At 60.3% G+C, this 115,286-nt stretch carries 94 protein-coding genes and 9 pseudogenes (1 of these 103 only partly in view); 51 read left to right on the top strand and 52 right to left on the bottom strand.

What is annotated here, in order from left to right:
- Positions 1 to 510 precede the first annotated feature (510 nt).
- From NKH52_RS16480 to NKH52_RS16460, 5 genes and pseudogenes are all read right to left on the bottom strand, one after another.
- Positions 511 to 2,394, bottom strand: coding sequence for a competence protein CoiA family protein (locus NKH52_RS16480; RefSeq protein WP_352736343.1), 1,884 nt, complete (start codon positions 2,392 to 2,394; stop codon positions 511 to 513).
- Between the two features lie 170 nt (positions 2,395 to 2,564).
- Complete coding sequence (locus NKH52_RS16475) at positions 2,565 to 3,032, bottom strand: hypothetical protein (RefSeq protein WP_352736342.1); 468 nt, start codon at positions 3,030 to 3,032, stop codon at positions 2,565 to 2,567.
- Positions 3,033 to 3,037: 5 nt separating this feature from the next.
- Positions 3,038 to 6,244, bottom strand: coding sequence for an SIR2 family protein (locus NKH52_RS16470; protein ID WP_352736341.1), 3,207 nt, complete (start codon positions 6,242 to 6,244; stop codon positions 3,038 to 3,040).
- Positions 6,245 to 6,777: 533 nt separating this feature from the next.
- Positions 6,778 to 11,661, bottom strand: coding sequence for an NACHT domain-containing protein (locus NKH52_RS16465; protein ID WP_352736340.1), 4,884 nt, complete (start codon positions 11,659 to 11,661; stop codon positions 6,778 to 6,780).
- A 628-nt stretch (positions 11,662 to 12,289) separates the two neighbouring features.
- Positions 12,290 to 12,627 (bottom strand): annotated as a pseudogene (locus NKH52_RS16460) (P-type conjugative transfer ATPase TrbB); the annotation flags it as partial.
- 390 nt (positions 12,628 to 13,017) lie between these two features.
- On the opposite strand from NKH52_RS16460, the gene NKH52_RS16455 reads away from it, so the two are divergent.
- From NKH52_RS16455 to NKH52_RS16445, 3 genes are read left to right on the top strand one after another with little or no spacing between them, the layout of a single operon-like run.
- Positions 13,018 to 13,671, top strand: coding sequence for an amino acid ABC transporter permease (locus NKH52_RS16455; RefSeq protein ID WP_502908040.1), 654 nt, complete (start codon positions 13,018 to 13,020; stop codon positions 13,669 to 13,671).
- Positions 13,661 to 14,320 (top strand): amino acid ABC transporter permease, encoded by a 660-nt coding sequence (locus tag NKH52_RS16450; protein ID WP_352736338.1) that lies wholly within the window; start codon positions 13,661 to 13,663, stop codon positions 14,318 to 14,320. The genes NKH52_RS16455 and NKH52_RS16450 overlap by 11 nt, the downstream gene beginning before the upstream one ends.
- Complete coding sequence (locus NKH52_RS16445) at positions 14,320 to 15,096, top strand: amino acid ABC transporter ATP-binding protein (RefSeq protein ID WP_352736337.1); 777 nt, start codon at positions 14,320 to 14,322, stop codon at positions 15,094 to 15,096. The genes NKH52_RS16450 and NKH52_RS16445 overlap by 1 nt, the downstream gene beginning before the upstream one ends.
- A 74-nt stretch (positions 15,097 to 15,170) precedes the next feature.
- Here the strand turns inward: NKH52_RS16445 and NKH52_RS16440 are convergent, their stop codons facing one another.
- The 4 genes from NKH52_RS16440 to NKH52_RS16425 form a co-directional block, all read right to left on the bottom strand.
- Entirely contained in the window at positions 15,171 to 15,869 is a 699-nt protein-coding gene (locus NKH52_RS16440) for a winged helix-turn-helix transcriptional regulator (protein ID WP_352736336.1), read from the bottom strand.
- A 118-nt stretch (positions 15,870 to 15,987) separates the two neighbouring features.
- Entirely contained in the window at positions 15,988 to 16,602 is a 615-nt protein-coding gene (locus NKH52_RS16435) for an acyl-homoserine-lactone synthase (protein ID WP_352736335.1), read from the bottom strand.
- A 66-nt stretch (positions 16,603 to 16,668) separates the two neighbouring features.
- On the bottom strand, positions 16,669 to 17,397 hold the full coding sequence (locus tag NKH52_RS16430; RefSeq protein ID WP_352736334.1) for a LuxR family transcriptional regulator: 729 nt from the start codon (positions 17,395 to 17,397) through the stop codon (positions 16,669 to 16,671).
- Between the two features lie 168 nt (positions 17,398 to 17,565).
- Positions 17,566 to 17,832, bottom strand: coding sequence for a helix-turn-helix domain-containing protein (locus NKH52_RS16425; RefSeq protein WP_352736333.1), 267 nt, complete (start codon positions 17,830 to 17,832; stop codon positions 17,566 to 17,568).
- Positions 17,833 to 18,033: 201 nt separating this feature from the next.
- Between NKH52_RS16425 and NKH52_RS16420 the strand changes: the two genes are divergently transcribed.
- Complete coding sequence (locus NKH52_RS16420) at positions 18,034 to 19,296, top strand: threonine synthase (protein WP_352736345.1); 1,263 nt, start codon at positions 18,034 to 18,036, stop codon at positions 19,294 to 19,296.
- Here the strand turns inward: NKH52_RS16420 and NKH52_RS16415 are convergent.
- The 3 genes from NKH52_RS16415 to NKH52_RS16405 form a co-directional block, all read right to left on the bottom strand.
- On the bottom strand, positions 19,291 to 20,364 hold the full coding sequence (locus tag NKH52_RS16415) for a PLP-dependent cysteine synthase family protein (protein WP_352736332.1): 1,074 nt from the start codon (positions 20,362 to 20,364) through the stop codon (positions 19,291 to 19,293). The two genes, NKH52_RS16420 and NKH52_RS16415, sit on opposite strands and share 6 nt — an antisense overlap.
- A complete protein-coding gene (locus NKH52_RS16410; RefSeq protein ID WP_352736331.1) occupies positions 20,358 to 21,296 on the bottom strand; it encodes a GHMP family kinase ATP-binding protein in 939 nt (312 codons plus the stop codon). The genes NKH52_RS16415 and NKH52_RS16410 overlap by 7 nt, the downstream gene beginning before the upstream one ends.
- A gap of 130 nt (positions 21,297 to 21,426) precedes the next feature.
- On the bottom strand, positions 21,427 to 23,835 hold the full coding sequence (locus NKH52_RS16405) for a thiamine pyrophosphate-binding protein (protein ID WP_352736330.1): 2,409 nt from the start codon (positions 23,833 to 23,835) through the stop codon (positions 21,427 to 21,429).
- Between the two features lie 98 nt (positions 23,836 to 23,933).
- On the opposite strand from NKH52_RS16405, the gene NKH52_RS16400 reads away from it, so the two are divergent.
- Together NKH52_RS16400 and ehuB are read left to right on the top strand one after the other, a co-directional pair.
- On the top strand, positions 23,934 to 24,401 hold the full coding sequence (locus NKH52_RS16400; protein WP_352736329.1) for an Lrp/AsnC family transcriptional regulator: 468 nt from the start codon (positions 23,934 to 23,936) through the stop codon (positions 24,399 to 24,401).
- Positions 24,402 to 24,649: 248 nt separating this feature from the next.
- On the top strand, positions 24,650 to 25,522 hold the full coding sequence (gene ehuB / locus NKH52_RS16395) for an ectoine/hydroxyectoine ABC transporter substrate-binding protein EhuB (RefSeq protein WP_352736328.1): 873 nt from the start codon (positions 24,650 to 24,652) through the stop codon (positions 25,520 to 25,522).
- A gap of 94 nt (positions 25,523 to 25,616) precedes the next feature.
- Here ehuB and NKH52_RS16390 read toward each other — a convergent pair.
- A pseudogene (locus NKH52_RS16390) lies at positions 25,617 to 25,997 on the bottom strand (CopG family transcriptional regulator).
- 53 nt (positions 25,998 to 26,050) lie between these two features.
- On the bottom strand, positions 26,051 to 26,374 hold the full coding sequence (locus NKH52_RS16385) for a hypothetical protein (protein WP_352736327.1): 324 nt from the start codon (positions 26,372 to 26,374) through the stop codon (positions 26,051 to 26,053).
- Positions 26,375 to 26,651: 277 nt separating this feature from the next.
- Between NKH52_RS16385 and NKH52_RS16380 the strand changes: the two genes are divergently transcribed.
- Positions 26,652 to 26,801 (top strand): hypothetical protein, encoded by a 150-nt coding sequence (locus tag NKH52_RS16380; protein ID WP_352736326.1) that lies wholly within the window; start codon positions 26,652 to 26,654, stop codon positions 26,799 to 26,801.
- A 143-nt stretch (positions 26,802 to 26,944) separates the two neighbouring features.
- Here the strand turns inward: NKH52_RS16380 and NKH52_RS16375 are convergent, their stop codons facing one another.
- Entirely contained in the window at positions 26,945 to 27,247 is a 303-nt protein-coding gene (locus NKH52_RS16375; RefSeq protein WP_352736325.1) for a transcriptional regulator domain-containing protein, read from the bottom strand.
- 19 nt (positions 27,248 to 27,266) lie between these two features.
- A complete protein-coding gene (locus tag NKH52_RS16370) occupies positions 27,267 to 27,950 on the bottom strand; it encodes a Y4oE-related protein (protein WP_352736324.1) in 684 nt (227 codons plus the stop codon).
- A 95-nt stretch (positions 27,951 to 28,045) separates the two neighbouring features.
- Between NKH52_RS16370 and NKH52_RS16365 the strand changes: the two genes are divergently transcribed.
- Positions 28,046 to 28,306, top strand: coding sequence for a helix-turn-helix transcriptional regulator (locus tag NKH52_RS16365; RefSeq protein WP_352736323.1), 261 nt, complete (start codon positions 28,046 to 28,048; stop codon positions 28,304 to 28,306).
- Between the two features lie 75 nt (positions 28,307 to 28,381).
- Here the strand turns inward: NKH52_RS16365 and NKH52_RS16360 are convergent, their stop codons facing one another.
- Positions 28,382 to 28,645 carry a DUF736 domain-containing protein gene (locus tag NKH52_RS16360; protein WP_352736322.1) on the bottom strand — a complete coding sequence of 88 codons (264 nt, stop codon included), beginning with the start codon at positions 28,643 to 28,645 and terminating at the stop codon, positions 28,382 to 28,384.
- A 32-nt stretch (positions 28,646 to 28,677) separates the two neighbouring features.
- On the opposite strand from NKH52_RS16360, the pseudogene NKH52_RS16355 reads away from it, so the two are divergent.
- A pseudogene (locus tag NKH52_RS16355) lies at positions 28,678 to 29,151 on the top strand (integrase core domain-containing protein); the annotation flags it as partial.
- A gap of 30 nt (positions 29,152 to 29,181) precedes the next feature.
- Positions 29,182 to 30,192: a hypothetical protein gene (locus NKH52_RS16350; RefSeq protein WP_352736321.1), complete on the top strand. Its 1,011-nt coding sequence runs from the start codon at positions 29,182 to 29,184 to the stop codon at positions 30,190 to 30,192.
- An 88-nt stretch (positions 30,193 to 30,280) separates the two neighbouring features.
- Here NKH52_RS16350 and NKH52_RS16345 read toward each other — a convergent pair whose 3' ends face one another.
- From NKH52_RS16345 to NKH52_RS16330, 4 genes are all read right to left on the bottom strand, one after another.
- The gene (locus NKH52_RS16345) at positions 30,281 to 30,712 is read right to left on the bottom strand and encodes a tyrosine-type recombinase/integrase (RefSeq protein ID WP_352736344.1); all 432 of its coding nucleotides are present in this window, start codon (positions 30,710 to 30,712) and stop codon (positions 30,281 to 30,283) included.
- A 5-nt stretch (positions 30,713 to 30,717) separates the two neighbouring features.
- The gene (locus NKH52_RS16340; protein WP_352967367.1) at positions 30,718 to 31,023 is read right to left on the bottom strand and encodes an IS630 transposase-related protein; all 306 of its coding nucleotides are present in this window, start codon (positions 31,021 to 31,023) and stop codon (positions 30,718 to 30,720) included.
- Between the two features lie 66 nt (positions 31,024 to 31,089).
- Positions 31,090 to 31,302 (bottom strand): hypothetical protein, encoded by a 213-nt coding sequence (locus tag NKH52_RS16335; RefSeq protein WP_502908039.1) that lies wholly within the window; start codon positions 31,300 to 31,302, stop codon positions 31,090 to 31,092.
- Between the two features lie 121 nt (positions 31,303 to 31,423).
- Complete coding sequence (locus NKH52_RS16330) at positions 31,424 to 31,738, bottom strand: hypothetical protein (RefSeq protein ID WP_352731880.1); 315 nt, start codon at positions 31,736 to 31,738, stop codon at positions 31,424 to 31,426.
- A gap of 154 nt (positions 31,739 to 31,892) precedes the next feature.
- Between NKH52_RS16330 and NKH52_RS16325 the strand changes: the two genes are divergently transcribed.
- Positions 31,893 to 32,369, top strand: coding sequence for a DUF982 domain-containing protein (locus NKH52_RS16325; RefSeq protein ID WP_352731882.1), 477 nt, complete (start codon positions 31,893 to 31,895; stop codon positions 32,367 to 32,369).
- Positions 32,370 to 33,364: 995 nt separating this feature from the next.
- The gene (locus tag NKH52_RS16320) at positions 33,365 to 35,110 is read left to right on the top strand and encodes an adenylate/guanylate cyclase domain-containing protein (RefSeq protein WP_352731884.1); all 1,746 of its coding nucleotides are present in this window, start codon (positions 33,365 to 33,367) and stop codon (positions 35,108 to 35,110) included.
- A 426-nt stretch (positions 35,111 to 35,536) separates the two neighbouring features.
- On the opposite strand, the gene NKH52_RS16315 is transcribed toward NKH52_RS16320, so the two are convergent.
- The 5 genes from NKH52_RS16315 to NKH52_RS16295 form a co-directional block, all read right to left on the bottom strand.
- Positions 35,537 to 36,697, bottom strand: coding sequence for a sugar ABC transporter substrate-binding protein (locus NKH52_RS16315; protein WP_352731887.1), 1,161 nt, complete (start codon positions 36,695 to 36,697; stop codon positions 35,537 to 35,539).
- Between the two features lie 99 nt (positions 36,698 to 36,796).
- A complete protein-coding gene (locus NKH52_RS16310; protein ID WP_352731889.1) occupies positions 36,797 to 38,152 on the bottom strand; it encodes a sensor histidine kinase in 1,356 nt (451 codons plus the stop codon).
- A gap of 484 nt (positions 38,153 to 38,636) precedes the next feature.
- Positions 38,637 to 39,002 carry a hypothetical protein gene (locus NKH52_RS16305; protein ID WP_352731892.1) on the bottom strand — a complete coding sequence of 122 codons (366 nt, stop codon included), beginning with the start codon at positions 39,000 to 39,002 and terminating at the stop codon, positions 38,637 to 38,639.
- A gap of 519 nt (positions 39,003 to 39,521) precedes the next feature.
- Positions 39,522 to 41,597, bottom strand: a complete 2,076-nt coding sequence (locus NKH52_RS16300) for a PAS domain-containing hybrid sensor histidine kinase/response regulator (protein WP_352731894.1) — start codon at positions 41,595 to 41,597, stop codon at positions 39,522 to 39,524.
- A 9-nt stretch (positions 41,598 to 41,606) separates the two neighbouring features.
- Positions 41,607 to 47,318: a HAMP domain-containing protein gene (locus NKH52_RS16295; RefSeq protein WP_352732131.1), complete on the bottom strand. Its 5,712-nt coding sequence runs from the start codon at positions 47,316 to 47,318 to the stop codon at positions 41,607 to 41,609.
- 178 nt (positions 47,319 to 47,496) lie between these two features.
- Between NKH52_RS16295 and NKH52_RS35505 the strand changes: the two are divergent.
- The 4 genes and pseudogenes from NKH52_RS35505 to NKH52_RS16275 form a co-directional block, all read left to right on the top strand.
- A pseudogene (locus NKH52_RS35505) lies at positions 47,497 to 47,827 on the top strand (hypothetical protein); the annotation flags it as partial.
- Between the two features lie 16 nt (positions 47,828 to 47,843).
- The gene (locus NKH52_RS16285) at positions 47,844 to 48,158 is read left to right on the top strand and encodes a hypothetical protein (RefSeq protein ID WP_352731899.1); all 315 of its coding nucleotides are present in this window, start codon (positions 47,844 to 47,846) and stop codon (positions 48,156 to 48,158) included.
- Positions 48,159 to 48,195: 37 nt separating this feature from the next.
- On the top strand, positions 48,196 to 48,450 hold the full coding sequence (locus NKH52_RS16280) for a helix-turn-helix domain-containing protein (protein WP_352731901.1): 255 nt from the start codon (positions 48,196 to 48,198) through the stop codon (positions 48,448 to 48,450).
- Complete coding sequence (locus NKH52_RS16275; RefSeq protein ID WP_352731903.1) at positions 48,450 to 49,775, top strand: type II toxin-antitoxin system HipA family toxin; 1,326 nt, start codon at positions 48,450 to 48,452, stop codon at positions 49,773 to 49,775. The genes NKH52_RS16280 and NKH52_RS16275 overlap by 1 nt, the downstream gene beginning before the upstream one ends.
- 1,090 nt (positions 49,776 to 50,865) lie before the next feature.
- Here the strand turns inward: NKH52_RS16275 and NKH52_RS16270 are convergent.
- Together NKH52_RS16270 and NKH52_RS16265 are read right to left on the bottom strand one after the other, a co-directional pair.
- On the bottom strand, positions 50,866 to 53,508 hold the full coding sequence (locus NKH52_RS16270) for a putative bifunctional diguanylate cyclase/phosphodiesterase (protein WP_352731905.1): 2,643 nt from the start codon (positions 53,506 to 53,508) through the stop codon (positions 50,866 to 50,868).
- A 103-nt stretch (positions 53,509 to 53,611) separates the two neighbouring features.
- Positions 53,612 to 54,430, bottom strand: coding sequence for an SDR family NAD(P)-dependent oxidoreductase (locus NKH52_RS16265; protein ID WP_352731907.1), 819 nt, complete (start codon positions 54,428 to 54,430; stop codon positions 53,612 to 53,614).
- A 200-nt stretch (positions 54,431 to 54,630) separates the two neighbouring features.
- On the opposite strand from NKH52_RS16265, the gene NKH52_RS16260 reads away from it, so the two are divergent.
- Positions 54,631 to 55,056, top strand: coding sequence for a hypothetical protein (locus NKH52_RS16260; protein ID WP_352731909.1), 426 nt, complete (start codon positions 54,631 to 54,633; stop codon positions 55,054 to 55,056).
- A 77-nt stretch (positions 55,057 to 55,133) separates the two neighbouring features.
- Here NKH52_RS16260 and NKH52_RS16255 read toward each other — a convergent pair whose 3' ends face one another.
- Complete coding sequence (locus NKH52_RS16255) at positions 55,134 to 56,027, bottom strand: sensor domain-containing diguanylate cyclase (RefSeq protein ID WP_352731911.1); 894 nt, start codon at positions 56,025 to 56,027, stop codon at positions 55,134 to 55,136.
- A 178-nt stretch (positions 56,028 to 56,205) separates the two neighbouring features.
- Between NKH52_RS16255 and NKH52_RS16250 the strand changes: the two genes are divergently transcribed.
- Both NKH52_RS16250 and NKH52_RS16245 read left to right on the top strand, forming a co-directional pair.
- A complete protein-coding gene (locus NKH52_RS16250) occupies positions 56,206 to 56,505 on the top strand; it encodes a hypothetical protein (RefSeq protein WP_352731913.1) in 300 nt (99 codons plus the stop codon).
- A 312-nt stretch (positions 56,506 to 56,817) separates the two neighbouring features.
- Positions 56,818 to 56,970, top strand: coding sequence for a hypothetical protein (locus NKH52_RS16245; RefSeq protein WP_352731915.1), 153 nt, complete (start codon positions 56,818 to 56,820; stop codon positions 56,968 to 56,970).
- An 829-nt stretch (positions 56,971 to 57,799) separates the two neighbouring features.
- On the opposite strand, the gene NKH52_RS16240 is transcribed toward NKH52_RS16245, so the two are convergent.
- On the bottom strand, positions 57,800 to 57,988 hold the full coding sequence (locus NKH52_RS16240) for a DUF3606 domain-containing protein (protein WP_352731918.1): 189 nt from the start codon (positions 57,986 to 57,988) through the stop codon (positions 57,800 to 57,802).
- A 109-nt stretch (positions 57,989 to 58,097) separates the two neighbouring features.
- Here NKH52_RS16240 and NKH52_RS16235 point away from each other — a divergent pair, with 109 nt between their 5' ends.
- Both NKH52_RS16235 and NKH52_RS16230 read left to right on the top strand, forming a co-directional pair.
- Positions 58,098 to 58,847: an ATP-dependent DNA ligase gene (locus NKH52_RS16235; protein ID WP_352731920.1), complete on the top strand. Its 750-nt coding sequence runs from the start codon at positions 58,098 to 58,100 to the stop codon at positions 58,845 to 58,847.
- A gap of 111 nt (positions 58,848 to 58,958) precedes the next feature.
- Positions 58,959 to 59,129 carry a hypothetical protein gene (locus NKH52_RS16230; RefSeq protein WP_352731923.1) on the top strand — a complete coding sequence of 57 codons (171 nt, stop codon included), beginning with the start codon at positions 58,959 to 58,961 and terminating at the stop codon, positions 59,127 to 59,129.
- Between the two features lie 53 nt (positions 59,130 to 59,182).
- Here the strand turns inward: NKH52_RS16230 and NKH52_RS16225 are convergent, their stop codons facing one another.
- Positions 59,183 to 59,428, bottom strand: coding sequence for a hypothetical protein (locus tag NKH52_RS16225; protein WP_352731925.1), 246 nt, complete (start codon positions 59,426 to 59,428; stop codon positions 59,183 to 59,185).
- Between the two features lie 11 nt (positions 59,429 to 59,439).
- Entirely contained in the window at positions 59,440 to 59,700 is a 261-nt protein-coding gene (locus NKH52_RS16220; protein WP_352731928.1) for a hypothetical protein, read from the bottom strand.
- 52 nt (positions 59,701 to 59,752) lie between these two features.
- Here NKH52_RS16220 and NKH52_RS16215 point away from each other — a divergent pair, with 52 nt between their 5' ends.
- Positions 59,753 to 60,472, top strand: a complete 720-nt coding sequence (locus tag NKH52_RS16215) for an SOS response-associated peptidase (protein ID WP_352731930.1) — start codon at positions 59,753 to 59,755, stop codon at positions 60,470 to 60,472.
- On the opposite strand, the gene NKH52_RS16210 is transcribed toward NKH52_RS16215, so the two are convergent.
- Positions 60,469 to 60,657: a hypothetical protein gene (locus tag NKH52_RS16210; protein WP_352731931.1), complete on the bottom strand. Its 189-nt coding sequence runs from the start codon at positions 60,655 to 60,657 to the stop codon at positions 60,469 to 60,471. The two genes, NKH52_RS16215 and NKH52_RS16210, sit on opposite strands and share 4 nt — an antisense overlap.
- 362 nt (positions 60,658 to 61,019) lie before the next feature.
- Here NKH52_RS16210 and NKH52_RS35500 point away from each other — a divergent pair.
- Positions 61,020 to 61,330, top strand: a pseudogene (locus NKH52_RS35500) (transposase); the annotation flags it as partial.
- Between the two features lie 320 nt (positions 61,331 to 61,650).
- On the opposite strand, the gene NKH52_RS16200 reads toward NKH52_RS35500, so the two are convergent.
- The 4 genes from NKH52_RS16200 to NKH52_RS16185 are packed head-to-tail and all read right to left on the bottom strand — an operon-like array spanning position 61,651 to position 65,882.
- On the bottom strand, positions 61,651 to 63,918 hold the full coding sequence (locus NKH52_RS16200; RefSeq protein ID WP_352731933.1) for a molybdopterin cofactor-binding domain-containing protein: 2,268 nt from the start codon (positions 63,916 to 63,918) through the stop codon (positions 61,651 to 61,653).
- Complete coding sequence (locus tag NKH52_RS16195; RefSeq protein ID WP_352731935.1) at positions 63,911 to 64,864, bottom strand: FAD binding domain-containing protein; 954 nt, start codon at positions 64,862 to 64,864, stop codon at positions 63,911 to 63,913. Before NKH52_RS16195 ends, NKH52_RS16200 begins: the two co-directional genes overlap by 8 nt.
- Complete coding sequence (locus NKH52_RS16190) at positions 64,861 to 65,532, bottom strand: 2Fe-2S iron-sulfur cluster-binding protein (protein ID WP_352731938.1); 672 nt, start codon at positions 65,530 to 65,532, stop codon at positions 64,861 to 64,863. Before NKH52_RS16190 ends, NKH52_RS16195 begins: the two co-directional genes overlap by 4 nt.
- Positions 65,533 to 65,579: 47 nt before the next feature.
- Positions 65,580 to 65,882: a hypothetical protein gene (locus NKH52_RS16185; protein WP_352731941.1), complete on the bottom strand. Its 303-nt coding sequence runs from the start codon at positions 65,880 to 65,882 to the stop codon at positions 65,580 to 65,582.
- A 639-nt stretch (positions 65,883 to 66,521) separates the two neighbouring features.
- Here NKH52_RS16185 and NKH52_RS16180 point away from each other — a divergent pair.
- Together NKH52_RS16180 and NKH52_RS16175 are read left to right on the top strand one after the other, a co-directional pair.
- A pseudogene (locus tag NKH52_RS16180) lies at positions 66,522 to 66,762 on the top strand (recombinase family protein); the annotation flags it as partial.
- A gap of 267 nt (positions 66,763 to 67,029) precedes the next feature.
- Positions 67,030 to 67,332, top strand: a complete 303-nt coding sequence (locus NKH52_RS16175; protein WP_352731943.1) for a hypothetical protein — start codon at positions 67,030 to 67,032, stop codon at positions 67,330 to 67,332.
- A 26-nt stretch (positions 67,333 to 67,358) separates the two neighbouring features.
- Here NKH52_RS16175 and tnpC read toward each other — a convergent pair.
- The 3 genes and pseudogenes from tnpC to NKH52_RS16160 all read right to left on the bottom strand — a co-directional run.
- Positions 67,359 to 68,332: pseudogene (tnpC, locus tag NKH52_RS16170) on the bottom strand (IS66 family transposase).
- 69 nt (positions 68,333 to 68,401) lie between these two features.
- On the bottom strand, positions 68,402 to 68,758 hold the full coding sequence (tnpB, locus tag NKH52_RS16165; RefSeq protein WP_352732134.1) for an IS66 family insertion sequence element accessory protein TnpB: 357 nt from the start codon (positions 68,756 to 68,758) through the stop codon (positions 68,402 to 68,404).
- Positions 68,759 to 69,010: 252 nt separating this feature from the next.
- A pseudogene (locus NKH52_RS16160) lies at positions 69,011 to 69,193 on the bottom strand (transposase); the annotation flags it as partial.
- A gap of 290 nt (positions 69,194 to 69,483) precedes the next feature.
- Here NKH52_RS16160 and NKH52_RS16155 point away from each other — a divergent pair.
- From NKH52_RS16155 to NKH52_RS16135, 5 genes are all read left to right on the top strand, one after another.
- Positions 69,484 to 70,449, top strand: coding sequence for a LysR family transcriptional regulator (locus tag NKH52_RS16155; protein ID WP_502908037.1), 966 nt, complete (start codon positions 69,484 to 69,486; stop codon positions 70,447 to 70,449).
- A gap of 173 nt (positions 70,450 to 70,622) precedes the next feature.
- On the top strand, positions 70,623 to 71,648 hold the full coding sequence (gene mgrA, locus NKH52_RS16150; RefSeq protein WP_352731945.1) for an L-glyceraldehyde 3-phosphate reductase: 1,026 nt from the start codon (positions 70,623 to 70,625) through the stop codon (positions 71,646 to 71,648).
- Positions 71,649 to 71,710: 62 nt separating this feature from the next.
- Positions 71,711 to 72,742 (top strand): aldo/keto reductase, encoded by a 1,032-nt coding sequence (locus NKH52_RS16145; protein WP_352731948.1) that lies wholly within the window; start codon positions 71,711 to 71,713, stop codon positions 72,740 to 72,742.
- 48 nt (positions 72,743 to 72,790) lie between these two features.
- The gene (locus NKH52_RS16140; RefSeq protein ID WP_352731950.1) at positions 72,791 to 73,696 is read left to right on the top strand and encodes an NAD-dependent epimerase/dehydratase family protein; all 906 of its coding nucleotides are present in this window, start codon (positions 72,791 to 72,793) and stop codon (positions 73,694 to 73,696) included.
- A 919-nt stretch (positions 73,697 to 74,615) separates the two neighbouring features.
- Positions 74,616 to 75,047, top strand: a complete 432-nt coding sequence (locus tag NKH52_RS16135) for a hypothetical protein (RefSeq protein ID WP_352731953.1) — start codon at positions 74,616 to 74,618, stop codon at positions 75,045 to 75,047.
- A gap of 472 nt (positions 75,048 to 75,519) precedes the next feature.
- Here NKH52_RS16135 and NKH52_RS16130 read toward each other — a convergent pair whose 3' ends face one another.
- Positions 75,520 to 75,810, bottom strand: a complete 291-nt coding sequence (locus tag NKH52_RS16130; protein WP_352731956.1) for a hypothetical protein — start codon at positions 75,808 to 75,810, stop codon at positions 75,520 to 75,522.
- Between the two features lie 434 nt (positions 75,811 to 76,244).
- On the opposite strand from NKH52_RS16130, the gene NKH52_RS16125 reads away from it, so the two are divergent.
- Positions 76,245 to 77,831 carry a glucoamylase family protein gene (locus NKH52_RS16125; RefSeq protein WP_352731958.1) on the top strand — a complete coding sequence of 529 codons (1,587 nt, stop codon included), beginning with the start codon at positions 76,245 to 76,247 and terminating at the stop codon, positions 77,829 to 77,831.
- Positions 77,832 to 77,952: 121 nt separating this feature from the next.
- Here the strand turns inward: NKH52_RS16125 and cyoD are convergent, their stop codons facing one another.
- From cyoD to NKH52_RS16095, 6 genes are all read right to left on the bottom strand, one after another.
- Positions 77,953 to 78,354 carry a cytochrome o ubiquinol oxidase subunit IV gene (gene cyoD, locus NKH52_RS16120; protein ID WP_352731961.1) on the bottom strand — a complete coding sequence of 134 codons (402 nt, stop codon included), beginning with the start codon at positions 78,352 to 78,354 and terminating at the stop codon, positions 77,953 to 77,955.
- Positions 78,351 to 79,022, bottom strand: coding sequence for a cytochrome (ubi)quinol oxidase subunit III (locus NKH52_RS16115; protein WP_352731963.1), 672 nt, complete (start codon positions 79,020 to 79,022; stop codon positions 78,351 to 78,353). Before NKH52_RS16115 ends, cyoD begins: the two co-directional genes overlap by 4 nt.
- The gene (gene cyoB / locus NKH52_RS16110) at positions 79,019 to 81,022 is read right to left on the bottom strand and encodes a cytochrome o ubiquinol oxidase subunit I (RefSeq protein WP_352731965.1); all 2,004 of its coding nucleotides are present in this window, start codon (positions 81,020 to 81,022) and stop codon (positions 79,019 to 79,021) included. The genes NKH52_RS16115 and cyoB overlap by 4 nt, the downstream gene beginning before the upstream one ends.
- Before the next feature lies 1 nt (position 81,023).
- Positions 81,024 to 81,968: a ubiquinol oxidase subunit II gene (cyoA, locus tag NKH52_RS16105; protein WP_352731967.1), complete on the bottom strand. Its 945-nt coding sequence runs from the start codon at positions 81,966 to 81,968 to the stop codon at positions 81,024 to 81,026.
- Between the two features lie 341 nt (positions 81,969 to 82,309).
- Positions 82,310 to 83,224 carry a hypothetical protein gene (locus NKH52_RS16100; RefSeq protein WP_352731969.1) on the bottom strand — a complete coding sequence of 305 codons (915 nt, stop codon included), beginning with the start codon at positions 83,222 to 83,224 and terminating at the stop codon, positions 82,310 to 82,312.
- Positions 83,225 to 83,310: 86 nt separating this feature from the next.
- Positions 83,311 to 84,537: a cupin domain-containing protein gene (locus tag NKH52_RS16095; RefSeq protein WP_352731971.1), complete on the bottom strand. Its 1,227-nt coding sequence runs from the start codon at positions 84,535 to 84,537 to the stop codon at positions 83,311 to 83,313.
- 536 nt (positions 84,538 to 85,073) lie between these two features.
- Between NKH52_RS16095 and tetH the strand changes: the two genes are divergently transcribed.
- From tetH to NKH52_RS16060, 7 genes are all read left to right on the top strand, one after another.
- Entirely contained in the window at positions 85,074 to 85,874 is an 801-nt protein-coding gene (gene tetH / locus NKH52_RS16090) for a thiosulfate dehydrogenase (RefSeq protein WP_352731973.1), read from the top strand.
- A 97-nt stretch (positions 85,875 to 85,971) separates the two neighbouring features.
- Entirely contained in the window at positions 85,972 to 87,840 is a 1,869-nt protein-coding gene (locus NKH52_RS16085; RefSeq protein ID WP_352731975.1) for a potassium transporter Kup, read from the top strand.
- Between the two features lie 313 nt (positions 87,841 to 88,153).
- Positions 88,154 to 89,557, top strand: coding sequence for an ABC transporter substrate-binding protein (locus tag NKH52_RS16080; protein ID WP_352731978.1), 1,404 nt, complete (start codon positions 88,154 to 88,156; stop codon positions 89,555 to 89,557).
- A 15-nt stretch (positions 89,558 to 89,572) separates the two neighbouring features.
- Positions 89,573 to 90,682, top strand: coding sequence for an ABC transporter ATP-binding protein (locus NKH52_RS16075; protein ID WP_352731979.1), 1,110 nt, complete (start codon positions 89,573 to 89,575; stop codon positions 90,680 to 90,682).
- Between the two features lie 92 nt (positions 90,683 to 90,774).
- Entirely contained in the window at positions 90,775 to 91,644 is an 870-nt protein-coding gene (locus NKH52_RS16070; protein ID WP_352731982.1) for a carbohydrate ABC transporter permease, read from the top strand.
- A complete protein-coding gene (locus NKH52_RS16065) occupies positions 91,641 to 92,528 on the top strand; it encodes a carbohydrate ABC transporter permease (protein ID WP_352731984.1) in 888 nt (295 codons plus the stop codon). The genes NKH52_RS16070 and NKH52_RS16065 overlap by 4 nt, the downstream gene beginning before the upstream one ends.
- A 2-nt stretch (positions 92,529 to 92,530) precedes the next feature.
- Positions 92,531 to 93,475 (top strand): DUF6963 family protein, encoded by a 945-nt coding sequence (locus NKH52_RS16060; protein WP_352731987.1) that lies wholly within the window; start codon positions 92,531 to 92,533, stop codon positions 93,473 to 93,475.
- Positions 93,476 to 93,737: 262 nt separating this feature from the next.
- Here NKH52_RS16060 and NKH52_RS16055 read toward each other — a convergent pair whose 3' ends face one another.
- Entirely contained in the window at positions 93,738 to 99,314 is a 5,577-nt protein-coding gene (locus NKH52_RS16055) for a trifunctional serine/threonine-protein kinase/ATP-binding protein/sensor histidine kinase (RefSeq protein ID WP_502908034.1), read from the bottom strand.
- Between the two features lie 506 nt (positions 99,315 to 99,820).
- Here NKH52_RS16055 and NKH52_RS16050 point away from each other — a divergent pair.
- The 5 genes from NKH52_RS16050 (at position 99,821) to NKH52_RS16030 (ending at position 102,947) form a co-directional block, all read left to right on the top strand.
- The gene (locus NKH52_RS16050) at positions 99,821 to 100,249 is read left to right on the top strand and encodes a YidH family protein (RefSeq protein ID WP_352731992.1); all 429 of its coding nucleotides are present in this window, start codon (positions 99,821 to 99,823) and stop codon (positions 100,247 to 100,249) included.
- Positions 100,250 to 100,254: 5 nt separating this feature from the next.
- On the top strand, positions 100,255 to 100,920 hold the full coding sequence (locus NKH52_RS16045; RefSeq protein WP_352731994.1) for a molybdopterin-dependent oxidoreductase: 666 nt from the start codon (positions 100,255 to 100,257) through the stop codon (positions 100,918 to 100,920).
- An 87-nt stretch (positions 100,921 to 101,007) separates the two neighbouring features.
- Positions 101,008 to 101,376, top strand: coding sequence for a molybdopterin-binding protein (locus NKH52_RS16040; protein WP_352731996.1), 369 nt, complete (start codon positions 101,008 to 101,010; stop codon positions 101,374 to 101,376).
- Positions 101,363 to 102,790 carry a mercuric reductase gene (locus tag NKH52_RS16035; RefSeq protein ID WP_352731999.1) on the top strand — a complete coding sequence of 476 codons (1,428 nt, stop codon included), beginning with the start codon at positions 101,363 to 101,365 and terminating at the stop codon, positions 102,788 to 102,790. The genes NKH52_RS16040 and NKH52_RS16035 overlap by 14 nt, the downstream gene beginning before the upstream one ends.
- Positions 102,774 to 102,947: a hypothetical protein gene (locus tag NKH52_RS16030; RefSeq protein WP_352732001.1), complete on the top strand. Its 174-nt coding sequence runs from the start codon at positions 102,774 to 102,776 to the stop codon at positions 102,945 to 102,947. The genes NKH52_RS16035 and NKH52_RS16030 overlap by 17 nt, the downstream gene beginning before the upstream one ends.
- 156 nt (positions 102,948 to 103,103) lie before the next feature.
- On the opposite strand, the gene hemA is transcribed toward NKH52_RS16030, so the two are convergent.
- The 3 genes from hemA to NKH52_RS16015 form a co-directional block, all read right to left on the bottom strand.
- Complete coding sequence (gene hemA, locus NKH52_RS16025; protein ID WP_352732140.1) at positions 103,104 to 104,315, bottom strand: 5-aminolevulinate synthase; 1,212 nt, start codon at positions 104,313 to 104,315, stop codon at positions 103,104 to 103,106.
- A gap of 352 nt (positions 104,316 to 104,667) precedes the next feature.
- Positions 104,668 to 105,405: an MIP/aquaporin family protein gene (locus NKH52_RS16020; protein ID WP_352732004.1), complete on the bottom strand. Its 738-nt coding sequence runs from the start codon at positions 105,403 to 105,405 to the stop codon at positions 104,668 to 104,670.
- A 117-nt stretch (positions 105,406 to 105,522) separates the two neighbouring features.
- Entirely contained in the window at positions 105,523 to 106,995 is a 1,473-nt protein-coding gene (locus NKH52_RS16015; RefSeq protein ID WP_352732006.1) for a catalase, read from the bottom strand.
- A 363-nt stretch (positions 106,996 to 107,358) separates the two neighbouring features.
- Here NKH52_RS16015 and NKH52_RS16010 point away from each other — a divergent pair.
- From NKH52_RS16010 to NKH52_RS15975, 8 genes and pseudogenes are all read left to right on the top strand, one after another.
- A pseudogene (locus tag NKH52_RS16010) lies at positions 107,359 to 107,609 on the top strand (HD domain-containing protein); the annotation flags it as partial.
- Positions 107,610 to 107,909: 300 nt separating this feature from the next.
- Positions 107,910 to 109,307 (top strand): sensor histidine kinase, encoded by a 1,398-nt coding sequence (locus NKH52_RS16005; RefSeq protein ID WP_352732009.1) that lies wholly within the window; start codon positions 107,910 to 107,912, stop codon positions 109,305 to 109,307.
- Positions 109,304 to 109,972, top strand: coding sequence for a response regulator transcription factor (locus tag NKH52_RS16000; protein WP_352732011.1), 669 nt, complete (start codon positions 109,304 to 109,306; stop codon positions 109,970 to 109,972). The genes NKH52_RS16005 and NKH52_RS16000 overlap by 4 nt, the downstream gene beginning before the upstream one ends.
- Before the next feature lie 117 nt (positions 109,973 to 110,089).
- Positions 110,090 to 110,458 carry a response regulator transcription factor gene (locus NKH52_RS15995; RefSeq protein WP_352732013.1) on the top strand — a complete coding sequence of 123 codons (369 nt, stop codon included), beginning with the start codon at positions 110,090 to 110,092 and terminating at the stop codon, positions 110,456 to 110,458.
- Positions 110,459 to 110,662: 204 nt separating this feature from the next.
- Complete coding sequence (gene rpoH / locus NKH52_RS15990; RefSeq protein ID WP_352732014.1) at positions 110,663 to 111,553, top strand: RNA polymerase sigma factor RpoH; 891 nt, start codon at positions 110,663 to 110,665, stop codon at positions 111,551 to 111,553.
- A gap of 250 nt (positions 111,554 to 111,803) precedes the next feature.
- On the top strand, positions 111,804 to 113,006 hold the full coding sequence (gene fdhA, locus NKH52_RS15985; protein WP_352732016.1) for a formaldehyde dehydrogenase, glutathione-independent: 1,203 nt from the start codon (positions 111,804 to 111,806) through the stop codon (positions 113,004 to 113,006).
- A gap of 829 nt (positions 113,007 to 113,835) precedes the next feature.
- Entirely contained in the window at positions 113,836 to 114,252 is a 417-nt protein-coding gene (locus NKH52_RS15980) for a hypothetical protein (protein ID WP_352732018.1), read from the top strand.
- Between the two features lie 107 nt (positions 114,253 to 114,359).
- Positions 114,360 to 114,656 carry a hypothetical protein gene (locus NKH52_RS15975; RefSeq protein ID WP_352732020.1) on the top strand — a complete coding sequence of 99 codons (297 nt, stop codon included), beginning with the start codon at positions 114,360 to 114,362 and terminating at the stop codon, positions 114,654 to 114,656.
- 237 nt (positions 114,657 to 114,893) lie between these two features.
- Here the strand turns inward: NKH52_RS15975 and NKH52_RS15970 are convergent, their stop codons facing one another.
- Positions 114,894 to 115,286 carry the end of an ATP-binding protein gene (locus NKH52_RS15970; RefSeq protein ID WP_352732022.1) on the bottom strand. It continues 747 nt past the right edge of the window, so the window shows 393 of its 1,140 coding nt (coding positions 748-1,140); its start codon lies off the right edge, out of view — the gene reads right to left on this strand; the stop codon is at positions 114,894 to 114,896.

Raw genomic sequence — 115,286 nt, 5'->3', positions numbered from 1 at the left:
GCCTCGTCGGCCACTTCTACATCCACAATGCCGACGATTCAGGCTTCGTCTGCGAACGCGGCTGACTTCTTCAACAGCCTGCTAGGGCTCTAAACGATTTGGATTCCGCGTGCGCCTCATCCTCGATAAATCGGCGGTTCGACAGGCGCGCGAGCGACGCCTAGGTGATCTTACTATGAGTGAGCTGGCTTGGTGTCAGCCTCGACGAGCGCCGTGACCCTCGATCGCGATTCCCTGTACACGATAACAAAACAGCTCCTGCTCAATAGTGGGTCTTGCGATGTAGCGCTCTCCTGCTGCCACGAGACTCTGCACTGAAATCAATGCGGCGTGCCTTAGAAACGGCCTGAGATAGGTCACGCCGCTGACGCTGATTTACGAGGCTTTACGGCAGTCTACGCGGACGGACGGCTCAATCCTAACGCAGGTCACTGGCCCCAGGTGAAATGAGCGCAGAAAAGTGACCGAGACTCCTCCCAGCCATGATTTTTTACGGTGGTGATCCTATGATCAAAACGGTCCGCCGAACCCCCTCTGCCATTCAGCTAGCTTCCCGAGCGCCTTCCGGTAGGTGGCGTCATCTCGGACGTACAAGAGTGGCGTTGTCCGCTCTAAGTCGTCATCCCGGCCGTTAAGGAAAGCATCGACATGCTTCGCTGACAAAGTCTGCTTGGTATCGGCAGTGATTTTCTCCTGATATCGCTTGCGCTTGACATCGGCGGAGAGCGCGCCTCGAGCCTTGGTCAATCCCGACTCGCTATCCTCCGCCGCTTCCAACGGCGACATGCCGCTCAGATCGTCGCGTTTCGCGTTCAGAAAGGCCCCAAGATTGGGGCCGCTCAGTTCCGTTTCAGCGTCAACGCATAGCCGGTCCCGACGCGATTGCCTAAGTCGGTTGGCTTCCTGAATCTGTTTCTGCCGTAGCCCTTCGGCCTGCTTTGATCTCTGAGCCTTGCAGCGCTCGATTGCGCCTCGAATAGGCAAACCCAACGCAGCATGTGGGATCGCGCCGCTCTTTCCGAACATCGCGACAACGGCGTCTATTTCGGCGGCGATCTTCGGCGCTTCGACATCAGACTCGATCGCGGCCCGATATGTCATGTTCGTCTCTCTGTGGATAGAATTCAGCCACGACTCGCCGGTCATGTCCCCTCGCTCTTCGGCCGGAAGCTCGGCTAAGATCCAATCGACTGCTTGCACTGCGGCATGCACCACAGCGGTTCTCTGTGTCTCTGCCAGCGTGCGCGCGGTCCACTTGTCCGCAAGGGACCTCTCCAGCGTCACTCCGTAGCCTTGCTGAACCAGAACGCCCTTTCCGAGCAGGTTTTGCAAATAGTTGTCGATCGCCTTCCAAGCGGGCGCGAAGCGAGGTTCGGCGACAGCGACACCGTACGCTACTTCGGTAGTAACACGCTGAAATTGCGGGCGTATCAGCGCGCTCTTTTCCAAATGCTTGGCGATCGGCACTGCCTTGGTAGCTGCGCTACCAAGGCAGTGGTCGTGAAAGACTTCCGCTAAGATTGTCGCCTGCCATACCGCAGGCGGGACAGTGAAACACGCATAGCCGGCGACCTCGATACCAACATGTTCGGCGAGTCCGATTGCTTTGAGTTCTGCATCACGCGGAACAGCAATCTTCTTTCCGGCCAGTTGTTTCAGCCCATCGACATAGGCGCGCGCCAATTCATTTGCCCGCTTCTCATGCCTGGCCTGATAGTCGGCGAACCGCTTTTCCTGTGCAGCCTGCCATGTCTCTTCGTCGGCGCGGGTCTTCGCCAACGCTTTGTCGATATCGGGATGATAGAGCCAACACCGTGGCGCGGATCGAAGCACCGCATCCGCGATCTGTTCACGTGTCGAGTCTCGGGGCAACTTTGACAGGTCGATCTCGACAGCCATGACGCCGTGTTCCCGAAGGCGGTGAATCTTTGTTTCGTCGCTCGCATGGGTGACCGCGACTTCAACAAAGAGGTCATACCCTAGCGCCCGAACATAGAGGTCCGGGATAACCGTCTTCGGGTCAGTGAACTCGATTCGAAGGAATTGCGTCGTGACCTGCTGACCCGGCTTCGTCACGACGCTGCCCTTATTGAGCCCAAGGCGTTTCGGCAGGAGTAGCGACGGGTCTGCTCGAAACACCTCCTTGGCAAGGAGATGTAGAACGGTTTCAGGACCGCCCCCGCACGCGTCGCCACCGTCGTGCCCGAAGTGCGGCACGTTCTCATCACCCTTGCGAGCCACCAACCGACCGCCGCAGGCAGGGCAATTGCATCCGCAAGCAATGCCGCGCTGAACCTCGCTGATATGCGCCAACGTGCGGTCCGGCCTCAGCCCATAGACAAGCTGTGCACGATCGGTGCCGAAAGATATTCTCGCATTTTCGTGGTCGTCCACCTCGCCTCCGGTTTGCTCCGTTGAAGAGCCGGGATGCTCGGCAATGCCGCCTGACGAACACCGAGCCTATTCCTGTTCTCGGTTCGCCTCCAAAAGGAATTCTGTCGCCACAGCGGCAATTTTGCTAGCGGCCTGCCATGCGTTGAAATGTTCGCTGTGTAGAACTTGCTTCAGTCAGCTCGCCGCATCTGCCGCAGGCGCCAAAATGCAGGCTCCGATGCAATGTCGGGATCGGCTGCGAGCAACCGTTCGATGACCTCGTCGATATCGCGAGGCGGCGGCGCAGAACGATCAAGAATGGAACTGATCAGCAGCAGTGAGGCGCGCGGCTGCTGCGTCAGGAGATCCTCCTCATCCTCAAGCCCAAACCCATAGCGCAAGTCGTATCGCTGGATCGGGCAGACCAGATCAAGAATTGTGGGAACCGCGCGTTCGAAGGCCTCACCGGCCAGCGCGGGCAGGTGCGCAAGGTTTTCCGACACCTCGGATGTCCGGGCTGATACGTCGTTCGGCCAATAATCGCGCAAGAAGGGCACAATGGACGCGTCCCAAAAGGCCGCTTTCGCATCCGCGTCTTTCTTGTCGCGGAGCAGTGAGCCAAGCTCCCACGCTATGCGAGAGAGCACGTTATTGGGCATGCGGGTCAGCGTCTGCCGGCCTCCAACCCGGTCAAATTGAAGCCGCCTTGTCCTTCGATGATCGCGAAGGCAGCGCCGATCAACGCGCCAGAGAGATGCTCTTGGATCGCTTCGTCGGTGCGCTCATGCTCGAGCGCGTGGAAGATCGCCGGCTTCAGGAGATTAAACAACTCGGCATATCGCGGCGCGACCGAGCGCGCGACGACGCTCATCAGATCGATCGCATCGTCGTTCTGCTCAAGTAGGCCTGGTAGCAGGTTGGCGTCCACCCAAGCTGGTGCAATCGTGTGAAGGAACGCCAGTTGCTGCAAGAGGGCACCGCGTGCGATCAGTCCAGCCCGCCCCGCTAGCTTTGCCAACATGTCGAAACGCCCCGCAAGCGGCAGGGCAATGCCGCTGCCAGGTGCGAGTTGCATCTTGTCGAGCATGCTGACGAGGCTGTCGGCGATGATACCTAGCGGATGTGAGAACACCAACTCGGATAGGGGGGAGTCGCGCTCGTCCTGTTCGTGAGCGGCGACGGGTGCCAACTGGTCCCATAGCGCAAGGATCTGTGGGAAGAGGGGATTGTCAATCGCATAGGCGTGGCGCTCGACGATACGGGCAAGTTGGTGTGTGACGGGAGCAAGGGCGTCGCCCGGCACTTGCGCGAGGACTTGCAAGACATTGTTTAAGGGCGGGCATGTCTCTGGCGCATGCTCGGCCTCGGGGGAAGCGTAGAGGCTCAGGAAGGGCTGCCAGCGATGCGACGGAAACTGCCCTTTAGCCTGCGCATCCCGTAGCGCCGCAAAGGCTCGGACGGGCTCGTTTCGGGCGAATACGCTCCACAAGTCGGCTTGTTCAATGCGATTGTTGGTCTCGAAAGCTTCAGCGCTCTCGAGCAGTTGGGAATCGCTGACTTCATCGAGTACTCGAATGTCGGCCGAATAGCCCGATCCTGACCAACTCGGATTATATAGGTGGGCGTAGATCGGCATTTGGCGGGGCAAGTCGGGAAAGGCGCGATAGTAGCCATTCAGCCGCCGGCTCGCCTCGCGAGACAGTCGGCCGCCCGCTGTCCTGATACGAACGAGCTCGCGCGTGGTGTAGAGCGCCCGCGCATGATCTCGGTTTCCTCGCCTCGCGATGCGATGGATGACTTCGGGGAGCATGCCGGCCAAAATCGCACGCTCGATCGCATGTCGTGTCTCAGGCGCGAGGTGATTCCAGCGTTTGCAATAGAAGCGCACGAGCTCCGGGCTATTGTCGGACTGCCAATATCGCGTTCGGTTCGTGTCGAGCAGATAGCGTTCAACTAGGGTTGCCGAAGCGTTGTCGCCTTCGGTCGCAGCCCAAGCTGCGAGCCGCTTGAAGATCAGTGGGTCGCGTTCGATCCAGACCGTCGCAATCCGGCTCGCGCGTCGTGCGTCGCGGCCAGCCAGCCGTCGCCATAGACCAGTCATCATGCGAACGAGCGGTGCGAAGTGGTCGTTATGGGCGTCAGGCTCGTTAAGCCGCCAACTACTCTTGTGTCGATCATTTGGGTCGACGAGCCCTTCGTCGGCCTCGGGCGCATGAACCAGTGCAAGGTCGAAAGACATCAGGTCGCCATCCGCCTGAACCAGCCCGACGTCGCTCCCGATCTCTATGGCTTCACACAGGCTGCGATCGAGCGCTAGGAGCAAGCGTTCTTCGGCACGAACGTCTGTGGGCCAGCGATCGAGGTGGCGACGCCAATCGCGATCGCTAGCCCGAAAGCTGAACTGGGCCATGTCGTGAACATTGGTGGGCTCGGCTTCGGGTTCATCCGTCTCGGGCCAACGAAACTTACGCTCGACCCGCAACCGAGGTTCGATCAGGCCCGCAAGCTCTTGAATGCGATTAGTGGTGACCGCCGTGCCCTCACGCATCCTGCCGTATGGACTGGGGGCAATTCGCAGATTGGCTTGGACGTAAAGCAGCCAGAAACGCTGATAGGGTTCGGGCAAGGGATGCTGTTGGGAGCGTAGCAAAATGTCGACCGCGCGGGCGATCCGTGGCTTGATGGCCTCGCCGGTGGCAGCTGCGTAACGCGCTGCAGCCGCCGATTGCAGTCGGTCTCGGAACCAAGCAATGAACGTCCAACCTTCATCGGCATCGGGCGGCAAGATTTCCTCGATCCACGCGGGATCACTACTGTGCACCGCGGCAACCGTCACGCTGGAAACTTCCTTGGTTAGATAGGCGAAGGTCGCCCTATCCTCCGCCGTCGCGTCCTTCCGGCTGGCAGCGGCGATACGTGCAAGCTGCCTCGCAGACCACTCCAGGGGTTCGCGGGCCAGCTGCGCCCAGGCGTCCAGCGTACGATACAAGGCACCATGGTCATGATTGGGCGCGTGATAGACCAGAGGCTGAACCCCCTTTCCGCGCCATGCCTCGCGCAAGCTCCCCGCATCGTTGGCCGTGTCGCCCACGAGCGCAAACGCTGGCTTCAGGTCCGGGAAGTTGAGACGCCCTTCCTCAGTCGCCTCAAGCATATAGCGCATCGGCGGGTCGTCTGCGGAGTAGCCCACAAGCACGAGCGTGTATCGTCGCAGGAGATCGTACACGAAGCGCGAGGCCCAGCCGCTGCGCATGTAGGCTTCGCCGAAGTTTGCCGAGGTCAACACGAGATCGGTTTCGCTAAGACCATAGCGACGGTCGCCGACCCGGCCGTGGAGATGGAGCACGCCCGTGAAGTCGTGTGAGCCAACTGTCGGCATACCCTGCCCCGCAGTGCTGGTCAGATGCTGGCCGGTGCGTCGCCGCCATGCTCGTTCGAAGAGCGTGTCGAAATTTGTGGTAATGATCCGCGGTCGACCATCGGTTGCGCGGGAGAGATCGAGCAAGTCAGTATGTGCGGCGACGCGAGCTCTCGGACCCGGCTGAACTAAGATTGCGACGGCTTCTCGAACCCTGTTGTGCGGCTGTCGCCAATCGGCGCCGCGATACACCAAACGTTGTTCTAGAAGCCCGATCAGCCGATCGTATTGCCCGTCCCGGCGTGCCTCCAACTCCGCCCGGCTAGCAAGACTGCCCGGAGCGCCAGGAATCGCTTGCCCGAGGCGGGCATAGACGAGATCGGCGAGCTCGCCAAAAAGTGGAAGCCCGGCAGCCTTTGAAACCCCGGCGCCGACGATAAATAGCAAGTTTCCTGCTCGCTGCGCACGCAGCAGGGAAATAGGAATGTCCGGCCCGCTATGGTCGAACTGCATCGCGGCATAATAGGTTTATCTGCTCCATCGCGAGTGAATCCTTTCCGCGTACAGAGGTGTCGACCATGTTCATTCTTGAGCTGGCGACACTCCTCAAACACAAAGGATTGAACATTTGACCGCGACCTCAAGCAAGGCCCTCGAGGGGTTTACGCAACGGAATTTCAGGGTTTGCGTCGTCCACGCCTTCGATATGTGTTTCTCACAGATGAGGCGAGGCGACGCATCGAGTCGCCGTCGTGATGGTCCAGACCATCCTGTAATAGAAACCCGCCTGGTAGGCGGGTCGGATGGGGACACATTGCTTTCTGCCAGCTGCTGCCGTTTTGGGACAGCCTGAGCTGGTCGGCACGCTTTCCATGAAGATCGTTGCGTCATCGGGCTATTCTATTGCCTTGCGGCGCGAGGGAACAAAGGAACCATGACGCGGTCTGCTTCCGGCCCAAATGCTGCCGGGCCGCAGTGCACCTTGTGTCGGTCATGCCGGCCGGCTCTATAGGTGACTAAAGGCGAACGTGAGCGACTCTAGCCAGTCAGATCTCGGCTCCAGAATGAAGCGCATCGAGCATCGAAAGCCTGACTGAGCGGACACGGTCGGCGACGGCGTCGTAACCTGCCAGGGGCACGATCTGGTCGCGAGCGAACATCCCCAGCGCGTCGAGGACCTTCGCCCGCTCTTTCTCGCCAAGGGTGCCAGTCGCGGCAAGATAGCGGGGGATACTGGCCAGGATGCTGGGATGGGCTTTTGGGTCAACCATTCGCCCCAACAGCTCTGCAACCTCCGGGTCGCGACGCAGTCGGCGCTCGATTCCGAGATTGCTGATCTTCTGGGCATCAAACTGAATCCGGCGGGAGCGCGTCACCAACGTCTCGACGAGTTGCGCAAATTCCGTCGCGCTGGCAAAGGACGCTGCGATATGGACGATGGTCGCCCATTGCCCGAGCTCCCGCTGGGGCACACGGATCTCAGGCAACGCGGCAAGCGCGGGGTCGCCCGGCGAATGGAGCGCAAGAGCCAGGACGGAGGCGCTGCTGTGGCTGTGCCGCATCCGCTCCACCAGTTGGTCGCGGACCGCCGCGTCGCCGCCGAACTGCTCGGCGAGGATGAGCGCGATCTCCGCTTTGACCGTCATGTAATCGTTGCGGCCATGTTCCCGGTCCAGCGCTTCAAGGCACCGGGTGAGCAGCAAGGGGCTGGCTGGCCTCAGCATCGCAAGAGTGCGGAGCGCAGTCGGATTCCTAGCCATCGTGCCGGCCTCTGCCGATGCCAGGAACTCAGAGGATGCGGCCTCAGACAAGGCGGCTCCGTAAGCCAGGGTGTGCTTTACGCCGTTTTCGCTGAAGGTCTTAAGCCGCTCTTCGAGCGTGTCGCCGAAAGCGGCTCGGAAGGACTGCCATTGCTCGCTCACGAGGCGCACCATGCTGGGGAGCGGATGCAGTGTCGTTGTGAAGACAATATTGGCCAATCGACCCTGCTCTTCCAGGCCGGCAACGCGGGTTAGCTCGCCGATGATCGTGGCGCCCGCCAACGCGGCGGCGCGAAGTGGTTCCAAGTCGGAACCGTAGCTCAGCAATTGGGCCTCTAGTTTCGGAATGGCATCGGCCTGACGACCCGCCGCCACCAGAGCGCGATGGTATGCGATGGACAGGCGCACCATCAGCTCGGGGTCACTTTCAAGCTCATAATGCTGGAGTGTCGAGTCCAACGACGTTCCAACGCCGCCTGCGACTGCGGTTTCGGCGATCACTGTCCGTAGCTCGAGCGGGAGTGGAGCAGCCGCTCGAAGTAGCGCCTCGCGTACCCCAGGCTCGTCACCGAAGCCGGTCGCGAGCGCCACCCAGGGCGGCTCTGGTGCCTTCAAGGACATGCAGGCCAACGCCCGGACGTCCGGGTGGGTGTTGAAACTCCGCCCCAGCACTGCCATCGGCGAATAGACGCTGCGCTGGCTGGGCTGGAGCAACGCCTGAACCGCCGCGTCGTCACTTCCATCGCAACCACAGGCCTCGAGGCCGACGGCGAGTAGGTCGCGTCTGACCAGCGGATCCCGGCTAAGGTCGAGCAGGCGCTGCCGACAGGCCTGGCGGTCTGGATCTATCTCCGGTAAGACGGCGGCGAGGTTGATCAGCCGTTCGGCCGGCCAAGTCAAGATCTCATCAAACAGGCCCGCCACGGCCGGGTCGTCCCTCCCCCAGGCGGTGACCAGCGCCTTTGCCGCCCAGTGCTTCTGGAAATCCTCTTTGCCGCGCACGACGTCAATCAGGATGTCGCGAATCCGACTGTCCCGGACCGACTGCACGAATCCGACGATCTCGCGGAGATGCATCATGCGTTGCTCGGGCTGGTTCCACGACGCGACCGCTGGCTCGAGGAGGCGCGGGTCGTCTTTGGCGAAGAGGCCGACCCGGGTCCAGACATTGTCCAGCCCCATTATGTTGATCGAGCGCGGTTTTTCTAACTCCCGCAGAAGCCACTGCCTGACCTTGTGCTGGTCGGTCGAGCAATGCAGCAGGTAGGCTTTGGCGTCTGTAAACTCCCACACAGACGGGTGCTGGCGCTGCTCCAGCATGTCCACGGCGCCACTGATGAGCGTTTCGTCATCCTTCCAATATTTGATCAGCAAGTGCAGTACGAGCGGCTGGTCCGCATAGTCGAGGCCCGACCAGAAGCCGCACAGCTCCAGCACTTCGTCGCGCGTTTCCGCTGGTGTTTCGCCGCGCGCTGCAAGGCCGGCAATGCCGACCAGCCGCAGGGGAGCGGAGATCGACGATCGCGCATCGCGCAACAGGGCTTCGAGGCGGGGATGTTCCGGCCACCCCAGGAGTAGGCTTTCAAGCATCGTCGCAGCGACAGATGGCCGGGTAGTACGCTTGATTGCTTCGACGAGGCGGTCGGCAGCCTGCAAGTCACCGTTGTGCAAATCGAGATACGCAGTCGCCGCGGATCGCTGTATTGCGCGATCGTCGTCGTGGAACGCTCGCCAGACGACATCGGCCACGTCAGGCGATCGCGGCCAGTCGCCGAGCGCCTGGATGAGGCTTGAACGGTAAAAAGGACGCGATGGCGTCCAGCCCGAAAGCCGGCCCTCGACGAGGGCCCCAAGGGCCGGATCGCCTAGGCTCTTGAGCGCCGAGCGCAACGCGTCGGCCCGTCCCGGCATCCAGTCGCTTAGCTCGATACGGTGCATAGCGTCTTCGGCCAGTCGGCGCGCGGTCGCCGGCGAGCGGCCGGCGGAAGTGAATCCGACCTCTGCCAGCAATCCCTGCCGATATTCGTTGCCGAGGGCGTCGGCGCCAGGCGCCTCGATCGTGACGACAAGACTATCGATCTCGTCGCGCCGCTGGAGAATGCCAAGCGAGTTCACGATGACGTTGCGCCAGCGTGGATTGCCCGCCTCGATCTCTACGAACCTGCGCAGCTCTTCGAACGGCAGCCCGCAGAGATGTTCGGCGCTCAGAAACTCCTCGAAGCTCGCGTGTGCGAAGCCGACTTCGTCGGGCGCTTTCTCGACAATGATCCCCTGCGTTTCGGCATTGACCGCCAGGATTTCGGTAGCCGCCGCGCTGGCCCTTGCCGGCTCCAATTGGAAGCCGTCTGTTGAAGCCAGGTAATCTCGCAACAGAGATCGCGCGCGCTCCAGTGGGAAACCGGCATCGCCCGCCTCACGACGTATCGAATAGGCCAGATAAGCGACCGCGGCGCGGCGCTGTTCTGGATCATCGGCATGTCGAAAGCGCGGCTGCACATCGCCGGCTGCGGTCGCGCGGCTTTGCGGATGTGTTTCTAGTAGGAGCGCCACCAATTGGCGATAGGCCTCAATGCGGCTGCGCGGCAGCACTTGGCCGCGTAGCCGGAGCGTGATGAGGCCGATCAGGAGCAGCGGGGTCTCCCCCAATGTGATTAAGCTGCGGTCACGCGCGAGCTCACCCATAAAGCTAGCCGTGCGATCGGGATGACGACGAGGTCGGTCTTGGGCTGTGGGGGCTTTCGAGACCGGTCCAGGCGCATACCTATCGAACCATCGCCCTGCGATTGCTGCCTGCTGAGGGATCGACAGCGGGGCGATTGCCGCCCGCTTCCAACCCGATGGTAGATTGCCGATCCGCGCCATGCCGCGAGGTCGACCGGTCACTATTGTTGGAATCTCATGAGCGCCTACCGTCGTCACAAGACTCGCCAGTGCGGTTCGCGCGGCCTGTTCGTCCGACCATTCATCGAGCCCATCGATTAGAAGAATGATGCGCCGCTCGTCGATCGCACGGTCGAGTAGGCCGACCAGATCTGCTGTAAGGAAGGGCTGTAGCGCGCGATGCGCGATGCCCTTCAATCCAATTTCGGCGCCATGGCTCGCAATCTCGCGCGACCAGCGCGCGAACGAGATATGCAAAGGCAGCAGCCGGCCCCACCGTCTGGCGAGATCAGGGAAGAGGCGTTGATCGTGCAGTATGTCGAGTGCGACCGCACGCAATATGGTGCTCTTGCCCGAGCCGGCGTCGCCGATGATCGCGAAGCGGTCGCCGGACGCGAGCCAGCCATGCATGTCGATACGGCGTGTCTGGGTAGTTGAGATCCGCGTAGCCAATGGGCCTCGGTTGCGCTCCGTTGGTTGATCCTCCGGAAGTGCGGATGCACGATCGCCAAGGCGTTCCGCATCGTTGCTTCCAGCGGCGCGATCCTCGCGAACCAGCAGATCGGGCGCCATAAATCGCTCCAAGATCGTGAGAGCGCGGCGACCTTCGTCTTGGCCGATCGAGCCGAAGCTGCCGGGATCGATGAAGTGGAATTGCTCTGAATAGACTCGCCCCAGTTGATCGCGCACACGAGCAAAATCGCCGCCGTCGAGACGGTTGCGGATACGCTGCGCCGCCTCGACGCCAAGCAGCGCCTCGACCCAGCCCCGTCCGAAGAAATCGTCGATGAGTTCAGGCCGGTCGCGCAACGCCTCGGTAAGCGCCTCACCATCCCATGCGAGAAAGGTGATCCCCGCAGCCTTCAGTCTCGCAGCAAGCCGTTCGATCTCCTCCTGTACACCCGTCGACTGCAGCGGAGCCTGGACCGCAACGACGAACCGGCGTGACCGCGCTGCCCAGCTTCCCTGCTCGAACAGCGCGACCGCGTCCCGCAACTCGGACGCGCCGAAACTCTTATGGCGCTTGGCCTGCCAACAATCATAGGCACCGTCGGCACGACGGGCGAAGATGTCGATGCCTGCCTGAGCTTCGCCTTGTAGGCCGAAGCGCGCGCAATGCTCGATCGCCCCGTCTGATTGTGCGAGCCGATGGCAGAGGCGTTCGAAATTCTCCCATGTCAGCTCACCAAAAGGCAAAGAGTGCGCACGGCTGCTGACAGGCGGCGTGGCGATGCGATCAGGCGGTGCTTGAATACCACGCGGCTCTGAATCCGTTGGATCTTCGCTCATCCGCGCAACATGGCACCGCAGCCCCCCTATTGCCACCCACTGTCTGACGGCTAACGGTGCCACTTGAGACGTGCAATGCGTTGCTGGGTGCGGGGTGCTAGCGTGAGCGCGCAAGCAAGACGTCGTCGGCCTTTAAAACGCAAAAAACCGCCCCGGTCAGACCGGGACGGTTATTGATTTATGATCAAATTGGTTGCGGGGACCCGCAACCAGATACGTCATAACATCGTCAGGCGTTTGATTTTGGTCGGGTTCGGCGAATTCGAGGATGCCCAACAACTCGCCGCGCAGCTCGGCATGGACCTCGCCGCGCTTGTCGCCGGGTGTGAGTACGATCTCTCCGATAAACGAGCGCAACGACTCGGCGGCTGCGTCCATCCTCGTGGTCGGCAAGCGCTTGCGTGAGTTGCTCGATACGCTTCTTATATAGAGTGGCGATGCTGGGATGCAGGTCGGGCACGTCAATGGGCGCCATCGCCAGACGCTCGATCTTCTCACGGGTGATGGTGCGGCCGTTGTCGCAGATGCCGCGGCGCTGGTGGTTGAGGCAGGCATAACGGTCGCGTGTGAACAGGCCATACCGCCCGCCGCAGCAGCCGCACGTGTCGACCGAGCGGACCAGGAATGCGGCGGGCTCGCGGATCGCGAAGGCCGGCGGCAACAAGCCCTCGAAACGCTCGCCGGTCTGCGGCAACTTGGCCGAGACGCGGGGAACGGGAATGGACCTCGGCGCCGCCATGATGGGCGACCAGGCGCACAATCCGCTCGCCAGCGGCAGGCGCCAGCATTTCCCCTGTATCGGCCAAACTTCCGAAAGCCGATCCACCCAGATACGGCCATCCGGGTTCAGCATTATCTCGACGATCGCGGGATAGTCGAGAAACCGGCGATGGCGGGTCCGAGCGCGGTGGGCAGCATGCGCAAGCTGCGCGCCCGTCCCCCGGTATCGTTGTGCGATATAGCCATCCTGTCCCCTTTGCGCCGGGAACGCGTCAAACAACGCCCGATCGGGGACGATCAAAAGAGCCCCGAAGCGGTCCGATCCAACGGGTTCCGCCGTCATCGTAGCGTGGCGTGTAATTAACGGCCAACGGCGGTGGCGACGGCAGCCCGCTATAATGTAAACTTTGGCAATGTTATGTACATGTTTATTGACAAACGACTCCGACCGGGTTTATGAGAGAACGACCGAAAGCCGGCCCCTACGGGCGATCGTTCTTTCCACGACGGAGGTGTCATGAGATCCGATCCGGAGAGCGCGATTTCTCGGCGTAAAACCGCCCTCCTCTGGCACGCCGAAACGATACCGACATCATCGCCGCCCGCCTCGACGAAGAGTGGTGGCACCCCGTGCGCATGATCGAGATCTGGCTGGGCATTCTGCAAGGGCTGGGTATCACCGCAGAGGTCACGGCCTATGGCCTGGTATTTGCCGTCCCCTTCGCGCTCGTCTTCGGCGTCGCGCAGTTTCTGACCACCGGCATGACGCGCTTTCTGGTTACCGCCGTGATCGAATTCTGGCGCAGCTCAGCGGTCGTCGTCCTGCTCTTCTTCTTCTATTACGTTCTGCCGGTGATGGGGGTCACTCTGTCGGCGCTCACCGTCAGTGCATTGGTGCTCGGCCTCAACACCGGCGGCTATGCCAGCCAGGCGGTTCGCGCCGGGTTGCAGTCTCTGCCCGCTGGCCAACGCGAGGCGGGCATGGCGCTCGGCCTCTCGCGCCCGGCGATCCTGCTCCTGATCGAGCTGCCGCAGGCGCTGGTCGCGATGAGCCCGACCTTCGTCAACAACCTTATCCAGCTCGTCAAGGCGACTTCCCTGGTCTCGTTGGTTACGCTGACGGACATGACCTTCCGCGCCAAGGAAATCGCGCAGACCGACTACGACCCCGTCGCGATCTATTCGGCGCTGCTGCTGGCCTTCTTCGTCGTCTGTTATCCGATCGCACTTGCCGGCCGCTGGCTCGAGGCACGGATCAATCCTGAAAGAGGAACGCCGCGTGGGATTTAACTTCGATTTCGCGCTATCGACCGTCCCGACGATCGTCGGGGCGATCGGAACAACCCTGCTCGCAACGGCGTTGAGTTGCCTCGGCGCTTCGGCGCTTGGCTTCGCTTTCGAAATGATCCGCCGCGGGGGCGGTGCGACTGGCCTCGCGGTCCGTTTCCTGATCGACTTCATCCGCTCGACGCCGGTCCTAGCCTGGCTCTATTTCCTGTATTTCGTCATGCCCTTCTATGGGATCCGGCTTGGCGCCATGACGGTCGGCATACTGGGGCTGAGCCTGTACTACAGCGGCTATCTGGCGGAGGTGTTCAAAGCGGGCATCGACGCGATCCCGAAAGGCCAGCAGGAAGCGGCGAGAGCCTTGTCGCTCACCCGCCGCGACACGGTCATTTTCGTCATCGCGCCGCAGATGTTGCGCAACGTCGCCGCACCGTTGGGCAACTATCTTGTTTCGATCCTCAAGGCGACGCCGTATCTCGCGATCCTGGCCGTGCCCGAAATGCTCGGACGCGCCTTCGATATCGCTTCCGAAACCTATCGATACGCAGAGCCGCTGACCGTTGCCGGCATTCTGTTTCTCGCCTTGGCGCTGCTACTTGCTTATGGCGTGAAGCGCATCGAGCAGCGCCTGCTTGCAACTGGACGCCGCTGATGCTCGCTAAAGCTCCACCTCCAGGCCCGGCCGTTCAATCCATCCCTCATGTCCGGATCGACGGCCTCAACAAGTGGTTCGGCGCCCTGCATGTTTTGAAAAACATCGATCTTTCGGTCCATGCGGGCGCACGCATCGTCGTTTGCGGACCCTCCGGCTCCGGCAAATCGACCTTGATCCGCTGCATCAACGGTCTGGAGCCTTTCCAAAGGGGAACGATCCAGTTCGAAGCGGCAACGCTGGACAAAGATGGCCGCGATACCACGAAGGCGCGCCGGCAAACAGGCATGGTGTTTCAGAGCTTCAACCTGTTCCCGCACCTCACCGTGCTCGCCAACTGCACGCTGGCGCTGCGCCGCGTTCTCCTGAAACCGGCACGGGAAGCCGAAGAGATCGCCATGCAGCATCTGACAGAGGTGCACATTCCCGAAAAGGCGCAGGCCTACCCGGCCCAGCTCTCGGGCGGTCAACAACAAAGGGTGGCGATCGCGCGCGCGCTTTGCCTCAATCCCCGCATCATGCTGTTCGACGAACCCACCTCGGCGCTCGACCCGGAAATGATCAAGGAAGTCCTGGACGTCATGATCGCGCTGGCGGGAAGCGGCGTGACCATGGTCTGCGTGACCCATGAAATGGGTTTCGCACGCGAAGTCGCGGATGAGATCGTTTTCATGGACGAAGGCCTCATCGTCGAGCATGCCTCGTCCAAAGACTTTTTCTCAACAGCCGCTCACCCACGCGCCCGGCTGTTCCTGGATACCATCCTGAGCCATTGAGAGCAGATGCGTGTGGATCCTGCCTGCGGGCAATCGGTGCGCAAGCGCGCCAGATGCCGGTATCGCCGAGCAGGTCACCAGTCCGGCGCGAACGCGTAGCCAGCCGAGCGGACCGTCCGGATCACATCGCTTCCCACGGACGCCCGAAGCCTTTTGCGCAGCCTGGCTATATGAACGTCGACGCCCCGCACGTCGGTTGCGGCGGCATGTTCAGGCCACGCGGTCGCGACCAGTTCCTCGCGGCTGAAGACCCTGCCAGGCTGCGCCAAGAGGCTGCGCAAAAGCTTGAACTCGATCGGTGGCATCACGATTTCTTTTTGCCTGAAGAATGTCCGGTGCGTCTGCCGCTCCAGCCGGAAATCGCCCTGCACCAACTCACCTGAGTCCGTTTCGCGCGATAGCTTCGCAAGGCCCGCTTTGCCATGCAGCCAGGCCAGAAGCTGTTCGGGGGCGAAGGGCCGGGAAAATATCTCGTCGACCCCGACCTTGATCAAATCGAGATGCAGCTTGCCCGAACGCGGGGCAACCAGGCTCACGACAGGAGTCCCTTTGGTTGCGGCGCTGGACTTCAACCAGGTGCACTGTTTGACCACTGCGCGGTCGCCTGGATGGCAGTCCATGATCACGGCAAGCGGGGCTGAAGCCTCGATGGCGCGTGCGATTTCCCGGTCTCCCGTGATCAGCCGTATTTCGAAGCCAGCTACCGACAGTATGTGCCCGAAAACCAGGAAAAAATCCGGGTCCTTCGAGGAGATCAGGACCAGCGGCTTCATGAGTCCATCAATCGGGTTCGACACATCATAAGGCTGACTACCGCGCAAATGGGCGCGATGACAATATACCCTGACGATCGAGGGCTCGCGGGCTGTCCGCAAGTGCCTGGCTTAGAGCCTAGATCTTGTCCGCAAGTATGACGCCGCTGATGCCATAAGCGCGGCGCGTCTGTTCAACAGCCTCGGGCGTGACCTCGATCAGCAGCGCGATGATGTCGCCGTCGGGATGTTCGAGAACGTCGCCAAGCTCGGCCAGCGTCCAGCCAAGGGCGCGCAGCCGTTTTGGCCAGAATGTCTCGCACACCACGCTGATCTGTCGAATCCCCAGACTTTGTGCGGTCTCAAGCAGGCCGCATAGAACAAAGCCGGCGACCGGCGACGAGGCGCCTTGCGTGCGAAGCGATGGAACCACGAAGAAACGCGTCCACTCGAAGATTTCAGGCGCGCGCGGAGGCCTGCCGTCGGCGAGACCCGGGAACACTTCGCTCATGAGATGCGGCTCCAGCGTCGGCACGAGACGGGAGCCGCCTACGATCTTGCCGTTGGTATCAAGCCCCAGAACATAAAGCGTATGCTCGTTGTCGAAGGCGTCGATCTCGATGTTGATGGGCCGTGCGACGGCGCGCCAACGTCTCTGCTTGACGTAAATCTCGTACCGTATCCGAAAGTAGCGCTCCAGAACTTTCCTGTAGTGCTTCCTGTTATCCCAAGTGACCAGATGTATACGAACCATGACGTCTCCAGGCGGAGGGTCGTAGGAAAACGGACTTGCCGTACGTATGACGGAATTCAGGTATTGCTAAATCTGGATTTCCTGCCGTCGCAGCGCCTTGACGATGGCGTGCGCGACATTGATCGCGTCGAGCTTGGCTCGAATGTTGCGCTGATGGCTTTCAACCGTGTTCCGGGTAACACCGAGGATACAAGCGATGTCATCGGTGGATTTGCCTTGCGCGCTCCACTCCAGGAGTTCGCGCTCGCGCGCCGTCAAGGGCGTGGGCTCATCGCCATCGCTCGGTGTTCCCAACCCTGAGAGGCTTCGAAAGGTATGCACGCAAAGCGTCTCGATAAGGGGCATGGCGCTTGCCGGAACGTCCATCCGGTCACTCGCCATCGTGACGACGCCTGGCCCGGCCAATGGGACATGAATTGGGACGCAGATGCCTTCTTTCATCCCGAACTCGGCCGCCTCGTCCATGACCAGCTTCGCGCGTGGAACCAGCCTTGCGGCCGGCAGCTCGCCCCATCGAAAAGGCTCAGGCGAGTGCCGGCACTGGGCGACACAAGGATCGTGCAAAAAATAGTCCTCGGTGACGTAGCGACGATGCCATTCAGGAGACCAGCCATCAGCAAGAATTTCACGCTGCCAGTCCGTACCGTGCGGCACAGGCAGGCCGGTGATCAGAAAATTGCGCAATCCATAGCGCTCCATGGCTAAGCGGAACTCCTGAAGGATTGCGTCGGCCGACCGCGCAGTATCGATCCTCGTGATCGCCGCAAAAAGGTCGACAACAGTTTCGTTCTCCATTGGAAGACCTCAACCACAGTCAGGCCCTACCCCGCGGAACAACCTATGGCTGTCTAGTCACCGCCTTCAATGGGACATGCAACGAATGTACACCAAAGGAGTCAATCAGGTTCACAAAGACGAGATAAGTGAAAATCCTGCCCAGTCCTACTTCGAGGAAGTTTGGCTTCACTCGGTCGACTTTGAAGCCGCCGGCTTCGCCACTCGAATAGCGCGCTTATTTGCCGGGCTTGCCGAAACCAACTCTTGCGGCTCGACATCCAACGCCTTGGCCAAAATTTCGACTGTATCCAGCGTGGCGTTGCGCCGCCCGGCCTCGACGCTGCTGATATAGGCGCGCGTGCGGCCCGAAACGAAAGACAACTGCTCCTGAGAGAGTTTTCGCTCCCTCCGAAGCCGCTGCACGTTCAGGCCAAAGACGCCGCGAAGTTTCATCAAACAACGGATGCTACGGCGCGCACTATGGTGCGACACACTATAGTGCACATTCCGCATTGACAGGCGTGCTTCGGGCTGTTGAAACAAAAAGAGAATTCATCGTTTCCCGGACAAGGAATAGCCATGACGAACCGGCCGTTTCGCGACCTCGCGCACGACATGTCCGCGCATTCCTCAGGCGAGATTAGCCGTCCCGCGCTGGACACAAGCCGGGTCCTGGAACTCGTCTGCATCCGATGCGGCGCTTCCTACCCCGTCGATGTAACAATCGACTCCAGGGGATGCGCGCGCTGCCAAGACACCGCGCCGGCAAATCTTCGTCCGGTCTATGCCGCCCCGCACCTCCATCCCCTTCACGGCGCCACCAGTTCGGGCTCGCTATGGCGTTTTGCGCATATGCTGCCTTGCACAGAAGCGGAGGCCGTGAGCCTCGGCGAGGGTCTGACACCTTTGCTTGCCGCGCCGCGCATAGGCGCATTTCTCGGCGTGCCGGACCTCGCGATCAAGGACGAAGGCCGAAACCCGACCTGGTCGCACAAGGACCGCTTCTCGACGATCGCGGTCAGCGTGGCGCGCACGCGCGGCGCGAAGATCGTCGCGACCGCCTCGTCGGGAAACGCCGGCGCTTCGCTGGCGGCCTACGCTGCCCGCGCGGGGCTGAAATGCGTCGTCACCACTTTCGCGGGATCAGCCGGCGCGATGCTGGCGCAGATCCGCAAACATGGCGCGACGGTCCTGCCCTTGGTCAGCAAAATGGACCGATGGTCGCTGCTTGAACAGGCGGCTGCCCGCTACGACTGGTTCATCGCATCGCCCTATCACGGTCCGGTCGTCGGCAGCCATCCACTCGGCATCGAGGGCTACAAGACGATCGCCTATGAGATCGTCGAGCAATCAGATGGCACGGCGCCAGACTGGTGCGTCCTGCCGGTCTGCTACGGCGATGCCCTGTCCGGCGTGTGGGCTGGCTTTTGCGAGCTGTTCGCGCAAGGGTCGATCACGCGCCTGCCTCGTCTCGTCGCGGCGGAGGTGCATGGGTCGCTGGCGGCCGCTCTGGCCAGCGGCGCCGATGCGTTGAGTGAACGCAAGATGCTTTTCGACAGCCTTGCCGTATCGATCGGCACGCCGCGCAGCACCTTTCAGGCCCTGAAGGCTCTGCGCGAATCCGGCGGGCACGCCGTCCCCGTCAGCAATCACGGCCTGATCGCGATGCAGGAACGCCTTGCTCGGGAGGAAGGAATCTTTGCCGAACTGGCGTCGGTCACGCCGCTGATGGCGATATCGACGTTGAAGGACCAAGGTGTCATCGCAGTCACGGACCGTGTCGTGGCCGTCGTGACAGCCAGCGGTCTCAAGGACCTCGATCGGTCCGCCGGATCGAACGAACCCGAACAGGTCTTCCAGACAACGGACGATGCCTGGCGCTGGCTCGACAAGAACGGGCTGGATCTCGCTTCATAGATTTTCCGGCGCACCAACAGCCGGCGGCACTTCGCCTGCTGCCTGCGTTTTCAGCACATCGTCGAGGCTGCGACGCAGCCAAAGAAAGCGCGTCCATTGCGTCTCGGCGGCCGGTGCGATGGTGGTCAGAGTCCTTGGCTCGGACAGTTCCTTGCAGGGCCAGCCAGGCAGAGCCGTAAGCCAGTCATCATTGTAGACAGTCTCGGCATGGCGATGGCCTTCGTCAGGCATGATGACCGCCACTTGCGCATCCGGAAGGGTCGTTGCAACCCATTGCGCCACCAACGCGGCGGCGCCGCTGGTCGGCCCCATGAAGAGGCCATGCTCGCGCAGCAAACGATGCGCGGTCATGTAAGCCGGATAGGCGCCAACCCAATGGATCTCGTCGACAAGCTCATGCCTGACATTTTTAGGAAGTACGCTGTTGCCCAGGCCCCGCAGCATGCGTTTGCCGACCGGCTGCCCGAACAGAATGCTGCGATGGGTATCGACGGCAAACACCGTCAGATGGGGAAAGACAGTTCGCAAAAAGGACGCGGTGCCGCATAGCGAGCCGCCCGTGCCGACGCAGCCGACCAGGCAGTCAACCTTGCCCATTGCCCGGATGACGAGTTCGGCCAGCCGCGCATAAGCCAGCCAATTACCCGGACTGTCGTATTGGCGGGTCCAGAAGCCGCCCGGCTCGTTGGCCAAGATTTCTTGGAGGCGCTCCAGCCGGCCAGGCTGGTTGCCGTCGCCACGCGGATCGTCAAGGGCGATGACCGTGGCGCCGATGCGCTCGAGGCGGGCTTTGTATTTCGCATCGATCAGCGTTGAAGCGGTGACGAGGGTAAGGCGATAGTCACGCGCCGCCGCCAGCAGCGCCACCGCCATGCCGAACGTGCCCGACGTCGTCTCCACGATGTGGGAGCCTGCCATCAGTTCGCCATCCGACGCTGCGCGATCCAGAATGTAGCGGGCCGGCATCAGCTTCATCAGCGGAAACGCCGCGGCCACGAGATTTGGCGCCAGGCGCGCAAGGCGGGGCGTCTCAAGGTCCCTGAAATAGTCCACGTCGGGGGTCACCATGTCCAGCCCTCCGCATTGACCAGGTGGACTTCGATATCCTTGAAGCCGGCACGTCTTATCTGCTGCGCGACCAGGGCCGCGCGTCGCTTCAGATTCGATGCGAATAGATCGAAAATCAGGCCGAACAACGAACCGCTATGGGCGACTTGCACCCCGCACGCCCCGGCTCGCCGGGCGATTTCGGCGATCTCGCCGAAGCCCTGTTTCGGCAAGTGCCGTTGACTGATCACCGCACTGGCCGAGGCGGCGCGTCCGAGAAGATAGGGATCCTGGAGGCGAACCGCCCGCGCCACCAGCGCCCGCAGCACGCCGAACTCCTGGATCTCGGCACTGTCATAGCGGGCGGGCGGCAGCTGCAATGTGTCGACCGGAACCCCGCCATTCGCCTTGAACCCGACCAGAAGCAGCGGCGGCAGGGAGCCTCCGAAATTCTCGATCACCGTGCCTTCTCGTTGCGCGAAGAGCACTGCGTGATCATCGAACGCGATCGCGTCGCTGGCGCGCTCGGCAGCCACGGCCAGACGCCCGATGCTTGATGGTCGCAGCTGGACGTCAAAGGCTGCGGCGACAGCACGAATGGAAGCGACAACGTCAGCCGTCGATGAGCCGTAGCCGTGCCCCACGGGAATTGCGCTTTGAAGTGTCAGCTCGCCGCCGCCGGTGACGTTCAAGAAATCGAGCGTGAGCCGCGCGGCGGCCGACGCCTTGACTTTATGATCGGGGTGGACAACGACCGCATCGTCGTCGCTCCTGGCAAAGCTCGCCTCCGATCTCCAGCCCGCAATCGGGAGCGTGACGAGCCCGCGATGAAGGCGCCCGCCATCGTCCTTGAAGACGCCCTGGATGAGTTCGCCGTGATGCGCAATCGCCACCGCCGTTCCAACTGGCGAGCGCAGCGCTTCACGGCTCATGAGATCGCCGGCCTCAGCCATTTTCTTCTCCCCTCGCGCTTTCTTGCCGCGCGGGAAGATGGCGCCGATAATTGGCAGCCGCCCTCAAGGAATTCCGGTATTGACGGCTTCCTGACGAACAACCCGGCCGCGAAGCGATGCCGGCGGATCGTCAGGCGGCGGAGCCAAGGTGCCTCAGCGGCCGGCCGGCCGACACCGATTGCGCCGCGGCCATGATACCTTGCGCATCTATCCCGTAATGCCGATAGAGATCCGCGATCGTACCGGTCTGGCCGAAATGCTCGACGCCCAGGGCACGCGTGCGGTGGCCGTGGACCGACCCCAGCCAGGCGAGCGTTGCGGGGTGCCCGTCCAGCACCGTCACGATGGCGCATGAGGCCGGGAGACCAGCCAACAGGCGCTCGACATGACTGGTGGCGCGCGGATGGCCATACTGGCGCGCGCGCGCGGCGGCCGACCAGCCGGCGTTCAGCCGATCGGCCGAGGTCACGGCAAGAAGCCCGACATCGCGCCGGTCCCCGGCCATCAGCCCCAATGCCTGGACCGCCTCCGGCGCGACAGCTCCCGAATAGGCGATCACCACAGCGGCATTCGGCCCGGGTTTGCGCAACCAGTAGCCGCCATCGACGATGTCGCCCGCCAGCGGATCCCCCGTCTGTCGTGGCGGCTGCTCGATCAGCCGCGTCGACAGCCTGAGGTAGACCGAACCTCCCGTCTGATCGCGCAGCCAGGTATGGTCATCAGGCTCGGCCTCGCCGGAGCGCTGGATGTAGTCGAATGCCCAACGCAGGATGATTGCCAGCTCGTCGACATAGGCTGGCTCGAATGTCGCCAGGCCGTCCTGCGCCATGCCGATCAGCGGCGTGGCGATCGACTGATGCGCTCCGCCCTCGGGCGCCAGCGTCACGCCGGAGGGCGTCGCCGCCAGGATAAAGCGAGCGTCCTGATAGCAAGCATAGTTGAGCGCATCGAGGCCACGCTCGATGAAGGGGTCGTAGAGCGTTCCGACCGGAAGCAGGCGCTCGCCGTGAAGCGAGTGCGACAAGCCCAGCGCCGACAGCATCGTGAAGAGGTTCATCTCCGAGATGCCCAGTTCGAGATGCTGCCCCGACGGCGAAAACGTCCAGTTGAAGGTAGAGGGAATGCGTTCTTCACGAAAAATGTCCGCTTGGTCGCCGCGCGCGAACAGACCCCGCCTGTTCACCCAGGCGCCGAGATTGGTCGAGACCGTGACGTCCGGAGACGTTGTGACGACACGCTCTGCAAAATCGCTGTCTGACTTGGCGATCTCGTGCATCAAATGGCCGAAACCCTGCTGTGTCGACATGGAGACCTGTGCGCGCCAGGGTATCTGTGCCGGCACGGGTACGGCTGGGGCTTTATGGCGACGGGTAGCTGCCTGCGCGAAAGGCGACGACGCCAGATAGGATCGGATCGCGGCCCCATCGTATGCAAGGCCTTCGAACATGTCCCATTCACGCCCCTCGCGGACACCCATGCCTTGCCGCAGCGCGTCGACTTGCGCCGGTGTCATCAATCCGGCGTGATTGTCTTTGTGGCCTGCGAGCGGCAGGCCGAAGCCCTTGATCGTATAGGCGATGAAGCAGGTCGGACGATCATGCCCGCGCGCTTCCTCAAAGGCATCGATGATGCTCGCCAGATCATGGCCGCCGAGATTTGCCATCAAGGCGGCAAGGTCTTCGTCGCTGCGCTTCTCGATCAGGCGGGTGACTGGTCCCTGATCGCCGAGGTCGTCCAGAAGGCGCCGGCGCCACGCGGCGCCGCCCTGGAAGGTCAGCGCGGAATAGAGCTGATTGGGGCATGCATCGATCCAGGACCGCAGCTTTTCGCCGCCCTCTTCCTCGAAGGCCGCCTGTTGCAATGTCCCATGTTTCAGGATCACCACATCCCAGCCGAAGTTGCGAAAGATGGACTCGAAGCGCTGCCACAGGCCTTCGCGCACCACCGCATCAAGGCTCTGCCTGTTGTAGTCGACGACCCACCAAGTGTTGCGAAGGCCGTGCTTCCAGCCTTCGAGAAGAGCCTCGAAGATATTGCCTTCATCCATTTCGGCGTCGCCGAGAAGGGCGACCATCCGGCCTTCCGGCTGGTCTGCGTTCCAGCCTTTTGCCCTGACATAATCCTGGACCAGCGAGGAGAACAGGGTCTGCGCCACGCCCAGTCCGACCGACCCGGTCGAGAAATCGACATCGTCGATATCCTTGGTTCGTGACGGGTAGGACTGCGCGCCGCGATAGCCGCGAAAATCCTGCAGCTGCTCTAGCGTCTGCTTGCCGAACAGATACTGGATGGCATGGAAAACCGGGCTGGCATGCGGCTTGACGGCAACGCGGTCTTCGGGCCTGAGGATCTGGAAGTAGAGCGCCGTCATCAAGGTCGAGGCCGACGCCGACGACGCCTGATGGCCGCCGACCTTGAGGCCGTCCTCCGACCCGCGAACATGATTGGCATGATGGATCGTCCAGACAGCCAGCCACAGAACCTTGCGTTCAGCTCGGAAAGGATCGTCATCGTCGGCTCCCGTGAAATCGCGGCTCAACGATAGCGGCCAAGGTCTCTCAAAAGTGGCTATTCTTACGCAAGCATATCAATCATATTGGCTGATCCAGCCAATAATGACGTCCAGACGAGGGAAACGTGCCAAATCCGACGCTCGATGCAATTGATATGAAAATCATCGCCGCGCTTCAGAAGAACGCAAAGGCGACGACGAACGACCTCGCTGAAACTGTCGGTCTTTCGCCTTCACCTTGCGCCCGGCGCGTGAGGCTCCTCGAGAGCGCCGGCGTCATCAAAGGTTACACCGTGGTCCTCGACCAGAAGAAGCTCGGCTTGCCGATCAGCGCTTTCGCATCGATCAAGCTTGAAAGGCAACGGGAGGACGATCTCGACCGCTTCTCCCAGGCGGTGCTGCGCTGGCCGGAGGTTGCCGACTGCTATCTGATGACCGGCCAGCGGGATTACCTGATGCGCATCGTGGTGCGCGACCTCGAGGCCTATGAGCGGTTCATCAAGGCCAAGCTGACGCGGCTGGACAACATCGCCTCGATCGAAAGCAGCTTCGCCCTCGGCCAAGTCAAGCGCTCGGAAGCCTTGCCCGTCTAATCGACCGGTTGTCTCGAACCATCGCGGTGGCAACTGAGCGAGGTTGGGGCGCCCGCGTCAACCCAATCGCAACTCACGAACAAGCGTATTCCCCTCGTCCCGCGAGAGCCTCTCCTTGCTGCGCTCGCAATATTCTGTCTATATTTTGTATATCTATATTGACGAATTGCCATTTTCAAACGTAGCGTCACGCGGCTGAGGCGGAACGCCTGCGCGCAATAACGCAATCTCACGGGAGGACTGAACCGATGAAATTTCGAGCCCGATCGGCCGCCATTGGCCTGGCCTGCATCGCCTATGCCGCGCTTGTTGGATCTCTATTGCCGGCCGCGGCGGAGACCACAAAAGAACGCGTCTTGACCGAAGGACGCATCGTCATCGGCATCCATAACCGGTCGCCATGGGGCTACAAGAAGGAGGGAACCGGCGAGTTGCTTGGGTGGCACCCGGATCTCCTCAGAGCTGCCTTCGCCGATCTCGGCGTCAAGCAGGTCGACTTCGAGGTCACCGAGTTCGGCGCCTTGATCCCGGGGCTGATGGCCGGGCGTTTCGATGCCGTCGCATCTGGGCTGTCGATAACGCCGGAGCGATGCCAGCAGGTCGCCTTCGGCGCTCCCGACCTGAGGTCGGACGACGCGGCGATCGTGCTCGCCGGGAACCCCAAGGCGCTCCATAGCTATGCGGATCTTGCCAAGCAATCCGACGCGATCATGGGCGGCGGCCGCGGCAGCAATGTCATCAAGAACGCCATCACCGAGGGCGTGCCGGAGGACCGCATCCTGCAGTTCCCGGACATCGAGACCAACATCGCGGCACTGCGCGCCGGCCGCATCGACGCCGCGGTGTTCTCTTCACCGACGGTGATCGGACTGCTGGCCGGCAACAGGAGCCCCGATCTGGAGCGCGCCACCCCGTTCACGACGGACGAGAAGTCGATCAGCTACATCGCGATCGCGTTCAGGAAGGACGATGGCGATCTGCGCGACCTCTACAATCAAGGTCTGGCCAAGGTCATGTCGAACGGCACGATCGCCACCATCATGGCGAAGTACGGATTTGGTCCCACGGAAAACGTGCCGCCAGGATTGACGACGTCGCAATTGTGCGGAGCCGCCAACTAACCGGCGTGGGCAACAGAAGCGGTCTGGCATCAACAGAGCGGATGGGCGCCGCGCGAGCTCGGGCGGCGCCTCTGTCCGGCGACATGCCCTCAGATCATTGTCGTTCCGCATCGCTGGACAGAGCAACGTCTTCGGGGATTTCCTGCCGCAAGGTTGGTCCCTTGGCCAGGCGCCTGCCAAGAGCAGAGACGAATGCCTCGTAGCGCTCGCTTGCCTTGGCGCGCGCCGCCTGGGCCATCGGTTCCGGCAAGGCAGGCGTGGTCGCGAGCCAGAAGCGGATGAACACCGCCAGCGTTTCAATCGAGATGCGGACATCGCGCTCCAGCCGCGCGATCCGGCGGTCGATCCTGTCGAGCGCCTGGAGACCGCCGCCTCGCGTTGGGCGTCGGCATCGGGCGAGAGGAAAGACGCGATCGCCGCTTCAGCGATGAGCGACGCGATCGCGCCGGGCAGCATATTCGAGCAGCGCCGCCATCACGGCAGGATCGACAGAAATCTGCACCTTTTTCTTCGTTGCCGGCACAATCGTCACAGCTCCATGCCATCGTCCGGATCGAGCGCGATCTGACGCGCCACGCCCCCCACAAGGCCAGCCATCCGGCTGCTGCTTGCAGCGAGATCATCCGCCTCGTCGGGCGCATCGATCTCGAATTCATTGACGAGCGGCGGCTCCGCCACAGCCGGGGGATCGAGCTCGGGTTGAGCCCGCAAGTCGGAGTCCGTCGATTCGTGCTGGGCTTTCACCACGACGGACGCGGCAGCAATCCCCGCTGGCGGAAGCGGCAACGGAAGCACGGTCCAATCGTCAGGCTCCGGCTCGGCTCGCGCCAGATAGCGCAGGTAAGTGGACAACGCGACCGGGCGGCACTCGTCAGAGATGACGCCGCCGCGCGCGCAGCAATTGGCAATAGCCGCGCTCGACCATCCTCAGCCCGTCGCACGGAGGCGATACGTTGGTAGTGAAAAGTGGAGCCATGCCAGTTGGCGGCGCTGACCAGCCGCGGACCGAACAAGGCGGTCGCGACTTCAAAATGGGATGCCTGCTGGGCGGCCATCAAGGCATCGCAGCATGTGGCCTAGGCGCCGGCGCTGGGCCGTGGTTCAAGCGGGCGTCAGGAAGGTGTTGCCTGTGGATAGAGCGGATAAACCGCTCGATCGCTTGGAGCCTGTCGTGCGCCATGTCGTCGAGCGGTATGATGGCGGCAAGGAGTTCGCCTGGCTTCGCGTCGCCGAAAAGCGCCAGTTGCCTGCCACGGCGAAGATAGCACGTGAGGGCTGACCCCGTCACGCTGGCCTAAGGCTAGCGGGACGTCGAACGCGCTGCCCTCCGGCGCTCGCAGTTCCGGCGGAACCTCGACAAGGTTCACGACCCCAGGATCGATCTGAGGTACCCGATAGACGATCTGCTCGACAGCGGACTGGTCAGGCCTGGCGGCGAAACTGCAAACCCCAGCGCTTGCGCAAAGCCCGCTTCGCCTTGGCCGATCGGGAGGCCGCGAAGTCCTGCTGATACTGGGGATTGCGTCGCAGGAACTCCCAGGCAATCTCATCGGCGGTGGCGCCTTCGACGAACGCATATGCCTGTGGGTCAAGCCACTGCGATGTATCCGGCTTCATCCGCATCCTTCCCTTGTCAAGGATTTGATAGGGGACGCGGCGTTGAACCAATCCTTGGATTCCGTCATTGTCGATGGACGAGGAGAGATTTCGGCGCTGAGCGATCAAGTGGAGATTGTTGCGATGCCTACTGGCTTGCGCCTTGCAGTGTCTTGAATGTGTTCGTCCAGGCGCGATAGGCGTCATCATCACCCTGGCTCCAGGCATTGAAGGCGCGCCAGGCGGCTAAAGTTGATGCAGGCTGCTCGAACAGCGAGCCGATCGTTTGATCGCCTGCGGGCCAGTCGGGAAGCTGATCGCTTATCGCTTCATGTGTGAGACGCCGCAGATCGGCCAAGGCCGAGCGGATATGTGGTAGAGGAAATTCGCAAAGGTCGGTGTTATCTGTCGCCTCCCGAAGGACGACCGCGAGCTTGGCGACCACGCCCGCCAATGATTGTGCAGGCGTCGCCACAATCTCGGCCAACAAGGCGTCAGCCTTGTCAGCGTCATCGTGCCCTTCGTTCAGGAAATCAGGACAGCCGCGGTCCGCGCCAGCCCCCTCCCCGCACCCAATCGCTTCGCCGACAAGCAAGAGCGCGCCGCTCTCCAGGAACCCCTCCTCAGCCTGCTGCTGCCGGACGCACGAGGCCAGCATCGCAACGTGAGCGTCAATCCAGGCCAGGGACAGGAGTAGAGCTGGATCGGCCGACGACTGATGTTCGGCTTCATGGTCTGCCAAAGGCTCGGGATGCCCTAAGGTCAACGAGCTACGTGGCTCCCATCCCAGCGTGACGGAAGGCAAAGTCGTGGTATTGTCGGAATCAGCCATGATCCGAGCTCCACACAGCTTGGCGTTGGTCAGGTCGAAAAGGGTGTTTGCGCGCCCTCTTCGACCGAAAGTTCGAGGCAGGGATAATACACAAATTGATTGAGGTCAATCAGAATGTTAGAGAGAGGGCGGCAAATTTCAGCGCCGAACAGTGCCGTGGTGCGCGTGCAATGTTGGGATGGAGCCAAGATGAGTTGGCCCGGGCGGCAAACGTAGCAAGGCAGACAATCGCTGATTTCGAACGTGGCGCGCGGACTCCAATCGCAAACAATATATTAGCGATCGTGAATGCACTTGAGAAAGCTGGCATCGAAGTACTGCCCAACAACGGAATTCTGTTGCGAAAGAGCAGGTGATCGCGGCTCTGCCGCTGAAGCCCGCTTCAGATGCCCAAGCCCGTCCGACCGAAATCAAACGGGCTGGCTTAACTGTTACTCGCCGTTGCGGCGGTTGGGGCGGGACCAGATGAGGCTGTGGCCCTCGCCTTCCTCGTCGGCGAAGAGATTGGCGTAGATTGGAGCGTTGAAGTTCGGATCCTCGAGCTTGAGCCCGAGATAGTCGCGGCCCTCGTTGGACCAGGCGGCGCCGATCTCGGCCTTGCCGACCACCACGCGGTCGCTTGGAGCGTTCTCGCCGCTGGCCCGGGTGTCGGGGACGATGCGCACGCCCTTGGCCTGGACGCTGAGGGTGTGCAAGACGGACCGCTCGCATCTTGGAAGGACCGACGATCCCGGACCCCTCGATCTCCGGCCGCCGGGTGCGCGTGAACTGACGGAACTGATCGCCCGGCGCGGCAAGCCGGTCATGATCGTGTCCGACCACGGCACCGAGTTCACCTCGAACGCAATCCTCGCCTGGTCGAAGGACCATCAGGTGGAATGGCACTTCATCGCGCCGGGCAAGCCGATGCAGAACGGCTTCTGCGACAGCTTCAACGGGCAGATGGGGGACGAGCTGCTGAACGAAACCCTGTTCTTCGGTCTCGACCATGCCCGAACAACCATTGCCGAATGGGCAGACGACTATAACCGATCGCGCCCACATTCGGCACTCGGATACATCACGCCAGCGGCCTATGCCGCCAATCTCACCGCAACGGACGATAGGCTACGCAACCCCCGACCAGCTCCGCCGATCGCCCGTTGCTCAACCCGCGCCATACGGCGTAAAATCCGCCGAGGCTCTAATTGCAGCCGGATGAAAATTCAGTGGCAGCTCAAGCGGACTACAGATGCGTGTCAACGTCGCCCTAGTTGGACTGGGTAATGTAAACCGAAGCCTGTTGCAGATCCTCGGAGCCAAGGCAGGCCGGATCAAGCAAGAGTTTGGGCTGGAATTCTGCATTCGCCTGGTCGCAGACAGCCGCGGCGTTGCTTACTCCAAACAGGACTTCGGCCCCAACGAACTGCTCGAATGCAAGTCGAGACGAGGCAGTTCCTCCGATCTTAGGGGATTCCTCGGTCACACTTCGGTAGAGAGCTTGCTCGCCTCAGCCGATATTGACCTTGTTTTCGAGGCGTCACCCGTAGACTTGGCAACCGGGGGCCCAGGATTGCGAATTGCCCGCGCTGCCCTGACGCAAGGAATCTCGGTGGTTCTGGCGAACAAAGGTCCGATCGTTTTGGCCTATAAGGAGTTGCATGACATAGCAGCCCGGAGCGGTGCCGGGCTAAAGTTCAGTGCTACCGTTTGCGGGGGCCTACCCGTGATGAACATCGCGAAACGCGACTTTGTCGCCGGAAGCATACTGCGCCTTCGAGGTGTATTTAACTCTACGACTAACTTTATCTTGGATGAGATGAACTCTGGCAGAGCTTATGAGGCAGCACTTGCTGAGGCGCAGGAGCGGGGCATCGCCGAGACAGATCCAAGCCTCGATTTAAATGGCTGGGACACAGCCAACAAACTTCTCATTATTGCAAGATCGTTGCTCGGAGTAGATATCGACCTAAAAGACATCTCTGTCACTGGGATCGCAGATATCACCGCGTCCCGTATTTCCGTTGAACGATCTAGGGGCCGCGTTTTTAAGCTCGTCGCCCATGCAGATCGAGAAGAATTCTCCGTCGCACCCATAGCGATTCCAACAGATGATTTCCTTGCTCAGTGCATAGGCTGGGAGATGGCCATAGAAATACACACAGATATCTATGGAGTCAGCTACCATAAACTTTGGGAGCGGGAGCCTATACCGACGGCGGCGTCGATGCTTCGTGACGCCATACATATTTTTGCCAGGTAGAGTTCGCTCAGAGGCACGACCGGCCAACGGCCGACATTTGGGCGCATTGCCGATCGCGGCCCCACCAATCGAGCGGAGCCGCTTGTGGTCAGACCTCCGTCGCCTCGGCTAGTTCGAGCGCATCTTCTACATCCACACCGAGGTACCGCACTGTGTTCTCGATCTTGGTGTGGCCGAGCAGGCTCTTAACCGCCCGGAGATTGCCCGTCGCCTTGTAGATGATCGAGGCTTTGGCGAGGCGAAGCGAGTGCGTGCCATACTCTTCTCGGCGCAGACCGATCGCCGACACCCACTCATCCACCCGTCGTGCATAGTGCCTCGTGCTCAAATGCGCGGTGGCACCAGCACGACTGGGAAACGCGAAGTCGTCAACTGTTCCGCCACGTTTCTCAAGCCATGCCAACAGACTTGCTCGCGCATCTGAAGTGATCTCGAACTGAACCGGTCTGCCGGTCTTCTGCTGAACCACCATTGAGCGAGCCCGGATTTCCGGACCCGCCACAAGCGTACCGACCTTAATCTTAACTAGCTCGCAGGATGAATGGTGAGACCACGTTCAGCCAGTGCCGCCGTCAATTGATGAAGCGTTATGTTGGCATCTCGCTCGACCTCGCCCAGCACGAAGGCACGGTGCTTCCCGTCGATCAGATAGGGCCGATGACCGCCCATCTTGCCGGGCGCCGCACTGCCTAACCGACGCTTTCGCGCCGCCCACTTGATCACGCTCGACACTGCCACCTTCAGCGCCGCAGCTACCTCGTAGCTCGTCTCGCCCTCTTCAAGGCGCGCCAGCGCCCGCTCCCGTAGATCCATCGAATAGGGCTTCACCATCAGTCCCGACCTCCAACGGTCAAAACATCGAATCTGATTTGCTCAATCTTGGGAATCCTGATTCAGCTAAAACGCGAACCGCTCTAAGTCGCAACCGCGCAGCTTGCTGTCGATCGCGAGGTCAAGCAAGGCGCGATCCCTCATTCGTCCTTCGCGATCGAGGAAGAAGCGGATTGCCCATATCTCCTGCGGTTTCATGGCCCGCTTGGGTTCGACCTGCCGACCAGCGTTCCATGCCGGCCCGCCCTTGGCTGCCGGATCAAATTGTGAAATGCCCATCGTCATTCTCCTTCGGCCAACATTGGCCATTGGAGAAATGATCTGAGCGTCTCGGGCGCGGAGGTTGGGGGACCGGAAGGGAACGTCGGCTTTGGAATCGAATTGGGGGGAAAGCGGTCGTTCAACGTTCGCTGCCATCGCAGACGCAATTCCCCCTCGGCGTGTCCCCCGAATGGGGACGCTCGATTTCTCTTGTCAATGACCGCATCGCGCTCAACAGCCTATTCTTGATGATATTGCCGTGGTTCAGGTTGAAAGCTTGAGCGTCGCCGGCTTGCTTGTAAAAGTCGTCCTGAAGCTCTCCCCCTTCGCCAAGGTAGCCGCCACAACGGCTGCAATGGATCGGCGTATGCTCGGTGGCGTCGTCGGGGATATCCATCTGGATCGTTCCGCAAGCCTTACAATCGAGTTTGTGGTCGAGCCGCTTGGGGTCCATCGGGACTTCTATACTCCTGTCAGCACACGTTTAGCGTCCGTCACCTCACCGTCCAGCCACTTCACGGGAGACAGTTCTGGGGGTTGCGTCCTCTAATTCCGGGAACGAATTCCATTCTCCTTCGTTCGCACTGCCGAGCCGAATGGGGCTGTTCATGAACGATGCCTTTTTTGACGTTCCCTTGATCGTCGAGACGCCAGGCGAGTTCCGCAGGCTGGCCAGTGTGGCTCAGGTAGCCGTGTTTATGATGGAGCGATGGCCAGATGAACATGGTCCGAGATATCGAACTGCCCTCCGGGCCTGCACCGGTCGCCTGACATCAAAGGACGATGTCGAAAATGCACGACGTGCCTTCCTCGCGGCAGCAAAGGAAGCCGGTTTAGTGGTGAAGAACGAGGATGAGGACGCCGACCTGGAGCCTCGGCGAGACCTCGGAGCCAAGCCTCTATCTTCAAAGGATCAGAAGCGGCGAGGGCGTGGACGAACGGAGGAGGAGGAGGAATTTCTGGTCCGATTCCTCGCACGCGAAACGGGTATCACCGAGGCACAGGCCCGCGAGCTCATCAACATGATTGGCATCGACCGGGCGTCGTTGCTGAGAGAGGCGCGGATACTGAAAGCTCGGCATTGAAACGCTGTCCACGCGTCGGTTTCGCCGCGACAGCCTCAAACCCATCCTGCAGTTGCTACCCCCCGGAACCGGGTGGCCAGGCAAGGATGCGAGGGCTTCCCATCCACAACCATACGTTCGCGATGCAACCGGAACGTATTACCGGCCCCGCCGTTGCGCTTGTGAGCTTAATGGCTATTAAGAAGGGACCAACCCTCAATGGGCGACGACAGGGACGAAGGCGCCAGCAAGGGTCGTGACACCCTCGCCCGTAGCCTTGTCAAGGAGGCCGGGATCTCCGAGGAACAGGCGCGCGAACTAATCCGCATGTCAGGCACCGATCGCAATTCCTTGCTGCGCAAGGCGCGTATTCTCGCAACGACGCTAGCGCAACAGCGCGGCCGCCGTGCATCCTGTTGCCGGTAGCGAGGAGGACACGGGAATTGCCCTGTCCGTAAAACGACCGTTTTCCGGAAGTAGTTGAATTGGCGAATTCTATTGCACGGGTAGCGCGCCCCCTCCTAGCTTGAGAAGGCAAAGCAGACGTCTACATTTGGGCCGTGCTTTCGGTCAGGTCAGTACACGAGTGTCCTTCCCTCGGTTTCAATCTTTAGATTTGGGAGGTCGGGTCGTTTGGACGTCTGGTGTGATGCCCGATGCTCGCGCTCGTAGAGCATCTCGCTGTTACAGCGCGGTGACAAAAGCACCGCCACGGTGGCGTCAACCGGTTACACAGGGCAGGAAATATCTCCGGCCTTCTGGGAGTGGCGTGTCAGCGTCCCAGAGGCTGCGTGGGCGTGTCGTCGGTTGGCTGTTAGCGCGGCGACTGGAACGCTCCACGCCTCGCAAACGGGATAGCGAAATCTCGTGAAGGCAGGGTCAAGCTGCGTTCTCCGTTCTGTATCGGCGACGGGCCGCGACTGGGAGAGATGGATACCATGCACGTGGGGCCCCTGGAAGTTGGCAGGACACGGACGCGGGGCGGCCCGCATGCGGGCACTTGGCTGAGCGGTGCAATGACCACGCAGCGCCACCTCGCAGCGATCCTGGCTTGCGACGTGGTCGGCTATTCGCGCCTGACGGAGCGCGACGAGCGCGGCACGCTCGAGCGGCTGAAGAGCTACCGCAAGGACCTCCTCGAACCACTGGTCTCCGAGCACCAGGGTCGGATCGTCAAGCTCACCGGCGACGGCATGCTGTGCGAGTTCGCGAGCGTCGTTAACGCGGTGACCTCGGCGATGGCGATCCAGCAGGCCCTGGCAGAACATGAGGCGGAGACGCCCGAGGAAGAGCGGATTCGCTTCCGCATCGGCGTCAATCTCGGCGACGTGGTCTGCGAGGAGGACGGCGACCTCTACGGCGACGGGGTCAACATCGCCGCCCGCCTCGAAAGCATCGCCGATCCCGGCACCGTGGTCGTCTCGGGCACCGCCTACGACCACCTTCAGGGCAAGCTCGACTGCGGCTTCACGCCGCTCGGTAACCTGCGCCTCAAGAACATCGAGCGGCCCGTGCGCGCCTACCGCGTCGAGACCGACGCCAGCGCCTCGGTGCCTGAACCGCCTCCCCTGCCCGAGAAACCCTCGATCGCGGTTCTGCCTTTCACCAACATGAGCGGCGACCCCGACCAGGAATACTTCGCCGACGGGCTGGTGGAGGACATCATCACGGGCTTGAGCCGGGTGAACTCCTTCTTCGTGATCGCCCGCAACTCGTCGTTCACCTACAAGGGCCGGGCGGTGGACCTGCGCCAGGTCGGGCGCGAGCTGGGCGTCCGCTACGTGCTCGAAGGCAGCATCCGCAGAGCAGGACCGCGGGTGCGCATCAGTGGGCAGTTGGTGGACGCGGTCAGCGGACACCATGTCTGGGCCGACCGCTTCGAGGGCGACGTGAGCGACATCTTCGACCTGCAGGACAAGGTGACCGAGAGCGTCGTCGGCGCTGTCGAACCGAGCATCCGGCTGGAGGAGATCAAGCAGGCACGCATGAAGCCGACCGACTACATCGGTGCCTACGACCTCTACCTTCGTGCGCTGCCCCGCTTCTACAGCATGACGCGCGAAGGCTTCGCCGACGTGCGCCGGCTCACCAACGAGGCGCTCAGCATCGACCCAGGCTTCACCCTGGCGAAGGCACTCGGCGCTTATATCCGCAGCCTGTCCGTGAGCCAGTGCTGGCACGAGCCCGACGATGTCCGAGTCGCCGTGCGCATGGCGCGCGAGATCCTGGCGGACGCGCGAGACGACCCGACAAGCTTGCGTTTCGCCGCGCAGGTGATCGCCTACAGCGCCAAGGATTACGAGACGGCGCTGGACATGATCGAACGGTCCCTGCTCCTCAACCCCAATTCGGCGCAGGGCTATACGGGTAGCGGCTGGGTGAACGCGCATTCCGGCCGCCCCCTCGTCGCGATCGAGCACTTCCACAGGGCAATGCGGCTGAGCCCGGTCGACCCCGAGAAGGGCATCGCGCTCTCCGGCATCGGGATGAGCTACCTGATGCTCGAACGCTACGAGGAAGCGCTGGCTTGGGGAGAACGAGCGTTGCGCGAGATGCCGAATTACGGCTCCTCGCACCGGGTCGTGATCACGGCGCTGGTCAAGCTCAATCGGCCGGACGAAGCGCAGGCGGCGGCGCGGCGGCTGATGGAGGCGTTCCCGACCTACACGCTTGGTCTGCAGAGGCAGATCAACCCGTGGCGGGACAAGGTGTTCGCCGAGCGCTACGTCGAGGCGCTGGGTATTGCCACTGTGCCGGAGTGATCGTCACCTTTGCAAAGATGCCCTCTCTTGCGCGTCACGTCCGGCCAGGCGACGTCGCTTCTGGAAGAATAGTTCTCTGGCCGGCTTCTCCGAGGACTGAGCGCGTAGAGCAGCCGTGAACAGCTGGCGAGCTCTCTGTTGGGTTCGCGTCGAACTTCCGGTTTCTACCCTGACGAGACCTACCGGCGGTCCAGACAAATGTCGCCGTCGGGTCAAACCCGGACATCATGCCGCCTCAGCCGAACGTCTGCTTTCAGGAAGTCGCAAACTGATCTTTTACGGCGAGAGGTGGGCGCTAAGCTGCTCTTCGCAACGCGGGGCGCCTTAATTCGCCGCAAGCGCGTTTCGACGTTGGCCTTGATATCGAAATTGATGCTTGGACCCGGCTCAAGGACGATGGACATTGAGAAACACCGCACGATGCGGCTACTTCTGCTCAGACGACCAAGGGAAATTTATATATCGGTCGCGGCTGTCATAGCAGATGTTTCCATACATCTTCAGGTACGCATCCCGGCGCGTCGCATAGGCATACGCCGAGGCTGGGTCCAGCAAATCGGCCTCGTATTGTGCGAGGTTGGCACTTGTCAGGGCTATAGGAAGGATGTCCATAGCCTGCGGGATGCTTTTGCCCTCGAGCCAGTCGGCCGCAAACTGCCCCATGGCATATCCGAAGACGGGCGAGGACAACGAGATACTCGCCTTGTAAGGGCTGTTCCCCTTCCTGATTTCAGCGACAGCTTCCGGCTCCCCATCAATTCCGCCGAGAAATTGGTCAGGTCGGTCTTTGCCTGCCGCGCGTAATGCTTCCAGCGCGCCCAGCACAACCGCATCCGCGCCGAGCACGACGTCGACATCCGGATTGGCCAGCAGGATGGTTTTCATGGTGGCGGCGCCGCCCTCCTTGGTAACCGGCTTGGGCGCGATATCGGCAATGATCGTCACGCCAGGCATCGCATTCAGGCCATCGCGCATTGCCGCGAACCGGGGCGCCAGAAACTCCATTGTATCCTGGGTCAGCAGAACGACCTTGGCCTTCCCACCCAGCCTGATGTTGATATGGTCGATGGCTGCATCGGTCAGCACCTTGCCAGTTCGATATTGCGGAGCATTGAGCAGCAAAGTTGCCGGTGGAGGCACAATCGTGCCCACAAACGCTCCCGACCAGATCGCCTGCTGAAGAGCCGGACTGAAAGCCGCTGGATCCGAAGAGGTTGCAACCATGGCGCCAACCTTGGCCGCGACGAAAGACTGCACTTGGGCTATCGCCTTACCCACATCGTTTTCCGCTAAAACTCTTCGATATTCCAGGCCGCGATTCTTTGCAGCCATGGACAGACCGTGGTCGACCCCTTGCAGGAAGTCGCGGTCGTTCTCCTGCACGTACGCTAGCACCCTCGTAAGACCAGCCGGCGCGCTGCAGGCGGGCGCGTTTGGATTGAAGGTGGGAAATACCGTCCGCTGCGTGATGCCCGGAGTGCCCTCTTCGGCGCTCGCGAAAGCGCTCGCCCCTATTGAAGCGATCGAAAGAAAAGCTATCGCTGACCAAGTCGGCCATGGACCGGAAATATTCTTCAGATCAAACACGTTTACCCCCTCGACATCCGCCGCTGGTGGTGACGGTTGCCATGTCAACGCTGGTGGTCCTGTCGCAGTCAGTGTTCCACCTTGTGATAGCGCGGTCTACTAGGCCGCGATGACGCGCCGTGGCTTTGTCGAAAACACTAAATGAGCGGCGGTGCCAGGCTGGAGATTTCGATAGTCAATCTTGGCGCCCAGACTGATGCACATTGCATTGATGATCCTGCTCCCGACACCGGTCCCTTTGGCAGGCGCGCCATCCGCTTTTCCAACACCGTCGTCTTCGACCACCAACTCCGCCTGCTCGCCTGCCAGCTTGCTGAGCCGGACTCGGATTTCTCCAACACCATCCGGATAGGCATACTTGAAAGCGTTGGTAACCAGTTCAGTGACCACAACGCCGAGGTTGATGCTGGTGTCCGTTTCGAGGTCGATCGGCTCGATGTTGTAAGACAGGCCAACGCCGTGAACCTGGCTGCGCATCGAGGTACGCAGGTGGTCGAGCAGCCCGGTGAGATATGCGTCCAGGTCGACCGAGCGAACGTTGGACGAGCCGTAGAGCCGCCTGTGCACGAGCGAGATCGCAAAGATGCGATCCTGGGTTTCGGCGAGCGCATCTTTGGAGGCGCGATCTCCGACAGCCTTCGTCTGCAGATTCACCAGAGACGAGACGAGAGCCAGGCTGTTGGCGACCCTGTGATTGACCTCTGACAGGAGCACTTCGGCCCGATCGCGCGCCTTCGCTAGGTCTTCGGTCCGGGTGGCGACACGTTGTTCCAGCTCGCTGTTGAGCGCATTGACCTCGTCGCGTGTATCGCGAAGTTCTCTGGTGTAGCGCGCGGCACCATAGGCGGCTCCGCCAACCACGGAGACGATAACAAGCCCGCCGATTGCCGAAACGAGTCGCAGCCACCCGCTGTTGGCGCGTTGTTCAGCCACACCGGAGGTCAGTCGGTCATCCGCTCGTCCAATGATGCCCGAAAAGAACACGTTGGCTTCGTCAGTCAAAGCCTTGCCCCTGTTCGTGCGGAATATCGCCAGTATCTCGGCCTCGCGCTGGTCTCGTTTGAGAGCGATCGTCTGGTCCATCTCATCGAACTTAGTGGTGATGATTGCGGACAGACGTTCAAGTGTCGTCTCGGAATTGGCATAGGATGTCAGCAATGTCTGCAACGCCTGAAGATGGCGGTGTGCCTGTGCCTTTGCGGTTTGATAAGGACCCAGGTATATCTCGTTCCCGGTGATGACAAAGCCACGCTCACTCGCCTCGGCCGTCTGCATTGCATTTCTCAACTCGACGGCCGCGATACGCGTATCGCGCGCCTCGATCGCATTATCGAAATAGGATTGAGCGCGCTGCCCCAGCCAGAAATTGGTAGCGACAATGGCCATAAGCGCCGCAAACCCTATTAGCAGGGAGGCGAACGTGAGTCGGACAACTTTGTGGTCGGAAAATTGCATCCGGGCATTCCTGCCCGATTTCAAGCGCGCGCGCCATCATGTAGCGATAGCTAATTTGACTTCATTTCATCAGAGATCGCTGCGCGCATGCTCGTAAGCGCAAATTGCAGCCGCGAACGTTTCACAAGCGGTGAAGTGGGCCTGTGAGTGCTCCGAGAAGACGTCCACGTTGATAACGTGTTCGCTACCGCGCCTTTGATTTGCGTCAAATCGCGTGGCGGGACTGGCTATCGCGCACCATGAAGCCCTGAAGGGGCTAAACGATGTCAAGACCGCCCGCGAGTAAGATCCAATAGCCGCGACTGGCCGAAGGACTGAACATGCTAAGTTCCACTCCTTTCGCTGGACTAAGAGCCGATTGGAGTTGAGCGGTGCTGGGGGCAGAAGTTCAGTCATCTCGAATAGAGGAACCATGGCTCCTTCAGGTTCAGATACTCGGCATTGATGCCTGACCAACGCTCCGCGATACGCGAACCAAAGCCCATCACCTGCAGAACCTCGACATTGCGGCGCGTCGCGTCCGCAAGTGTGTTGCGGGCAGCCGCCTGGCTGTTGGCTCTTTTGGCGGGCTCGCGCGTGCGGCTTCGGCAAACAAGGTCAGGCTGAACAGAATGACAGCGCCGGCCAGTGCCGTCATGCCGATCCAGAAATGGAACAGGAAGCAGATCGCGAGATAGAGGGGCATCCAGGGCAGATCGAAAAGAGCCGTTGGGCCGGCGCTCGACAGGAATGACCGCACTCGATCAAGATCGCGCAAGGACTGAAGCCCGTCGCCCGTCAGCTTGGTGCGTAAAGGCAGGCGCATAAGGGCGGCATAGACCTGGCCGCTCATGCGCGCGTCGAGCGCCATACGATGCGCACTAGCAGGCGCCACCGGATGAGTTCAAGCACACCCTGGAATCAGCGCGATGCCGGCAAACGCCCGGCGAATGGAAGCCAGAGCCGCCGCGAGGGTTGTTCGCGGCGGCTCTGAGGGCCGGGACTGCGGCATCGGCAATCAAGCCGTCGCATCCGTCGACGGCCGCACCATGATCTATCCGCAGGCGCGTGTGCTGGGCGGCGGCTCCTCGATCAACGCCCAGGTCCACCGCCCGCCGCCAATGCGAGCGGGTGACCCGATGCGTAGTCATCCCCGAACCAGGTCGTGTGATCATAGCCCCATGCAACATCGAAGCGCGGGCAAGCTTGGGGTCCTGTCAAGGCACCTGCTTGAAGAGAGCAAATGGCCTCGTTAGTTCCCTCTTTTGGTTGGAGCCATAAGCCTTCCTCGGGGGAGGGAGATACTTCTCAATATGAGTTGAGGTTGCCCGGCCGCTGGCCCTGCGCAGCTCTGTGCTCCTCCTCCATCCGAACGGTCTGCATCATGCCGCTAGCCGGTTTTGATCCTGCGGGGCTTCGCATTGGCGATAGCGAGGAAAATACTGTCGAGCAGATCCGTGTCGCGGAACGGCTTGCCAAGCAAGGGCACGTCGGTCGGCCGACCGGCGATCTCTTCGCCACCGGCATAGCCTGTGATGATGACCGCCGGCCAATCGGAGCGCAAACTACGTGCAAAGCGGATGACATCCAAGCCGGTTACCAGGGGCATGGCGAAATCGGTAATGATGACGTCGAATTCGTCGGGAGCGCGTTCGATCATGGCCAAGGCTTCGGCCCCGCCTCCCGCGCAAGTAACCTCGAACCCGCGCTGGCGGAGCGAATCGGCTGTCAGTTGCAGCAACACGCTGCTGTCATCGATCAGAAGGATCGATGGGCGATCTGCGGAAGCGTCTAGAAGCGTATGCCCAACGTCGGCTTCCAGCGAAGGACTGCCCGGTTCTTCGACGGAGCGCGGCAGCCACAGCTGCATGGCTGTTCCACGATCAACGACGCTGTCAATGCGCAGCGTACCCCCGGATTGCTTCACAAAGCCGTAAACCGTGCTGAGACCGAGACCCGTTCCCTTCCCGACCGGCTTTGTGGTGAAGAACGGTTCGATGACCTTTGCCAGAATATCAGGTGCGATGCCCGAGCCTGTGTCCCTGACCGTGACAACGACATAGTCTCCCGCCGGCACGTCCTCCGATCGATTTCCAACCGATCGGTTCTGCGCTTGAACCGTTATTGTCCCGCCAGAAGGCATGGCGTCGCGCGCATTGAAAACTAGATTCATCAACGCAAGCTCAAGCTGTCCGGCGTCGACGTGCACCGGCCATGCCGCGTCGTCGATCTGCCAATCGAAGCGGATCAATCCTCCCAGGACCGGTGCAACCAGGCCGTTCATAGTGTCGCCCAGGGCAGCAAGGCGCAGCGCTTCCGGCCGCAGGGTCTGGCGCCGCGAAAAGGCAAGCATTCGCGTGACGAGGTCGGCACCTTGTTTGGCAGAACGCCGCATTAGGTCGACAACCTGTTGCGCCTGATCGTCTAGCGTCCCCCGGCGTTCGAGCAATCCCAATCCGCTGAGAATGGCGGCGAGCAGATTGTTGAAGTCATGGGCCAGGCCACCCGTCAGTTTACCGATCGCATCAAGACGCTGCGATTGCAGCAGCTGACCCTCAAGCCCGCGCCGCTCGGTAATGTCAAGCAAGGTACCCAGTATCTCGGGCTCACCACCGTCGGAGCCGTTCGACATCACGCCCTGGTCGAGGAAGATACGATACTCGCCGTTGGCGCACAGCCAACGGAATTCGCACGTGTAGGAGCCGGTAATTTTTGCCGCCTGAAGTGCCTGCTCCAATCTTGAGATATCTTCGGGATGGACGCGGCTGAGGCCAAAATCGGCTTCCGAGGTCAGCTTTTCTGGTGAAAATCCGGTAATGCGTTCGACACCCTTGGTGACAAATCGCGCCGCAAAGGGCGGATTGGCTGCTCGCGCATGGAAACAGACCGGCAGGGACCTCAGGATCGCATCCTGCCGCTCCTCGGCGCTTCGCAGCGCTCGCTCCGCCTCAAGCTTTTCCTTCTGCGCCTGGAGCGCCTGCGCCAGCAGTCCCTGCTCGGCCGCCGCCTTTCGCTGGATCTCCAGCGTCTTTTCGTGAAGCTCGACGAAAACAGCGACTTTGGACCGCAGCATGATTGGATCGAACGGTTTGAACACAAAGTCTACGGCGCCGGCATCATAGCCGCGCAACATGTGAGCCTCTTCCTTGTTGATGGCGGTGAGGAAGATGATTGGCGTGCGCTTGGATTGTTCGCGCTGGCGCACAAGTGCCGCTGTTTCATAGCCGTCTATTCCCGGCATGAGGACATCCAGCAGGATGACCGCGAAATCCTCCTTCAGCAAAAAGCGCAGGGCCTCTTCACCTGATTGTGCGCAGATGACATCGCCGGTCGTGGCAAGGACTTCGCTGATTGCTAGCAGATTGCGTTCATCGTCGTCGACGGCGAGGATGCGGGCTCGTGCCGGCCCCCCGTCCAATTGTACAAGCTCAAGCTTCCGTCCTTTGGTTCTCACCTGCTTTTGCATGACCGGCCGTTAGTTCACTGCCATGAGCATTTTTTCCGGTGTATCAACGCGCGATCGGGAACGACCAATCCAGACACGGAGCAACGCGAGCAGGAGATCGAGATCGACCGGTTTGGCGATGTAGTCGGAAGCCCCGGCATCCAGACATTTTTGCCGGTCGCCCTTCATCGCTTTGGCCGTCACCGAAATGAGCGGGATATGAGCAATCGCAGGCGTGCCTCGAATGCGCCGCATTGTCTCGTAGCCGTCCATCTCCGGCATCATGATGTCGATCAAAGCTGCATCGACGTCGGGAGTTTGCTCCAGAAGCGCAATGCCCTCACGGCCACGCTCAGCATGCAGAACTTGGATATCGTAGGTCTCCAGGACGCTGGTGAGCGAGTAGATGTTGCGGATATCGTCGTCGACGATAAGCACCTTTGCGCCTGCCAGATCAAATTTGCGATTTTCGTCGATCGTTGGCCCCCTTGCTTCGCGGCTTTCTGCGGGCAGCGTTGCCGAAATATGAAGCGCCAGCTGGGCAAAATTCTCTGCCCGAGGCGCATTGGCAAGCGCCGGATTCAACGCCAGAACCTGTTCGAGCGCATCCGGATGCGGGGCAAAAAACAGCAGCTGCGGCAGAGCATCGCCGAACTGGGCGGTTACCTCGTCCAGTGCTTGCGCGTTGTCCTTGGCGGATCGTCCGAAGCCGAGCACGACGGCATCATAGGAAGGCATGCCAGCGTCGTCCGCATTTGCCGCGAAACGACCGACCGCAGTCACCGAGGTCACGCCATCGCGGATCGCTTCGACAAGCGAAAGGCGGCGTTCCGGATCGGGGTCGGCGACGAGCACACGGCGCTGGATGCGCAGCTTCTTGGAATGGATGTCCTGAAACACCTTCATCAACTCATCTGAGGACACGGGCTTGGTGGAAATGCTGGACGCCCCTTTTCGGGCAAGACCTTCGATGTCCTCTGCACCCGAGATCACGTGAACGGGAATACCCTTCGTCTTCTGATCATGGCGCAACAGATCGAAAAGCACCCAACCGTCAATATCGGAAAGTCCGAGATCAAGTGTGATCGCGTCAGGAACCAGTTTGCGAGCCAATGCCAGCGTGCCCGAGCCGGCGTTCGAGAGGACGCCTTTTAGCCCTGCGGAGCGGGCTAGACCCAGCAACAACCCGCCAAAAGTCGGGTCGTCTTCGACGATCAGCACGACGCGGTCGGTCGGCGAGATGGAATCGCGGTCGTCGATCAGTTCCACCGAAGGCGTACTGCCGGGCGAAGCTGGCGCAGCGACGGTGTCTGTCGGCGCAGGCAATGCCGATTGCACTGCCGCCACGCGGGGGCCGGCGAACGGGATGACCAGAGTAAATGTCGACCCCTGGCCTGGTGTGCTTTCGACGCGCAATTCGCCGCCAAGCAAACGAGCGATCTCCCGGCTGATCGAGAGCCCGAGGCCGGTGCCGCCATATTTGCGGCTGGTGGTGCCGTCGGCCTGCTGAAAGGCTTCGAAAATCAGCTTCTGCTTGTCTTCGGGAATGCCGATGCCGGTGTCGGTTACAGCGATGGCCAAGGCCTTTACCGGATGCGCGGAGCCTGTGCGGCGCCCGGTCTTCTCGACCCGGAAGTTCAGACTGACCTCGCCTTCCGAGGTAAACTTGAACGCGTTCGAGAGCAGGTTGAGGACAATCTGCTGCAAGCGCTTCTCATCCGTGCGAACTGTCTCTGGAAGGGCTGGGTCGACCTTGATGGTAAACCCAAGGCCCTTGTCTGCCGCCAGCTGCCGGAACGTGCGCTCCATGTGCTGACGCAGATGCGTGACCGGCATATCGTTGATGTCGATCGAGACGGTCCCGGATTCGATCTTCGACAGGTCGAGAATGTCATTGATGAGACTGAGAAGGTCGGTTCCGGCAGAGTTGATGGTGCGCGCAAACTCGACCTGCTTTTCGTTGAGATTGCCCTGCTGGTTGGTTGCAAGCAAGTTCGAGAGAATAAGCAGCGAGTTGAGCGGCGTGCGCAGTTCGTGGCTCATATTGGCCAGGAACTCGGACTTGTATTTCGACGTCAACGCCAGCTGCTCGGCTTTCTCTTCCAATGCGCGCCGGGCCATCTCAATTTCAAGATTCTTGTTTTCCACCTGCTTCTTTTCGTTTTCGAGCAGCTGCGCCTTTTCCTGCAGCTCCTCGTTCGTCGTATGCAGCTCTTCCTGCTTCTTGGTCAGTTCGGTCTGACGAGCCTGCAACTCCGAAGTCAGCAGTTGCGACTGCTTGAGCAGGCCTTCGGTGCGCATCGTTGCGGCAATGGTGTTGAGAACGATGCCGACGGACTCCATCAGCTGGTTGAGAAACGACTGGTGCGTGTCACGGAACTGGCCGAAAGAGGCGAGTTCGATGACGGCCTTGACCTCATCCTCGAACAAGGCCGGCAGGATGATGACATTGGCCGGCGAGGCGCTGCCGAGACCAGATGTGACGCGCAGGAAATCCGGCGGCACGTTGTCCAGCATGATGGCACGCTTGTCGGCCGCACTTTGGCCCACCAGGCCCTCGCGCAGATCGAGCCGTTGCTTGATGGCCGACTTGCTTTCGGCGCCGTAGGACGCCGCTAGCTCGAGATAGGATTCCTCTTCGTCGCGATTGGTGACATAGAACACGCCATATTGCGCGTTCACCAGAGGGGCGAGCTCGGACATGATGAGCCGCGACACGGTGGCAAGATCGCGCTCGCCCTGCAACATGCGCGAAAACCGGGCGAGATTGGTCTTCAACCAGTCCTGCTCGGCATTTTTCAACGTCTGATCCTTCAGGTTGCGGATCATCTCGTTGATGTTGTCTTTGAGCGCAGCGACCTCACCGGAGGCTTCGACGCTGATCGAGCGGGTCAGATCGCCCTTGGTGACCGCAGTCGAGACTTCGGCGATGGCGCGCACCTGGGTGGTCAGATTGGCGGCGAGCTGATTGACATTGTCGGTTAGATCGCGCCACAGGCCGGCCGCACCCGGCACGCGCGCCTGTCCGCCGAGCTTGCCTTCGATCCCGACCTCGCGGGCAACATTGGTCACCTGGTCGGCAAATGTAGCAAGCGTCTCGATCATGCCGTTGATGGTGTCGGCCAGCGATGCGATTTCGCCCTTCGCATCCACCGTCAGTTTGCGCTTCAGATTGCCCTGTGCGACCGCCGTCACGACGTCGGCTATGCCACGCACCTGGTTGGTCAGGTTCGTCGCCATCAGGTTGACGTTGTCGGTCAGGTCCTTCCACGTGCCGGCGACGCCTTCGACCCGCGCCTGACCGCCAAGCTTGCCCTCGGTGCCAACCTCACGCGCCACACGCGTCACCTCGCCGGCGAATGAATTGAGCTGGTCCACCATGGTGTTGATGGTCGACTTGAGCTCCAGGATTTCGCCCTTCACATCGACCGTGATCTTTTTCGACAGGTCGCCTCGTGCGACGGCCGTGGTGACTTCGGCGATGTTGCGGACCTGGCCGGTCAGATTCTCGGCCATGGAATTCACATTGTCGGTCAGGTCCTTCCACGTGCCGGCAACGCCGCGCACCTGCGCCTGGCCGCCGAGCTTGCCTTCGGTACCGACCTCGCGCGCCACCCGCGTCACTTCAGAAGCGAAGGAATTAAGCTGGTCGACCATCGTGTTGATGGTGTCCTTGAGCTCCAGAATCTCGCCGCGTACATCGACGGTGATCTTCTTCGACAGATCGCCGAGCGCCACGGCGGTGGTCACCTCGGCGATGTTGCGCACCTGGCCCGTCAGGTTGGCAGCCATTGCGTTGACGTTGTCGGTGAGATCCTTCCACGTGCCGGCAACGCCGCGCACCTGCGCCTGGCCGCCGAGCTTGCCGTCGGAGCCGACCTCGCGCGCCACACGCGTCACCTCCGAGGCGAAGGAATTGAGCTGATCGACCATCGTGTTGATGACGTCCTTGATCTGCAGGATTTCGCCCAGCGCATCGACGGTGATTTTTTGGGTCAGGTCGCCCGTCGCTATGGCTGTTGCCACCTTGGACACGTCGCGCAATTGCACCGTCAGATTGCCTGCCATGGCGTTGACGTTGTCGGTGAGGTCCTTCCAGGTGCCGCCAACGCCCTCGACATGCGCCTGGCCACCGAGCTTGCCTTCCGAGCCAACTTCGCGGGCCACGCGGGTCACTTCCGAGGCGAAGGAGTTCAGCTGGTCGACCATCGTGTTGACGGTGTCCTTGAGTTCCAGAATCTCGCCCTTGACGTCGACGGTGATCTTCTTCGACAGGTCGCCACGCGCCACGGCCGTAGTAACCTCGGCGATGTTGCGCACCTGCCCGGTCAGATTGGCGGCCATCAGATTGACGTTGTCCGTCAGATCCTTCCAGGTGCCGCCGACGCCCCTCACCTCAGCCTGGCCGCCCAGCTTGCCTTCGGTACCGACTTCGCGCGCCACGCGCGTCACTTCCGAAGCAAAGGAGTTTAGCTGATCGACCATCGTGTTGATGGTGTCTTTGAGCTCGAGGATTTCGCCCTGCACCGCAACCGTGATCTTCTTCGACAGGTCGCCCGAGGCGACCGCCGTCGTCACCTCGGCAATGTTGCGCACCTGGCCGGTCAGGTTCTCCGCCATCGAGTTGACGTTGTCGGTCAGGTCCTTCCACGTGCCGGCAACGCCGCGCACCTGTGCCTGGCCGCCCAGCTTGCCTTCGGTACCGACCTCGCGTGCCACGCGCGTCACCTCGCCGGCGAACGAATTCAGCTGATCGACCATGGTGTTGATGGTCGACTTCAGCTCGAGGATTTCGCCCTTCACGTCGACGGTGATCTTCTTAGACAGATCGCCCAAGGCCACTGCCGTCGTCACTTCGGCGATGTTGCGCACCTGCCCGGTCAAGTTCTCAGCCATGGAGTTCACATTGTCGGTCAGGTCTTTCCAGGTGCCACCGACGCCTTCGACTCGCGCTTGGCCGCCAAGCTTTCCCTCGGTGCCGACCTCGCGAGCGACGCGCGTCACCTCCGAAGCGAAGGAGTTGAGCTGATCAACCATCGTGTTGATAGTGTTCTTCAGTTCGAGGATTTCGCCTTTCACATCGACGGTGATCTTTTTCGACAGATCACCTGACGCGACCGCAGTCGTGACCTCCGCGATGTTGCGCACCTGCCCGGTCAGGTTGGTCGCCATCGCGTTGACGTTGTCGGTCAGGTCTTTCCACGTGCCCGCAACGCCTTTGACGCGCGCCTGGCCCCCAAGCTTGCCTTCAGTGCCGACCTCGCGCGCCACGCGCGTCACTTCCGAGGCGAAGGACGCCAATTGGCCGACCATCGTGTTGACGATCTTACCGATGCGCAGGAATTCGCCGCGTAGGGGCCGGCCGTCAATTTCGACCATCATGGTTTGCGAGAGGTCGCCCTTGGCCACGGCGCCGATGACCCGCGCAACCTCAGCCGTGGGCTGAACCATGTCCTCGATCAGATCGTTGACCGACCGGACACTGGATTCCCAACTGCCGGTGGCGTTGCGCACCCGGCCGCGTTCGTTTATCCGCCCCTCCTTACCAACAACCCGGCTCAAGCGCTCGAACTCGCGCGTCACCTGGTCGTTGAGATCGACGATTTCATTAAACGTGTCTGCGATCTCGGAATCGAGGCCTTCATAAACGTTGTCGATACGGACGGAAAAATCGCCGCGTCTGAAGGCTTTTAGAGATTTCAGGATATTTCGACGGTCCAACTGCTTCTTGGATGCCTGCAAGGTCACAGCCACTCCCCCACGTCTTATTTCGGATAATTGCCCCTCGCGGGCGGACGATACACCGCGCCGCAAGTCCCAAAACGCCGATACCCGATTTTGGTTCCATGGCAATTCAGCCGGGTAATGCCGAGGCGATGCTGTACCGATTTTGCTCTTCACCAGATCACATCCGCGTGAATTGCTGTCGATTAACCAAGTCGAAGAGCCGCCATCAGCGACGCTTGGCTCGTCGGTGCGCACGAAAGGAATCGAGCGTGAAATACGTGCCCGCCTGCCTTGGGCGGTGAGGAAGTACCTCAAAGCCGAGACCGGTCGCAGCGCATTGCGAATGCGCGAAGACGATGCGGAAGAGTTCGAGGCCGTCGCTGGGAACCATCGAAGTGCTGCCGATCCTGCCGCGCGAAGTCGAGGACATCCTGACGATCTCTTCGCGCGAGCGTCACAAGTGGCTCAAAGACGAACGGCTGCAAAGCATTGGCAGCCGCACCGTGAAGATCTGCGGTCGATCGTAGGCTCGCAGTCGTCTTGCGAGACTTGCTCAGTCTAGGAGTCCTGATCCTAGAGGTCGATGCGCTGCTCGCTGGCCGGATCGAGCAGGTAGCTCTACCCTCAGTCGGCGGCTTGCCCTGCTCATCAACCATGGATGATGCGCGGCGTTTCGTGACTTGTGAATCGACCGTGAGTTTCGGCAAGGGGCTGGCTCGAACCAAATCACACCTGGGGCACAAGACCGACGTGCGCGTTGACGCGCTGGCATTATACGCGATCACGCATATCTTCCATATATACCTGATCCCGTATATCTCTGTTTTATGCGTGATCCCGTATATTGACGATTAATACGCGATCGCGTATATTGCGAGCATGGAGGCCTATCATGACAGACCAGATCGCTCGCAACGAAAAACAACTCGGGGCCATCCTGCGTCGCACCCGCAAGAACGCCGGCCTCACGCAAGGCTCGCTGAGCAACCAAATCCACCTGCGCCAAGGTACGGTCTCCCGCCTTGAGGCCGGCGAGCCCGCAATGCAACTCCGCACCTTGATGGCCGCCCTCTCTGCCCTTGACCTTGAACTCGTCGTGCGCGCGCGCAGCAAAGGCAGCTCTGCTGATATTGAGGATCTGTTCTGATGACACGGCGTCCGGCTCACATTCCTCTGAATGTTTTCCTAAACGGGCGCCCGGTGGGCGTACTGCGCAGGGCATCGACGGGCGCCATCGACTTCCAATACGCCCGCGAATGGCTGGACTGGCGCGGCACCTTCCCAATCTCACTCTCGCTTCCCTTACGGGAAGACCGCTATATCGGCACGCCAGTGACCAACGTCTTCGATAACCTGCTTCCGGACAATGACGCCGTACGAAGGCGTATTGCCGAACGCGTCGGCGCCGACGGCACGGACGCCTACAGCATGCTGGCTGCGCTCGGCCATGACTGCGTCGGCGCATTGCAATTCCTGACCGATAGCATGGATCCAGGCCCTCCCGGCAGTGTCGAAGGCAAGCCGGTCAGCAACGAGGACGTCGCCGGAATAATCGAGAACCTTGCTGCCGCTCCGCTAGGCCTCGGCGAGGATGAGGACTATCGCATCTCGATTGCCGGCGCTCAGGAAAAGACCGCACTGCTGCGCAAAGAGGGAGCCTGGTTTAAACCGATCCGCACGGCAGCGACCACCCATATCCTGAAGCCGCAGATCGGTCGGCTGCCGAACGGCATCGATCTCTCCAACAGCGTCGAGAACGAGTATCTGTGCCTCAAGCTGCTACAAGCGTTTGGCGTTCCCGCGGCCCAGGCGGAGATCGCTGACTTCGGCGAGCGACGTACCCTGATCGTAGAACGCTTCGACCGGCTGTGGGCCCGCGACGGCCGCCTCCTGCGCCTGCCGCAAGAGGATATCTGTCAAGCGCTGTCAGTGCCGCCGACCCGCAAGTACCAGTCGGATGGCGGTCCCGGCATGCGCGAGATTGTCGAGCTTCTGAAGGGTAGCGATACGCCAGATGAAGACATCGCCACGTTCTTGCGCACCTGCATCTTGTTCTGGCTGATTGGCGCGACCGACGGCCACGCCAAGAATTTCAGTATTTTTCTCAGCCCTGGCGGACGATTCCGGATGACGCCCCTTTACGACGTGCTGTCCGCGCAGCCCAGCCTTGATGCCGGACAGATTGCGCGCAAAAAATTCAAAATGGCAATGTCGGTTGGCAAGAACAGGCACTATTCGGTACCTGACATCATCCCACGCCACTTCCTGCAGACCGCTGACATTGCCGGTGTGGGTACTCCTGTCATGCGCAGAATTTTCGATGACATTGCTGAAAACGTGGAGAAGCAGGCCGACCAAGTGATCATGTCGCTGCCCCGCGGTTTTCCTGAACAGCTTGTCGACTCGGTGAAGTCGGCTATCGGCAAGCGGGCGGCTCTCCTCGCAGGTGGCAAGGCTGATGCCATCGATTGATCAAGGTGCGGGAATCCGGCTGGCGGGACTTGTTTACCTCTCCTGTTCAAGCCGCCTTCAACGAAGAATCACCCGCACTCTATTGTTTTTAACCCAGCTAGGCTGGGTTTTTTCTTGTTTGCCGCTCGAAAGTCCGACGCATAGGCCGTCAAAAGTTCGCGGTTTGACCAACTATCGGCACCAATCGGGCGATTTTTGCACCTTGCGGCGTCTGGCAGAGCATCCAAACAGTCCTGGAAAGTACCGTCACCACCGCCAAAAATCAAATGATACAGCAGGCACGGAGCACGTGTCATCTCTATGAGTTGTTTCTGCTCCACCCACAGTAGTTACCGGTGGGAGGCGCGATGGAGGAGCACGGCATAAAACCGCACTACAGATTATAGCTTGCTTCACAAATGCGCCTTCTTGCGAAACCGCGCCTTCTTGGCTTGGTCGCCGTATGTTGTCATTGAACACCAACGAATCAGAACCCTAAATGCTTGTCGTTGCCGCCGATTACCCCACGCAACGCTGAAGGGCCTTTCGAAGCCGGGAGGCATGAGCTCCGTATGACGGGTGCCCGACGAGACGGAGAAAATTGACGAATAGGCCCAAAACCATTTCGCTCAAAGTGATGGCCTCCTGATAAAGTCAATCAGGCCCGGATCGGCGACGACGTCTGTGGGCGAGTGGAACACGAAAGCCGGATCGACGAGTGAGCGTTCGAGATCGATCAGTGCCGACGGTCCGCCGCGCCATACTGCGAGGGGAGCCAGGCCAGAGAAAGAGGCCGACAGAGCATCCTGGAAGGTCCTTTCGCGGGTGCTCTGCGGTTCGGCGCGTTCTTGTTTCTCGGACGGGCTGTCGACGACATAAGCGAGTCCTTGCCGTTCAGCATAGGCGATCGCTGCCTCACGCGTCGGGATTTCAGCTCGACCGGGGTCAGCGCGTCGCCGCCGCCGGTCCAGCCGATCAGCAGTTCGATGAAGCAGCGTTCGAAGGCAGAGCCAGCCCTTTGTCCGAGCCCGTCCGGAGGCTACGCCCTGATTGCTACTCGGAGCTCCCCGAAGCATCCGCTTGAGCACGTCATCCTGCGAATGCCTAGCGGTCACGCAACTTGATGATGGGGCGTGCGTTTGGCCGCACCGTCCAAAATCATCTCAAGTGCCTGTTCAGCAGGAATCGGCGCGCCGATCAGATAGCCCTGGGCTTCATGGCAACCCTTCTCTCGGACCATTGTCAGTTGGGCAGTTGTCTCCACGCCTTCGGCCGTAATTGTCATCCCGAGATTGCGGCCAAGGCCCGCCATGGCCTCTACTATGGCCTCTGGCTCGCGCCGTTCCAGGGGCTGGACGATGAAGCTTCGGTCGAGCTTGATCTTGTCGAAGGGAAAACGGCTCAGGTAGCTCAAAGAGGAAAAGCCCGTCCCGAAATCATCCATTGCGATGCGAACGCCGAGCTGCCGGAGTTCGTGCAGAATTTTAAGATTTGCCTCGCTGTCTTGTAACAGCACCGACTCGGTGACTTCCAGTTCGAGTCGGCCAGCATCGAGACCGCTGTTGGAGAGGGCTGATGCGATCATCAGAGGAAGTGTTGGACGAATCTGGACGGCGGACAGATTGACGGCGACTTTGATCCGATCGGGCCAGCGGCTTGCCACAAGACAAGCCGTGCGCGTCACCCATTCTCCAATCGCGACGATCTCGCCGGTTTCTTCGGCAAGCTGGATGAATTTCAGCGGTGGGATCAACCCGTACTTTGGGTTTCTCCAGCGCAGGAGCGCCTCGAACCCCGTTATCCGCTCGTCCCTCAGGTCGACGATCGGTTGGTAGGCGAGATAGAACTCCTCATTTTCAAGCGCGGTGCGCAGGTCGGACTTGAGCGAGTGCCGTTCCTGCACGCTGATTGCCATTGCGGGCTCGAAAAACCGAAACGTTCCACGACCCTCTGCTTTGGCGACGTAGAGAGCGATGTCTGCCTTCGTAAACAACTCATCTCTCTCGACCCCGTCTTGTGGAGACAGCACCATACCAATGCTTGTGCCAACGCGAAGCACGGTGCCGCTGACTTCGCAGGGTTTTCCAACAGCATCGATCACGTCCGCCGCCAACTGATCGGCAGCTTTACGGCAAGCAATTCCGCTCCGGATTATGGCGAATTCGTCGCCGCCCAGTCTTGCCAACATATCGGCAGGGCCGAGGGAAGAGCGCAGGCGCGTGGCGGTGACTTTCAACACCTCGTCGCCGCCGGGATGCCCCAGCGTGTCATTCACGCTCTTGAACTCGTCGAGGTCCAGGTAAAGGACCGCAACCTGCCGCTCCAGGGTTGCGCTCGAAACGGCTAGATTCAGAAGCTCGCCAAATCGCCGCCTGTTGTCGAGGCCGGTCAGTGGATCGTGGTGAGCCAGGAACGCGAGTTCTTCATCTGCTTTCTTTCGCTCGGAAATGTCGCGAAAAAACAAGGTTAAGGTTCCGGGTGTCGGAAAGGTTTGGACCTCAACCCAAGTTTGATTTGCTTCGGAATATTCCTCGAACTTGCCAGGCTTCTGTCTGAGCATCGCCTCTTTGTATTCGCGGCCAAAGAGGAGCCTCTCTTGGTGGGGGTAACACGCCCACAGGTTCGAACCAACTTTCATACCGCGGTGAGCACCAAATGCCGCCGCCCCCTTGTTCAGATAGACAACATCCCAATTGCTGTCGAAAACCATGACGTTGTCGGTAGTGCTTTCGAGAACCGAAGACAGTTGCTCGCGACTTTCTTCCGCGGCGCGGGTGAGCCTTTTTTCGGCTTCCAACGCCCAATATTCGCGCACACCGAGTATTGTCGCAAAGGCCAGCGAGGCGGGGAGCATGGAAAGATACAGTGACCCTTCGTCGGCAAGTCCGGCGGTTATGGCCGCCCCCAATATGATGGTTGCGGCGGCGGCGGGTACAAACGCTTCCGCCCCTTTCTGCCACGGTCCCTGAGCCCGTTGGGGTAAAGCGGTCTGTGGCCGATTGCGCGTTCGCCAAAATTGTTCCTGGGCACCCCAGGCAATCACGGCAAAGCCGATGACCCAAAACGGATCGAAAAAGACGCCGACTTTATAGCCGTTCGAAAGCAGAGACAGGCCATAGAAAAGATTTGCCGCCGCCTGTGTCGCAATTCCAAAAAACAGAATCGCGGCGACGAACCGTTTTGACGGAGGGACATAAAGCAGCAAAGAGACCAATCCAAATGCGGCCGTTCCGCTCCAGAAGATCGGATATGAAATGGCTACAAGGCTGGCTAGCACGGTTTGGTGCGATGCCTCCAAGGCGGGAAAAAACATCAGGCCCGATGCAAGGCTGCTCGCACATAAGATGACGCTCAAATTGGATATTTGTATCCTGCTTATAGCGGGAATGGAGCCGAAATAATACATACCACTGATGTAGGCCAATGTCGAAGCAAGGTACCCGACATCGGCTGCCGACGGGAATAGTTTTTCGCCTTGGAGGTCAAGTATAATCCAGTAGCAGGTGGACACAGACCATAACAGAGAGCCATAGCTGAAAGAAAGCCAGGCCTTCCTGTCGGCATCGGTGCTTTTGAGTGCGGTTACGAAGCACGCTGCACAGGCCAGCAACGAAGCGATCATCCATCCTGCGAAGTAGGACCAGTGTCGGCTAGCTTCATTCAAACCGGAGAGGTCTGTCACGATAAGGAATAGAATAAGTCCCGAAACCAGCGCAATCGGCGCGATCAGTCGGGATATGAAGGAAGCGGCCATGCCCCACCCAAACATGCATTTATTAAAGAGGCATTATCGCCGCAACCGAGCGGAATATTATTGGTCATTCGATCGGGACCGCCGGGTCTGTTTGAGATTTGCTTCACGGAGTATCACCGACCATGCCCGAGAACAGGACTGAGCCGCGCTGCTCGAGAAGCGACAGCGAGGTGTAATCCAGGATCGATAGACCGCCGTCGGCGACCAAGGTTTGTCCCGTGATAAACGAAGCCTCATCGCTCGCCAGGAACGCGACGGCCGCAGCAATTTCTGCCGGCGTACCCATCCGGCCGAACGCGCTTGGCGGCACCGTCCAGTCGCTGGCACCAGATGCGGGCGCCGCTGCATCGGTTTCGGTGGCAATCCAGCCCGGGCTAACGCAGTTCGCCCTGATCCGATGTGAAGCCCCCTCGATTGCCAGCGATCGCGTGAGCGCTTCGACGGCCGCCTTGGCGACGCAGTACAGACCCCAATTGCCGTGCAAGGTGGCCGTGGACGATATGTTCACAATCGCACCGCCGCCGAAATCCCGCAGCAGCGGCAAGGCGTAGGAGGATACAAAGTAGGTGGAGTCCAGGTTGGCGCCACGCATCTTGTCCCATCTCGCTCCAGGGTGATCGCCAGGTTCGATCCCGCTGCGGCGCGAACCGGCGCCTGCGTTGTTGACCACAACCCGCAGCCGCCCCCAATGGCCAGTCTGGCCGATCAGGTCCTCGACTTGACGTTCCTCCGACAGATCGCACTGGAAAAAGCGGGCTTCGCCTTGAATCGCCTTTGCTTCCGCTTCAACGGCGCGACCCTTTTCGAGATCTCGACCTGCGAACGCCACGCGGGCTCCCTCTTTCAGGAAATAGTGGACGATCCCGCGGCCTATCCCTGAATTCCCGCCGGTCACGAGAACGTCTTTGCCTTTAAATCGCATGGTACCCCTGCAGACAGTGCGCCGATGGCGCAAATTGCGGCATCTCTGATCCATTCCGCTGAGAAACGGTGGACCGAGACAGGGATATGCCTTGCTATTCAATTCAGCGTCAGTGCCACAGCGGGTCGAGGATTGGACATCGAGCGGGAGCGAGTTCTTCCTGGCGCAGCGATCTGCCATATCTGACCCAGCAGGCAACGATGTCCTACTCCATGGAATGTTGGTTCCGGGGCAGCCAGATTTTGGGTGTTCCGTCGACCAATGGCCGGGATGATGAGGAAGGGTGGCAGTTTGCTGCCGATGCCGACGGCAATCTCTACGTCAACGGCACTCGGGCGCAACCCGGTCCGAAAGGCAAGGTTACAATTGAAGAGAGCGGTGTCGGAGTGAATTCAGTCATCAATGTGATGATGGCCTACGTGCAAGCTAGGGCTGTGGGGCAACCTCCCGAGCTCGCGGCAGCCGGAATATCAATGTTCATCTCGGTCATGAGCAATCGGCCGCACGAACGCTTTGCGGTCTTCGACTTCAATAACACGAAGGTCTCCTTCGCCGATTGGGACAAACTCAACAAGGTGTTTATCGGAGGCGTCGATATTCAGTGTTCCGAGCAAGGCGGCGAATGAGCGGTCCAATCGAGGCGCCACTGCCGAGCAAATATTCCCTTGAGCCGGGAGCGCCCGGCGCGGAGACCGTCAACAACTTAAGCCGCCAGATGGATACGATTGCGCCCCGCCATCTTGGCGGAATACAAAGCCGTGTCGGCGCGGGACAGGACATCGGCCACGGCGTCGCCCGATAGGGCCAACGCAATGCCGGCGGAAAAGGTGTAACCGAGATCCGCTCTTTCCCTAAGCGGCCTCGATTTGCGAATGGCGGCGAGCATCCTTTCCATAATCAGTTCTGCCTCTGACGTAGAGGTGGCCGGCAATACCAACACGAATTCCTCTCCGCCCACACGGCCGAAACAATCAGACCGCCGCACCTGGCGTTGAATCCGCACCGCGAAGTCGCGCAAAATGATGTCACCCGAGTGATGCCCGAACCTATCGTTGATGTATTTGAAGTTGTCGAGGTCCAGCAGGCAAACGCAGCCCGGAACGCCCGGACGCTGAAGCATTTCTTCCATACGCGCGTTCACAAAGCGGCGATTGGCAACGCCCGTCAGGTCGTCTGTAAAAGAAGCTTTTATAGCCCTGTCTCGGTCTTGTCGGACCGACCGCCCATCGGACCGCAATTTGGTGATATCGTTGGCGATGCAAAGCATCCAACCGCCGTTTTGGATCGTTTCGGTCATCCAAAGCCAACGGCCGTCAGCAAGGTCCGTCTCGAACTGCCTGAAGCCGGTCTTGCCGCGCCGCGATTGCGTCGAAATTAGCCATGTTTCGAAATCGGGGTCGCGAACAACGGTCCCTCTACCCGCTTTGAAGTTGCGGCGCATCAGATCTGACCAAAGCGGCGACTCATCCTTGTCGACGAAAAACGCTGAACGAAAAGCTTGATTTGCATAGCGAAGGCGGTCGAAGTCGTCATATGCCGCCATCAACACCGGCGTGTTGTCGTAGAGATGGAAAAGCTTCTCAGGCATCTCATCCATACCGGTTTTTTACCGGGTCTAGATTAAGAGTGTGTGTGCAGAGATTGGCTGGTGCGCGCATTTGGCTGAAAGCCGACCCGGAATGTACGCTTTTGACGGTTCATTGACTCCCGTCGCCTGCACTCTCAAAATCACCTCCGAGGGAACTTTTTTTCACGTGCGCAATGGGAGGCGCTCGATGTTGGACCGGTTCGGCAATTCCAGCCTCTGTCCCGCTGATTTGAAGACCTGCCAACGGGTCTTCGAACGGCTTTGTGCCGAGCGAAATTTCGACCATGCGAGCGAAGAAGCTGAGCACATCGCTCCGGCGGTGATCCGTCACTTTCAAGAAGGCCACGTGGATGAAGGCGATCTTTGGCTTGCCGTTCGAATGTGCCGCACACTTCGGGAGGCCTTGGCAATGCATCGCAGTGTCGGTCGGCTGGCTTCCTATAAGGGCGTCGCGCGGACCTCGTGTTCGCCGAGCAGCCGGGCGTAGATTTCAGGCTGGCCATGAAAGCTGCCGGCCGCAGAGCGCAGCGTCCTCGGACAGCGCTGCTGGCCAGGGGCCGTAAGCCTTGGTCGGCCCGTTATTGCCTCCAGTACCGGGCGGCAACAATTAGTCCGCCGAATTGAGGGAACATTTTAGCAAACTGCAAATTCAACGGTCTTCTGGCAGCAGGGGTCACCAACGCCCCGGCAAGTCCCGTCATCCCTGGGACGGCCCGCCGGTGCCGTGAATGGGGCGGCGGGCTTTTTCACATCCGTGAAACCAAAGGTCATTCAGTAAGTTGGTTCGAAGGAGGAGCCAATGAAAAAGGATGGCGATGAACGTGTGGACGAGGACACTCGCACTCAGCAACTGCTTGCCCGACGTTTGTCTGAAGAGGTCGGCATTTCAGAGTCGGATGCGCGCGGCCTGATCAAGCTTATAGGCACGGACTGGAACTCGCTGCTTTGTTAAGCCCGGTTTTTGAAGGAACGTCGTTAGAGTCCGCCGCCTATTGGGGGCGCCGGCGGCGGACCTGTTTAAGCGGCTACATCCTTGGGAATCGACCGCTCATAGGGTTAATGTGGCACATGGAGGCCAGTTCCATGTTATTCCGGCAAGAGCATGCGACGTGCGCTATGTCCGGCGTAAGCCATCAGGCGTAATTGTAGCAATGCCATTGTCTAGTATCATATGGGGCCTGGTCATTAGGCCCACCCTCGTGCCCAGCTATGGTCGGCACGGTCACTCAACTCGATGCTTCGGCTGCTTGATCGTGCCGACTACTCCCTGATAGTCCCTGCGCACACTGTGAAAGCAAGGTCTGCTACTGCGAGAAAGAGAAGCGTGCGGACGCGGTAGCTTGCCTGAGCCCGGGCTGTACGAGTGATGCCCCCATCTCCCGTCCGAACCACACCGCGTCCTATCTCGAACATAGCAGGGGCAAGTGTCCAGAGCATGTTACATGGGGTTACATGACATGTTACTTGGAGAGGGCCAAGGTCGGGCCTACCTCTGATGGAACATCAGGCAATGCTAATAGTTATGGCTTGGCAGGGACCGCCCTCCCGGCACGTCCTCTTTGGGACACACCCGCCGCTGCCGTGAATGGGGCGGCGGGTCTACTTTACCACTGACAATAGCGGTCTGTGCTTTGGCCGTTCGTGCCAAATGACCTGGCGTAGGTCGCGCATGTCAACCTGTTGCCCGCATATGGGGCAGGTGTAGAAATTGTCCCGCTCGTCGGCTGGCTCGCCGCCGTGCTGCTTGCCGGGGATAGGTGGTCCAACGTCCGATAGCTTGGTCATTTACTGCCCAGAGCTTTTGCTTCTCGCTCCAGCGTCTCCCGATCATTGCCGTGTTTTTCGATGAGTTCCCGCACTTCGGGGATCGTAAGCTGAAACCTGCTGGCGAGATAACCGACCTCATATTCTTCGTCGCCTGATACCCGGTCCCGGTCGCGGAAATCACGCTTGCTCTTGTCGTCTGGCATGGTTGCTCCTCCTGGGGTTGTTGATCCGCAACGCGCACCGGTCCGCATTGTTCATCCCTTCTGGAACTATTTTAGCTAAAGCTGATTGATCGCGGGTGTGGGTCAGTTCATGCGTCTGAAGTTCATCAAGCCGATGGAGCCGGAGCTTGTCGACAACCCGCCAGAGGGTGTCGACTGGATCCACGAAATAAAGTTCGACGGCTACCGCACGCAGCTCATCAAGGACGAAGACGGCATCCGCGTGCTGACCAGGAGAGGGTACGACTGGACGGAACGCTACCAGATCCTTGCCGACCAGGCGGCCGCGATCGAGGCCGACGACTTCATCATCGAAGGCGAGGCCATTGTGGTCGACGCGGCTGGACGTTCCGATTTTCATGCATTGCAGTCGGCTGTCAGCAGCAGCGAGCCATCGCAGGATTATTATCTCGTTGCGTTCGATCTAGTGCACTTGAACGGCCACGACCTCCGCAACATGCCGCTCGAGGACCGTCGTGACATCCTGGAGGGAATGATTGAAGCCGGCAGCCGCATCCAATTCAGCGAGGCGATGCCCGGCACGGGTGACGCCGTTTACTACGTCGCGGACCAGACTGGGCAGGAAGGCATCGTCTCGAAGCGCCGGGACAGTCTCTATCGCAGCGGCCCGACGATGAACTGGCGCAAAATCAAGTGCTACGATGAAAAGGAGATGGACATCATCGGCGTTCAGCGTGATCGGGCCAGGCGGCAAGGGTTTTTATGGCTGACAACGGCCGCTATCTCGGCACCGCCAACGTCAATTTCAAATTCGACAAACGCAAGCGCCTCTGGGACCGCGTGCAGGGCAAGGTGGGCGGCCCTGTGCCGAAAGGCCTGACGAGAGACAAGGCGGAATGGCTGAAGCCGGTCTTGTCGGCCGCGTGAAGTTCCTGAAAGGTGAGGAGCAACTACGCCACGCGAAGCTGCTCGATTACCGGGAGGAGGAATAATGGCGGTCGCCAAGAAATATCAGGAGCGCATCACCTATGCCTGGATGTATGGCGCCCAAGCGCGCAAGGAGGGTAAGGAGCGCTCAGTGCCGGAGTATTGGGAAGAACAGGCCGACGCTTGGCTGCAGGGTTTTGATGACCTTCCTTTGGCCGACGCCGGCAAGGTCTAGCCTGTCAGTGATCAGATGGAAGCGGAAGTTGATGAGGCCGGCGTCAGCGAGCATTAGAGCGGCTTGCCGGCGCGCATCATGGCCCGCGCAATCGCGAGCTGCGTTTCCGTCCTGGCATTCTCTTTCTGCGTCATGTTGTCGGCGGCGATGAGCCGTTTCAAGGCCCGCATTGTCTCGCCTCGCGTCCATCCCGCCTCAATCATGCAATCGACAATCGCCTGAAATCCGGGCTCCATTGCCTCCTGGCAGTCGATTGCCCGGTCCTGATATTCGTCCTGTATTTTGGGCGGATTGATCATGCGCTGCGTTCTCAGTTGGCGGGGCCTTTGGGCTTCGTCTCGGACGTTGATCCGTCAATAAGATCGAGAAATGAGTGCATCGCCTTCACCATCATCCGTGCGCCGTTTTCGTTCAATGTGAAGGATCGCTTCCCCTCATCAGTCAACAGCCCGACCAGGCAGACCTTGGGATTGTCGCGGTCGTCGATATCGATTGTGACGCCCGATACCCCGGCAGCATCACGTCCTTTGGCTTTTTCGGCATCACTACGACAGCCTTGACTCGTTCTCACTCCGTTCCCATTTTGGGCGAGCCTCGATCCTTGTCAATGAGACGACCATAAAATGTGTGGACGCGTTTTCGTAAAATCGACAATCCCGGACATGGTGCGGCGCTTCGAGTTCGCGCACCCCGGCGACATCGAGCGCTTGGGCAACGGCTTCCCGATCTGGAACGGGGCGCCCAGCCTGACCTATCCAATCATTATCCGCGAAGAGCTTTCCACGAGCATGGCCGGTTTCGTTTCTGCGAAGTGGGGACTTGTTCCCGGCTGGGCGCGCGATGGCGGCGGCCGTCCGCCGCCTGTCAATGCGCGCTGCGAGACCATTGCCAGCAACGGCCTGTTCCGAAAGGCATATGCCGCGCGCCGGTGCCTGGTGCCTGTCGACGGCTATTTCGAATGGCAAAAGCTCGACCCTTCGGGCAAGAAAAGACAGCCTTACGCTATCGCCATGAAGGATGACGATCCTTTTGCCATGGCTGGAATCTGGGAAGAATATGCCGACAAGGCGACCGGCGAGTTGATCCGGACCTTCGCTGTCGTCACCTGCGAGCCAAATACGTTGATGGCGACGATCCATGATCGCATGCCAGTCATTCTGGCGCCGGCCGATTACATGCGCTGGCTCGGGCCGGAAACAGATCCTCGCGACCTCATGAAGCCCTATGCATCGGACCTCATGAAGATGTGGCCGATCGACAGCAAGGTTGGGAAACCAAGCAACAACACGCCCGACATCATCGACGAGATCGGTTTGGGGCCGACCGATTTGTTCGACGTCTAGACATACTGATGGCCGTCGCCGCGGTGCTCATAGCAGAACCAATGTGATTCCCTGCGCGGCCGGGCAAAGCCCCAGCCGGCGACCTTGCCACAGCCGTCACGCTCGCATGTGTGGCCAAGCACCTTCACGGGGTCGCGCTGTGCCGGCGTCATGCCTTCGGCTAGTCTCGCTGGTTCGTCGCTCATGGCAGAAAGATTCCACAGTCAGATTTGACGGGCAAGGAAAATGTTCCTTTTCTGTTCTCATGGCGCACGATCCGATCGACACGCTGGGCAAAGCGACCCGGCACAATATGCTAGTGAAAGCAGAGTGCAGTTGCGGCACTGTCCGCTACTGCCGATCGGCCGACCTGATGATGGTCTACGGCGGCGGCGGCGATCCGCAGACGCTAAAGTTCGATTGCAGTCGATGCAAACCGCAGATCAAGATCACACTACTGGAAGTGCACCCGGAGCACTTGCCTAAGCGCTTGATGGTTCACAAGCCAATGAAGGTCGACGGCAAAATCACTTGGTATACCGAGCGCTTCAGAGGATGCTCGAAGGTTGCCGTCATGACGCTCGCCACCGACGAGTTCATCCGCCGATTCCTGTTCCACATCCTGCCACGTGGCTTCCACCGCATCCGGCACTACGGCCTGCTCGCCGGCTCTGCTCGCAAGACCAGCCTCGCACGCGCCCGCGAACTGCTGAACGTCGCTGCGCCGTCGGAGGACGACAACTCGGTAGAACCGACTGACTTCCGTCCGCCATGCCGGTGCTGCGGCGGACGCATGGTCATTATCGAGACGTTCGAACGGTGGCGACAGCCGCGCGACCGCCGGACACCACGGCGACGAACCGGGAGAACCCTCCATGACCCGGCATGGCATGCTCCAGCCTTCAGCCGCAGGCACTCAGCCTCCGGCAACGGACCCACGCTGTCCATGGTGATATCGACGCCGAACGGGTCGCGTCCAGCCGCGCGACGAGCCGACAATACCGCGTGGCTGAAAGGCGAAACGGTCCGGCCGCATCAAACCCGCCGCTTCCCTGGCGTTCAGCGTACGCGGACCGCTTTGCGCCAGAGGCTGCCATTGTCGATTGTCAATTTGGCACCGGACGCACAGCGGCTGACCTTCTATTCGTCCGCTGATCCCACGGGACACCCCACCTGGGGATTGTCGAACAGGTCCTCGCCTAGGTGGGAAAGTTTGGGTCCAGAATAAGCTTGTCCAGCGTGATGGGATAGCTGCGGACCCGTACTCCAGATGCGTTGTAGATGGCATTGGCCACGGCGGCGCCTGCCCCACAAATCCCCAATTCGCCGATGCCCTTGGACTTTAGCGGATTCGATTTATCGTCCAGTTCTGGGAGAAAGATCGCCTCCACCTCAACGGCATCGGCATGCGCCGGCACATGGTATCCCGCTAGGTCGTTGTTCACGAACACGCCATAGCGCTCATCTACCAGAGTCTCCTCATGCAGAGCCGAGCCCAGTCCCCAGATGAGTCCGCCGATCGCCTGCGAGCGTGCTGTCCTGGCGTTGAGGATACGACCGGCAGCGAACACACCCAGCATACGGCGCAGGCGGGTTTCACCAGAGTCGATATCGACGCCCACCTCGACAAAGCACGCGCCGTAGGCGTTTTGCGAGTAATCCTCCATTTCCTTGCCCGGCTTGATCTCGCCATCGGCTTCCAGCCCTCCAGGCGCAAATTTCGTCATGAATTCGTCAATCGCCAACGTGTTACTACCGAATGACACTATTCCATCTGCGATCTCAATCTGCGCCGGATTGTTCAGGCCTACCAACTTTGCCATACGTTCGCGTAGCGCCATGCAGGCATAGTAGACGCCGCTGCCGGAGCTGCCCGCCCCCCAGGATCCGCCAGAGCCGGGCGATGGCGGAAGGTTGCTGTCGCCAATTTCTACCAAGACACGGTCCATAGGAAGGCCCATCGCTTCAGCGGCTATCTGCGCGAGAATTGTGTAGGTGCCGGTACCGATGTCTGTCATAGCCGTTTGCACTGTCAGTCGACCGTCGGCCGCCATCATGGCCCGCCCGTGCGATGGAGCCATGAAATTACTGCGGATAGCCGCCGCCATCCCGTAGCCAACCAGCCAACGTCCATCGCGCAAAGTACCCGGTTGGGTAGGACGACGCTCCCAGCGAAAACGTCTCGCGCCTTCGTGGTAGCACTCCAGCAACTTACGGGTGGAGAACGGCTTTCCGTTTTCAGGGTGGACCGCCGGTTCGTTGCGTATGCGCAGTTCGATCGGATCCAGGCCGGTTGCGTAGGCAAGTTCGTCCATCGCGGCTTCGAAGGCCAACATCCCGATAGCTTCGCCCGGCGCTCGCATGTCTCCTGGTTGCGGCAGGTGAAGGCGTACTAACCTGTGAGCCGTCCACCGGTTTTCTGCGGCATAAAGATGGCGTGTCGAATCAACAATCTGCTCGGTAAACTCGTCAAATACGGATGTGTGCCCGATAGACTCATGTGCGAGGGCAAGCAGACGCCCGTCACGTGCAGCTCCCAGGCGTACTCGCTGGATGGATTCGGTACGGTGCGCGACATTCACGAATGTCTGCGGCCGGGTCAAAGCCGTCTTGACGGGCCTTCCCAGTTCACGCGCAGCGAGCGCCGACAGCACCGCGTCGGCCTCCGTCGCCAACTTACCACCGAAGCCGCCACCCACGAACTTGCACACAACGCGAACCTTATCCTTAGGAATCTGCAGAGTCGCGGCGATTGTATCGCGGCAGTCGATTGGCAACTGCGTAGATACGTAGACTGTAACCGCGTCACCGTTCCAGACAGCCATGCTCGCGTGCAATTCGATTGCCTGATGATGTTGGAATGGCGTTTCGTAAGTAGCGTCGATCTTCACCGGCGCAGCCTCAAAGGCCGCTGCGAAGTCGCCTTTGGCCGTATCGGTTTCGATGAATCCCCGCACGGTCTTTGGCGCGTAGGCTTGCGCTGCCACGGACTTCACCCGGCTCGCAGGAGTGGCTTCCTCGATGTACCGCACATTCAAGAGCGCCGCAGCGTCGCGCGCCGTCTCAAAGGTCTCTGCGACTACCAAGGCGACAGGCTCGCCGTAGTAGCGGACCTTATCGTCAAATAGAAATGGCCTGGCAACGCTGTAGGACGCGAAAGGGGATGGCAGTTCGTCGAAGGTCACATAGTCTGCCTGGCGCGGAGCGGTTAGGTGCGTCATCACCAGCACCACACCTGCCACGCGCTGGGCTTCCGAAGAATCGATCGCGGCAATGCGGCCGTTGGCGATCGTCGCGCCGACGATAACGCCATAGGCCACCTTTCCCAGGCCTGCGTACTCATAAGCGTATTGGGCCCGTCCGCTGACCTTGAGCGGCCCCTCCACGCGAGGCAGGGGGCGGCCGAGTACCCCTTGTTTGTCTTCGTCTAGGATGTTGCGCGGATACCCGGGAGTGAGATCAGCCACGGGCGTTCTCCTTCGCTTGGGCGATGGTACGGATTATCATCCGGCGGCTCAGAGGTATCTTGTATTCGTTTCCGCCATAGCTGCGGGCGGCAACCAATTCTGCATCCGCGGCGGCTGCTGGATCGGCACCGGATTTCAAGGCTTCTTCAGCCTTATTTGCCCGCCATGGTTTATGCGCCACACCGCCCATCGCGATCTGGTCGCCCGCGACTGCCACGGAGACTAGTGCAAAGGCATAGGATGCGCGGTCGCGAACCTTGCGGTAAGCCTGCCCGCCTGGCGGTGGCGGAGGCAAGGTGACGGCGGTGATCAACTCTCCGGGCTTCAGCACCGTCTCTACGTCCGGAGTGTCCCCGGGCAGCCTGTGGAACTCGGTCATGGCTATCTCGCGCGTTTTGCCGTCGGTGGAAAACGTTTCCACACGTGCGTCCAGCGCGGTCAGAGCGACTGCCATGTCCGATGGGTGCACCGCGATGCATTCAGGGCTGGCGCCCAAGATCGCGTGAATGCGGTTAAGCCCCTGAAGCGCCGAGCAACCGGAGCCTGGCTCGCGTTTATTGCAGGGCATCGCGGTGTTGTAAAAATAGAAGCAGCGCGTCCGCTGCAGCAGGTTGCCGCCGGTTGTCGCCTTGTTGCGGAGCTGGCCTGAGGCGCCGGCAAGCAGCGCTTCACTGAGCATCGGGTACCGCTCACGGACCCTTATGTCCCCGGCGAGTGCGCTGTTGCGGACCAATGCACCAATACGCAAGGACCCACCATCGAGATCCTCGATATTGGCGAGGGGCAGACGGTTCACATCCACCAGATGAGCCGGGGTTTCGACCCGCATCTTCATGAGGTCGATCAGGTTGGTGCCGCCGGCTATGAACTTAGAATTTGGGCGGGCGGCAACGGCGCCGATCGCACCGTGAACATCGGTGCTGCGCTCGTAAGTGAACGGCTTCATTTGAGGCCTCCTGCGTCTTTTATCGCGGCTAAAATGTTCGGATAGGCCGAGCAGCGGCAGAGATTGCCGCTCATTCTCTCGCGGATTTCCGAGTCACTGAGCGCAAGCTTCCGGTCAGCCACGTTGGCAGTAGCGTGGCTGGGCCAGCCCATTTGGTGCTCCTTCAACATTCCTACCGCCGAGCAGATTTGCCCGGGTGTGCAGTAGCCGCACTGGAATCCGTCATGCTCCACGAAGGCGGCCTGCATGGGGTGCAGACGCTCGGGTTCGCCGAACCCCTCGATGGTAGTGATGGTGTCGCCCTCGTGCATACAAGCGAAGGACAAGCAGCTGACGATCCGCATATCGTTAGACAGCACCGTGCAGGCGCCGCATTGGCCCTGGTCGCAACCTTTCTTGGTCCCGGTCAGACCAAGGTGTTCGCGAAGTGCGTCCAGCAGGGTTGTGCGAGTGTCGACCGTGAGGCTGCGTACCTGACCGTTTATCGAGATTTCAACCTGTTGCATCACCGGCACCTGTTGCGTTACGGGATCGGCGCTAAGCTCGCCGGCGGCATACGCTCCTATAGGTCCGGCAATGGCGACGGCACTGACGGCCAATCCGGCCTCGAGAACGGCGCGGCGGGTCGGTCCGCCCTCACCCACTGTTACCGAGTTCTTGCGAGCCATCTTCAGTTCCTCTCTGGATAATTAAGGTTTAAATCCAGGTTTCAACCTCAGCAGCGTGAAGTATTGACGGTCAGTAGCGGGTGGAGTGGCCACGATCGCATGCCGACGATAAAGCCGGTGGCAATTTCTTCGACAGCGCGCGCAATGCCAACTGGCGACACTGCCAGCAGCGCGTCGATGGAAGCCCCGAAGCCGTCCGTCGGCCGATCGACATGGCTCTCCACGTCGAAGATCAGGTGCCAGGCATCGAACTGATCGCGGAGCGCCAGAATTGCAGTCGAAAAAAAGTTGAGGCAATCTCGGCTAAGTGTTGCATCGGCGTCGCCGGCCTTTGGGATGCCTGCCCGCATTCATTCTTGGCAATTTGGCCAAAAAGTCAAATCCTTTGCAAAGAGGCTACAAATGGCGAAAGCACCAGCAAATAATGCCCGGTCTCAAATGCCGACCTGAAGGCAGGACGACAGCCAGGATCTGGTAAAGAAGCTCTCCAATCCGGAGCTTCGCTGATCCGCGTGCCGTTCCTATTCAACTACGACAAAGCGTTCGGTCCGAACGACCCGCAGAACGCCGTGGTCAACATCCTGCCGTGTTCCGATCTCGCGCAGCGAGGACTGGACCAGTATCTCCGGCACGATCCTGCTGTCATCTGGGCTCTACCCAGCAGTCCGGGCCGGCGTATAGCCCAGAGCCTATTCTTCTCGCCAAAGAATCCCACCGTCAACAGCAACAATCTTGCCCTGGTCACACATTCTCATCGCACTCGTAAGGTCGCGTTTGGGTCAAACCCGGACACATCCCGCCCGAGCTTGCCGTCTACTTTCGGGAAACGACCAAGGAGACCTCAATGTCGGATATGAGGCGCAAAGCGGTCACTTCAGGGTATGCCCCGGCGTGACGTAACGAGCCTCCGCTCGTCAACCGTAACATCGGAGTTGACAGCGACTATTTGTGACAATGTAGCCTCGGGCTAAACCTTGAGGTGACAACCGATGAGCAGGATTGGCTACGCCCGCGTCAGCACGATCGACCAGGACCTGGAAATTCAAATTGCCAAACTAAAGTCCGAAGGGTGCGGCATCATCCGATCGGAAAAAGTTTCGGGGTGCCAGCAGAGACGGTCGAGCGGAACTGGCAACGATCATAGACTTCCTGCGGCCAGGAGACGAATTGGTCGTCACACGCCTCGATCGGCTGGGGCGCGACACGCGGGATGTTCTCAACCTCATTCACGGTAAGCGCTGTTCCGGAAGCACCTTTCGCGCGTGGCCGTGAGGAACGATGCTCGGAGCCTTGAGAGCTTCGACGCATGACGATTCCAGAGCTTACGTTTAGTCCAGGGCAAGCGCTGTTTGGCACCACTGGCAGAGGGACATGATCGGGATGACTGCGAATTCGGTCATAGCTGGCCTGAGTGTATACGTGTGTTTGCTAATAGAGAACTTGACCGGCAGCGCAAATGAATGGGCAGTAGTTGTAGGGCGACACAGGGGATAAAAAGTGAGAATCGGAACCACAATTTTAAGTGTTATTACGGCAGTAGCACTGACTATTAGTTTGCCCGTGTCAGCAAACGCTGACGCCAAATCGGCCGCGTATGAAGGCGGATACATAATGGCGGCTTTTGGTTCGTGCCCTGTTACGGCGATATTTGGCTCTATGAGCAAATTTATCAAATACCAGGGCTCAAAAGATTATAATCGCGGCTTTGCCGCGTTCGAGGCCGCGTTTAAAAAAGGCCCTCGGCCAAGCAAGTTATGCTTCGATGCAGCGCGTGAAAGCGGCTTCTTCAGCGTGCGCTAGGCATCAGAGACAGGGCGTGGTGTTTTTCAGGCCGCGGCCCTGGTCTCGGTAGTCGGGATGTAAGCCCACGGCAGGAGATCGTCGATCTGGCTATTGGGATGGCCATTGACGATCCTAGTGAGGACGTCGGTGAGGTAGCCGAGGGGCTCGACGCCGTTGAGTTTACAGGTTTCGATCAGCGAGGCGACGACGGCCCAATGCTCGGCGCCGCCGTCGGAGCCTGCGAAGAGTGCGTTTTTGCGGTTCAGCGCGATGGGACGGATCGAGCGCTCGACGGTGTTGCTGTCGATCTCGATGCGACCATCGTCGAGGAAGCGCGAGAGGCCGTCCCAGCGCGAGAGCGTGTAGCGGATCGCCTCGGCGAGTTTTGTCTTCTGGCTGATCAGACCGAGCTTTTCGCGCAGCCAGGGTTCGAGATCGACGACGATCGGGCGGCTCTTTTCCTGGCGTATGGCGCGGCGCTGCTCGACGGATCGTCCACGAATATCATCTTCGATCCTGTAAAGTTCGGCGATCCGCTGGAGCGCCTCGCTGGCGATCGGCGCGGGACCGGCCGTAGCGAGTTCGTAGAAGCGGCGAGTCTTCAACTTGCCAAGCAGCCGCTCGTGCACCGGACGCAGATGCCAGGCGGCGCGGCCGACCCAGTCGGCAAGGGTTGAACGGTCGAGATTGATGCCCTGCCGGGCGTAGATCTGCGCCTGACGATAGAGCGGCAGGTGATCGGCATATTTGGACACCAGCACCTGGGCGACCGTCGCCTCGGTCGGCAGGCCGCCTTCGATCAGCCGCGCGGGCGCCGGAGCCTGCACGACAACGTCCTCGCAGGCGCGACAAGCATATTTGGGGCGGCGCACGGGAGCGTCTCAGCTCTTCGGCCGAAGCGGTGACGCTGCAATTCCTTGATGATCTGGATCAGCCGCGCATTCTCGACGTCGCGCGCCAGGACCATCGCCTTCAGCGCATCCGGATCGTCGGGAAGCTGGTCAGCCGTCATCGCCATGAGCGGATCAGACCATATTCGTCTGTGTCGGGCGACAGTGGAATCCGGCCTGATTCACTTGGTCGCGGATCAGCCCGCTTGCACCGGAACACGGGTCTGGCGGGCTTCATGGACCCGCCGCCAGTCGAGACCTTCGAGCAGCGCCGACAACTGCGCGGCCGTCAGCCGCATGACGCCGTCATGCACTTTCGGCCAGCGGAACTCACCGTCCTCCAGGCGCTTGGCATAAAGGCAAACTCCTGTGCCGTCCCAGAAGATCAGCTTGATCCGGTCCATCCGCTTGGCGCGGAAGACGTAAACCGCGCCGCTGAACGGATCAGCACCCATCGTCTCGCGAACAAGTGCGGCCAGCCCCTCCGCACCCTTGCGGAAGTCCACGGGCTTCATCGCGACCATGACCTTGACCGCGCCCGTCGGCCCGATCACGACGGCGCTTTCAGCGCGAGGATCACCGCCGCCACCGTCCTGGCGTCGGCGCCACGGCCGACCCGCATGGCGACGCCGTTCCAGCTCGATCACGCCGGCATCCCGGGCGGCTTTCTGCTTCCGCGGCCGCCTTGCCGCTGGGTCAGGCCTCGGCGCTGCAATCACCGCCGGAACAAATAGCGGTTCTGGTTCTGCTGCCGGCGCTTCCTTCAACGGCAGACGAGCGGCCCGACGCCAGGCGAATAGTTGCTGCGGGGACAAAGCGTATCGCCGGGCCACCGCGCTCACGGTCTCGCCGGCTTCGTAGCTGTCCGCCACGATCCGCGCTTTCTCCTCCGGCAACCATTCGCGCCGCCGGCCGGTGCCCGAGAAAACCTCGAACCGTCGCACAGGCTCAGAATCGCTGGACTTAAGCGTAATCTCTGAAATCGTCATATGTCGAAGCCCTCAAAGGCTCCGAACCTCGTCCTTCACAGCCCGATACGAAAGGTGGCGTCAGAACACCGCTTACTGGGGTTGGCCACAACTAAAAAGAAATTCACAAATATTACAGTTGCTTGCCATATCAAATGGCGGAGAGAGCGACGCTCGATGCCAATCTCCAGAAAGGCGCGGTCGACGAGTTTCCACGTCCCCCAATCCGACAGCGGGTGGCGGCGTTATTTTTGTGTGGCATGGTGGATCAATCGTGAGGATTTCAATGTCGTCTGCTCAATGCCACATCGGTGAGTTTTTATCTCTGCACCAACGCCCAGGCCGTGGCGATCTCGATAATGGGAGTTGTTATGTCGCTCAGTCGCGCTGAAGTGTACGACCTTTCGATATTCCTGCTAATCGTACAGTATCGCAGTTTTAGAAAGGCTGCGGACAATCTCGGCGTAACCGCGTCAGCACTCAGCCACAGGGTAAAAGCGCTTGAAGAGCGACTTGGCGTAAGGCTGCTAAACCGGACGAGCCGTAGTGTTGCTCCGACGGTAGCAGGAAGCGCGCTTGCCGAAAAAGTGAGTGCTGGCCTCGATCTTATCAATTCCGGCCTGGAAGAACTGCACGGGCACCACGAAGGGACCGCCGGGAGTGTGCGGTTGAATGTACTACGCGATGCGTCGACTTTACTTCTGCGCCCGGCATTGCCGATCTTCCTGCAGCGCTTTCCCAACATCGAACTGGAGATTGCGGTCGACGATCACTTCGTCGACGTTACGGCGGAAGGCTTCGACGCCGGTCTCAGATACGGTGGCACGATACCGGAGGACATGATCGCCATTCCATTGACGCCGCCACTCAAGTGGGTGGTTGTCGGCGCACCGGCTTACTTCGAGCGCCGCGGTCGGCCGGAATTGCCTGACGATCTTCGTTCCCATCAATGTATCCGCATCCGCACGGGGCGGGGGCAGATTTACAAATGGGAATTCGAGCAGGGCGACGATCGGCGCGAGATCGACGTTCCTGGCTCACTCATCTCAAGTGAATCTGCCTTCGCCATCAATGCTGCGGTCGATGGTATTGGTCTGTTTTATTGCCTGGAAAAGCTCGCTAGTCCTCACCTTGCAGCAGGGCGGCTGGAAGTGGCCCTGCCGCAATGGTCTTCAATCGGCCCGCCTTTGTCCATGTACTACTCGAGTCGCCGGCAACTGCCGTTCGGGATCAGTGCCCTCATACAGGTGATACGAGATATCAATCCGCTGAAATGAAAGTTGTGGAGGCCAAACCGTGGGTGACCATTAGCTGGCGATCGATGAGTACAGCTCATTGATGTGATTACCTCTCGCCCATTGATTCATTAATCGGCGATGCTATTCAATCCATCGAATGCTGCGCGGCCGATGGACCGAAATGGCGCATGCAATGCAGATACGAGGCTTGGATGTACGTTGCAGATGCGAAGAGATACGACGCGATTGCCTACCGCCGCTGTGGTCGATCAGGGCTGAAGCTCCCGCCGATTTCGTTGGGCCTGTGGCAGAACTTCGGTGGTCAAGATGTATTCGAGACCGGCCGCTCGGTGGTCCGGCGTGCCTTCGACGAGGGAGTCACTCATTTCGACCTGGCGAACAATTATGGCCCGCCGTACGGGTCGGCGGAAGAGAATTTCGGACTGGTCCTCAAAAAGGACTTTTTGAGCCACCGCGACGAGATGATCATCTCGTCGAAAGCCGGTTGGGATATGTGGCCGGGTCCTTATGGCGCGGGTGGATCCCGCAAGCACCTGCTTGCATCGCTCGAACAGAGCCTGAAGCGAATGGATGTCAAATATGTCGATATCTTCTATTCCCACCGCCCGACATTGGATGTTCCGCTCGAAGAAACCGTCGCCGCGCTCGTGCAGATGGTGCGGCAAGGCAAGGCGCTTTACGTCGGCATTTCATCGTATGGGCCAGATCGCACTCGGGAAGCCGAGCGCCTCCTGCGCGCGGAAGGAATTCCCCTGCTTATCCACCAACCCTCCTACTCCTTGCTGAACCGCTGGATTGAGGACGGGTTGCTCGATACACTGGGAGAGCTTGGTGCCGGCTGTATCGCATTTTCGCCTTTGGCCCAGGGGTTGTTGACATCAAAGTATCTGAATGGCGTCCCAGACGGCGCGCGTGCGGCGCGTGGCGGCTCGTTCGACACAAAGTTGCTGAGTGATGCAAATATAGAGCGAGTTCGCGGACTGAACGCGATCGCAAGCGACCGCGGGCAGACACTTGCCCAGATGGCGATCGCGTGGACCTTGCGAGATCCGCGCGTAACGAGCGCGCTGGTAGGCGCACGCAACGCGGCCCAACTCGATGATTCCCTCGGCGCTTTGGAGAATCTCGAATTCACTACCGAAGAACTCCACAAAATCGACAGGTACGCAACCGAGGGTGGGATCGACCTCTGGCGAGCTCAATCAAGGGCAGACTGAGGAGACGATAGCATCGGCCCGCGGCGCGACAGCCCGATTGAGATCCCTAAAGGAGCAAGAACATGGACTATCGCCAGCTCGGCAATAGCGGCGCCGTCGTCTCGGCCTATTGCCTCGGCACCATGACTTTTGGACACGAGTCCGACGAAGCTACATCTTTCGCGCTTATGGATGATTATGTCGAGGCCGGCGGCAATTTTATCGATACGGCCGACGTCTACAGCGTCGGCGTGTCAGAGGAAATCATCGGCCGCTGGCTCAAGAGCAAGCCAGGAATAGCCAAGGATCTGGTGATCGCCACCAAGGGTCGTTTCCCCATGGGCGCGGGACCGAACGATCTCGGCCTGTCGCGCAAGCATCTTGGGGCAGCGCTCGATGCCTCGCTCAAGCGCCTGGGCGTCGGGCAGGTTGATCTTTACCAGATGCACGCCTGGGACGCGCTGACGCCGCTGGAGGAGACGCTGCGCTTTCTTGACGACTCGATCCGCAACGGCAAGATCGCCTATTACGGGTTCTCCAACTTCCTGGGTTGGCACCTGACCAAGGCGGCGTGGCTGGCCAAAGCCAATGGCTACGCGCCACCCGTGACGCTGCAACCACAATACAGCCTGCTGGTCCGCGACATCGAACATGAGCTTGTGCCGGCCACGCTCGACGCCGGTATCGGCCTGCTGCCGTGGTCGCCGCTAGGCGGCGGATGGCTCTCAGGCAAATACAAGCGCGACCAGATGCCGGCGGGTGCCACGCGCCTTGGCGAAAATCCCAAACGCGGCATGGAAGCGTTCGCCGCCCGCAACGCCAGGCCGATCACCTGGAACGTCATTGGGGCGGTGGAAGATACCGCAAAAGCGCTTGGGGCGAGCATGGCGCAGGTCGCGCTGGCATGGGTCGCCGCACAGCCAGCGGTCACCTCGGTTATTCTCGGGGCCCGGACACGAGAGCAACTGGCCGACAATCTCGGTGCGGCCAAGCTGACGCTGACGGACGAAACCATTGCCGAACTCAATGTGGCGAGCAAACCGGAAATGTCGGAGTATCCCTATGGAACGGGCGGCATAAGCCAGCGCCACCGCAAGATCGAGGGTGGCCGCTGACTTTGGCGGCACACGAACCGCATCGATAAACATCAAAGGAGGCTCAGCATGTCCGCATCCGATATCCCAGGCAAGCGCATCATCTTCACCGGCGGCACCGGCAAGGCCGGCCGGCATGCTATTCCCTACCTGCTGGAGCGCGGCCACGAGGTGCTCAACCTCGATCTGGTACCGTTCGCCCACCCCGGTGTCAGGACGTTGATCACCGACCTCACCGACAGCGGGCAGGCCTTCAACGCGCTGTCGATGCATTTCGACAGCAGCGGGCTCACCACCGGCAAGGGGCCCGCACCGGTGGATGCTGTCGTGCATTTTGCCGCCATCCCCGCCCTGTTGTTGCGCCCCGACAACGTCACCTTCCAGGCCAATGTCGTTTCGACCTACAATGTCATCGAGGCGGCGACAAAGCTCGGCATCCGCAAGATCATCATCGCCTCGAGCGAAACCACCTATGGTGTCTGCTTCGCGGAAGGGGACAAGGATTACAAGACCTTCCCGCTCGAGGAAGACTATGACGTCGACCCGATGGACAGCTACGGCTTGTCGAAGGTCGTCAACGAGAAGACCGCCCGCGCCTTTGCCATGCGCTCAGGCGCCGATATCTATGCATTGCGCATCGGCAATGTCATCGAGCCGCACGAGTATGAGCGTTTCCCGGCCTTCCTGGCTGATCCACCGTCGCGCAAACGAAATGCCTGGAGCTACATCGACGCGCGCGACCTGGGTCAGATCGTCGATCTTTGCGTCCGCAAGGACGGTCTCGGCTTTCAGGTATTCAATGCCGTCAACGACGAAATCACCGCCAATGAGCCTACGGCGGAATTCCTGCGTAAATGGGCGCCCAATACTCCCCTCTCCCGGGAATTGAAGGCCTCGGAGGCTCCGCTCTCCAATCGCAAGATCCGCGACGTCCTGGGTTTCAAGGAACGTCACAACTGGCGGCAATATGTGTAGCCGATCTGTCCTAATGCATGTCGCCCAAAAGTGACCGGTTTTGGGAAAACGACAGGCATAAAAAACGAGACCTTAAGCGCGTCGCCTGAATCCGTTCAAAATGCGACGCGCTTTAGGCGTTTTGTCCCGGCATTTGAGACTCTGTCGCACATCCGGAGCGACGGCCGCTCGGTCCACGGCGAAGGGCCGTTTGCGATCACATCCGGCGGATGACCCGAGCAGGAAATGATCCGCCGTTTCCAAAATCAGGCAGCGGGTCGCAGATGCGCTGTCCCAGGAGAACTCCGGCTCAACTTCTCCGAACGGCTCGAACTTGAGTTTGCCGGCGCGAGCATTGTCGGTCTCGAGAACAATACCGAATCGACTGGCCCAGCAGCCAGTCGATTCGGTTGAGACGACATTGATACCCGGCAGCGCCAAGCACATACCGTCGTATATGGCCCGCCATCTGAGCAGATAGTCAGCTCAGACCCTCATACAATGGAATGGAAGTGCAGCCCGTCTAAAATAACCGGGAAGAAATCAAAGTGAATCTCTGGTGAACCGACCAATGATCTACGGCGCGCATTTAACGCGTCCCGAAGTTGGTGCGCCGAAGACCAGCACGGCTTGGCGGCGATCTACTGTCCGCACCTCGCCGAAGCACCCAATCTATCTGCGATTGCTGCGGGTCCGTCGGATAGCGCTGCGAGCAGGGAAAGGAATGCGCCATGGAATTACAGGCTCTCGTTACACAGCTGGTATCTGCGGTTCGCGAATTCATCGCGCCGCGCTACAGGCCGGAGTTCCACTATATGCGCGGCCCAGGGCCCGCCTGTGCGCACCGTGCGCAAATCCCGGCCCCTCCCATCCACGACCGGGCAAATCGGCATCTTGGAAGGTCTGCGATTGGGGGGACGCAGCCACGGAGCTACATGGTATGAGGAATACCTTCCGCCTTCCTGCCACGGCCCAGCATCAAGTTTGGCTGGAGGGCAAGCTGGTTGACGTCGGCAGTCCGGTGGCGTTCGACGCCCACGACGCCATGATTGGCCTTCACACCGAGCAATTCAGCCGGGTCTCCAGGGAAATATCCAGCGGCGGAAGGAACTGCCACGAACTCGCCCTCGCCTCTCCCGAGACGCAGAAATGGTGGTTTTCCTCCATCGACAACGCGTATGCGGTGGCCGTCGATCCATTCCACTTCGAGGACTGGCTGGACAGCTTTGGCCTCACCTTGGAGGAAGCGGTAAACATCGACGACAGGGGCCTCGCGGACTTGCTTGCCGGAGTGTCCAGGGCGCCCGCATTTGCAGGACCACGACGGTCGGGATCGGCCTTGAGGGCAGAGTCGATGAACCGCGAATCCTGATGCGTTCGCGGCAGAATTCAGTGCTGCGGGCGGAACCTGTTGTGCGCTCACACGCAAAGGTTTGAGAGCGAGCCGTCGCCGTCCCCGTTATTGTGTTCTGCAACCGCACGGGGCTGGAGAGTTGCTTTCGTTCTCGGCAAAAACCTGTGCGAGGCGACGTTGCCGTTGCAGATCGGCTTGGACAAGGCAGGCTTTGCGAAGCCGACGAAGTCGCAGCCACCGTGACAGACCGGTTCCGCAGTCATGTCGTGCTGGAGACCCGTCCAAGCATAGCTTTGACAATCGAATGACCAGGTACGGGCCGTAGCTTTCGCTGGGATATCAGCCTTCCGTCCGCGCAAAGCTCGCCACTGGGTTCGACCGGGCGTGCTTGTCCTCAGCGACCAAGACCACGTTCGACTTCATAGACGCACCCCATCGGAATCGAATCCGGTCCCCACTGTGCTGTGGGGCCCGGATTCGACGTTGCGGATCACGGACAGTATGGGAAAATAGTGTACCCATACGGGTAACCGCAGTAGCCGTCGCCATAAAAATCACTACCATAGCCGCGGCCTCTGAACCCATGATAGCCACCGCGAAAGCCGCCCATATGGCCGCCACCGACAAAGGCGGCATGGCCGCCGCCGCCAAAGCCCCCACCGTGCCCGCCACCGCCGCCATGACCGCCGCCGCCACCGCGCGCCATCGAGGCCGTCGCCGTGCCAGTCGCCAGCATTGCACCCAGAGCGAGTGTTGCCAATATTGTTGTTGATCTTTTCATAGTAAACTCCTTTCAGTTTGAGGATATCTGACTTTTTTGAAGCCAGCACTGATATGGATATGGGTCATCCTTATTAGTATAATACGTTTGGTCTATGTATATATATATCGTAACTACGGATGTAATTTGTTGATAGCACGGCCGCGCCGATGCATGCGTTTTCACAAGACGAGCAGTCGAGCGGGCCACGAAATTGCCAACCACGGAAACGATCCGGTTGGAGGTGCCAGCGGCATTCCGGCGCGGCGTCGGCGCGTCGTCACACCAAGGTATGAGTCCTTTCAGACCAACACCTTATCCCCGCCTACGCACATACGACGCAGGCCTACCCACGTACGATGGGGTGGGTCATCAGCGAGGAACTACACTCATCTCAAAACAGGAGCCGGTCCCCCGATAATGGGCAGAAGAAGCGAAACCCTGATGGCGAAACCATGTTGATAAACTCGCTCCTTACAGACACTGACCCGATCGCGCTCTCCGAAACCAATCCTACGCGATTGCTGCAAGCTAGCCGGCCACTGGCGGAACATCGGCATGCTGATTTCAGCAACGCGCAAGCCCGGCGCCTCGATCCCCCTGGCACCCTGTTCAAGGGCAGGACATCGACACCACACAGCCGCTTGCCGAATACGGCGTTGCGTGCGCTCGGAGCGGAGAGCGATTGGCAGCCTTCCGATCAAGGACCGAGTTCCCACGCCCGCGGCGTCGGCGGCAGATGCGCGCATGTTGAAGTCGGCATCGAAACGCTTCCCAGGATCTCCATCGGACGCAGGCACGCCGGTGCCCCGAACCCGGACGCGTGTTTGGGAGAGCTCCTCGACACCGTGCAGCGACAGACGCTCCGATATTTCTGGGATTTTGGCCATCCGACCAGCGGCCTCGCGCGCGAGCGGAGCAACGCGACACCGCATGTCGTCACGACCGGCGGTTCAGGCTTCGGCATCATGGCGATCCTTGCCGGCGTCGAGCGCGGGTGGATCGGGTGGCAAGCTGCTCTCGATCGCCTGATTACAATGGTGTGCTTTCTCGGCGAGGCTGAGCGCCACCACGGCGCCTTTCCTCACTGGATGGATGGCGACAGCGGCCGAACCATTCCGTTCAGTCAATGCGACGACGGCGGCGACATCGTTGAGACGGCATATTTGATGGTGGGGTTGCTCTCGGCCCGGCAGTATTTCAGAGGCCCGGAGGCCAAGGAGCGCATCTTGCGCAGCCTGATCGATACGCTTTGGCGGGACGTCGAATGGGACTGGTTCACCCGCGGCTCCGACTCGCTCTTCTGGCATTGGAGCCCAGTGCACGGGTGGGCGATGGACCATATGATCAATGGCTGGAACGAGTGCCTGATCACATTCGTCCTCGCCGCTTCCGCCCCACGCCACCCGATCGATCCGAGTGTTTATCACCGCGGCTGGACGGCAGGCCAGGCCTTTGCCAACGGCCGAAGCTTTGATGGCGTACCGCTCCCTCTCGGACCTGATCGTGGAGGGCCCCTCTTCTTCGCACACTATTCTTTCCTGGGCCTCGACCCCAGGCGGCTTCGGGACTGCTACGCCGACTATTGGCGCCAGAACGTCGCCTTTACGCGCATCAACCAGGCGCATTGCATCCGCAATCCCGAGAAATTCGACGGCTATAGCGCCGAGTGTTGGGGTTTGACCGCGAGCGACAGTGTCCACGGCTACGTTGCGCACGCTCCCGATCGGGACTGCGGCGTGATCGCTCCGACCGGTGCCATTGCCTCCCTTCCCTACGTCCCGGCGGAGAGCGAGCGGGCACTACGCCACTTCGCTTCGCGGGGCGACCGGCTCTGGGGGGAATATGGCTTCAGAGACGCATTCAGTCCGGCAATGGATTGGTACGCGGACTCCTATCTCGCCATCGATCAGGGGCCAATCGTGGTCATGATCGAGAACTACCGGAGCGGGCTCCTGTGGCGCCTGTTCATGAGCTGCCCGGAGACCCGGGCCGGGCTCGCGAGGCTGGGCTTTGCCAGCAGGCGAACGCAGCCGCGGTAATGTCATCAGAAGGATGACGAAGGGCGAGCCGGGACAACATATTCTCTCCGAAACACGACGCACGGCAACGCCGCGGCATCCTGTGGCTTGTCGCGATGGATCCCGACCGCCTCGCCCGCGGTCAGCTTTGCATCTGCATGATCTGATCCATGGGCATCATGTTGTGGTTCATATGTCCCATGATCCAGAGCGAACCGACGATGACCAGCAGAACGATCAGCACACCAAAGGCAAGCGCCAGGACGTTGTTGACGTTGTCGGGGCCGGTGGTGATGTGGAGGAAAAAGACGAGGTGAACGCCCATCTGCGCGATCGCGAGAACGGCCAGTGCGATAGGGATGCTCGGCTCCCAAACCAGCGTGGTGCGCGCGATAAAGAAAGACACCAGGGTGAGCAGCGTCGCAAGCCCTAACCCGATCAGGTAAGTCCCGACATCTTCGGAACCCTCGTATCCGTCGAGGTGCTCGTCCCCCGGCGCGATGTCCTCGTAGTCGGGGCCTTTTTCCTGTTCGATGTGGCTCATTGCGCGACTCCCATCAAATACACCATCGTGAACAATCCGACCCAAATGATATCCAGGGCATGCCAGAACAGGCTGAAGCAAAGCATGCGCCTGAGAATGTCGGGCCGGTATCCCTTGGCGAACACCTGCGCCATCATCGTAAGCAGCCACAGCAAGCCGATGGTCACATGCAGGCCATGGCAGCCGACCAGTGTAAAGAAGGTCGAGAGGAACGCGCTTCGCGTTGGGCCTGCGCCGAGCGCAATCATGCCCGTGAACTCGCGGATTTCGATGCCAACGAATGTAGCCCCCAATATGAAGGTCGCGGCCATCGCGCCGTAGAACCAGAATCCGTTGTGCGTCCGGGCGCCTATGCTTGCGAGGCCGCAGGTGAAGCTTGACAGAAGAAGGCAGGCCGTCTCGATGCCGACATTGCCCACGTTGAACAGCGTCTGCCCGCTCGGCCCGCCGGCCGTCGCATCGACCAGCACCGCGTAGGCGGCGAAGAAGGCTGAGAACATGACGATGTCGCTCAGCAGGAAAATCCAGAAGCCGTAGCCTGCGATGATGCGTTTCGACTCTAGCGCACCCGCCGAATGCCCCGCATTGGGTTGGAGACCCGACGAGCTCCGATGCCGCCCGACACGGTTCGGGAGGTCCTGGCCGACAGTCGCGTCGAACGCGCTCATGACGCCGTCCCCAACAGGGCGAGCGTTTCGCCGCGCGCGCTTCGGTTGGCCCGATCGACGCGCGCGACCGCCTCAGCCGGAATCACATACTCGACTTCATCGCGCCAGGCGAAGACAACGAAGGTTGCGAACGCGCCCAATGCCGCCAGGGCCACGATCCACCAGATGTGCCAGATCAGCGCGAATCCCATGAAGGTGGCGAAGAAGGCGCTGATGAAGCCTGTCGGGCTGTTTCTGGGCATCTCGATATCCGTATAGGCGGGCTCTAAGCTCAACCTGCCCTCTTGGCGCGCGTGCTGCTTGGTGCTCCAGTATGCGTCCTCGCCATCGACGTGCGGAATGACCGCAAAGTTGAAGGCTGGCGGCGGCGAAGATGTCGCCCATTCGAGGGAGCGTCCATTCCAGGGATCGCCGGTCTCGTCGCGAAGGTCCTCACGCCGGCGAATGCTGACGACGAGTTGCGCCATCTGCAGGATTATGCCGGCCAGGATGATGACCGCGCCGCCAGCAGCGAGCAGCAGCCAGGGACGCCATTCGGGGACATCGTAGTGCTGCATGCGGCGCGTCATACCCATGAGGCCCACGACATAAAGCGGCATGAAGGCGACGTAGAAGCCGACGATCCAGCACCAGAACGAGGCCTTGCCGAGTCCTTCGTGCAGCCGGAAGCCGAAGGCTTTCGGAAACCAGTAGGTGTAGCCGGCGAAGGCGCCGAAGAGCACGCCTCCGATGATGACGTTGTGGAAATGAGCCACAAGGAAAAGGCTGTTGTGAAGGACGAAGTCCGCCGGTGGCACCGCCATCAGGACACCGGTCATCCCGCCGATGACGAATGTGACCATGAAGCCGATCGACCACAACATCGGTGGGGGATAGACGACCCGGCCACCATACATCGTGAAGAGCCAGTTGAAGACCTTCACGCCTGTGGGCACCGCGATGATCATCGAAGCGATACCGAAAATCGCGTTGACGTCGGCGCCGGCCCCCATGGTGAAGAAGTGGTGCAACCACACTGTGAAGGAAAGTACGCAAATGGCCATCGTCGCCATGACCATCGACCGGTAGCCGAACAGCGGCTTGCCGGAGAAGGTCGAGATCACTTCCGAAAATATGCCGAAGGCGGGCAGGATCAGGATGTAAACCTCTGGATGTCCCCACGCCCAGATCAGGTTCATGAACATCATCACGTTGCCGCCGGCTTCGTTGGTGAAGAAGTGGAAGCCCAGATAGCGATCCAGCAGCAGCATCGCCAAGGTCGCCGTAAGGATGGGAAATGCCGCGACGATGAGCAGGTTGGAGGCGAGCGTCGTCCAGCAGAACATCGGCATCCGCATCAAGGTCATGCCGGGGGCACGAATTTTCAGAATCGTCGTGACGAAGTTGACACCGGTCAGCAATGTCCCCACCCCCGAGATCTGAAGCGACCAAAGATAGTAGTCGACGCCGACGCCGGGCGAGTAGGCCAGCTCCGACAGCGGCGGATAGGGCAGCCACCCGGTGCGCGCGAACTCGCCCACCACCAGCGAGATATTGACGAGCAAAGCGCCGGTGGCGGTCAGCCAGAAGCTGACCGAATTGAGCGTCGGGAACGCCACGTCACGGATCCCAAGCTGCAGCGGCATGACGAAATTCATCAACCCGATCACGAAGGGCATGGCGACGAAGAAGATCATCAGCGTGCCGTGGGCCGAGAATATCTGGTTGTAGTGCTCGGGCGGCAGGTAGCCTTCGGAGTGGAAAGCCAGTGCCTGTTGCGACCGCATCATGATCGCATCGGCGAAGCCGCGCAGCAGCATGACCATCGCGAGCAGGATGTACATGATCCCGATCCGCTTGTGATCGACGCTGGTGATCCACTCGCGCCAGAGGTATGGCAACCAACCCTTCAGCGTAACCCACGCGAGGACGCCGATGATCATCACGCCCACCAGGGCGGCCGTGACCAGGGGGATCGGCTGGTCGAAGGGAATGGCAGCCCAACTGAGTTTGCCCAACATGCTAGTGCTCCGTCCGGGGAGATACGCTCGGGTTGGGCCGGCCGGTCTGCGGGCCAGGTCCAGGTGGCAGTTGCTGCGTGACGATCTGCTCGAAGAGGTCAGGATCGGCCTCACCGAAGGTGAAAGGAGTGGCGTTCACGCTTTGCCTGGCCAAGGCCGCGTAGCTCTCGGCGTCGAGGCTTGGCCCCGTGCTGCGCGTCGCATCGATCCAGGCAGAGAACTGCTCCGCCGGCACCGCCCGCACGTCGAAATGCATGTCCGAGAAACCATCGCCGCTATAGTGGCTCGAAAGGCCGCGGAAGGTGCCTGGTGCGTCCGCGCGCAGGTTCAGCTGCGTTGTCATGCCATTCATCGTGTAGATCATGCTGCCGAGCTGCGGTACGAAGAACGCGTTCATCACGCTTGCCGACGTCAGCGAGAAATGGATGGGTGTGCCGGCGGGGACCACAAGCTGGTTGACGCTCGCGACACGCTGGTTCGGGTAGATGAAAAGCCATTTCCAATCCAGAGAAACGGCCTGGACCTCCAGCGGCGGTGTGTTCGATGCCAGCGGTTTCGCGGGATCGAGGTCGTGCGATCCGATCCACGCCACGCCGCCCAGGAGCATGATCACAAGGATCGGAATGGCCCAGACGATGAATTCGATGCGGCCCGAATACTCCCAATCCGGCAGGTATGTCGCTTTGGTGTTGGAAGCTCGATACCACCAGGCGAAGGCAAAGGTCGCGGCGATGGTCGGCACCACGATGGCCAGCATGATCGCAAGCGAATCGATCAGGATCGTCTTGTCCGCAATCCCGACCACCCCTTTCGGGTCGAGGACGGCCGGCTGACATGCCGTCAGGACGATCGGCGCCACGACGCCAGCGCAAAGCGCAACCTTGGCGATCGTCGATCGTCGACGCGAAGACCCTTTGCCGTCTCGCAGTCCGTCTGGTTTGGTCACGGCGCGCTCCTCACCATTGTGAGCCCGGCAGGTTGCGTGGGCTCATCAACGTAGCGACGCTACTCGTGGAGCGGGGCGGAGGCTTTGCCGGATTTGCGGCGATTGGTGCTGATTTGCGCTGGAGCATGATCGCGGACCGAAGGTTGCGGCAAGTTGGAGACTCGGAGGGATCAGCGGCAAAAACGGTCGGCCCAAATGGCGATCGAAGCTAACCAATCCTGCCTGGTCGATCCGCGCGATCTCTGCCGCATCTCCCGTCCTCTTCATGTGCCGAGAACCTGTTTGCGGGCAGCGAAGGCGCTCCACCGACATATATAGGCAGAGCGGCTTCGCCGTGTTTTTCAGTCGAAGATTGGCTTGCCGATGCTGTTGGGAAAGATATTGCCGAGGTAGAAGTGGATCTGGGCGCGGACGCCAAGGCCCTCACCCGAGCGCGAGTTGATCGGCACGATCCCCTCCAGCCCGAACTGGAATTGCTTTCCCACCCAGATGACGCCCGGATTGATGGTCCCGGTGGTGAACCCGGCGTCCGGCCCGTCGAGCGGGGTCGTCAGCGCGACTTCCACCAGCGGAACCCACCCCGTGGGATAGCGGTGACCAGTCGACGTATAGTTGTCCTTGAGCATGGTGTATTCCACCGCGAAGCTCCAATTCAGGACGTCAGGGATGGTCGCGCCGGCGGCTGTCGTCTTTTCCGTCGGCAGCGCGACGCCGAGGTTGGCGGTCAGATTGATCGGCTGAAGCCACGACACCGAATCCGGCAGGTCGCCTAGGCCCTTGCCCACGTAAATGGTTGGCGTCAGTGTGGAATACGAGGGAGCCACATCCGACGATCCGGTGCCGCCCAACGACGCCGTACCACCGACCGTGAAGACGAACTGATGCTCGGGATTGGTATAGAGCTGATACTGGGTGCCAAGCACCAGATTTTCGAAGCCCGAAACCGTGCTCCCGTTTGCCCCATCGAGGGTCCGGAAGGTCTCCGTGAAAAACACCGACCAGTCGTTGGTGATAAGCTTGCTGTAGGTGAAGAGAAAGTCGTACTCGCGTGTGCCGGCCGTCTCAGGCAGCGTCACAAAGTGGGGGAAATTGAGGAAGTCGGCCGGAGTCGGAACGACGGTTGCCAAGGTCGAGGGGAAGAAGCGGTCATCGACATAAGCCGCCGATGCTTCCGAACATGCCGCAAACACAAGCATGAAGCCGGGCAAGGCAATTTGCCACGCAGGTTTAACCATTGCAGCGTCCTCCATTTCCATGCACCCAATTCCAACCCGGTCAGATGGATTGGGTGCGAGCGGCAGTCATGACGCCCTGTCATGCCCTGCCTTTTTCCGGTGGAAATTCAGACCGGCACCACAGGCGACTTCACCTTGTTGAAAGCGTTCAAAAGCTGCGCGTCGGCGTGCAAACTCACGCGGACCAACTCCGGCGGCGTGAGAGCCAGCCATTGATTGAGCGAGACGTCGGCGAAGTAGTCGCTCTTGAAAATCTCCAGGAACCGCAGCGTTGTGTCGCCCGTGTTCTCGATGTAGAGCCCCATGCCAAAGGGTATGTAGCCGACATCGTTGGCCTGGAAATCGAATGTGCGGGCCTGGCCAGACGCCCCGAACACGCCCATGCGGGCCTGACCCGAGATATAGTACTGCCATTCGTCCGCGTTCGGATGCCAATGCAGTTCACGCATTCCGCCCGGCTCGACCTCCACGAGCACCGCCGCGATGGTCTTGGAAACCGGAAACACCTTGCTGTCGGTGATCCGCACCGTTCCGTGTTTCATCTTGATCGGAGTCTGCGCCATCATGCGATGGCTGAAGCTCTGCGGCACTTCGACCGCGCCTGCGATCTTGTCCGCACTGAGCGGCCCCGGAACCGGCGCTGGAAAGATGTACATCTGGCTGGGATCTGGAACGTTGGCAAAGCTCGAAGCTGGAACGCCGAAATTCTTGGCGAGCACCTCCGGCGGCGTGTGTTTTATGAAGTCGCTCAACAGGAAGGTGTCGTCCTCATCGAAACCACCATCATCGAACACCAGCAAGAACTCCGTCCCGTCCGGATCAAGGCCCTGGATCGAGTGCGGAATGCCCGGCGGGAAATACCATAAATCGCCAACGCCGACGTCGTTGACGAAATTGCGGCCATTGGCATCGACCGCTGTGATGCGCGCTGTGCCGGAGAGCATGTAGGCCCACTCGGCCGCCTTGTGCCAATGCATCTCACGCACGCTGCCGGCATTCAGACGCATGTTCACGCCGGCGATGGTCGTGGAGATGCCGAGTTCGCGCACCGTGACCTGCCGGGTCCAGCCGCCCGCCGTCAGTCGCATATGGGCATCGTCGAACGAGAACCGCAGGTTCGGCAGCGTGCCACTGTCGGTGGTCGGAGGGACCATCAAGTCCGGGTTCTGGTCAATCCGGGCAGGATTCTTCGGACCGGGGTTGGTGCCGCCGCGGCCGTTGGCCATCGGGTCACCTTTCTGCGCCTGGGCAAGTGTCGTTGCCGTGAGCAGCCCGCCGGCCGCGGTCCCGACCAGCATGCTTCGACGCGACAGCTTGTTGAAGGCGATACCCATGTTGTTTCACTCCTGATGTGGCGGACTTTCGACGGTGTAAATTGGCTGGCCACTATGAACCGGCTCGCGAGAATGAACCGAATGAGCGTGGGTCCCTGTCACACAGCTCACGGTATCGATCGGTGCCGATGAGTTCTTTCGTGTTGACACGTCCTTTGACGAAACTGCACGATTCGCCGCCCATCGGCAGTGCCATGTCGTCGAGCAAGCGGGCGATACGGGCGGAGCCCCGTAAAGGCCTTCCTTGCTTCCTCTGCCGACATCCGGCCCGCGAGAGCCGCGAAGCAGCGGTCTTGGCGCGTTCAGTGCATTGCCGCAGAACTCAGCTGTTCGCCGCAATTTTGAAAAAGTCAGGACCGGCTCGTTGTGAAAAATTGGTAGCGCGCTCACCACAGTAAAAAGAGGGGCGGCACTTCATTCACATGAGCTGACAATGCGAAGCAGATCACTGATTTATCCGCCGTTGGATGAGGGCAGCATCACAAGTGCAACCCGAGGGCGACGGCGGGTGGAGACGGTCTCCAAGAGGAAACGCCATGGACATTGAACCTGGACGTCGCCTCGCGCTCGCCATGATGGGAATCGGTATTGTGGGCGGTGCGGCCGGCCTGGCCGGGGTCGGTGGTGGGATGGAGAGCGCAGCCGGGGCATCCCTGTTGCCGCGCGGAGCAAGTTCGATGAAGGAACTCTCCGCTCGCCTGAGCAGGATACCACGGCGCCGATACTTCAAGATGGTGCCGATGATCCTGTACGATCCGGCGCAATGGGATGACACTGCCCTGTCTGAGGTGATCGCCTACGGTGGCGCGTCAGGGCAGGTCTGGGACAACACCGAGCTCGCAAGCCCGTGGCTGAACCTTATGCGCAATGCGCTGAACTCGCAGGTCTGGTCGTTCAAGCATCCGGATTTCCTCATCGTCTCGGGGACGCACGGCACCGCGCATCTGGCGTTGTTCGGGCAAACGATATGGGAGAAATACCAGCTTGCGAAGCTGACGGACGGCAAGTTCCAGAGCAACACGCTGATCGGGGAACAGACGGGTGCCGCCGCCGACCAGAATGACTACGAGAACCCCCAAGGCGTGTTCTCTCCGAACAACAACTCCATCCCGGCGCTGCAGCGACGCGGCGTGGTCTTCCTCGCCTGCCATAACGCGATATGGGAGCTTGCGGCAAAGCTGATTGCCGGCGGGACGAACCCTGACAAACTGTCCCACGAGGCGCTGGCGGCCGAACTGACCAATCAGCTGATTGACGGTGCGGTGCTCACCCCTGGCATGGTCGGCACCATTCCGGAGCTGCAGCGGGGCGGCTTCCACTACGCAAATTCCGCCTGACGCATTCACAAGCGGCAAGGGCGCCGATCGAAGGCAATCACGAAATACCTCTGGGCACAGGGGTTGATGAAGGAACACGATCTGGAAGGGATCTCGGTTGTCCGAAAAAGTCACCGCCAAAGCTGGCATCCCAGTACTCGGTCTTGCGGCTCTGGGCATCGTTTTCGGTGATATCGGAACCAGCCCGCTTTATACGTTCAAGACCGTCCTTGCCCTGACCGGTGGCAAGCCCGACGCAATGGCCATCCTGGGGTCGGTTTCCTTGATCCTGTGGACACTCATCATCATTACCACCGTCAAATACGTCAATTTCGCTATGCGCGTCGACAACGTTGGTGAAGGCGGCATCCTGGCTTTGATGTCGTTGCTCGGCGTGAAGAAGCAGAACCGCCCTGTCATCGTCGCAGCCGGCCTGTTTGGCGCAGCGCTGATCTACGGTGACGGTGCGATCACGCCAGCCATTTCGGTTCTCTCGGCGCTTGAAGGCGTTGAACACGTCACGCCTGGCCTGACGCCATGGGTGCTTTATGGCGCGGTTGCCATCTTGGTCGCCTTGTTCGCCCTTCAGCCGCTGGGAACAACCCGGATTGGCAAGAGCTTTGGACCGGTCATGCTGATCTGGTTTGGCGTGATGGCCGCCATGGGTGTCTACGGCATCTTGCAGTATCCAGGCGTTGTCGTGGCAATCAACCCCTACCGCGGGCTGGAGTATCTCGCTTCAAATGGATTGGCTGGCTTCCTCGTTCTTGGCGGCGTGTTTCTTTGCGTAACGGGTGCCGAGGCGCTTTACGCTGATATGGGCCATTTTGGTCCTGTGCCGATCCGGCTCGCCTGGAACTTCGTGGTTTTTCCAAGCCTCGTCCTCAACTATATCGGCCAAGCCGCCATTGTTTTGAATGGCTCGCCAACCGACGGCAGTATTTTCTATAGTCTCTGCCCGCCGGCGCTGCTGACGCCTCTGATTGTCCTGGCAACCGTCGCGACGATCATTGCCAGCCAATCGATCATCACTGGTGCCTTTTCCATGACACGCCAGGCAATTCAGCTCGGGTGGATGCCGCGCTTCAACGTCAGACAGACATCGGCTGAAGGTTTTGGCCAGATCTATGTCGGCGCAGTGAATTGGTTGCTGATGATTGCCACCGTGACCCTTACCATAGCCTTCGGCAAATCCGACAATCTCGCCGCTGCCTATGGCATTGCCGTGTCAATGACAATGCTGATGACCTCCGTTCTGTTGTTCATTGCCATGCGCGAGATCTGGCAGTGGAGCCTCGTTACTGCCGGCGCCGTTGCCGGACTGTTTTTGATCGTCGACAACGCATTCCTTGCAGCCAACATGACCAAGTTTTTCCAGGGCGGTTATGTACCCCTTGCGATGGCGATAGCGGTCTATGCAATCATGTGGATCTGGCACCGGGGTACGACAGCCTTGCACAACAGCGTCCAGAAAACGCTGATTCCGACCGACAGGTTCCTTGCGGAATTACAATCCGGTACAGTGGCGCGCGTGCCTGGCACAGCGGTATTCTTGACGCTTTCCGCCAAAGGTGTGCCACCCGTCATGCTCTGGCATGTGCAACTTAATCGCGCCCTGCAAGAACGCGTGCTCGTACTGCGCTGGTCTATTCTATCCGTGCCACGGGTTGCAGAAGCAGATCGCTTCACCATCATGCAGGAAGTCCCCAATTTTTGGATTGTCGAAGCCAGGTATGGTTTCATGGAAATACCGGATGTTCCAAAGCTTCTTGCATCCTGCATGACGGCGGACTGCGCAATCGATCTGACCGACGTCACCTACTACGTCGGCCGCACGAGCATTGTCCCCCGCGAGGATGGTCGAGGCCTGCCATCATGGCAAAGGGAGCCATTCGCTGCCATGAGTCGCAACTCGGCGCGTATGAGCGATTATCTGAAAGTGCCCAACGACCGGCTTGTTGAAATTGGCCGGCAAATTCCAGTTTGACCGTGCGTACGTGGCGGATTGAATTCACCTCGCCTACAGGACCCGGCCGGGGGTACTGCTGAACCGTGGGCGTCAAGGTCGAGCCCGTGATGACCGACAGCGGCGGGTGTTGCCCTGGCCAGCTCCGACCAAACCTGCAAGGGGCCAGCCGGATACGCCTTTTAGCTCCAACGATTGACGCAGCGTCATGGCTGGAGGACACTGATTCAGGGTGAAAAGAGGCGATCAGGAGATGCGAGACAAAGGGAGGGACGCGAGGTTCGTCGCCAGCGAATAGACGCCTGACACCAGATATAGCGGAGGAGATCATCAGATGAGTAGCAGTATAGCCTCTCACGACGCGTGCCTCAACCGACGGAAATTCATCCGGAACCTGTCCTTCGGCGGCTTGGCGGTCGCGAGCACCACCGGCCTCACTCCTTTTCCAGCGGCGGCCGATGATATTGAACTCAATTACACTTTCTGGCCGTTTGGTGACGAGATCATCGCGGAAAATGCCCGGCTCTTTACCGAGCAATACGGGATCAAGGTCAATCTCCAGCCGACTTCGGGCGACTACGCCGCAGTTATGGAGACCAAGCTTGTCTCTGGCACGCGTCTCGATCTGTTCCGCGCTCAGCGCGGGCAGGCATCCCGTTGGTTCGCCGCCCAGTGGATTCGACCGATCGACGACATGCCGGACCTCGACAAGATAAAAAAAGAGGAGTTCCCGGGTATCGGCGCCGACGCCCTGTCGTGGCCGGACCACAAGCGCATCGGCCTGACCTACTACAATGGCGGGCCTTATTGCTTGTTCCGCAATGAAAAGGTTCTCTCATCGGGTGGTTACGACGCGACAGCCAACCCCAGCGACTATCCGCAGACCTGGGACGATATCTACAAGCAGGCCGTCGATCTCAAGAAGAAGGGTATCGTCGAAAACCCTATCCTGCCGACCTGGTTCAAGTCCTGGACCGGCACCCCATGGGCACTCTATGCTCACTGCGCCTCGGAAGGGGAACGGCTGGTTGACGATGACATGAAGGCGACGTTCGGCCTCGATACTCCGATCCTGAAGGTTCTCTCGGATTGGAAACGGTGGTGGGATGAGGACCTCGTGCCGCGAGCCATCCTGACCTGGCAGGAGCCCCAGATGGCCAGTTCATGGATGAAGGGGCTGCATGCCTTCCACTACCAATCGGACTACAACAGCTTCGCCTATTCCGACCCGAAGAACAGCGACTTTGCGCCGTACTTCAACATGAACCCCGTTATGCCCGGCTCGACACACGGGACCACGCTGGTCGGCCATGCCCTGCATGTCATGAGCAACTCGCCGCGCACGGACGCCGAGCTCAAGGCTGCCTTTGACTTCATGAAATCATTCAGCTGGCGTGACAAGAACCACAAGTTGCGGATGCACAAGGCCTGGGCGACCCTGGCCAATTTGCAAGTGCCCTTCCCCGAAGTCTACGACGATCCGCAGGTAAAGCAGGCGATAACGAAGTGGATGTATCCCCCGCTGGCCAACGAGAACTACAAATGGCTGTTTGAAGGCAGGGAGAAGGCCATCGCCGGCAACCAGCTCAAGGCCGGCTGGCACCAGGAATGGGAGGTCGGGATGCAGCAAATGATAGAGGATGAACTGCTCCTGAAGGGTACAGCGAGTCCGAAGGATGTTGTGCTCGCCAGCAAGGAAAGCTGGGAAACCCTCCGATCCAAATATGCCAAACAATAACCCCTTGCCCAGCGTATGACGGCAGTGGCTCTCCAACAACTTTGCCGTCGCTATCGCGAGACGACCGCGATCGATTCGCTTGACCTCGAGGTCGCCGACAAGGAATTCGTTGTGCTGCTGGGGCCGTCGGGCTGTGGCAAGACCACGACCCTGAACCTGATTGCCGGAGTGGATACACCGACGAGCGGCCATATCCTCTTCGACGGCCGTGCGATCGAAAACGTCCCGCCCGAGAAGCGCAATGTTGCGATGGTTTTCCAGAACATCGCGCTTTACCCGTACAAGACGGTGTACGAAAACATTGCCTTTCCGCTGCGCATGGCCAGGATTGGTCGAACAGAGATCGATGAGCGCGTGCGCGCCGCGGCGAAACTGTTGCGCATCGGCGAATTGCTCAACCGACGCCCGCATGAGCTTTCGGGGGGCCAGCGACAGCGTGTGGCCCTTGGCCGCGCCGCGGTGCGCGACCCCCTCGTCTTCCTGTTCGACGAACCGCTATCGGCGCTCGACGCCAAGCTGCGCGGCGAAATGCGCGTCGAAATCAAGAAGCTTCACGAACGGCTCGACTCGACCTTCATCTATGTCACTCATGATCAGGTCGAGGCACTCACATTGGCCGATCGGATTGCGATCATGGACAGCGGCAAGCTTCTGCAATATGGGACTCCGGACGAGGTCTACCAACTGCCCGCCAATATTGGCGTAGCGCGATTCATCGGCAGTCCGAGCATGAATCTGATCGCCGGACAGTGGGTTGAGTGCGCGGGTAGTCTTGCGTTCCAGGGATCGGGTATCACCATGCCGTTCGAAGCCGGCATGACCCCGGCGGCGCAGGCGCGTCCGGGGATGCTCACGCTTGGTATACGGCCAGAAGGATTGTCGATTGAACCCCGCGGTCTGCCTCTGCATGGAATGGGAAGGGTCTACGCCATCGAGCCGCTTGGCTCGGATCAGTTTCTTCACGTTACCTATGGCGGCGAAAGCGCCGAACTCATCAAAGTCAGGGCCCGTCCCGACACGCGTTTCCGGGTCGGCGACGCGATCTCGCTAAACACCTCGCCGACAGACATCTATCTGTTCGACAGCACCGGTGACCGTATCTTTCCGAACGATCTACGATGGTAAGCCGCAGCTTGAAATCGCTTGCGCAATCCGATTCGCGCTTCGCCCTCAGGATCGTCGCCAGCCTGGTCCTGTTCAATGCCGTCATCTTCATCTTGCCGCTCATCTACGCCGGATGGATCAGCTTCCACGATCGCGACGTGATCCTGCGCACACAGGAATTCATTGGATTCAACCACTATTGGCAAATCCTCACCAGCTCTGAGGCAATCGCCGCGATGCTGCTGAGCCTCAAATTCACGGCCGTAGTGGCCTGCGCCTCGCTCCCTCTCGGACTCGGCATTGCCCTTGTCCTCAACGAGGATTTCCCGGGGCGCCGTTTCTTGCGTGCCGCTATCCTGCTTCCTTGGGCGATCTCCGAAGTGGTGACAGCGACGGCGTGGATTTTTATCAACAATCCAACATTCGGTGCGCTGACCGGCGTCATGCACTCGCTTGGACTGGTGAAGGCCAACCATGCCTGGGTCAACGAGACGACCGCTCTTTACTGGGTGGCAATTGCCTTTGTCTGGCATATTACGCCGCTCGGCGCCTTCTTCTTTCTCGCGGCCTTGCAGACGGTGCCCGACAGCCTCTATCAGGCGGCTCGGATCGATCGCGCATCTGCGTTCAAGCGTTTCATTCACGTTACGCTGCCGCATCTGCGCCCAACCGTGATGGTCGTCCTCGTGGCGGTCACGGTGGAAGCATTCCGCAGCTTCGACCTGCTCTTCGCCATGACCCGCGGCGGCCCTGGCACCGCCTCGCAGACCTTTCCAATGCTGATCTTCCGTTACACCTTCGAGTTCTCCCGCTACGGACTTGCAGCTGCCGCCAGCTATATCCTGGTTGCGGTCGGGATGATCATCACCACGCTCTATTTCTTCGTCCTGATGCGCCGCCCACGGGCAAGAATTGCTGACGCCGTGGCGGGCGAGGAAGCACGATCCGGAATGCCGACCCCAGGAGAGGCGATGTTGTCATGAGAAAAACCGCTGGCGAGCATGCAATCCTTTGGGTCAGCATAGCGCTGGTGATCGCATGGACATTTATCCCTATCCTCGCGCTGGTGTGGGCTTCGCTGATGCCATTCAATGCGCTTGTCAACGGCGGCTTGTTACAATGGCCGAGTGGAATGGGCTTCGCCAATTACGAGGCCATCATGGGGATCGCAACGATCAATGATGTTTTCGGCGGACAGCCGGAGGCGGTCGCGAGCGGGTTCCTCAACAGTGCCATCGTCGCGATCCCGGTGGGGGTTATCGGAACCGCCATGGCGATCATCGGCGGCTATGGATTCGGCCGCTATCGCTTCCCCTTCAAGAACACGCTCCTCTTTGCACTGCTCTCCGTCCGGCTGCTACCGCCCATCGCGGTCCTCATCCCTTATTTCGTGATCCTTTCAGCCCTTCACCTCGTCGGCACCTATCTCGGCCTGATCGTCACCTACCTGACAGCGGTCGTGCCCCTGTTGACCTGGGTGTTGATGGGCTATTTTGCGAGCTTGCCGATCGAAATCGAACGCGCTGCCCGCATCGACGGCTGCGGTCGCCTGCGGGCGCTTTGGCATATTACCATTCCAATGGCGTTGCCTGGAATTGCGGCCGCCTTTGTGATCGCATTCCTGACCGCCTGGAACGAGCTGCTGTTCGCAGTCGTTCTCACTGGGGGTACGGCGAAGCAGACGTTATCTCCCGCCCTGCTCGCATTTTCGCCAACCATGCCGAGCGGAGGTGCCAATCTCGGCATGACGCTGTTCGCTGCAGGCAGCGTCCTTTCCACAATCCCGCCGCTCATCCTTGCTTTGCTAGTCCAGCGTTACATCACCCGGCTCAACGTCGCCGATCCAATGACGTTAGAAGGCAACTGAAAATGACCATCGGTATCGCCGCCTGCGGGCCAAATGCTGGCTTGGCCATCTATCGCAGCTTGCGCGCGGTCGAGCGCGTTGGCAGCGGCAGCATCGGCGGCTTCGCGACTTTCGCTGCGATCACCGTGGATGGAAAGCTCCTGCGCCACGAAACCCAGCGCGGCGGCACGTCGACGCTCTTCATCGAGGGTGAGATCACCGGTACCGACCCGCCGCCGCAGGTTGCGGCCGCCACCCGCGCCGCCGTCATCTCCAGTGGCCCGGACAGGCCGGAGCCTGAGAAGTTCCTGAGTGCCGACCCTCTGGCTGGCCTCGTTACCGGCCATCGCATGCCGATAGCGAGCGGGGTTGACGGGATCGCGGTCAATCAGCAGGTTCTCGACCTGATGAAAGGAGGGCAGCCGGCACAGGTGGCCGTGGATACCGTCATGGATCGCAATCCCGAGGTCGACGCCGGCCTGATCGCCATTGACCGCAATGGGCAGGTTTATGGACGCAACTCGGCGCGTGTCCTTCGCCGCCCCGATCTTGCCGAGGCGCGTGCGTCAAGGGAAGGTGCTTCCGTAGTCGTTTTCTACAATGCGATCCGACCGCGTACGGCCCTTGCTGGGCTGGTCACCGAGATCGCACTCGATACCATGCTGGCAATGCCAATGTTGAAGCCGGACGGGCAGATCACGGTCGACGCCGGTATACCTGTGATCGCCGGCAGGGCAACGGCAATCTACTGTGACGCGAATGGCGTAGCGACCCACGTAACCACAAACGAGCTCGAAGTCCTCACCGGCCGGCGGATCTGCACAGGCATCTATCTCGGATCGCCGGTCTACAAGGCTGGCAAGCTCATCGGTCATACTATGTTGGAGACGATAATCACCTTTCAGGACGGTAAGCTTGCTTCAATGGGCGGCAAAAAATTCATTTCATTCGGCTATCGGAACGGCTGAATAGACTTGCGGGCTAGGACCATGATCCCGAAAGTGGGAACCGGTTTTTGGATAAGATCATGGTCAAACAACAAATTAGATCCCTTCCAGACTTTCCATCGGGATGGAAAGGCTCGATCGGCTGTTATTTTAGGCGGGCAGCTTAGTGGGTTGGAAAGGGGTCGCTCGAGGATGATCCTCCGCGGTCGCGCGGCATTGTTGCAACTGGCGACCTATAATAAAGACGGCAGCAATCGGCAAGCGAAAGTCCCGAGCGTTTCAGTCACGCTGCAATATCTGGAAGGGCAGGCAACGTGAATTGAAAGATGGCGCCGTGGGGCGCGTTTGCGCTTGCCCACAATCGTCCGCCGCGCTCTTCGATGATAGAACGGCAGATCGACAGCCCCAGGCCCAAACCGCTTGGCTTCGTTGTGTAGAAGGCCTGGAAGAGGCGCTCGATCTTCGATGGAGCCAACCCTGGACCCGAATCGCGCACGGAGACGAGCACACCGCCCAACTCGGCTTGCCCGGTGCTGATCAGCAATTCCCGGGCCCCCTCGCCGGCGTTGCTCATTGCCTCGACGGCGTTGATGATCAAGTTCAAGATCACCTGCTGCAGTTCGACCCGATCTCCTTGAATGGGCGGCAGGCCATCCGCGAGTTCCGTCTGCACTGCAACACCATTCTTCACAATTTCGGCATGGGTCAGCGCGACAACCTCAAGGATCGTTTCGTTGATCTCCAGGCGATCGTTCCGTGCCGGCGCCCTCTTGATCAGGGCACGGATCCGGCCGATGACCTCTCCCGCTCGATTGCCATCCTTAACGATGCTGGCGAGCACTTGGCGCACCTCCTCCAGATCCGGCGTCTGGCCAGCGAGAATGCGCAGCCCCGTCTGAGCGTTGATGACTGTCGCGGCGATGGGCTGGTTCACATCATGGGCGATCGAGGCCGTCAGCTCGCCCATGGTTGCGACGCGGTTCGCGTGCGCCAGCTCCATCTGCACCTCGCGGTAGCGGCGCTCGCTCTCGCGCGCCTCGGCTTCCGCCCGCTTGCGCTCGGTCAAGTCGAGCACGAATGTGACACCCTGGTACTCGGTTTCATCGAAGGCTGCCGCGCCGAGTAGGATTGGGACGCGGCTGCCGTCTTTACGGAAGTATTCCTTCTCATAGGGTTGGATTGTTCCGGTCGTCTTCAGCTCGGACAGCGCCTGCGCAGTACGGTCGCGCCATTCCGGTGGCGTCAGGTCGTCGCGGTGCAGGCGACCTGCGACGAGATCCTCGCGATCGCATCCCACGATGCGGAGAAATGCGCCATTGGCCTCAAGAATCTGACCTTCGAAATCCGCGACGTAGATGCCGATGATGTTGGCGTCGACAAGGTGCCGGATCTTCGCCTCGCGCTCCGCCAGATCACGGTACAAACGGCTGTTCTCAAGCGAGATTGCAGCCTGCGCGGCGAGTAGCTTCAGCACCGCGATGCGACCGGGCGCGAAGACGCGGGGAGCCAGGTTGTTCTCGAGGTAGAGTACGCCTATCAGCTTGGCCTGGGTGACCAAGGGGAGGCAAAGAATGGACCGCGCGTGGCGCTGACGGACATAGGGATCCGCCGCAAAATCGGGGTGGACCATGGCATCCTCGACAGTTACGTTCTCCCCGGTGCGAAGGACATAGTGCAGAACCGATTCCGGGAGCACGTCCGCGGCTACGGGATCGTCGCGCAGCTGCACCAGAACGGTGTTGCCGCTGGTCGTGGCTTCCGCTGCGGTCCTTGGTTCAGCCCCGCGCGCATCAACGAGCAGGCCGCGCTCGGCACCCGCATGCGCGATGGCGGTGCGCATGAGCGTGTCGAGCAGTTTCTCGAAAACCATCTCGCCCGACACTGTTTGCGACACCTTGATCACGGTCGCCAGGTCGAGGTGTTCGACCGGCGCCGCGCCGATGGTGCTCGTGGGGGCAGGTGCCGGCTCTTCCGTTCTGAGGCGCGGATACAATTCATCGAGCTGCCGCACCTTGCCATGGGCTCCCCAGCGCAGATAGCTGTAGCGGGCGTTGCGCAGGTAGAGTTCGGCGAACTGGTCAAAGCCACGCGCCCGATAGAAGGCGGAAGCGCGCTCATAGGCGATCGCCTCGTTGTGAACGAAGCCGTTTGAGCGAGCCGAGGAGATGGCCTGTTCATAGAGGCGCATCGCGTCGGCATCGCGGCCCTCTATGCGAGCGATCTCGGCGCCGACCAGCGCGGCGCGATTCTCAAAATTCTCCGGGCAGTGCTCAGCCCAGATTTCAAGCTGTCGGTGGTGCGCGCCGAGAGCTTCGGCATGCTGCCGGCGCTCGCTGGCCGCTGCGGAATCCCAGGATGCCGCCTGGACGAGAGCACCGTAGAATTCACACTCCGCCGTTTCGAAGTGCGACGGTGTCGACGAGATGACCCGTCGCATCCGCTCCGCCGCCTCGAGGCCAGCCGCATAGTCGCCTGCAAAGAAGCGCGCTTGCAGCTTGCGGGGCCAGTACATGCTTTCAGGCCCCTTCAGATCCGGGTTGGCGGAGAAGCGGCGCTCCATCTCAAGCTCGGAAACCTGGTCCTCGTCAAAGCAGCCGAACTTCGGCGTCAAGCCACGAAGGGTCCGGACAAGCCCGAGCTGCGCGACGATGGCATCAAGGGCAAGACCGAACCGGATCTTCTGTGTAAAGGCGAGACCACGCTCGGCTTCCGCCTGGACCTCATCGAGCGGATCGCCTGCAGCCAGAAGGTTGGTGTTCAGGTGGTTGCAGCAGTACCCGGCAAAAGTGAGGTCGCCGATCTTGCTGGCCGCGTCGAACGCGCGACGTACCAGATCGCGGCCAGTGCGGACATGTCTCGTCCACGGCAGGACAACGCTTCCGAAGATCACGTAGGCCCTGGCCTGAAAATCCTTCAGCCCGTGCTGTTCCACAAGGTCACAGCCCAGCCGGCCGAATCGAAACCCGGCCTTGTAGTCGCCGAAGCGCCATCCGGCGACCAGGCCAAGCACCACGTAAGCGTAGCACGAGCCCGCACTGTTGCCGCCCTCGAGGCTGAGATTGACAATTCGACAGATGATCAGGGAGGCCAGGTTCGCATCCATGTACCAAGCGGGCGCCGAAAGTCTGGTCAGAACATCGATCGTAGCGAGAGATGCCGGGTCGCTCATCAAAGGCAAATCCGCGAGCGCCTCGATCTGGCGGTCTGCAAGCGTCGACCAGATCCGCTGGTACTCGCGGTGTACGTCCTCCGCTGTGGGATGCCGCGGCCACTCCCCACCCAGATATCGCAGGTAGTCGAGACTGACAGCGGCCGCGCGGCTGCCCTGGTCGAGGCTCGTGTACAGATCAGCCAGCAGGCAAGTGATGCTGGCGCGTTCGACCGTCGTCGCGGCGCGGGCCGACAGAGCCGTCAGTCGCTGCTCGGCGTGCGTCAGCGCTCCGGTCTGGAACTCGCATTCGGCTCGGTTCAACTCGAGCGCGAAGGTGAGTTCGGGCAGGCGCGTCCACGAGTCTTCCGCCAGCAGCGCCGCACCGCCGGCGAGATAAATGAGAGCCGAGGCATACGCGGTAGACGCCTTCGCGCGCTTGCCCGCGATCAGATTGAGCTCGGCAAGCCGCTCGCGCTCGTCCTTGGAGTTGATCAGTGCGGCACCGCGATTCAGCTGATTGACGATCTCGAAGATCGCCTCCTCTCGCTTGACCGGCGGCGTGTTCGCCGCCAGCAGCCTGCCGATCCGCAGATGGGCAGCCGCGCGCGAGTCTTCAGGAATCAATGAATAGGCGGCTTCCTGGACGCGGTCATGAACGAACCTGTAGGCAGCCTCCGAACGGAACACAAGGTCCGTCCGGACCGCTTCCCAAAGGTCGCCGTGCATATTCTCCGTCGAGCCCCGGTACAACATCCCGAGCAACCCGAATTCCGCGCTATTTCCTATGCAGGCAAGCTGTTGCAAAGCGTTCCGGCTTTCGACGGGCAGCCGATGCAACTTGCCGACCATGAGATCAACCACATTGTCGGTGTAACCCCTGGCATGAATGCGATCGAGGTCCCAACACCACCGCGCTTTGCTCTGATCGAACGTGAGCAATCCATCTTCGGCCAAGGTTGTCATGAACTGAATGGCAAAGAATGGGTTGCCACTCGTTTTCTCGTGCACCAGTTGGGCCAATGGGGCGGAGTGTTCGAATTCGCAGCGGATTGAATCCGCAATCAACTGCTCCAGGTCTTCGCGCACCAGTGGTGCAAGAACAATATTCTGCACTATCGCGCCAGCTTTGCGGATGGCTTCGAGCGTCCGCATAAGTGGGTGGGCGAAATCCACTTCATTGTCCCGGTAGGCGCCGATCAGCATCAAGTGCCGGACATCCGGCCTGGTCAGCAGATCCTCGAGCAAATCCAACGTCGCAGCATCGAGCCATTGCAAATCATCGAGAAAGAGTGCCAGCGGATGTTCAGGTCTTGCGAAGACACCGATAAGTCGCCGAAACACGAGCTGAAAGCGTTTTTGTGCCTGTTGCGGCTCAAGCTCCGGGACGGGCGGCTGTTCGCCGATGATGAACTTCAGTTCGGGGATCAGATCGACCATCAGCCGTCCGTTCGGCCCAAGCGCCTCCAGAAGGGCATCGCGCCAACCCGCCAACTCGGTGTCGCTCTTGGCGAGAAGAGGTCGCACAATGTTCTGAAAAGCCTGCACCAGCGTCGAGTAGGGGATGTCGCGTTTGTACTGATCGAACTTCCCTGATGCGAAGAGCCCACGCGGCTGTACCAATACCCTGTGCAGTTCATTGACGAGCGAGGATTTGCCGATGCCTGAATATCCGGAAACCAGCACCAACTCAGGCGCGCCGCCCTTGACGATGCGATCGAAGGCGGCGAGCAAGGCATCGACCTCATCCACTCTCCCATAGAGTTTCTCGGGAATGAGAAGGCGGCCTGGCGTGTCGTGTTCGCCCAACGGGAAGGCATCGATCCGGCGCTCGGCCTCCCAGGCAGCAAGGCAGTGCCGGAGGTCGATCTCCAGGCCAACCGCGCTTTGATAGCGGTCCTCGGGGGTCTTGGCGAGCAGCTTCATAATGACTGCGGAGATGGCGCCAGGGATCTCCTTGCGCCGCTTGCCGGGGGGCACTGGCTTGCTTGCTATGTGGCAGTGGACCCACTCCATCGGATCGGCTGCGTCAAACAGGAGATGGCTGGTCAGAATCTGGTAAAGCGTCGCGCCAAGTGAGTAGAGGTCACTGCGGGAATCGACCGAGCGATTCATCCGACCGGTCTGCTCAGGCGCCATATAGGCAAGCGTGCCGGCAATGGTTTCCGGAGGCCCGACCGATTGGCGTTCGCGCTGCAGACGAGAGGCGAGGCCGAATCCGGTGAGCCGCACCTGTTCGTCCGCGCAGTTCACCACGATATTGGCCGGCTTGATATCCCTATGGATGAGGCCGCGTTGGTGGAGCTTGCCCACCGCCACGGCAATGCCGATGGCGAGGGCCAGGAAGCCTCCCACCTCCATTGGAATGCCGAGCAGGCGGTCGAGCGGCTCGCCCCCGGGATCCTCGAGCACCAGTATGCTGCGCTCGCGCTCGGACCCAAGCCCCAGCGGCTTCACCGCCCACGAGCTATCCAGTTCGTCCCTCAACCCATATTCGTGGACGAGCCGAGCGAGACTGGCCGGTGGCGGATGCGCCGCGGCGAATTGCACGGCCAGAACTGCGCTGCGGTTGCCGTCAGCATCCAAGCGCCAACGCCGTCGGAAGAGGCGTTCGCCATCCTCCCATAGCTGGGGGACGTCGTCTCCCTCAACGCCTAACCGAAGCGATTCCAACTGCAGCGCTCCGCTGACAGGCTCGTTGTCGCCGTGCATCGGGAAAACTAACACATTCAGAGAGACAGGCAATCAGCAAGCCAGGCGATAGCTGCTTGTTGATCTGCCTGGACGAGCATGCGGATATGCCGGCTGATCCGTGCCCGGTCAGTGCAGAGGGTGCTCACCTCTTTGGGGCGTCTTCCCTTGCCGTGCACCAGGCCTTTCGCAGCCATCAGTCTTCACACAGTTGGTGGACGGCAACCGATTGACGGGTGTTGCCCGATCGTCGGCAGGATCCCCGCCTGTCACGGTCCCTTGGGAATCGAAGCGGTCGTATCGGCATCGGCAATAGGTTGGTGCACGCCGCCTCTTGGGCGCGCGGGTCGAAACGGCGACCCATCTCTCGAGAGTCGGGAATCTAAAGCGGCCGCTTAAGAGGCAAAACCGGCACGATGAGAGCAATGGAGCCCAAGTCATTTCCGGTATGCCGAGTACATTGCCAGGAGCGGCGCGTCCTGCCCCGATGACCTGCGACGCGTGCCTGCGAATCGTCTGGAGGCGAAATGGATATCACGTCGAAGCCTGTGACTGACCTGCGGGTTTATCTCGGGCAAGAGCGAACGTTTCTCGCCTGGATTCGCACCGGCATCGCTTTGATGGGTTTCGGGCTCGTGGTGGCGCATTTCGAGCTGCTTGCCGAGCAGCCCCACATCACACAATCCGCGTCGGGCGTGGCCCCGCACGGGCCCTCACTTTGGTTCGGAACGGCGCTTGTCGCGATCAGCGCAGTCGTGAATCTCTTCGCATGGCGTTATGTTCGATTGGTTGATGAAATGAGCAGCGGTCAATTCGCGAACCGCTCCCTATCCAGGCGAGGCGTGATTGTGGCTCTCTTCCTGGCGTTGCTTGGGATTGCCATGACGATTCACCTGACGTTGGCTCAGGGCTGCCGCCGGAAGCACTGCACGCCTGATCAGCAGTCTATAAGGTGAGGATAATGGACGGTTCAAAAAAGCACTACGTCGACAATACGGGTCTGTCCTTTTCGGCCGGTCTCACAATCCGACAAAAGGAGCCAAAGAATCTGGAGGCTCCCTTCGATAGGATTGACTCGTACCTCACCCCGACGGAGCTGTTCTACATACGAAGTCATTTTCGGACACCAGCCCTGGACGGCGCCTCTTATCAACTACGCGTCGATGGTGCTGTCAGGCATCCATTCACATTGAGCTACGACGAGTTGCGAAACATGCCGTGCGAGACCCGGATCGCGACTTTGGAATGCGCGGGCAATAGCCGGGTCTTTCTCGTCCCGCAGGCGCAAGGAGCACAATGGGAACTCGGTGCGGTCAGCAATGCCGAATGGACCGGTGTGCCCTTGCGAGCATTGCTGGAGCGTGCCGGCATGGAGGAAGATGTTTGCGAGATCCTGTTCGAAGGGGCGGATTGCGGAACACCCAAGGAAGAGCCCCTGCCCCCGGATCCGATTTCCTACGCCTGGAGCTTGCCACGAGCCAAAGCAGTTCAACCGGAAGTCCTGATTGCCTACCAGATGAACGGTCGTGATCTGCCGCCGGACCACGGGTATCCGGTGCGCGCAATTGTACCCGGTCATTATGGAATGGCTTCAGTCAAGTGGCTGACGCGCATCCAGGCCGTATGAGAGCCGTTTCACGGTTACTGGCAGACGTCGGATTATGCCTACTGGGCTTCGATGGACGGGAAGCCCGTGCGGCGGCCGTTGGGCGAAATGCAGCTCAAGTCCGAGATCGCACGACCGCGTGTTTACGAAACGCTGGTCCCGAACCGGATCTACACAATTTCCGGTGCTGCATGGACAGGCGAGACCGATGTGGCCGACATCGCAGTGAGCACCGATGGTGGCCGAACCTGGGCCGAGGCGCAGTTCGTGGATCCTGTGCTGCGGCATGCGTGGCGACGTTGGAAATTCGATTGGCTTACACCGAAAAAACCGGGGCAATATACGCTGCTGGCCCGCGCCAGGGACGCGAGCGGCGTGTTCCAACCCAACGAGCACGACCGGAACTACGGTGTCTATGTGATCAATCACCCTCTCCCGATTGAAGTATTCGTGGACGATTCCGATGAGCAGTCTTGAGCGCTTCCAGAATGTCGTGTTGGGCGGTGGAGAGGCCGGCAAGTACATCGCTTGGGAGTTGGCGCGATTGGGGCAACGCGTCGCCGTGGTCGAAAAGGGACTGATCGGTGGTTCATGTCCCAACATTGCCTGCTTGCCCAGCAAGAACGTGATTCATAGCGCGAAGGTTGTGGAACTCGTTCGCCATGCCGAAACTTTCGGATTGCACATTGGTCCCTGGACCTTCAACATGGCCGGCGTGCAACAACGCAAACGTGAATTGGTCGATGGATTGATCGCGATCCACAAGGCGCGGTTTGCGGCTGACGGCCTCGAATTCATTCTCGGCGAGGGTCGTTTCGTTGCGCCCAGGACTATCGAAGTCCGGCAGACTCAGGGTGGGATACGGCATCTTGAGGGCGAGCGCGCCTTTCTTGATCTCGGCACGCGCGCAGCCGTCCCCGATATTCCCGGGCTGGCCGACGCTGCTCCGCTGACTCACGTCGAGGCGCTTGATCTCGATCGACTTCCCGCGCATCTGATCGTGCTCGGCGGCGGCTATGTCGGCCTCGAGATGGCACAGGCTTTTCGGCGCTTCGGCAGCCGAGTAACCGTGATTGAACAAGCCCCGCAGCTCATCGCCCGAGAGGACCCCGACGTCGCCGATTCCGTCCGCGGAATTTTTGCGGATGACGGCATTGACGTGGTGCTGAATGCTGCGATCGAGGCCGTAAGCGGTCGATCTGGTGTCCAAGTAAAAGTTCGGCTGCGCACGCCGGTCGGCGAACGAGAGATCGACGGAAGCGATCTGCTCGTCGCTGCAGGACGCACGCCTAATACGCGCGCCATCGGTCTCGAGAGCGCTGGAGTCGAATTGGACCTGCGGGGCTACGTCAAGGTGAACGAGCGCCTGGAGACGACGGCGCCCGCAGTTTGGGCGATGGGCGAGTGTGCCGGGAGCCCGCAGTTCACCCATGTGGCATTCGACGACTTCCGGGTCGTGCGCGACAATCTGGCGGGAGGTTCGCGGACGACTCGCGATCGACTGATCCCCTACTGCATGTTCATCGATCCCGAACTGGGGCGGGTTGGGTTCGGCGAGGCAGAGGCGAAGCGCCGCGGTATTGCAATCCGAGTGGCGCGCCTCTCCATGAACTCCGTTCTTCGAGCCCGGACCACCGGCGAGACGCGTGGTTTCATGAAGGCGCTCATCGACGCGCATAGCGATCGCATTCTTGGCTTCACGATGCTCGGCGCCGGCGCCGGAGAGGTTATCGCAGCCGTGCAGAGCGCCATGCTGGCCGGCCTTGCGTACACTGGACTACGCGATGCGATATTGACTCACCCGACGATGGCCGAAGGCCTCAGTGTCCTGTTGGCCGGCGTTCCGGCCATGCAGGAAGTGTCCGGAAAATTGCATGGAGAACGCCAATGATGGCCATGAAGCCCTGCGCTTCGAAAAGTATGGACAGCCTTCGGTCTTCTCGCTGCAGCAGTCTCCTGGTGTCATACGAACTGGCCGCAAGCGGCGCTGGACGCAGCCACTGACAAGGGCCGCGGCCGGATTTGTTGGTTATATCGCGACGCGCTGATCCACATCAGCCGGCGCCTTGATCCGTTCCGAGATCATATGGCGCTCCTTCTCGGCCAGGACGGCATAAAGGTGCGGCATGAACGGGTTGACGTCAGCGCCGAGTTCGCATTTTGGTTCCCCAGCTACTGCGCGCTCTAGTGGCCGATTCCGGAGCTCATGCCGCGCGTTTGAGCTGGAGCTCCGACCAGATTGCCGAGAGCGCATGTACCAGATGGTCGATATCCTGTGCGGTATGCAGCGGTGACGGCGTGATGCGCAGCCGCTCGGTGCCGCGCGGCACCGTTGGATAGTTGATCGGCTGCACGTAGATTCCGTAGTCGTTGAGCAGAACGTCGCTGACTTGCTTGCACAGCACGGGGTCGCCGACCATCAGTGGGACAATATGGCTGGGATTGGTCATGTGGGGCAATCCAGCCGCGTCCAATCGCTTGCGAAGCGAGGCGACCACCGTCTGGTGTTGCTGGCGCTCGCTGTCGCTCGTCTTCAAATGCCGGATGCTCGCGAGCGCAGCCGCCGCGACCGACGGGGGCAGCGCGCTGGTAAAGATAAAGCCCGACGAGAAGCTCCGCACGAAATCGCACAGCGCTGTGCTGCCGGTGATATAGCCGCCCACCACACCGAAACCCTTGGCAAGCGTCGCCTCGATCACAGTCAGGCGATGGCTGAGCCCTTCGCGTTCGGCGATTCCGCCGCCGCGCGGACCATAGAGCCCGACGGCATGGACCTCGTCGAGATAGGTCATGGCGCCGTGCGCGTCCGCGACATCACAGAGTTCCGCGATCGGGGCGATATCGCCGTCCATCGAATAGACCGACTCGAACGCCACCAGCTTCGGCCGTCCGGGATCCAACGCCGCCAGCTTGCGGTTCAAATCCTCCGGATCGTTGTGGCGCCAGATCCGCTTTTCCACCCGGCTGTGCCGGATGCCCTCGATCATCGAGGCATGATTGCTCTCGTCGGAGAGGACGACGCAGCCCGGCAGTCGGGACGAAAGCGTACTGAGCGCCGCCCAGTTCGACACGTAGCCGGAGGTAAACAGCAGGGCCGCTTCCTTGGCGTGCAGATCAGCCAGTTCCCGCTCCAGCAACACATGGTAGTGGCTGGTTCCCGAGATGTTGCGGGTGCCGCCGGCGCCAGCGCCGCACCGGTCGACCGCCTCGTGCATCGCCGCCAGCACGGACGGATGCTGCCCCATCCCGAGATAGTCGTTTGAGCACCAGACCGTCACCGTTGACTGGACCTGGCCGTTGAAACGGGTCGCGCGCGGGAAATTCCCTGCGTGGCGTTCGAGATCGCAGAACACCCGGTAGTTGCCCTCCATATGGAGATCATGCAGCTGCTGCCGGAAGAAGCCCTCGTAGTTCATTGTTCCGTTCGGGAGATGCGACGGAACGTTCGGTTTGGCACTCAGATAGTCGGGTGGTGAACCGCCGAGCGCGTGGTTGACCGGACAGTGCGACGGCGCGATTGCGTGACCCGGGACGGCCCGGGTGACGTGCTCAGGCGGGAACGAAGGCCGGTTGGCCGGAACGAGAGTCTTCGTGGTCATGGGTGCCTCCGTCTTTGTGCTGGCTGGCTTTCGATCTGCTTATCGCTTCTCTTGCGCACGCATCGAAGGCAGCCTGCAAATCGCCCCCCCCAGATTTCTGCAAGTGGCACGTTCCGGAGTTGCGAGCGCACGCCCCGAAGCGATGGGTTAGCTATGAGTGCCGGCACGCTCACTCGGCCGGCGTCGGCGCCCGCGCCCCGGGCGTCGCCGGCTCGTGTTCGAGCCGAGCCAAGCCGGTATGCACGATGGCGGCAATGATGGCGCCGACGATCGGAGCTATCATATAAAGCCAGGCGTCATTGAAATTGCCCGTCGCGACCATCGGGCCCAGTGCCCGTGCCGGGTTGAACGGGGCGCCCGTGAGGGCCCCACCCATGATGATGTTGAGGGTCAGGGTCATGCCGATCGCCAGCGGCGCGAGGTTGCCGGCGCGGCCCGCGACCGCCGTTGCTAGCACGACCGTGACCAGGAAAAAGGCGAGCACGGCCTCGATCACGAAGCCGGCCCAGGGCGTGACCGTCAGGGTCGTGGCGCCCAGAGCGAGGTCGTGCGCGAGCGAAGGTGTGCCGAGGCCAGTCGACGCACCGCCCAGCACAGCCCGCAACAGGAGCGCCCCGATGATACCGCCAACCAACTGGCTGACAATGTAGCCGACAGCCTCGCCGGTGCGCATTGCTCCGGCGAGGAGCACGCCTACAGTGACGGCGGGGTTAAAATGGCCCCCCGACACCGGTCCGTAGGCGAAAGCGAAGGCCATGATGGCCAGGCCGTGGGCGAAGGCAATCGCGGCGATGCCGGGAAGGCCGACACCACTGCCGACCACGGCCGCGGCGCCGGCTCCAATGAAGACGAACGAGAAGGTGCCGATGAACTCCGCAAGGAGCTTGGGTGCAACATGGTTGGACATGGTTGATCTCCGGAGACGAGCGTGCAGTGCTCGCATTGGCGTGGGGCGCTCGCATTAAGTTGTCTGGGAGAGCCGGCGGCACGGGAGGAGCGCGCCGGCCGTCAAAGCGAGCGGGCGTTACTCGGCGGCCATCGTCTGCTGGTTGGAAGGCACGCCCACCGCCTTCGCAACGCCGGCGCCGTATGCGGGATCGGCTTTGGCACAGTTGGCAATATGGCGCTGTTTGACCTCAAGGCGCGCATCGCCCATGGCGCGGGCGGTGTTCTCGAACAGAAGCCGCTGCTGCTCGGGGCTCATCTTCCTGAACAGGTTGCCGGGTTGCTCATAGTGGTCGTCATCAACACGATGGTCCCAATAGGTCGCGCTACCCTCGATCGGCAGCGGTGGGTCGATCAGCGCCAGGTTGCGGTCGATCCACGTGCCCTTGCTGTTGGGCCAATATGTCGGTGTCGCACCAAGGTTGCCGTCAGTCCGCATCGCGCCATCGCGGTGATAGCTTTGGAACGGACACTTCGGTGCATTTACAGGGATGTGGTTGAAATTGACGCCCAGCCGGTATCGCTGGGTATCGCCATAGGAGAAGAGCCGGCCCTGGAGCATCTTGTCCGGCGAGAAGCCGATGCCGGGAACGATGTTGGCCGGCGAGAATGCCGCCTGCTCTATTTCCGCGAAGAAATTATCGGGATAGCGGTTGAGCTCCATCACACCGACCTCCATCAGCGGATAGTCGGCCTTCGGCCAAACCTTGGTCAAGTCGAACGGATTGTGCTTGTGGGTCTGGGCCTGCTCCTCGCTCATCACCTGGATCGACAACGTCCATCGCGGAAAATTGCCGCTGTCGATGGCGTTGAGCAGATCGCGTCCGTGGCTCTCGCGATCGTTCGCGACCAGCGCGGCCGCCTCCTCGTCGGTGAGGTTCTCGATACCCTGCTGCGAGCGGAAGTGGAATTTGACCCAGTTGCGTTCATTGGCGGCGTTGATCATCGAGAAGGTGTGGCTGCCGAAGAGATGCATGTGGCGGAAGCTTCGCGGAATGCCACGGTCGGACATCACAACGGTCACCTGGTGCAGCGCTTCCGGCAGGAGCGACCAGAAATCCCAGTTGTTGTCCGCCGAGCGCAGACCGGTGCGCGGATCGCGCTTGATCGCGTGGTTCAGGTCCGAAAAGCGCAGCGGGTCGCGAAAGAAGAAGACGGGCGTATTGTTCCCGACGATGTCCCAATTGCCCTCCTCCGTATAGAATTTCATGGCAGTACCGCGGATATCGCGCTCGGCATCCGCCGCGCCACGCTCGCCCGCTACCGTCGAGAAGCGGACCAGCATCGGCGTCTGCTTGCCGACCTCGGAAAATATCTTCGCCTTGGTGTAGCGGGAGATATCCTTGGTGACGGTGAAGGTGCCATGGGCGCCCCAACCCTTTGCATGCATGCGGCGTTCGGGAATCACCTCACGGTCGAAATGTGCCAGCTTCTCGATCAGCCAGATGTCCTGGAGCAGCGCCGGCCCCCTCGGTCCCGCCGTCTGGATGTTGGTGTTGTCCACCACGGGCGAACCAGTGGCATGGGTCATAGGCGGGACGCGGTCGGTCATAAATAACCTCCTGTGAGACATCGAAATCCAGCAACGCGACCACCTGCGGCAGCGTCACCCTTGTTCTCCCAGCATCGTCCTCAACCGAAGTGTATTGGCCACAACACCGGGACCAAAAAGCCTAGTCTATGGAGTTGGAAATGACTTTGGCCCTGTTGCTGCGATTGTCGCGGTTTTGCGTCCGCATGCCGCGAGCGCAATCTTGCAACAAGTCCGACAATGGCCGACGAGCAGCTCCAGTGCGCCAAGCCTACAAAGCAAACGGCACAGCGCGCGCCGATCCTTACCGGCCTTAGGCCCCATGAGCCCGACCAAGACCCACCTGCATCCCAAGCGGGACCTGAATCACATTGCCGCCGTCAGATTCCCGACAGTAAGCTTGCGCGCGAGATTACGGAGATCGTCCGCGACACCGGGTCCGAGTTGCTCTTCAATCATTCGAGTCGGGTCTACCAGTTTGGCGCGCTGGCGGGCGAACATCGCGGCCTGAAATTCGACCCGGAGTTGCTCTATACGGGGCGATGTTCCACGACATGGGCCTGACTAAAGTCCACAGCAGCGCCGACGAACGCTTCGAGGTCGACGGCGCCAATGCGGCGCGGGATTTCCTGAAGCGGCCGCATCTCGAAGCCATGCCCGAGCAGACCGAAACCAGTCACGTCGGCGATCGCGTGGACGCTTGCGGGTCGCTCAATCTCTCGAGATTGGCTCTCGGCGAGGTGTTGCTGCGACAATGGTGCAATCGGACGCCGACGACCGCAATTTCGAACAAGCAAAAAAGGATCTCGTTGCTTACGTTGGACTTTGAGACCGGGTGACACGGAGAGTCGATCAGCAGCGCAAGCGTCGACCAGAAACTGAGCAGAGACCTTATGCGGCATAGACTATCTCCGCGAGCATCCGGCAATTCGCGGTTGCTGGCGCCCCTAGCCATCCTCCTGGCCGCCGGGATATTCGCTGTCGATACGATCGATCCATTTGCTGGGAATGTCTCGGTCCTTTATGTGGTCGTTCCTCTGCTCGGAGCAGGCGCCTTGCGCAGGCGTGGCATTGTCTTGTCCTCACTCGCCTGTGTAGCGCTCACCTTATTGAGCTTCTGGCTCGTTCACGGGATCGACGCCAGCGGGGGCGCACTCAGCCGCTGCCTCATGAGCATCGCGGCCATTGCCATTACCACCCTTCTTGTCCTTAGGAACCAGTCGACCTCGACGGATCTATCCGAAAAGGCCCAACTGCTCGATTTGACGCATGATGCGATTTTCGTGCGCAGCATGGACGATCTGGTCACCTATTGGAATCGTGGCGCTGAGGCCATCTATGGCTGGTCTGCGGAATACGCAGCCGGAAAGCCCACCCACCAGCTCTTGCAGACGGTCTTTCCAGCGAGCCTGGATGAAATCAATCGGGAGTTGCTGAGGTCCGACCGATGGGAAGGCGAACTCGTGCACACGAAGCAGGATGGATCGGCCATTGTCGTTTCCAGCCGCTGGTCGCTGAAGAAGGATGCCGATGGCAGACCGCTGGCGGTTCTCGAAACGAATACGGACATATCACAGCGCAGGCAGGCCGAAGCCGAAGTCCTGAACGCACAGGCCGACCTCGCCCATGTGACACGCCTCACCACATTGGGTGAACTGACGGCCTCGATCGCGCACGAGGTGAATCAGCCGCTTGCTGGCATCGTTTTGAACGGCGAGGCGTGCCTGCGGTGGGTCGATCGCGACAAGCCCGATCTGGATGAAGTCCGCAGCGCGGTGAGGCGCAGTATCGCCGACGCTAAGCGCGCCAGCGATATCGTCCGTCGAATTCGGTCGCTGGCCAAGAAGGGCGACATCGAGATGTCTCTTGTCGACCTGAACGACATCGTCAACGAATCCCTCGTGTTGCTGCGGCGTGAACTCGTTGCAAATCGCATCGCCCTGAAACTAAACCTGGCCAATCGGCCCGTGCCTGCACTTGGCGACCGAATCCAGCTTCAACAACTCCTGATCAATCTCCTGATCAACGGGATTCAGGCAATGACCTCCAGCGACAACGACTTACGCGAGATTACCGTTACGACATCGATCGATGAATCAAACCAAGCGAATGTCAGGGTCCAGGATTCGGGACCGGGCATCGATCCCGATAATGCGCAGCAGTTGTTCAAGGCCTTCTTTACCACCAAGGCGAACGGAATAGGTATGGGGCTGTCGATCTGCCGGTCAATCGTTGAGGCACATGGAGGCGGTGTATGGGTCGTCCCCAATCCGGGCCGCGGCGCGATATTCCAATTTTCCCTGCCACGCGTCGAAAAGGATGCCGAGTCATGATCCGAGGTCCCGGCCTTGCCTCCCAGCAACAAGTCAACAACGGCATCGTGCCTCCCACTGTCCTGGTTGTGGAAGACGATGCGTTCTTGCGCGAAGCCTTAAGCAGCCTCTTCCGATCTGTTGGTATGCGTTGCCAGCTTTTCGGTTCTGCTCCCGAGTTGCTGAACAGCCAGCTTCCCGACGGTCCAAGCTGCCTTGTGCTCGATATCCGGCTGCCGGAGGTGAGCGGGCTCGACTTTCAAACGCAGTTGGGCAACGCAGGCATTCACCTTCCGATCATTTTCATGACTGGCCATGGCGACATTCCTATGTCCGTGAGAGCCATGAAAGCCGGCGCGGTCGATTTCCTCACCAAGCCCTTCCGAGATCAGGATATTCTGGATGCCGTCAACGGCGCTCTCGATCGCGACAGGCAACGACGAGAGAGAGACCGGGCGCTGTCGGAACTCCAGACCCTTCTGCGCACCCTCACTCCCCGGGAGCGCGAGGTGATGGCGTTTGTCGCGACTGGATTGATGAACAAGCAAATCGCTGGCGAGCTGCAGCTGAGCGAAATCACCGTGAAAATCCATCGGGGTCGCCTGATGAAAAAAATGGGCGCCAGAACGTTAGCCGACTTGGTGAGAATGGCGGCCGCCCTTAGGATAACTGCTCCCAAGAAATAGGTTTGTCACACTTCTGTATAACTTTCTCTTTCACGACCAAAGGCGCAATATATCGCCTAGAAACAGTCGTTGAAACAGCAATGCGCGGATCATCGGCGAGTACCAAGGAACAGTCCATTGATCCGAAACACGGTGATCTCGATCATCGATGACGATGAATCCGTTCGATTTGCAACTGCAGGCCTCGCTAGATCGCTGGGCCTCATCGCAACTGCATTCGAGTCGGCGGAGGATTTTCTGAGATCACCCATCCTGGAAGATACGTCATGCTTGATCTGCGATATCCAGATGCCCGGAATGACGGGAATAGAGTTGCAAGACCATTTGATCGCACATGGCTATCAGATACCGATCATTTTGATCACCGCCTTCCCCGAAGAACGTGTCCGGAAGCGTGCTCAGGAAACGGGCGCCATCGGCTTCTTTGGCAAGCCGTTCGATAGCCAGGCCTTGATCAGGTGTATCGATTCGGCACTTGGAACCTAGTTCGCGCTAAACGCAGAGACCGTGTGCGCAGTGAACAAATGCGCCACATCAATACTACCTATCAATCGTGATACCCGAGTACTCGTCCGGTCGTCGAGCGAACAGAGCGGCAAACAATTGCCGCATCGAACAGGAGGCGAATATCAAGCACCTATGGTTGTCAGTAGATAATGGATCTCGTGCGGAGTAAGTAAGGAGTACTTCATGCAACGCGCAGCAACAACAATCTTGGCAGGCGAAGGCGGGCTTAGCCGCTATCTCGAAAAGATCAAACATCTCCCTATGCTGACGCCGGAGCAGGAACAAGCACTGGCGAAACGCTGGCGCGAGCACAACGACCCGGAGGCCGCTCACCAACTGGTGGTGTCGCATCTTCGCCTCGTTGCCAAGGTTGCGATGCGTTACCGCGGGTATGGGTTGCCAATCTCGGAGGTAATATCAGAGGGCAGCATCGGCCTGATCAAGGCGGTCGATCGGTTCGAACCGGAGCGCGGCCTTCGTCTAGCGACCTATGCCATGTGGTGGATCAAGGCGTCTATTCGGGAATATGTCCTGCGCTCCTGGTCACTGGTGAAGATGGGCACGACACCCAATCAAAAGAAGCTGTTCTTCAATTTGCGCCGTCTCAAGGCTCGCATCTCGGCGCTTAACGATGGTGACCTGCATCCAGATCAGGTGGAGCTGATCGCAACCAGTCTTGGCGTGACCGAGCAGGAAGTTGTCTACATGAACAGCCGCATGGGCGGGGACGCGTCGCTCAACTCGCCATTGCGAGGTCAGGCCGAAGGCGAATGGCAAGATTTGCTGGTCGAGGGCGAGGACAACCAGGAGTACAAACTCGTTCAGGTCGAGGAGGACTCCAGCCGGCATAGGGCGCTTATCGACTCGCTTGGCGTGCTCAACGCACGCGAGCGGCGCATCCTTGAAGCGCGTAGGCTTGCAGATAACCCGAGGAGTTTGGCAGATCTCTCCAGCGAATTCTGCATTTCGCGCGAGCGGGTGCGCCAGATTGAGATGCGCGCCTTCGAAAAATTGCAAACTGCAGTAAAGGTCGTCTATGCGAAGCGCGCCGAAACCCAGGCGCTGTCAGCGTGAAGTAGGTGGACGATAGTGCCAATGACAGGAGGGGGAGCGGGTCGGCTGCGGGCTCGCTCGTGCCAAGGAAGAGGCGCCTGCATTTCCCGCTCTCAAGCTTACGAAAGAGCTGTCGGATCAATGCTGCGGTTCTCTAGCCCGCGAATCCGAAAAGGCCGCAAGGGCAAGCAACACCGGGCAATTTCTGCACAGCAATTCTGGCCCCTGTGTGTGACCCTGCCACGACAATCTGAGTGTGCAGGAGTTCGACATGGCCAGCAATCGCGGAGTCGCGTATCTCGAACCCGGCAAGGTCGAAGTCCGAAAGATCGATTTTCCAACTTTCCGCAATCCAGCAGGGAAGGAGATCGATCACGGTGTCATTCTCAAGGTCGTTTCGACCAACATCTGTGGCTCCGACCAACACATGGTTCGTGGCCGCACCACCGCGCCGGCCGGCATGGTGCTGGGCCATGAGATTACCGGCGAGGTGATCGAGAAGGGCCGCGACGTCGAGTATCTCGAGGTTGGCGATCTAGTGTCGGTCCCCTTCAACGTGGCGTGCGGACGCTGCCGCACCTGCCGCGAGGGCGATACTGGGGTCTGCCTTCACGTCAATTCCGATCGCGCCGGCGGCGCATACGGATATGTCGACATGGGCGGATGGATCGGTGGGCAGGCCGAGTACGTCATGGTGCCCTATGCCGATTTCAACCTGCTGAAGTTTCCGGACAAGGCACAGGCGATGGAAAAGATCCGCGACCTAACCTGCCTGTCCGATATTCTGCCCACGGGTTTCCACGGTGCAATCACCGCCAAGGTCGGTGTCGGGTCAACCGTGTACGTCGCTGGGGCGGGGCCGGTCGGGCTGGCGGCCGCCGCAGCCGCGCGCATCCTCGGCGCCGCTGTCGTGCTGATCGGTGACATGAACCGGGAGCGGCTCGCGCACGCCAAGAAGGTCGGCTTCGAGCCGATCGACCTCTCCAGACACGATCGGCTGGGCGAACTCGTCGCTGATGTCCTCGGCGTCCCGGAGGTCGATAGCGCCATCGACTGCGTCGGGTTCGAGGCCAAGGGGTACAGCGGCAATGGCCATGTCGTCGAAGCGCCTGCTGTCGTGCTGAATAGCCTCATGGAGGTCACCCGCCCGGCCGGCGCCATCGGCATCCCCGGTCTGTATGTGACTGAAGATCCTGGAGCAAAGGAGAAGGCAGCCAAGCTTGGCAATCTCAGCCTTCGCCTGGGTCTCGGCTGGGCAAAATCCCATAGTCTCCACACCGGACAGACTCCGGTCATCAAGTACAATCGGCAGCTCATGCAGGCGATCTTGTGGGACAGGCTGCCGATCGCAAACATCGTCAATGTCAAGGTGATTACCCTCGAACAGGCGCCGGAGGGCTATAAGTCCTTCGACGCCGGCATCGCGAACAAGTTTGTCATCGACCCGCACGGGGAAATCGCAAAGGTAGCTTGAGCTCGGAAACGGCTTCGATGATCGACAAGCTCGCAACGAGCCAACGCGATGGCCGGCTTACCGCTCGCGCCAACTCACAATGCCCACGAGTATCGACTGAGAGAAGCTGAGCGCCGCACCCGACGAGTGGCGATTTTGTGAGACCTAACCTGTGATCCACAGCCATGCCGCAGTGTTCCTCGCCGCAAGCGCTTGTGTTTCCAACCTCCTGGTGCACCGGTCATGCAACATCGGCGAATGAAGCAATGATCAGCTACGTGGACGCCTGCATCGGGGCGTGCCGTCCCACGTGATGCCGGGCGCCTGGAAGGGCATAGCCGCCGAGATGCCCAGCAGCAAGCGCCGCCATGCATCCACGCATCGTAATCTGAATGATGAATGCTGAATGATGTTGAACCCGCGCTGGCTCGCCGGATGCCCGAACGCGGCACTGCAGAATCACGAAACGTCTTGGGCCGCTCATAAGCTACTGCGTCCGTGTCGGGCGATCCGTTGCGAGACGTCGGATCCTGCTCTGGTCGGAGCAGGATACCTTGCGGCCGAGATCTACCATCGCATCTAGCCCGTAGGGTGCATCTGCCGGTACCGCGATGCAATCAACAAGAAATAAATATAATTACAAGATATATGTATATCAAATAAGCGTATTATACCGAGAAATACCTCCTGTATCTAAATAAGTGTGGCTTTCAAAACCAAAGAGAGCCCAAACCATAGGAGTGTATTATGAAAAGATCAACGACAATATTGGCGACGATCGCCCTGGGCGCAATGCTGGCAACAGGCACGGCGACCGTCTCGATGGCACGCGGCGGTGGCGGTGGCGGTCATGGCGGCGGAGGCCACGGCGCTGGCTTTGGTGGCGGCGGTCATAGCGAAAGCATGGGTGGTGGTGGTCACGGCGGAGGCTTTGGCGGCTTTAGCGGCCGCGCCGCAAGCATCGGCGCCGGCGTCCGTGGCGGCAACGGTCATGTCGGCGGTCATGGGTTCAGAAGGGGCCGCGGTTACGGCAGTGACTTCTATGGTGACGGCTACTGCGGTTACCCATATTACGAATATCAAGGGCTTTTCTCATACTGCCCGTGATTACCGCAGCCTCATCGAATCCGGGCTCCACAGCAGGTGGGGGCCGGATTCGAGTCTCGAAAAGGTCTTGCTTGCACGCCTGCCGAACTGTGACTTTGACCTGGATTTAGGATGCGTCATCAGCGCCGCGATGCAGTCAACCAGCCATATGTATAGCTAGAAGAGATATATATCTCAACCAAACGTACTATTCAGAGACAGATATCTTTCCCTATATAAATTTAGCTTTCAACAATTCCGGAAGTATTCAATCTTTAGGAGTGTATCGTGAAAAAATCAACAACAATCCTGGCGACGTTCGCTTTGGGTGTAATGCTGGCGACTGGCTCAGCCACGGTCTCCATGGCGCGCAGCGGTGGTGGTGATGGCCATACAATGGACTTTAGCGATATCGGCATTGGCAACCGCCAGCCGAAACACCCGCACCGCAAGGTCTTTTTTAGTGATCCAGCATATAACTACCAGTCTTGGTGGAACTACGATACCGATGCTGCTTACTGCTCGTTTGATGCTGTAAACTCAAGCTACTACGGAGCCAACGGAATGTGGCACTCTTGCCCATGATCCAATCCAATTAGGGTGGTTTGGCCAATTAGAGTGGTTTGGATTGAAGGGGTGCGGTCCCCGACTGGTGAACGGAAGACCGCGCAGTCTCCATGTGGTTCAACGGGCAAGCCCCTGTCTACCACCGGGAAAAATCCCTTCGGTCCGGTTCGAACCCCATGAGACCAAAACCACAAGATCCTTGTGGCGGTTGTCGGAACTACGGCCTGATTTAAGTCGGTGAACAGACCGCTACGCCTAGGAAGCACTGTCGTGTTGTGCCGGCAACGTGAATTGAAAGACAGCGCCTCGGGGCGTGTTCGGCATAGCCCAAAGCCGCCCACCGTGAGCTTCAACGATCGACTTGCAGACCGAAAGTCCTATGCCCATGCCAGTGGGCTTGGTCGTGTAAAAGGCCTCGAAGATACGATCGAAGCCTTCCACGGGCAGGCCAGGGCCTGTGTCCCGCACCGCGACGATCACGTCGCTCGGCCCGGTTTTACTGGTGCTGACCAGCAATGCCCGCGCCTCCTCGCTGACATCGTCCATCGCTTCCATGGCGTTGACAATCAGGTTCAGGATCAATTGCTGCAGTCGGACCCGATCACCTTGAACGGTTGGCAAGTCGTCAGTGAGCTGCGTCTTGACCGA

It is taken from the genome of Mesorhizobium sp. M1066, assembly GCF_040318635.1.
Lineage (GTDB): Bacteria > Pseudomonadota > Alphaproteobacteria > Rhizobiales > Rhizobiaceae > Mesorhizobium.
The sequence above is the reverse complement of the archived record's forward strand: the minus strand, read 5'-3'. Positions and strand labels throughout refer to the sequence as shown.

Coding starts and splice junctions, on each gene's coding strand:
- NKH52_RS16475 (WP_352736342.1), bottom strand. CDS start 3,032: ATGCCCAATAACGTGCTCTCTCGCATAGCGTGGGAGCTTGGCTCACTG.
- NKH52_RS16470 (WP_352736341.1), bottom strand. CDS start 6,244: ATGCAGTTCGACCATAGCGGGCCGGACATTCCTATTTCCCTGCTGCGT.
- NKH52_RS16465 (WP_352736340.1), bottom strand. CDS start 11,661: ATGAGCGAAGATCCAACGGATTCAGAGCCGCGTGGTATTCAAGCACCG.
- NKH52_RS16455 (WP_502908040.1), top strand. CDS start 13,018: ATGATCGAGATCTGGCTGGGCATTCTGCAAGGGCTGGGTATCACCGCA.
- NKH52_RS16445 (WP_352736337.1), top strand. CDS start 14,320: ATGCTCGCTAAAGCTCCACCTCCAGGCCCGGCCGTTCAATCCATCCCT.
- NKH52_RS16440 (WP_352736336.1), bottom strand. CDS start 15,869: ATGAAGCCGCTGGTCCTGATCTCCTCGAAGGACCCGGATTTTTTCCTG.
- NKH52_RS16435 (WP_352736335.1), bottom strand. CDS start 16,602: ATGGTTCGTATACATCTGGTCACTTGGGATAACAGGAAGCACTACAGG.
- NKH52_RS16430 (WP_352736334.1), bottom strand. CDS start 17,397: ATGGAGAACGAAACTGTTGTCGACCTTTTTGCGGCGATCACGAGGATC.
- NKH52_RS16425 (WP_352736333.1), bottom strand. CDS start 17,832: ATGAAACTTCGCGGCGTCTTTGGCCTGAACGTGCAGCGGCTTCGGAGG.
- NKH52_RS16415 (WP_352736332.1), bottom strand. CDS start 20,364: ATGGTGACCCCCGACGTGGACTATTTCAGGGACCTTGAGACGCCCCGC.
- NKH52_RS16410 (WP_352736331.1), bottom strand. CDS start 21,296: ATGGCTGAGGCCGGCGATCTCATGAGCCGTGAAGCGCTGCGCTCGCCA.
- ehuB (WP_352736328.1), top strand. CDS start 24,650: ATGAAATTTCGAGCCCGATCGGCCGCCATTGGCCTGGCCTGCATCGCC.
- NKH52_RS16370 (WP_352736324.1), bottom strand. CDS start 27,950: ATGGCTGATTCCGACAATACCACGACTTTGCCTTCCGTCACGCTGGGA.
- NKH52_RS16350 (WP_352736321.1), top strand. CDS start 29,182: ATGCGTGTCAACGTCGCCCTAGTTGGACTGGGTAATGTAAACCGAAGC.
- NKH52_RS16340 (WP_352967367.1), bottom strand. CDS start 31,023: ATGGTGAAGCCCTATTCGATGGATCTACGGGAGCGGGCGCTGGCGCGC.
- NKH52_RS16335 (WP_502908039.1), bottom strand. CDS start 31,302: ATGGGCATTTCACAATTTGATCCGGCAGCCAAGGGCGGGCCGGCATGG.
- NKH52_RS16330 (WP_352731880.1), bottom strand. CDS start 31,738: ATGGACCCCAAGCGGCTCGACCACAAACTCGATTGTAAGGCTTGCGGA.
- NKH52_RS16325 (WP_352731882.1), top strand. CDS start 31,893: ATGAACGATGCCTTTTTTGACGTTCCCTTGATCGTCGAGACGCCAGGC.
- NKH52_RS16320 (WP_352731884.1), top strand. CDS start 33,365: ATGACCACGCAGCGCCACCTCGCAGCGATCCTGGCTTGCGACGTGGTC.
- NKH52_RS16310 (WP_352731889.1), bottom strand. CDS start 38,152: ATGCAATTTTCCGACCACAAAGTTGTCCGACTCACGTTCGCCTCCCTG.
- NKH52_RS16305 (WP_352731892.1), bottom strand. CDS start 39,002: ATGGCGCTCGACGCGCGCATGAGCGGCCAGGTCTATGCCGCCCTTATG.
- NKH52_RS16300 (WP_352731894.1), bottom strand. CDS start 41,597: ATGCAAAAGCAGGTGAGAACCAAAGGACGGAAGCTTGAGCTTGTACAA.
- NKH52_RS16280 (WP_352731901.1), top strand. CDS start 48,196: ATGACAGACCAGATCGCTCGCAACGAAAAACAACTCGGGGCCATCCTG.
- NKH52_RS16275 (WP_352731903.1), top strand. CDS start 48,450: ATGACACGGCGTCCGGCTCACATTCCTCTGAATGTTTTCCTAAACGGG.
- NKH52_RS16270 (WP_352731905.1), bottom strand. CDS start 53,508: ATGGCCGCTTCCTTCATATCCCGACTGATCGCGCCGATTGCGCTGGTT.
- NKH52_RS16265 (WP_352731907.1), bottom strand. CDS start 54,430: ATGCGATTTAAAGGCAAAGACGTTCTCGTGACCGGCGGGAATTCAGGG.
- NKH52_RS16260 (WP_352731909.1), top strand. CDS start 54,631: ATGTCCTACTCCATGGAATGTTGGTTCCGGGGCAGCCAGATTTTGGGT.
- NKH52_RS16255 (WP_352731911.1), bottom strand. CDS start 56,027: ATGGATGAGATGCCTGAGAAGCTTTTCCATCTCTACGACAACACGCCG.
- NKH52_RS16250 (WP_352731913.1), top strand. CDS start 56,206: ATGTTGGACCGGTTCGGCAATTCCAGCCTCTGTCCCGCTGATTTGAAG.
- NKH52_RS16245 (WP_352731915.1), top strand. CDS start 56,818: ATGAAAAAGGATGGCGATGAACGTGTGGACGAGGACACTCGCACTCAG.
- NKH52_RS16240 (WP_352731918.1), bottom strand. CDS start 57,988: ATGCCAGACGACAAGAGCAAGCGTGATTTCCGCGACCGGGACCGGGTA.
- NKH52_RS16235 (WP_352731920.1), top strand. CDS start 58,098: ATGCGTCTGAAGTTCATCAAGCCGATGGAGCCGGAGCTTGTCGACAAC.
- NKH52_RS16230 (WP_352731923.1), top strand. CDS start 58,959: ATGGCGGTCGCCAAGAAATATCAGGAGCGCATCACCTATGCCTGGATG.
- NKH52_RS16225 (WP_352731925.1), bottom strand. CDS start 59,428: ATGATCAATCCGCCCAAAATACAGGACGAATATCAGGACCGGGCAATC.
- NKH52_RS16215 (WP_352731930.1), top strand. CDS start 59,753: ATGTGTGGACGCGTTTTCGTAAAATCGACAATCCCGGACATGGTGCGG.
- NKH52_RS16210 (WP_352731931.1), bottom strand. CDS start 60,657: ATGAGCGACGAACCAGCGAGACTAGCCGAAGGCATGACGCCGGCACAG.
- NKH52_RS16195 (WP_352731935.1), bottom strand. CDS start 64,864: ATGAAGCCGTTCACTTACGAGCGCAGCACCGATGTTCACGGTGCGATC.
- NKH52_RS16190 (WP_352731938.1), bottom strand. CDS start 65,532: ATGGCTCGCAAGAACTCGGTAACAGTGGGTGAGGGCGGACCGACCCGC.
- NKH52_RS16185 (WP_352731941.1), bottom strand. CDS start 65,882: ATGCGGGCAGGCATCCCAAAGGCCGGCGACGCCGATGCAACACTTAGC.
- mgrA (WP_352731945.1), top strand. CDS start 70,623: ATGTACGTTGCAGATGCGAAGAGATACGACGCGATTGCCTACCGCCGC.
- NKH52_RS16145 (WP_352731948.1), top strand. CDS start 71,711: ATGGACTATCGCCAGCTCGGCAATAGCGGCGCCGTCGTCTCGGCCTAT.
- NKH52_RS16140 (WP_352731950.1), top strand. CDS start 72,791: ATGTCCGCATCCGATATCCCAGGCAAGCGCATCATCTTCACCGGCGGC.
- NKH52_RS16135 (WP_352731953.1), top strand. CDS start 74,616: ATGAGGAATACCTTCCGCCTTCCTGCCACGGCCCAGCATCAAGTTTGG.
- NKH52_RS16130 (WP_352731956.1), bottom strand. CDS start 75,810: ATGAAAAGATCAACAACAATATTGGCAACACTCGCTCTGGGTGCAATG.
- NKH52_RS16125 (WP_352731958.1), top strand. CDS start 76,245: ATGTTGATAAACTCGCTCCTTACAGACACTGACCCGATCGCGCTCTCC.
- cyoD (WP_352731961.1), bottom strand. CDS start 78,354: ATGAGCCACATCGAACAGGAAAAAGGCCCCGACTACGAGGACATCGCG.
- NKH52_RS16115 (WP_352731963.1), bottom strand. CDS start 79,022: ATGAGCGCGTTCGACGCGACTGTCGGCCAGGACCTCCCGAACCGTGTC.
- cyoB (WP_352731965.1), bottom strand. CDS start 81,022: ATGTTGGGCAAACTCAGTTGGGCTGCCATTCCCTTCGACCAGCCGATC.
- NKH52_RS16100 (WP_352731969.1), bottom strand. CDS start 83,224: ATGGAAATGGAGGACGCTGCAATGGTTAAACCTGCGTGGCAAATTGCC.
- NKH52_RS16095 (WP_352731971.1), bottom strand. CDS start 84,537: ATGGGTATCGCCTTCAACAAGCTGTCGCGTCGAAGCATGCTGGTCGGG.
- tetH (WP_352731973.1), top strand. CDS start 85,074: ATGGACATTGAACCTGGACGTCGCCTCGCGCTCGCCATGATGGGAATC.
- NKH52_RS16080 (WP_352731978.1), top strand. CDS start 88,154: ATGAGTAGCAGTATAGCCTCTCACGACGCGTGCCTCAACCGACGGAAA.
- NKH52_RS16075 (WP_352731979.1), top strand. CDS start 89,573: ATGACGGCAGTGGCTCTCCAACAACTTTGCCGTCGCTATCGCGAGACG.
- NKH52_RS16065 (WP_352731984.1), top strand. CDS start 91,641: ATGAGAAAAACCGCTGGCGAGCATGCAATCCTTTGGGTCAGCATAGCG.
- NKH52_RS16060 (WP_352731987.1), top strand. CDS start 92,531: ATGACCATCGGTATCGCCGCCTGCGGGCCAAATGCTGGCTTGGCCATC.
- NKH52_RS16055 (WP_502908034.1), bottom strand. CDS start 99,314: ATGCACGGCGACAACGAGCCTGTCAGCGGAGCGCTGCAGTTGGAATCG.
- NKH52_RS16050 (WP_352731992.1), top strand. CDS start 99,821: ATGGATATCACGTCGAAGCCTGTGACTGACCTGCGGGTTTATCTCGGG.
- NKH52_RS16045 (WP_352731994.1), top strand. CDS start 100,255: ATGGACGGTTCAAAAAAGCACTACGTCGACAATACGGGTCTGTCCTTT.
- NKH52_RS16040 (WP_352731996.1), top strand. CDS start 101,008: ATGCAGCTCAAGTCCGAGATCGCACGACCGCGTGTTTACGAAACGCTG.
- NKH52_RS16035 (WP_352731999.1), top strand. CDS start 101,363: ATGAGCAGTCTTGAGCGCTTCCAGAATGTCGTGTTGGGCGGTGGAGAG.
- NKH52_RS16030 (WP_352732001.1), top strand. CDS start 102,774: ATGGAGAACGCCAATGATGGCCATGAAGCCCTGCGCTTCGAAAAGTAT.
- hemA (WP_352732140.1), bottom strand. CDS start 104,315: ATGAACTACGAGGGCTTCTTCCGGCAGCAGCTGCATGATCTCCATATG.
- NKH52_RS16020 (WP_352732004.1), bottom strand. CDS start 105,405: ATGTCCAACCATGTTGCACCCAAGCTCCTTGCGGAGTTCATCGGCACC.
- NKH52_RS16015 (WP_352732006.1), bottom strand. CDS start 106,995: ATGACCGACCGCGTCCCGCCTATGACCCATGCCACTGGTTCGCCCGTG.
- NKH52_RS16000 (WP_352732011.1), top strand. CDS start 109,304: ATGATCCGAGGTCCCGGCCTTGCCTCCCAGCAACAAGTCAACAACGGC.
- rpoH (WP_352732014.1), top strand. CDS start 110,663: ATGCAACGCGCAGCAACAACAATCTTGGCAGGCGAAGGCGGGCTTAGC.
- fdhA (WP_352732016.1), top strand. CDS start 111,804: ATGGCCAGCAATCGCGGAGTCGCGTATCTCGAACCCGGCAAGGTCGAA.
- NKH52_RS15980 (WP_352732018.1), top strand. CDS start 113,836: ATGGCGGCGGAGGCCACGGCGCTGGCTTTGGTGGCGGCGGTCATAGCG.